Origin of the sequence: Micromonospora globbae, from assembly GCF_036184225.1 — a bacterium.
Classification (GTDB): Bacteria; Actinomycetota; Actinomycetes; order Mycobacteriales; family Micromonosporaceae; genus Micromonospora; species Micromonospora globbae.
The window spans coordinates 574,757-689,084 of sequence record NZ_CP108084.1 but is presented as its reverse complement, the minus strand read 5'-3'; the positions used below and the strand labels follow the sequence as shown (position 1 = coordinate 689,084).

At 73.4% G+C, this 114,328-nt stretch carries 103 protein-coding genes (2 of these 103 cut by a window edge); 35 read left to right on the top strand and 68 right to left on the bottom strand.

Going from position 1 to position 114,328, the window contains the following annotated elements:
- The 4 genes from OG994_RS03125 to OG994_RS03110 form a co-directional block, all read right to left on the bottom strand.
- Positions 1-417, bottom strand: the 5' portion of a protein-coding gene (locus OG994_RS03125) for a cellulose binding domain-containing protein (protein ID WP_328852124.1). Its footprint begins 285 nt before the window's first position; the window shows 417 of its 702 coding nt (coding positions 1-417); the start codon lies at positions 415-417; its stop codon lies beyond the left edge, outside the window.
- 31 nt (positions 418-448) lie between these two features.
- Positions 449-1,078 (bottom strand): hypothetical protein, encoded by a 630-nt coding sequence (locus OG994_RS03120; protein WP_328852123.1) that lies wholly within the window; start codon positions 1,076-1,078, stop codon positions 449-451.
- 169 nt (positions 1,079-1,247) lie between these two features.
- Positions 1,248-1,637, bottom strand: a complete 390-nt coding sequence (locus tag OG994_RS03115; RefSeq protein ID WP_120332195.1) for a hypothetical protein — start codon at positions 1,635-1,637, stop codon at positions 1,248-1,250.
- Positions 1,638-1,705: 68 nt separating this feature from the next.
- Positions 1,706-2,362, bottom strand: a complete 657-nt coding sequence (locus tag OG994_RS03110) for a hypothetical protein (RefSeq protein ID WP_328852122.1) — start codon at positions 2,360-2,362, stop codon at positions 1,706-1,708.
- Positions 2,363-2,381: 19 nt separating this feature from the next.
- Between OG994_RS03110 and OG994_RS03105 the strand changes: the two genes are divergently transcribed.
- Complete coding sequence (locus OG994_RS03105) at positions 2,382-2,564, top strand: hypothetical protein (RefSeq protein ID WP_328852121.1); 183 nt, start codon at positions 2,382-2,384, stop codon at positions 2,562-2,564.
- 12 nt (positions 2,565-2,576) lie between these two features.
- On the opposite strand, the gene OG994_RS03100 is transcribed toward OG994_RS03105, so the two are convergent.
- Both OG994_RS03100 and OG994_RS03095 read right to left on the bottom strand, forming a co-directional pair.
- Entirely contained in the window at positions 2,577-4,247 is a 1,671-nt protein-coding gene (locus OG994_RS03100; RefSeq protein ID WP_328852120.1) for a right-handed parallel beta-helix repeat-containing protein, read from the bottom strand.
- A gap of 152 nt (positions 4,248-4,399) precedes the next feature.
- Positions 4,400-4,777: an ArsC/Spx/MgsR family protein gene (locus OG994_RS03095; protein ID WP_120332191.1), complete on the bottom strand. Its 378-nt coding sequence runs from the start codon at positions 4,775-4,777 to the stop codon at positions 4,400-4,402.
- 1,644 nt (positions 4,778-6,421) lie between these two features.
- On the opposite strand from OG994_RS03095, the gene OG994_RS03090 reads away from it, so the two are divergent.
- On the top strand, positions 6,422-7,078 hold the full coding sequence (locus OG994_RS03090) for a C39 family peptidase (RefSeq protein ID WP_328852119.1): 657 nt from the start codon (positions 6,422-6,424) through the stop codon (positions 7,076-7,078).
- 114 nt (positions 7,079-7,192) lie between these two features.
- Here the strand turns inward: OG994_RS03090 and OG994_RS03085 are convergent, their stop codons facing one another.
- Both OG994_RS03085 and OG994_RS03080 read right to left on the bottom strand, forming a co-directional pair.
- Positions 7,193-7,840, bottom strand: coding sequence for a DedA family protein (locus tag OG994_RS03085; RefSeq protein ID WP_328852118.1), 648 nt, complete (start codon positions 7,838-7,840; stop codon positions 7,193-7,195).
- A 77-nt stretch (positions 7,841-7,917) separates the two neighbouring features.
- The gene (locus OG994_RS03080; RefSeq protein ID WP_120327400.1) at positions 7,918-8,274 is read right to left on the bottom strand and encodes a VOC family protein; all 357 of its coding nucleotides are present in this window, start codon (positions 8,272-8,274) and stop codon (positions 7,918-7,920) included.
- A gap of 153 nt (positions 8,275-8,427) precedes the next feature.
- Between OG994_RS03080 and OG994_RS03075 the strand changes: the two genes are divergently transcribed.
- Positions 8,428-11,283, top strand: a complete 2,856-nt coding sequence (locus tag OG994_RS03075; RefSeq protein ID WP_120327399.1) for an aconitate hydratase — start codon at positions 8,428-8,430, stop codon at positions 11,281-11,283.
- A gap of 102 nt (positions 11,284-11,385) precedes the next feature.
- Here the strand turns inward: OG994_RS03075 and OG994_RS03070 are convergent, their stop codons facing one another.
- From OG994_RS03070 to OG994_RS03040, 7 genes are all read right to left on the bottom strand, one after another.
- Positions 11,386-11,988, bottom strand: a complete 603-nt coding sequence (locus tag OG994_RS03070) for a GTP-binding protein (protein WP_120327398.1) — start codon at positions 11,986-11,988, stop codon at positions 11,386-11,388.
- Positions 11,969-12,355 carry a DUF742 domain-containing protein gene (locus OG994_RS03065; RefSeq protein WP_120327397.1) on the bottom strand — a complete coding sequence of 129 codons (387 nt, stop codon included), beginning with the start codon at positions 12,353-12,355 and terminating at the stop codon, positions 11,969-11,971. Before OG994_RS03065 ends, OG994_RS03070 begins: the two co-directional genes overlap by 20 nt.
- 5 nt (positions 12,356-12,360) lie before the next feature.
- Positions 12,361-12,783 carry a roadblock/LC7 domain-containing protein gene (locus OG994_RS03060; RefSeq protein WP_120327396.1) on the bottom strand — a complete coding sequence of 141 codons (423 nt, stop codon included), beginning with the start codon at positions 12,781-12,783 and terminating at the stop codon, positions 12,361-12,363.
- Between the two features lie 90 nt (positions 12,784-12,873).
- Positions 12,874-15,453, bottom strand: a complete 2,580-nt coding sequence (locus tag OG994_RS03055; RefSeq protein ID WP_328852117.1) for a sensor histidine kinase — start codon at positions 15,451-15,453, stop codon at positions 12,874-12,876.
- Positions 15,454-15,577: 124 nt separating this feature from the next.
- Complete coding sequence (locus OG994_RS03050; protein WP_328852116.1) at positions 15,578-17,227, bottom strand: prenyltransferase/squalene oxidase repeat-containing protein; 1,650 nt, start codon at positions 17,225-17,227, stop codon at positions 15,578-15,580.
- Entirely contained in the window at positions 17,224-18,126 is a 903-nt protein-coding gene (locus tag OG994_RS03045) for a terpene synthase family protein (protein ID WP_396844847.1), read from the bottom strand. The genes OG994_RS03050 and OG994_RS03045 overlap by 4 nt, the downstream gene beginning before the upstream one ends.
- Positions 18,123-19,454 (bottom strand): cytochrome P450, encoded by a 1,332-nt coding sequence (locus OG994_RS03040; protein WP_328853647.1) that lies wholly within the window; start codon positions 19,452-19,454, stop codon positions 18,123-18,125. Before OG994_RS03040 ends, OG994_RS03045 begins: the two co-directional genes overlap by 4 nt.
- 368 nt (positions 19,455-19,822) lie before the next feature.
- Here OG994_RS03040 and OG994_RS03035 point away from each other — a divergent pair, with 368 nt between their 5' ends.
- Positions 19,823-20,071, top strand: coding sequence for a DUF2630 family protein (locus OG994_RS03035; protein WP_328852115.1), 249 nt, complete (start codon positions 19,823-19,825; stop codon positions 20,069-20,071).
- 133 nt (positions 20,072-20,204) lie between these two features.
- On the opposite strand, the gene OG994_RS03030 is transcribed toward OG994_RS03035, so the two are convergent.
- The 3 genes from OG994_RS03030 to OG994_RS03020 all read right to left on the bottom strand — a co-directional run bounded on the left by OG994_RS03030 (position 20,205) and on the right by OG994_RS03020 (position 22,890).
- Positions 20,205-21,140 carry a serine protein kinase RIO gene (locus tag OG994_RS03030; protein ID WP_328852114.1) on the bottom strand — a complete coding sequence of 312 codons (936 nt, stop codon included), beginning with the start codon at positions 21,138-21,140 and terminating at the stop codon, positions 20,205-20,207.
- 186 nt (positions 21,141-21,326) lie between these two features.
- Positions 21,327-21,971: an HAD family hydrolase gene (locus tag OG994_RS03025; protein WP_120327390.1), complete on the bottom strand. Its 645-nt coding sequence runs from the start codon at positions 21,969-21,971 to the stop codon at positions 21,327-21,329.
- A 55-nt stretch (positions 21,972-22,026) separates the two neighbouring features.
- Entirely contained in the window at positions 22,027-22,890 is an 864-nt protein-coding gene (locus OG994_RS03020; protein ID WP_120327389.1) for a carbon-nitrogen hydrolase family protein, read from the bottom strand.
- 93 nt (positions 22,891-22,983) lie between these two features.
- On the opposite strand from OG994_RS03020, the gene OG994_RS03015 reads away from it, so the two are divergent.
- From OG994_RS03015 to mug, 6 genes are all read left to right on the top strand, one after another.
- Positions 22,984-23,556, top strand: coding sequence for a TetR/AcrR family transcriptional regulator (locus OG994_RS03015; RefSeq protein ID WP_120327388.1), 573 nt, complete (start codon positions 22,984-22,986; stop codon positions 23,554-23,556).
- A gap of 82 nt (positions 23,557-23,638) precedes the next feature.
- Positions 23,639-24,556 (top strand): TIGR04222 domain-containing membrane protein, encoded by a 918-nt coding sequence (locus OG994_RS03010; RefSeq protein ID WP_120327387.1) that lies wholly within the window; start codon positions 23,639-23,641, stop codon positions 24,554-24,556.
- Positions 24,553-25,371, top strand: coding sequence for a DUF692 domain-containing protein (locus OG994_RS03005; RefSeq protein WP_328852113.1), 819 nt, complete (start codon positions 24,553-24,555; stop codon positions 25,369-25,371). The genes OG994_RS03010 and OG994_RS03005 overlap by 4 nt, the downstream gene beginning before the upstream one ends.
- A gap of 194 nt (positions 25,372-25,565) precedes the next feature.
- Positions 25,566-26,015 (top strand): hypothetical protein, encoded by a 450-nt coding sequence (locus OG994_RS03000; RefSeq protein ID WP_328853646.1) that lies wholly within the window; start codon positions 25,566-25,568, stop codon positions 26,013-26,015.
- Between the two features lie 48 nt (positions 26,016-26,063).
- The gene (locus tag OG994_RS02995) at positions 26,064-26,825 is read left to right on the top strand and encodes an SDR family oxidoreductase (RefSeq protein ID WP_328852112.1); all 762 of its coding nucleotides are present in this window, start codon (positions 26,064-26,066) and stop codon (positions 26,823-26,825) included.
- Entirely contained in the window at positions 26,822-27,499 is a 678-nt protein-coding gene (mug, locus tag OG994_RS02990; RefSeq protein WP_328852111.1) for a G/U mismatch-specific DNA glycosylase, read from the top strand. Before OG994_RS02995 ends, mug begins: the two co-directional genes overlap by 4 nt.
- Positions 27,500-27,516: 17 nt before the next feature.
- On the opposite strand, the gene OG994_RS02985 is transcribed toward mug, so the two are convergent.
- The 3 genes from OG994_RS02985 to OG994_RS02975 all read right to left on the bottom strand — a co-directional run bounded on the left by OG994_RS02985 (position 27,517) and on the right by OG994_RS02975 (position 30,699).
- A complete protein-coding gene (locus OG994_RS02985) occupies positions 27,517-29,505 on the bottom strand; it encodes an ABC transporter ATP-binding protein (RefSeq protein WP_328852110.1) in 1,989 nt (662 codons plus the stop codon).
- 95 nt (positions 29,506-29,600) lie between these two features.
- Complete coding sequence (locus OG994_RS02980) at positions 29,601-30,368, bottom strand: enoyl-CoA hydratase/isomerase family protein (RefSeq protein ID WP_120327384.1); 768 nt, start codon at positions 30,366-30,368, stop codon at positions 29,601-29,603.
- A 103-nt stretch (positions 30,369-30,471) separates the two neighbouring features.
- Entirely contained in the window at positions 30,472-30,699 is a 228-nt protein-coding gene (locus OG994_RS02975; RefSeq protein ID WP_007462679.1) for a helix-turn-helix domain-containing protein, read from the bottom strand.
- Between the two features lie 254 nt (positions 30,700-30,953).
- On the opposite strand from OG994_RS02975, the gene OG994_RS02970 reads away from it, so the two are divergent.
- Positions 30,954-31,544, top strand: a complete 591-nt coding sequence (locus tag OG994_RS02970) for a cadmium resistance transporter (protein WP_328853645.1) — start codon at positions 30,954-30,956, stop codon at positions 31,542-31,544.
- A gap of 273 nt (positions 31,545-31,817) precedes the next feature.
- Positions 31,818-33,017: an IS110 family RNA-guided transposase gene (locus OG994_RS02965; protein ID WP_328850485.1), complete on the top strand. Its 1,200-nt coding sequence runs from the start codon at positions 31,818-31,820 to the stop codon at positions 33,015-33,017.
- 160 nt (positions 33,018-33,177) lie between these two features.
- Here OG994_RS02965 and OG994_RS02960 read toward each other — a convergent pair whose 3' ends face one another.
- Positions 33,178-34,782, bottom strand: a complete 1,605-nt coding sequence (locus tag OG994_RS02960; protein WP_120327383.1) for an ABC-F family ATP-binding cassette domain-containing protein — start codon at positions 34,780-34,782, stop codon at positions 33,178-33,180.
- A 244-nt stretch (positions 34,783-35,026) separates the two neighbouring features.
- On the opposite strand from OG994_RS02960, the gene ypfJ reads away from it, so the two are divergent.
- Entirely contained in the window at positions 35,027-35,938 is a 912-nt protein-coding gene (gene ypfJ, locus OG994_RS02955; protein WP_120327434.1) for a KPN_02809 family neutral zinc metallopeptidase, read from the top strand.
- Between the two features lie 112 nt (positions 35,939-36,050).
- On the opposite strand, the gene OG994_RS02950 is transcribed toward ypfJ, so the two are convergent.
- From OG994_RS02950 to OG994_RS02900, 11 genes are all read right to left on the bottom strand, one after another.
- Positions 36,051-36,713, bottom strand: coding sequence for an acVLRF1 family peptidyl-tRNA hydrolase (locus OG994_RS02950; RefSeq protein WP_328852109.1), 663 nt, complete (start codon positions 36,711-36,713; stop codon positions 36,051-36,053).
- A gap of 83 nt (positions 36,714-36,796) precedes the next feature.
- Positions 36,797-40,435, bottom strand: coding sequence for a M12 family metallo-peptidase (locus tag OG994_RS02945; RefSeq protein WP_328852108.1), 3,639 nt, complete (start codon positions 40,433-40,435; stop codon positions 36,797-36,799).
- Between the two features lie 411 nt (positions 40,436-40,846).
- Positions 40,847-41,473 (bottom strand): LysE family transporter, encoded by a 627-nt coding sequence (locus OG994_RS02940; RefSeq protein WP_328852107.1) that lies wholly within the window; start codon positions 41,471-41,473, stop codon positions 40,847-40,849.
- Between the two features lie 357 nt (positions 41,474-41,830).
- Complete coding sequence (locus tag OG994_RS02935) at positions 41,831-42,205, bottom strand: metal-sulfur cluster assembly factor (protein ID WP_120327379.1); 375 nt, start codon at positions 42,203-42,205, stop codon at positions 41,831-41,833.
- 76 nt (positions 42,206-42,281) lie between these two features.
- A complete protein-coding gene (sufU, locus tag OG994_RS02930) occupies positions 42,282-42,755 on the bottom strand; it encodes a Fe-S cluster assembly sulfur transfer protein SufU (RefSeq protein WP_120327378.1) in 474 nt (157 codons plus the stop codon).
- Entirely contained in the window at positions 42,755-44,059 is a 1,305-nt protein-coding gene (locus OG994_RS02925) for a cysteine desulfurase (protein WP_120327377.1), read from the bottom strand. Before OG994_RS02925 ends, sufU begins: the two co-directional genes overlap by 1 nt.
- Before the next feature lie 19 nt (positions 44,060-44,078).
- The gene (sufC, locus tag OG994_RS02920; RefSeq protein WP_120327376.1) at positions 44,079-44,852 is read right to left on the bottom strand and encodes a Fe-S cluster assembly ATPase SufC; all 774 of its coding nucleotides are present in this window, start codon (positions 44,850-44,852) and stop codon (positions 44,079-44,081) included.
- Positions 44,852-45,178, bottom strand: a complete 327-nt coding sequence (locus OG994_RS02915; protein ID WP_120327375.1) for a non-heme iron oxygenase ferredoxin subunit — start codon at positions 45,176-45,178, stop codon at positions 44,852-44,854. Before OG994_RS02915 ends, sufC begins: the two co-directional genes overlap by 1 nt.
- The gene (gene sufD / locus OG994_RS02910) at positions 45,178-46,320 is read right to left on the bottom strand and encodes a Fe-S cluster assembly protein SufD (RefSeq protein ID WP_120327374.1); all 1,143 of its coding nucleotides are present in this window, start codon (positions 46,318-46,320) and stop codon (positions 45,178-45,180) included. The genes OG994_RS02915 and sufD overlap by 1 nt, the downstream gene beginning before the upstream one ends.
- Before the next feature lie 135 nt (positions 46,321-46,455).
- A complete protein-coding gene (gene sufB, locus OG994_RS02905) occupies positions 46,456-47,886 on the bottom strand; it encodes a Fe-S cluster assembly protein SufB (RefSeq protein WP_120327373.1) in 1,431 nt (476 codons plus the stop codon).
- Positions 47,883-48,650 (bottom strand): helix-turn-helix transcriptional regulator, encoded by a 768-nt coding sequence (locus OG994_RS02900; protein WP_120327372.1) that lies wholly within the window; start codon positions 48,648-48,650, stop codon positions 47,883-47,885. Before OG994_RS02900 ends, sufB begins: the two co-directional genes overlap by 4 nt.
- A gap of 98 nt (positions 48,651-48,748) precedes the next feature.
- Here OG994_RS02900 and OG994_RS02895 point away from each other — a divergent pair, with 98 nt between their 5' ends.
- The gene (locus OG994_RS02895) at positions 48,749-49,720 is read left to right on the top strand and encodes a COX15/CtaA family protein (RefSeq protein ID WP_328852106.1); all 972 of its coding nucleotides are present in this window, start codon (positions 48,749-48,751) and stop codon (positions 49,718-49,720) included.
- A 123-nt stretch (positions 49,721-49,843) separates the two neighbouring features.
- Here OG994_RS02895 and OG994_RS02890 read toward each other — a convergent pair whose 3' ends face one another.
- From OG994_RS02890 to OG994_RS02880, 3 genes are all read right to left on the bottom strand, one after another.
- Complete coding sequence (locus OG994_RS02890; RefSeq protein ID WP_328852105.1) at positions 49,844-50,764, bottom strand: ATP-grasp domain-containing protein; 921 nt, start codon at positions 50,762-50,764, stop codon at positions 49,844-49,846.
- A gap of 6 nt (positions 50,765-50,770) precedes the next feature.
- Complete coding sequence (locus OG994_RS02885; RefSeq protein ID WP_120327369.1) at positions 50,771-51,100, bottom strand: hypothetical protein; 330 nt, start codon at positions 51,098-51,100, stop codon at positions 50,771-50,773.
- A 362-nt stretch (positions 51,101-51,462) separates the two neighbouring features.
- Entirely contained in the window at positions 51,463-52,422 is a 960-nt protein-coding gene (locus OG994_RS02880) for a heme o synthase (protein ID WP_328852104.1), read from the bottom strand.
- 265 nt (positions 52,423-52,687) lie between these two features.
- Here OG994_RS02880 and tkt point away from each other — a divergent pair, with 265 nt between their 5' ends.
- The 6 genes from tkt to pgl all read left to right on the top strand — a co-directional run bounded on the left by tkt (position 52,688) and on the right by pgl (position 61,126).
- A complete protein-coding gene (gene tkt / locus OG994_RS02875) occupies positions 52,688-54,823 on the top strand; it encodes a transketolase (protein ID WP_120327367.1) in 2,136 nt (711 codons plus the stop codon).
- A gap of 16 nt (positions 54,824-54,839) precedes the next feature.
- Positions 54,840-56,018: a transaldolase gene (gene tal / locus OG994_RS02870; RefSeq protein WP_120327433.1), complete on the top strand. Its 1,179-nt coding sequence runs from the start codon at positions 54,840-54,842 to the stop codon at positions 56,016-56,018.
- Positions 56,019-56,085: 67 nt separating this feature from the next.
- On the top strand, positions 56,086-57,735 hold the full coding sequence (locus OG994_RS02865; protein WP_120327366.1) for a glucose-6-phosphate isomerase: 1,650 nt from the start codon (positions 56,086-56,088) through the stop codon (positions 57,733-57,735).
- Positions 57,736-57,737: 2 nt separating this feature from the next.
- On the top strand, positions 57,738-59,288 hold the full coding sequence (gene zwf, locus OG994_RS02860) for a glucose-6-phosphate dehydrogenase (RefSeq protein WP_120327365.1): 1,551 nt from the start codon (positions 57,738-57,740) through the stop codon (positions 59,286-59,288).
- Positions 59,285-60,298, top strand: coding sequence for a glucose-6-phosphate dehydrogenase assembly protein OpcA (locus OG994_RS02855; RefSeq protein WP_328852103.1), 1,014 nt, complete (start codon positions 59,285-59,287; stop codon positions 60,296-60,298). Before zwf ends, OG994_RS02855 begins: the two co-directional genes overlap by 4 nt.
- Positions 60,299-60,355: 57 nt before the next feature.
- Positions 60,356-61,126 carry a 6-phosphogluconolactonase gene (gene pgl, locus OG994_RS02850; RefSeq protein ID WP_328852102.1) on the top strand — a complete coding sequence of 257 codons (771 nt, stop codon included), beginning with the start codon at positions 60,356-60,358 and terminating at the stop codon, positions 61,124-61,126.
- Positions 61,127-61,154: 28 nt separating this feature from the next.
- Here the strand turns inward: pgl and OG994_RS02845 are convergent, their stop codons facing one another.
- The 8 genes from OG994_RS02845 to rapZ all read right to left on the bottom strand — a co-directional run bounded on the left by OG994_RS02845 (position 61,155) and on the right by rapZ (position 68,157).
- Positions 61,155-61,511: an RNA polymerase-binding protein RbpA gene (locus tag OG994_RS02845; protein WP_120327362.1), complete on the bottom strand. Its 357-nt coding sequence runs from the start codon at positions 61,509-61,511 to the stop codon at positions 61,155-61,157.
- Positions 61,512-61,642: 131 nt separating this feature from the next.
- Positions 61,643-61,897, bottom strand: a complete 255-nt coding sequence (secG, locus tag OG994_RS02840) for a preprotein translocase subunit SecG (RefSeq protein ID WP_120327361.1) — start codon at positions 61,895-61,897, stop codon at positions 61,643-61,645.
- 95 nt (positions 61,898-61,992) lie between these two features.
- Entirely contained in the window at positions 61,993-62,784 is a 792-nt protein-coding gene (gene tpiA, locus OG994_RS02835) for a triose-phosphate isomerase (RefSeq protein ID WP_120327360.1), read from the bottom strand.
- On the bottom strand, positions 62,784-63,983 hold the full coding sequence (locus OG994_RS02830) for a phosphoglycerate kinase (RefSeq protein ID WP_328852101.1): 1,200 nt from the start codon (positions 63,981-63,983) through the stop codon (positions 62,784-62,786). Before OG994_RS02830 ends, tpiA begins: the two co-directional genes overlap by 1 nt.
- Positions 63,980-64,984 carry a type I glyceraldehyde-3-phosphate dehydrogenase gene (gap, locus tag OG994_RS02825; protein ID WP_120327358.1) on the bottom strand — a complete coding sequence of 335 codons (1,005 nt, stop codon included), beginning with the start codon at positions 64,982-64,984 and terminating at the stop codon, positions 63,980-63,982. The genes OG994_RS02830 and gap overlap by 4 nt, the downstream gene beginning before the upstream one ends.
- Positions 64,985-65,308: 324 nt before the next feature.
- Complete coding sequence (whiA, locus tag OG994_RS02820; RefSeq protein WP_120327357.1) at positions 65,309-66,289, bottom strand: DNA-binding protein WhiA; 981 nt, start codon at positions 66,287-66,289, stop codon at positions 65,309-65,311.
- A 54-nt stretch (positions 66,290-66,343) separates the two neighbouring features.
- The gene (locus tag OG994_RS02815) at positions 66,344-67,315 is read right to left on the bottom strand and encodes a gluconeogenesis factor YvcK family protein (protein WP_120327356.1); all 972 of its coding nucleotides are present in this window, start codon (positions 67,313-67,315) and stop codon (positions 66,344-66,346) included.
- Positions 67,312-68,157, bottom strand: coding sequence for an RNase adapter RapZ (rapZ, locus tag OG994_RS02810; RefSeq protein WP_120327432.1), 846 nt, complete (start codon positions 68,155-68,157; stop codon positions 67,312-67,314). Before rapZ ends, OG994_RS02815 begins: the two co-directional genes overlap by 4 nt.
- Before the next feature lie 411 nt (positions 68,158-68,568).
- On the opposite strand from rapZ, the gene recQ reads away from it, so the two are divergent.
- Positions 68,569-70,425 (top strand): DNA helicase RecQ, encoded by a 1,857-nt coding sequence (gene recQ, locus OG994_RS02805; RefSeq protein ID WP_328852100.1) that lies wholly within the window; start codon positions 68,569-68,571, stop codon positions 70,423-70,425.
- Positions 70,426-70,453: 28 nt separating this feature from the next.
- Here recQ and uvrC read toward each other — a convergent pair whose 3' ends face one another.
- The 4 genes from uvrC to rsgA all read right to left on the bottom strand — a co-directional run bounded on the left by uvrC (position 70,454) and on the right by rsgA (position 77,580).
- The gene (uvrC, locus tag OG994_RS02800; RefSeq protein WP_328852099.1) at positions 70,454-72,580 is read right to left on the bottom strand and encodes an excinuclease ABC subunit UvrC; all 2,127 of its coding nucleotides are present in this window, start codon (positions 72,578-72,580) and stop codon (positions 70,454-70,456) included.
- Between the two features lie 95 nt (positions 72,581-72,675).
- Positions 72,676-73,161 (bottom strand): Rieske (2Fe-2S) protein, encoded by a 486-nt coding sequence (locus OG994_RS02795; protein ID WP_120327353.1) that lies wholly within the window; start codon positions 73,159-73,161, stop codon positions 72,676-72,678.
- A gap of 233 nt (positions 73,162-73,394) precedes the next feature.
- Entirely contained in the window at positions 73,395-76,337 is a 2,943-nt protein-coding gene (gene uvrA / locus OG994_RS02790) for an excinuclease ABC subunit UvrA (RefSeq protein ID WP_120327352.1), read from the bottom strand.
- Between the two features lie 163 nt (positions 76,338-76,500).
- Positions 76,501-77,580: a ribosome small subunit-dependent GTPase A gene (gene rsgA, locus OG994_RS02785; RefSeq protein WP_328852098.1), complete on the bottom strand. Its 1,080-nt coding sequence runs from the start codon at positions 77,578-77,580 to the stop codon at positions 76,501-76,503.
- A 173-nt stretch (positions 77,581-77,753) separates the two neighbouring features.
- Here rsgA and OG994_RS02780 point away from each other — a divergent pair, with 173 nt between their 5' ends.
- Both OG994_RS02780 and OG994_RS02775 read left to right on the top strand, forming a co-directional pair.
- On the top strand, positions 77,754-78,470 hold the full coding sequence (locus tag OG994_RS02780) for a maleylpyruvate isomerase family mycothiol-dependent enzyme (RefSeq protein ID WP_120327350.1): 717 nt from the start codon (positions 77,754-77,756) through the stop codon (positions 78,468-78,470).
- Between the two features lie 7 nt (positions 78,471-78,477).
- Positions 78,478-79,131: an MBL fold metallo-hydrolase gene (locus OG994_RS02775; RefSeq protein ID WP_120327349.1), complete on the top strand. Its 654-nt coding sequence runs from the start codon at positions 78,478-78,480 to the stop codon at positions 79,129-79,131.
- A 70-nt stretch (positions 79,132-79,201) separates the two neighbouring features.
- Here OG994_RS02775 and OG994_RS02770 read toward each other — a convergent pair whose 3' ends face one another.
- Together OG994_RS02770 and OG994_RS02765 are read right to left on the bottom strand one after the other, a co-directional pair.
- Positions 79,202-79,825, bottom strand: coding sequence for a DedA family protein (locus OG994_RS02770; RefSeq protein ID WP_120327348.1), 624 nt, complete (start codon positions 79,823-79,825; stop codon positions 79,202-79,204).
- 88 nt (positions 79,826-79,913) lie between these two features.
- A complete protein-coding gene (locus OG994_RS02765) occupies positions 79,914-80,609 on the bottom strand; it encodes a class I SAM-dependent methyltransferase (RefSeq protein ID WP_120327431.1) in 696 nt (231 codons plus the stop codon).
- Between the two features lie 172 nt (positions 80,610-80,781).
- Here OG994_RS02765 and OG994_RS02760 point away from each other — a divergent pair, with 172 nt between their 5' ends.
- On the top strand, positions 80,782-80,985 hold the full coding sequence (locus OG994_RS02760) for a cold-shock protein (protein WP_120327347.1): 204 nt from the start codon (positions 80,782-80,784) through the stop codon (positions 80,983-80,985).
- 48 nt (positions 80,986-81,033) lie between these two features.
- Here the strand turns inward: OG994_RS02760 and OG994_RS02755 are convergent, their stop codons facing one another.
- The 6 genes from OG994_RS02755 to OG994_RS02730 all read right to left on the bottom strand — a co-directional run bounded on the left by OG994_RS02755 (position 81,034) and on the right by OG994_RS02730 (position 87,091).
- Positions 81,034-82,326 (bottom strand): MFS transporter, encoded by a 1,293-nt coding sequence (locus tag OG994_RS02755; RefSeq protein ID WP_328852097.1) that lies wholly within the window; start codon positions 82,324-82,326, stop codon positions 81,034-81,036.
- Positions 82,323-82,898 (bottom strand): ArsR/SmtB family transcription factor, encoded by a 576-nt coding sequence (locus tag OG994_RS02750; protein ID WP_328852096.1) that lies wholly within the window; start codon positions 82,896-82,898, stop codon positions 82,323-82,325. Before OG994_RS02750 ends, OG994_RS02755 begins: the two co-directional genes overlap by 4 nt.
- A 107-nt stretch (positions 82,899-83,005) precedes the next feature.
- Entirely contained in the window at positions 83,006-83,914 is a 909-nt protein-coding gene (locus OG994_RS02745) for a hypothetical protein (RefSeq protein WP_328852095.1), read from the bottom strand.
- A 354-nt stretch (positions 83,915-84,268) separates the two neighbouring features.
- Positions 84,269-84,733, bottom strand: coding sequence for a MarR family winged helix-turn-helix transcriptional regulator (locus OG994_RS02740; RefSeq protein WP_328853644.1), 465 nt, complete (start codon positions 84,731-84,733; stop codon positions 84,269-84,271).
- A gap of 36 nt (positions 84,734-84,769) precedes the next feature.
- Positions 84,770-85,648, bottom strand: coding sequence for a lytic transglycosylase domain-containing protein (locus OG994_RS02735; RefSeq protein ID WP_120327344.1), 879 nt, complete (start codon positions 85,646-85,648; stop codon positions 84,770-84,772).
- A gap of 36 nt (positions 85,649-85,684) precedes the next feature.
- Entirely contained in the window at positions 85,685-87,091 is a 1,407-nt protein-coding gene (locus OG994_RS02730; protein WP_120327343.1) for a DedA family protein, read from the bottom strand.
- Positions 87,092-87,228: 137 nt separating this feature from the next.
- Here OG994_RS02730 and typA point away from each other — a divergent pair, with 137 nt between their 5' ends.
- Complete coding sequence (gene typA / locus OG994_RS02725; protein WP_328852094.1) at positions 87,229-89,097, top strand: translational GTPase TypA; 1,869 nt, start codon at positions 87,229-87,231, stop codon at positions 89,095-89,097.
- 152 nt (positions 89,098-89,249) lie between these two features.
- Here the strand turns inward: typA and OG994_RS02720 are convergent, their stop codons facing one another.
- Positions 89,250-89,918 carry a class I SAM-dependent methyltransferase gene (locus OG994_RS02720; RefSeq protein WP_328852093.1) on the bottom strand — a complete coding sequence of 223 codons (669 nt, stop codon included), beginning with the start codon at positions 89,916-89,918 and terminating at the stop codon, positions 89,250-89,252.
- A 72-nt stretch (positions 89,919-89,990) separates the two neighbouring features.
- Between OG994_RS02720 and OG994_RS02715 the strand changes: the two genes are divergently transcribed.
- The gene (locus OG994_RS02715) at positions 89,991-90,848 is read left to right on the top strand and encodes a serine hydrolase (RefSeq protein ID WP_328852092.1); all 858 of its coding nucleotides are present in this window, start codon (positions 89,991-89,993) and stop codon (positions 90,846-90,848) included.
- A 170-nt stretch (positions 90,849-91,018) separates the two neighbouring features.
- On the opposite strand, the gene OG994_RS02710 is transcribed toward OG994_RS02715, so the two are convergent.
- Positions 91,019-91,960, bottom strand: coding sequence for an NAD-dependent epimerase/dehydratase family protein (locus OG994_RS02710; protein ID WP_328852091.1), 942 nt, complete (start codon positions 91,958-91,960; stop codon positions 91,019-91,021).
- A 107-nt stretch (positions 91,961-92,067) separates the two neighbouring features.
- On the opposite strand from OG994_RS02710, the gene OG994_RS02705 reads away from it, so the two are divergent.
- Positions 92,068-92,775, top strand: coding sequence for a TetR/AcrR family transcriptional regulator (locus OG994_RS02705; RefSeq protein ID WP_328852090.1), 708 nt, complete (start codon positions 92,068-92,070; stop codon positions 92,773-92,775).
- A gap of 102 nt (positions 92,776-92,877) precedes the next feature.
- Positions 92,878-93,582, top strand: a complete 705-nt coding sequence (locus OG994_RS02700; protein ID WP_120327337.1) for a lysoplasmalogenase — start codon at positions 92,878-92,880, stop codon at positions 93,580-93,582.
- Here the strand turns inward: OG994_RS02700 and OG994_RS02695 are convergent.
- Positions 93,548-94,381 (bottom strand): tyrosine-protein phosphatase, encoded by an 834-nt coding sequence (locus tag OG994_RS02695; RefSeq protein WP_328852089.1) that lies wholly within the window; start codon positions 94,379-94,381, stop codon positions 93,548-93,550. The two genes, OG994_RS02700 and OG994_RS02695, sit on opposite strands and share 35 nt — an antisense overlap.
- 43 nt (positions 94,382-94,424) lie before the next feature.
- Between OG994_RS02695 and OG994_RS02690 the strand changes: the two genes are divergently transcribed.
- Both OG994_RS02690 and OG994_RS02685 read left to right on the top strand, forming a co-directional pair.
- On the top strand, positions 94,425-95,522 hold the full coding sequence (locus OG994_RS02690) for a mandelate racemase/muconate lactonizing enzyme family protein (RefSeq protein ID WP_328852088.1): 1,098 nt from the start codon (positions 94,425-94,427) through the stop codon (positions 95,520-95,522).
- 57 nt (positions 95,523-95,579) lie between these two features.
- Positions 95,580-96,497, top strand: a complete 918-nt coding sequence (locus tag OG994_RS02685; protein WP_120327427.1) for a C40 family peptidase — start codon at positions 95,580-95,582, stop codon at positions 96,495-96,497.
- A 91-nt stretch (positions 96,498-96,588) separates the two neighbouring features.
- On the opposite strand, the gene OG994_RS02680 is transcribed toward OG994_RS02685, so the two are convergent.
- Positions 96,589-97,587, bottom strand: a complete 999-nt coding sequence (locus tag OG994_RS02680; protein WP_120327334.1) for a TerC family protein — start codon at positions 97,585-97,587, stop codon at positions 96,589-96,591.
- Between the two features lie 512 nt (positions 97,588-98,099).
- Between OG994_RS02680 and OG994_RS02675 the strand changes: the two genes are divergently transcribed.
- Positions 98,100-98,393, top strand: a complete 294-nt coding sequence (locus OG994_RS02675) for an antibiotic biosynthesis monooxygenase family protein (RefSeq protein ID WP_328852087.1) — start codon at positions 98,100-98,102, stop codon at positions 98,391-98,393.
- Between the two features lie 215 nt (positions 98,394-98,608).
- On the opposite strand, the gene OG994_RS02670 is transcribed toward OG994_RS02675, so the two are convergent.
- Together OG994_RS02670 and uvrB are read right to left on the bottom strand one after the other, a co-directional pair.
- Positions 98,609-99,469 carry a helix-turn-helix domain-containing protein gene (locus OG994_RS02670; RefSeq protein ID WP_328852086.1) on the bottom strand — a complete coding sequence of 287 codons (861 nt, stop codon included), beginning with the start codon at positions 99,467-99,469 and terminating at the stop codon, positions 98,609-98,611.
- A gap of 151 nt (positions 99,470-99,620) precedes the next feature.
- Positions 99,621-101,729 carry an excinuclease ABC subunit UvrB gene (gene uvrB / locus OG994_RS02665; RefSeq protein WP_120327331.1) on the bottom strand — a complete coding sequence of 703 codons (2,109 nt, stop codon included), beginning with the start codon at positions 101,727-101,729 and terminating at the stop codon, positions 99,621-99,623.
- 392 nt (positions 101,730-102,121) lie between these two features.
- On the opposite strand from uvrB, the gene OG994_RS02660 reads away from it, so the two are divergent.
- Positions 102,122-103,567: a hypothetical protein gene (locus OG994_RS02660; protein WP_328852085.1), complete on the top strand. Its 1,446-nt coding sequence runs from the start codon at positions 102,122-102,124 to the stop codon at positions 103,565-103,567.
- Between the two features lie 19 nt (positions 103,568-103,586).
- On the opposite strand, the gene coaE is transcribed toward OG994_RS02660, so the two are convergent.
- Both coaE and rpsA read right to left on the bottom strand, forming a co-directional pair.
- Entirely contained in the window at positions 103,587-104,768 is a 1,182-nt protein-coding gene (gene coaE / locus OG994_RS02655) for a dephospho-CoA kinase (RefSeq protein WP_120327330.1), read from the bottom strand.
- A 255-nt stretch (positions 104,769-105,023) separates the two neighbouring features.
- Positions 105,024-106,505: a 30S ribosomal protein S1 gene (gene rpsA / locus OG994_RS02650; protein ID WP_120327329.1), complete on the bottom strand. Its 1,482-nt coding sequence runs from the start codon at positions 106,503-106,505 to the stop codon at positions 105,024-105,026.
- A gap of 464 nt (positions 106,506-106,969) precedes the next feature.
- Between rpsA and OG994_RS02645 the strand changes: the two genes are divergently transcribed.
- From OG994_RS02645 to OG994_RS02635, 3 genes are all read left to right on the top strand, one after another.
- Positions 106,970-107,773: a class I SAM-dependent methyltransferase gene (locus tag OG994_RS02645; RefSeq protein ID WP_120327328.1), complete on the top strand. Its 804-nt coding sequence runs from the start codon at positions 106,970-106,972 to the stop codon at positions 107,771-107,773.
- Positions 107,774-108,007: 234 nt separating this feature from the next.
- Positions 108,008-108,226, top strand: a complete 219-nt coding sequence (locus OG994_RS02640) for a hypervirulence associated TUDOR domain-containing protein (protein WP_328852084.1) — start codon at positions 108,008-108,010, stop codon at positions 108,224-108,226.
- On the top strand, positions 108,216-108,695 hold the full coding sequence (locus OG994_RS02635; protein WP_328852083.1) for a DUF3140 domain-containing protein: 480 nt from the start codon (positions 108,216-108,218) through the stop codon (positions 108,693-108,695). Before OG994_RS02640 ends, OG994_RS02635 begins: the two co-directional genes overlap by 11 nt.
- A gap of 259 nt (positions 108,696-108,954) precedes the next feature.
- On the opposite strand, the gene polA is transcribed toward OG994_RS02635, so the two are convergent.
- The 4 genes from polA to OG994_RS02615 form a co-directional block, all read right to left on the bottom strand.
- Positions 108,955-111,654, bottom strand: coding sequence for a DNA polymerase I (polA, locus tag OG994_RS02630; RefSeq protein ID WP_328852082.1), 2,700 nt, complete (start codon positions 111,652-111,654; stop codon positions 108,955-108,957).
- A 190-nt stretch (positions 111,655-111,844) separates the two neighbouring features.
- Entirely contained in the window at positions 111,845-112,651 is an 807-nt protein-coding gene (locus OG994_RS02625; protein WP_328852081.1) for an amino acid ABC transporter ATP-binding protein, read from the bottom strand.
- Positions 112,648-113,631 (bottom strand): amino acid ABC transporter permease, encoded by a 984-nt coding sequence (locus tag OG994_RS02620; RefSeq protein WP_120327324.1) that lies wholly within the window; start codon positions 113,629-113,631, stop codon positions 112,648-112,650. The genes OG994_RS02625 and OG994_RS02620 overlap by 4 nt, the downstream gene beginning before the upstream one ends.
- 6 nt (positions 113,632-113,637) lie before the next feature.
- Positions 113,638-114,328 carry the 3' portion of an ABC transporter substrate-binding protein gene (locus OG994_RS02615; protein ID WP_120327323.1) on the bottom strand. It continues 215 nt past the right edge of the window, so the window shows 691 of its 906 coding nt (coding positions 216-906); its start codon lies off the right edge, out of view; its stop codon occupies positions 113,638-113,640.

The following is a 114,328-nucleotide window of genomic DNA, read 5'->3' as shown; positions in this document are numbered from 1 at the left end:
GGTCACCGCGTACCGGCCGGTCACCGCGGGCGCGGCGGACGGCGAGGTCGACGCCTGCGGACGCGGGGCGGACGACCGCGTCGCGGCCGGTGACGCCGTCGGGCTGGCCGACCTCGCGGTCGGCGTGGGCGACGACGTCGAACGCTCCGGAGTCGGCGACGGCGACCGCGGGGAGCCGCCCGTCGGTCCGGCGGTCGCGGGCTCCGTCGACGACGCCGACGGCCACGGCGGCGTGGGAACGGGAGCGCCGTTCGCCACGAGCGGCACCTCCGCGTCCGGGCTCCGGCCGCGGTACGTGCTGAGCGCGATGACCAGCAGCACCACCATGACGACAACCCCGGTGAACACCACGATCCAGGGCGAGGACGCCACCGCCCTGCCCCGGGCCGGGCGCGGGCCCCCACTCGTGCCGGTCATGTCCCTCCCCTTCGCCGCGAAGCGTAACGGGTCAGGCGCGTACGCACTCGTTGCCGTTCACCGTGCACCCGCTGAGCCGGTCGTCCCGGTCGTCGCGGTTGAACCGCAGGCCGACCGTGACGCTCTGGCCGACCCCGAGCGGGCGGTGACCGCCCAGCACGTACCGGCCGTCGCCCCGGCGGTCCAGCCAGATCCCGTCGCCGAAGACGCGTACGCCCCGGACCCGTCCGTCGAACGTGAGACCGACCGTCCACTCCTCGGCCGCGCCCGTCCCGTTGCGGATCACCAGCTCGGCCGTCACGTCGTCCCGGTCCGCGTCCCGCACCCGGTAGGTGGCGGTGAGCGCGCCCCCGTCCAGCGGTGTCACCTGCTCCGGGCCGCGCGGCGAGGACGAGGGGCGCGACGACGGCGACCGGCTGGGTGTGGGCGAGGGCCGCGCCGACGTCCGGGACGGGCGGGCCACCGTGCCCGAGCGGCTCGGCTCCGGTGAGTGCGACGCCGAGGGTGCAGTCGTGACCTCGGCCGGTCGCGGCACCGGCAGCATCGGTGGCGGCGCCGAGACGGCGACCGGTTCGGGCTCGCGGACGCGGAACGAGAGGGACGCGACGAGCAGGAGGACCGCGAGCGTGACGACGCCCAGCAGGACGACGATCCAGGGCACCGATGCCACCAGCCTGGACGCGGTCCCCGGTCCCGGTGCGCCGGCAGGCCGCACAGGCATGTGTCCCCTCTCCGTCGAGCCGACCCGCCAGCGTAGTCAGCCCGGGACACCGGCAGAACGGCGACGTCGGTGGAACGGACCGGCCGGCTGGCCGGTCACCCGCGGCCGGTCAGCCGACGCGCACGACGGTACAGATGAGTGGCCCGGTCTCGGTGGCGCGCAGCAGGTAGCGGTACCGCTCGCCGGGCACCCGCCCGCCGGAGCTGTCGAGGAACTCCCACTCCACGGCCACCATCGTGAGCAGTGCGGAGACCTGCTGCACGTCCTCGATGAGCGCGTGCGCGGCGATCAGCTCCCGCTCCTGGTAGTCGGGGGCCGCGCCCACGAAGGAGAGCGTCACGGCGGCGGGGGTGCTGAACGCGAAGCTGTAGGTGTCCGAGACCACCAGCCCGGGCAGGGCGTAACAGCCGGCGAGGGCGGGCAGGTCGCCGGCGGTCAACGCGACGCCGTACCGGTCGAAGAAGTCGGTCAGCGTGCCGAGGTCGGTGGATGCGCTCACAGCGGCACAGTTACCGGTCGCCGCGGCGGCCAAACCTCGACCCGGCACTCGGCCCCCGCCGATCCGGCTCACCGGGGCGGCACACGCACCTCGATCTCGGCGCCGAGGCGGGCCCCGCCGGCCAGGCCGAGATCGTCCCCGCTCCAGAACCGGCCCGGGTCGTACCAGTTCGGACGCCGGCCGGGCGGCAGCAGGCCCATCGCCTCGTAGGTCACCGCCACCACCTCCGCGCAGTACGCCGTCTCCAGCGCGCGGTCGCCGACCGTCTCGGGCAGCCGCCGACCCCGGCCGGGGCGGGGCAGCTTCGGCACCCGTCCGCGCAGCCACCGCCAGGCGAGTTGCGCCGTCGACGGGAACGGGGTGCCGTCCAGCCGGGCGACGGTGCGCAGCACCGCGTCCTCCATCCGGGAGTCGACGGGCGGATCGAGCTGGCGCAGCCAGGCCCGCTGCCCGTAGCGGTGCGCCCACACGCGGACCGCGTCGGCCAGGTCGTGCAGTTGCACACCGCGCTGGTGCCCGCCCGACCACATGTCCGGCAGCGACCTGCCCAGCTCCGCGTGCCACATCAGCGGCGGCATGTCGTCCAGCACCACCGCCATCCCGACGTGGTTCACCGGACTGTTGGTGGTGAGCTGGATGGCGCGGTCCGGCACGCTGCGCCCACGGAAGACCCACACGTCTCCGGTGCGGGTCAGCTCCGCCGCCTCCTCGAGGCTGATGCTCATAACCGTCTAATCTAGGCCGATGCGGCGACGGACGCGGTGGTGGAAGGTGCTGGGACTCGCCGGCCTGGCCGGGGTCGCGGCGACCGGTGTGGTGATCGCCCGCGCCGAACGGCGGCGCCGGGCGTACACCCCGGAGGAGATCCGGGCGCGGCTGCGCGACCGGCACGCGGAGGCGACGGCGCGCGGCGACGACAACCTCTGATCGGCGTACGCCTCAGCGCTCGTCGTGGTGGTTGCGGTCCCAGAGCCCGCCGATCGGTGGCGTGTCCAGCCGGACGGGCCCCTCGGCGTTGCCCGCGAAGTCGTTGTCGAGGACGCGGCAGGCCACGCAACTGCCCTGCGGGGTGATCCACAGCCCGTACGTCTGGCACTGCTCGTCGTCGTGGTCCCAGACGCGGTTGCCGCGCACGGTGGCCTGGTCGAACGCGGCGTTGACGGTGATGCCGGCGCGGATGGGCGGCGGTTCCGGCAGCTCGTACGGTGTGCCGGGGGGCGGGGTGTCCTCGTTCCAGCCGGTGTTCGCGTCCGGCCGGACCTCCGCGAGGGCGAGTTCGGTGTCCGTGTTGCCGGCCACCACCGCCGTCCGTGACCCCACCCGCACCACCTTGCCCCGGTGGCCGTCGACGGGCCAGGACGCCGTCCGGTCGGTCACCGACCGCGGGCCGTACCGCACGAACTCTCCCCTGCCCGTGGCCGCCGGCGCGCAGCGGCGGCCGTTGTTGCGGATCCGGTTGTCGATGACCGACGCGTCGGACATGGGCCGGTCGACGCGGATCCCGTCGAGCCCGTTGTCCCAGATGTCGTTGCTGTCGATGACCACACCGGACGCGGGGCCGCGGTGGGCCCGGCCGAGGTCGTGCTCGTGGTACCCGTACGCCCCGTTGCCGCTGATGCGGTTGCCCCGGACGGTGTACGGGCCGGGCGTGTTGCCCATGCTGATCCCGTCGCCGACGTTGCGGTCGATGACGCAGTCGGTGAGCAGCCCGCCGCGACCGGCGACCCCCGCCGTGCCGTTGCCGGAGACGTCGAAGCCGGCCTCCAGGTTGCCGGTCAGGGTGCAGGCCGACACGATGAGGCCGTCGGCGCCCCAGTCGGATATCCCGAAGCGGTTGGCCTGGCTGTGGCAGCCGATGATGCGGAAGCCGCGGGGCGGGGTCCAGTAGTCCTTCTGAAGTTCGAGGAAGATGCCGTTGGTGCCGTTGCCCACGGTGGTGCAGTTCGCGATGGTGAGGCGTTCCACGTCGCCCCAGCCGCCGATGCCGACGCCGATCCCCGCGCCACCCATCTCCTCGCCGTTGTCCAGCCGGCCGCAGCCGACCACGACGCACCCCTCGATGATGCTGTCCTGGAGGAAGTCGCAGCCGAGGCCGGTCGCTCCGGTGTGGTGGATGTAGAGGTTGCGGAAGACGCCACGGACGACGTACTGGAGGCCGAGGCCCTTCGCGAGGTAGCTGTACTCCGCCATCGCCACGCCCGACCCGTCGATCTCGAAGTCGGCGAACGTGCAGTCGGCGATGTGCCGGTCCCGGTCGGCGCCGTGCTGCACGGTGGTCCAGTACGCGAGCGGCGTGGGGTCGGCCCGGTTGCCCTCGTTGCTCAGCACGAACCGGGTGGCCGCGGGACCCGCGCCGATCAGCGACACCCCGCTGCGCCAGACCGTGCCGGCGTCCCGGATGGAGTAGATGCCCGGCGGGCAGTAGATGACCCGGGGGCGGCCGTCGGCGGCGTACCCGGCGCCGAGCCGGTCCACCAGCGCGGAGAGGGCGGGCTGGTCGTTGGTCACACCGTCGCCCTGCAGTCCGCACTCGCGGGCGTCACAGTAGAGCGGCGCGCCGGCGACCGGCGTGGGCCGCTGGGCGACGGTGGGCAGGCCGTGCTGCGACACCGGGCGCTCCTTCCACGGTCGGTTCGCCGCACCGTGGGCGCTCACCACTCCCCCGGCCGGCCAGCTGGACCGCCGGGCGCATTCCCGCTCCCCACGGCGGGAAACGCCCGGCGAACGGTACGAAGCGGCGCGGCCGGGCCGGGGCCGACGGATCAGCCGGGGTCGTCGACGGAGCGGTCGATCGCCGTACGCAGCGCCTCCGCGCTACGGCCGACCACGGCACCACCGTCGTCGAGGAGCAGGATCGGCCGCTGGATCAGCTCCGGATGCGCGACCATCGCCGCGATCCAGCGGGACTCGCTCGCCGCGTCGCGGGGCCAGTCGGCCAGTCCCAGCTCCTGCGCGGCCGGCTCCCGCGTCCGGCAGACGTCCCACGGCCGGGCGTCGAGACGGCGCAGCACCTCGGTCAGCTCCGCGGCGGTCGGCGGCTCCTCCAGGTAGGCCCGCAGCCGGTACGGCACCCGCGCCTCGTCGAGCGTGGCGCGCGCCGTGGCGCACTTCGAACACGCCGGGTTGTTCCAGATCTCCATGCCGGTCATCGTGGCAGGCCCGCGACGGGGCGCGGTGATCGACTCGCTGTCCCGCTGTCCCGCTGTCGCCGGCGTCCGCGGCGGACATGCGCCGCGCCACGCGGCAAACGGACCGTGCGTTCCCGGCCCGCGGGGCGCCCCGCAGTCCACCGCCCCGGGGAGGCGAGGGCGCCCAGCACGGGCCGTACGCCCACGACCCGACCGTTCCAGCAGCTGTACCCATCACCCCGTGCGGCGACGGCCCCTGCCATGCGTCGCGCTCGCCCAGACGCACGTGCAGCCGCCCAACGGCGTCGAGCGCGTCGCATCCCCGGGCCGGACCGTACTCACCCAGGCGATGCTGTCGACCTGCCCCACATCTGGGGCAACCGCCTCCCGACGGCCGACACTGGCCCGATGGCCAACACTCGCCCGACGGCCAACACTGGCCCGACGGCCAACACTCGCCCGACGGCCAACACTCGCCCGCCAACACTGGCCCGACGGCCAACACTCGCCCGCCAACACTGGCCCGACGGCCAACACTCGCCCGCCAACACTGGCCCGACGGCCAACACTCGCCCGACGGCCAACACTCGCCCGACGGCCAACACGGGCGGGACGGCACCCGGGTCGCGTCAGGGGCGCCCTGCCCCATATCTGGGGCAGCTCGACAGGAGACGGCACACGTGTGTCCGCTGTGAACAGGCGACCGCCGCGCTGTCACGTTGGTTGCCGACTAGGGGTTAAGGGGCGCGAGTGTGATGGTCGGACCCTCTGGAGCTGATGTCGTAGACGATTCGGCACCCGGTCCCCGCCGAACCACCGGGGTTGTGCCTCGTTGTGCCCTCAACGGCAGCGCCGACCCGACAACTCCAGCGCCTACACGCGCCGATCCTCCGGTAGCCGCAAGTTGCTACGCCTCCAGCGACAAGGCCTGGGTCGTGCCGCCTGGACCGTGCCCCGGCCGGACGATCCGGACGCCGTGGCCTCGGCGTGCACGCCGAGACCGAGGTTGCACCCATCCGGGCATGTCGTTGCCGGGGCCCGCGGCGCGGAGGCCACAACATCGGGGATGTTGTCGCCTCGATCGCTCCTCGATGCGACAACATCCAGGAAGTTGCGCGATCTTGACGAGTGACCCGCATGGGGAGGACGTCGCGCGGTTGGCCCGCCGGGTGGCCTCGGCCGTGGAACGTGGGGACGACGGGATGGGGCCTGCATGCGGCTGATGTCCGCTTCACCGGCCACCCGGCTGGGCGTCATGTCCGGTTGTGGGGTCGGGTGTGCCGTGGTCGGGGCCACCCCCACGGCGGAATCATGCCCACCCCCGCGTCGTTGAACATGCCGACGCCGGGCGAAGCAGCCACACCCGCGGCCCACGCACGAACCCCCGGCGAGCACCAACCCCGGCCACCGGCCAAGCCTCTACGACCCGGCCGGCCGCCGCGCCCAAGCCCGGCCGCCGCGGTTCCGAGCCCGTGCGACGCGGCCCCCAGGCTCGGTGGAATGCATCCCCGGCCCGGACCGTTACACCCCCGAGGCGCCGAGCAGGCACCACTGCGCCGAGCAGGCACCACCCCCGGCGCCCCCGAATCCTCACGGCACACCCCCGCGCGTGTGCCGCACACCCCCGAAACACCCCCGACCAGAGAGGCACCCATCATGCGTACCGATCTGATCCGCAAGACCGCCCTCACCGCCGCGACCATCGCCGCCACCGGCGGCGGCATCGCCGGCCCCGCCATCGCCGCCCACGCCGCCGCCCCCGAGGGCAAGCCCGCCGCCCAGGTCCAGAACCGCAAGGACCACGGCCAACGCGAACTCAACGTCCGCTACGAGGCCCAGCCCAACTTCTACTACTGCGGCCCCGCCGCCACCCGCAACGCCCTCTCCGTCCAGGGCAAGGACATCAACGTCGACGCCATGGCCAAGGAAATGGGCACCACCGAAGCCGGCACCAACTCCATCAACGACATCACCCCCGTCCTGAACAAGGAAACCGGCAAGAACGTCTACCGCTCCGTCGAGATCAGCACCAAGCAGGCCGACGACAAGCAGACCGACAAGCTGCGCACCGACATCGTCGACACCGTCGACGACGGCCGCGCCGTCGTGGCCAACATCGCCGGCACCGCCGTGGACACCGACGGCAACACCCACTCCTTCGAGGGCGGGCACTACATCAGCGTCATCGGCTACCGCGACGGCGGCAAGACCGTCACCATCGCCGACTCCGCCGACCCCACCATGGCCTCCTACCGGATGAGCGTCGACAACCTCGCCGACTGGATCGCCACCCGCGGCTACAGCGCCTCCTGACCCAACCGAGGCGCACCAACACAAGCGAAAGGGCCCGACCCCCAACCGGGGGCCGGGCCCTTTCGTCGTCCCGGCGCGGGACGCCCCCGCCGTGGGGCGCCCGCCGTAACCACCTCAGCGCGGCGCGCCGGGCACCGCCTCCTCGCGGTCGGCCTGCCCGTGTGCGCGGCGCGCGCGCCGCCGCAGCCACCACGTGCTGCCGAGACCGGCGAGCACCGCCAGGGCGAGCCCCGCCCAGGAGAAGCTGCTGAGCCAGTGCTCGGCCACCCGGCCGAGGTGGAAGAGCAGGTAGGTGGTGGCGAAGGCCCAGACGAGCCCGCCGGCCGCGTTGGCGGCCAGGAACCGGCCGTACGGCACGCGCAGCGCCCCGGCCAGCGGCCCCGCCAGGATGCGCAGCAGCGCCACGAACCGGCCCAGGAAGATCGCCCAGACCCCGTGCCGGGCGAACGTCTGCTCGGCCCGGGCGAGGTGTTCCGGGCCCAGGTGCCGGGGGAAGCGCCGACCCAGCCGGGCGAGCAGCGGCCGGCCGCCCCGGCGGCCGACGGTGTAGCCGAGCGAGTCGCCGACGACGGCGCCGAGCGCAGCGGCGGCCGCCACCCACGCCGGCTCGACCACCCCCGTCGCGGCGAGCAGCGCCGCGCTGAGGAGGGTGATCTCGCCGGGGAGGGGCACGCCCACGCTCTCCACCCCGATGACCCCGGCGACGGTCAGGTAGACCGCCAGCGGCGGCAGCGCCACGAGCCAGTGTTGTACGTCCAGCACGCCCACCCTCCCCGTCCGGCGCTCGAACGCTACCCGGGGGCGACGGGGCCCGGCGAGGTGCGGGGACGCGTCGCCGGTCACTCCGCCGGAGCGAGGAACTCCAGCCGGTTGCCGTGCACGTCCTCGGTGTGGAACCGGCGCATCCCGGGAAGCTCGCCGTCGCCCCACACCACCGGGGCGCCGGCGGCGGTGAGCCGCGCGGCCAGGTCGTCGAGGTCGGGGCGCAGCAGGGCGGGGTGCGCCTTGCGGGCCGGCCGGAAGTCGTCCTCGACGCCCAGGTGCAGTTCGGCGTCGTGGCCGGTGAACCAGCACCCGCCGCGGGCGGCCAGCGCCGGTGGCTTCGGCTTCTCCGTCATCCCGAGCACGCCGACGTAGAACGCCCGGGACGCGTCCTCGGAGCCGCGCGGACAGGCGAGCTGGACGTGATGGATCATGGAACACCTCCTCGTTCCGCAGACTGGCACGAGGTTGCGCTCATAGCAAGACGGACGTACGGTTTTGTTTGAGTGCGGGACGCCGGTAAGTGTCGCCTAACCTCGGCGGCACCCGGACCGGTGCGACAGACTGCTCAGGACACGGTCGCTGGTGTGAAGGAGTACGACGTGGCGAGCCTCGACACCTTCGGTGCGAAGACCCAGCTACGCGTCGGAGACGCGAGCTACGAGATTTTCAAGATCGACAAGGTGGACGGCCACGACCGGCTGCCGTACAGCTTGAAGATCCTGCTGGAGAACCTGCTGCGGACCGAGGACGGCGCGAACATCACCGCCGACCACATCCGGCAGCTCGGTGCGTGGGATCCCACCGCCGACCCGAGCGTGGAGATCCAGTTCACCCCGGCGCGGGTGCTCATGCAGGACTTCACCGGCGTGCCCTGCGTCGTCGACCTGGCGACCATGCGCGAGGCCGTCCGCGACCTGGGCGGCGACCCCGGCAAGGTCAACCCGCTCGCCCCGGCCGAGCTGGTCATCGACCACTCGGTGATCGCCGACCTGTTCGGCCGCGAGGACGCCTTCGCGCGCAACGTCGAGCTGGAGTACCAGCGCAACAAGGAGCGCTACCAGTTCCTGCGCTGGGGCCAGACCGCGTTCAACGAGTTCAAGGTGGTCCCGCCCGGCACGGGCATCGTGCACCAGGTCAACATCGAGTACCTGGCCCGTACGATCATGGAGCGCGACGGCCAGGCGTACCCGGACACGGTCGTCGGCACCGACTCGCACACCACCATGGTCAACGGCCTCGGCGTGCTCGGCTGGGGCGTCGGCGGCATCGAGGCCGAGGCCGCCATGCTGGGCCAGCCGGTCAGCATGCTGATCCCGCGGGTCGTCGGCTTCAAGCTCTCCGGCGAGATGCCGGCCGGCACCACCGCCACCGACCTGGTGCTCACCATCACCGAGATGCTGCGCAAGCACGGCGTGGTGGGCAAGTTCGTCGAGTTCTACGGGCCGGGCGTGAGCGCCGTGCCGCTGGCCAACCGGGCCACCATCGGCAACATGTCGCCGGAGTACGGCTCCACCGTGGCGATCTTCCCGATCGACGAGGAGACCGTCCGCTACCTGAAGCTCACCGGCCGCACCGAGCAGCAGGTCGCGCTCGTCGAGGCGTACGCCAAGGAGCAGGGCCTCTGGCACGACCCGAACGCCGAGCCCGAGTACTCCGAGCGCCTCGAACTCGACCTGGGCACCATCGAGCCGTCCCTCGCGGGCCCGAAGCGCCCGCAGGACCGGGTGCCGCTGGGCAGCGCCAAGACGCTGTTCCGCTCGGCCCTGAAGGACTACGTGGCCGCCGACGAGACCGGCGGTGACCGGGAGCGCAAGCCCGGCGTGCCGCAGCTGGAGAAGCCGTACGGGGTCGTGGGCCACGCCGACGAGGCCAGCGCCGAGTCGTTCCCGGCCAGCGACTCCCCGGCCAACGGGGTCGAGGACCCGGCCGACGCCCCGCGCGATCTGGAGACCGCGGCGGTCGGCGCCGGCGGGCGCGCCACGAACCCGATCCGGGTCACCGGCGCGGACGGCACCGAGTTCGAGCTGGACCACGGCGCCGTGGTGATCGCCGCGATCACCTCCTGCACCAACACCTCGAACCCGCAGGTCATGATCGGTGCGGCGCTGCTGGCCCGCAACGCGGTGGAGCGGGGCCTGTCCCGCAAGCCGTGGGTCAAGACCACCCTGGCCCCCGGGTCCAAGGTCGTCATGGACTACTACGAGCGCGCCGGCCTCACGCCGTACCTGGAGAAGCTCGGCTTCCACCTGGTCGGCTACGGCTGCACCACCTGCATCGGCAACTCCGGCCCGCTGCCGGAGGAGATCTCCGCGGCGGTGAACGAGGCCGACCTCGCGGTCGTCTCGGTGCTCTCCGGCAACCGCAACTTCGAGGGCCGGATCAACCCGGACGTCAAGATGAACTACCTGGCGTCCCCGCCGCTCGTGGTCGCGTACGCGCTGGCCGGCACCATGGACATCGACCTGGCCAACGAGCCGATCGGTGAGGACAGCTCCGGGCAGCCGGTGTTCCTCCGCGACATCTGGCCGAGCAGCGCGGAGATCCAGGACGTCATCTCCTCGGCGATCGGCGCCACCGGCTTCAGCTCCGCGTACGCCGACGTCTTCGCCGGCGACGAGCGCTGGCAGTCGCTGCCCACCCCGACCGGTGACACGTTCGCGTGGGACGGCGAGTCGACGTACGTGCGCAAGCCCCCGTACTTCGAGGGCATGGAGCGGGAGCCGAAGGCCGTCGGCGACATCACCGGCGCCCGGGTGCTGGCGAAGCTGGGCGACTCGGTGACCACCGACCACATCTCCCCGGCCGGTTCGATCAAGCCGGACTCGCCGGCGGGCCGCTACCTGGCCGAGCACGGCGTGCCGCGGCACGAGTTCAACTCGTACGGATCCCGCCGGGGCAACCACGAGGTGATGATCCGGGGCACGTTCGCCAACATCCGGCTGCGCAACCAGCTGGTCCCCGGCGTCGAGGGCGGCTTCACGGTCAACCACCTGACCGGTGAGCAGACCACGATCTACGACGCCTCGGTGGCCTACCAGGAGGCCGGCGTCCCGCTGGTCGTGCTGGCCGGCAAGGAGTACGGCTCGGGTTCGTCGCGGGACTGGGCGGCGAAGGGCACCATGCTGCTGGGCGTCAAGGCGGTCATCGCCGAGTCGTACGAGCGGATCCACCGCTCGAACCTGATCGGCATGGGCGTGCTGCCGCTGCAGTTCCCCGCCGGCGAGAACGCCGACTCGCTCGGCCTGACCGGCACGGAGACGTTCTCCATCACCGGCGTGACCGCGCTGAACGACGGCGAGACGCCGCGTACGGTCAAGGTCAGCACCGACACGGGCGTCGAGTTCGACGCGGTGGTCCGGATCGACACCCCCGGTGAGGCGGACTACTACCGGCACGGCGGCATCCTGCAGTACGTGCTGCGCCGGATGATCAACAGCTGACGTACGACGGACGAGGGCCCCTCCCCGCGCTCGCGGGGAGGGGCCCTGCTCGTCGTCACGGCCGCGGCGGTCGCGCCCGGCGGCGGGCCGGGAACGGCCGGCTCAGTCCAGCGTGCGGCGGGCGTCCCGGGTCTTCATGGCGTGCTCCAGGAGGGTGATGAGCACCTCCTTGCTGGACTCCCGCCGGCGGGCGTCGCAGAGCAGCACCGGCACCCCGGGATCGAGGTTGAGCGCCGCCTGCACCTCGTCCAGCCGGTACTGCTTGGCGCCCTCGAAGCAGTTCACCGCCACCACGAAGGGTGTCCCCCGCCCCTCGAAGTAGTCGATGGAGGGGAAGCAGTCGGCCAGCCGGCGGGTGTCGGCGAGCACCACGGCGCCGATCGCGCCGAGCGCCAGCTCGTCCCAGACGAACCAGAAGCGGTCCTGCCCGGGCGTGCCGAAGAGGTAGAGCACCAGGTCGTCGCTGATCGTGATCCGACCGAAGTCCATGGCGACCGTCGTGGTGCTCTTGCTCTCCACCCCGGACAGGTCGTCGATGCCGACGCCGGACTCGGTCAGCACCTCCTCGGTCCGCAGCGGGCGCGTCTCGCTGACCGCACCGACCATGGTGGTCTTGCCGACGCCGAAGCCACCCGCGATCAGGATCTTGATCGCGGTCGGCAGTGGGGTCGCTCCGGCGGGCCGCTCAGAGTGCCCGTAGTCCATTGATTACCGCCTCGAAAACACTGTTGTCGGGAAGGCCGGCCGAGGTGCGCGGCTCGCGGACCTGGACCAGGTTGCGGGCCACCAGATCACCCAGTAGGACCCGGATGGCGCCCACCGGCAGGTCCAGGTGGGCGGCGATCTCGGCCACGGACTGCACACGCTGGCAGAGCCCCACGATTGCCAGGTGCTCCGGGCCGAGGCCGACTTCCGCGCTCACGTCCGCGCGGGTCGCCGTGACCAGCGAGATCAGATCGAAAGTGCCGGTGACCGGGCGGGCGCGGCCGCGCGTGACCGCGTACGGGCGCACCACCGGCCCGGCGTGGTCGTCCACCCACTGGTGCTCCGCGGACTCCCCCTGCACCGTCATGGCGACTACTTCTCGCCGGGCGGCTGTTCGGCCGTCCGGGTCGGCGACGCCACGTGCTTGCCGACGCGGGTGACCAGCATCGCCATCTCGTACGCGATGAGGCCGATGTCGGCGTCCTCGCTGGCCAGCACGGCGAGACAGGCGTTGCGCCCGGCCGCTGTGACGAAGAGGAACGAGGACTGCATCTCGATGATGGTCTGCTGCACCTGGCCGCCGCCGAACCGCTTGCCGGCGCCCCGGGCCAGGCTCTGGATGCCCGCCGCCATGGCGGCGAGGTGCTCTCCGTCGTCCCGGCTGAGCCCCTGCGAGGAGGCCATCAACAGGCCGTCCGTCGAGAGCGCGACCGCATGCTCGGCCTGCTTCACCCGGCCGACCAGATCATCCAGCAACCACGTCAGGTCGGCACTCGATGCCGTCTTCTGGGCCACTCGTCGTCCTCTTCTCCCACGGCTGGTTAGCCGTCTTCGTCTGGGTCTGACCGTTCCGTCGCGGGCGGACCTCCGCACCGTCGGCACAGGTCAGGTCGCTTGTTGCTCGTCGGTGTCCGGGGCGGGCCCGGGCTCCGGTGCGTCGTCGCCCATGAGGCGGGCGGCCTCCGTCCGGCCCCGGCGGGTTCCGCTCTGGTACGAGCTCATCATCCGGCGCACCTGCTCGGGCGGCCGCACGATCTCCTCGTCGTCGTCATCAGCGGCGGTCGCCGCCGGATCGTCACGCAGTTCGGGAACGATGCTGGCCTGCCGGACCCGCACCGGCAGCCCGGAGTCGGTCCGTGCCGGCTGGATCCGCGCCGGGAGCGGACCGCCCTCGGCGCCGGGTCCGCCGGTGCCCGTCGCGGGGGCGTCGGCCACGGGCCGCGGCACCGCCATCGGCAGGCCCGTCGGCACCGTCGGCCCGTCGAGCGCGGCCTGCGGCTCGGGGGTACGGCGGGTGCGGGTGGGCAGCCCGCCGTCGGCCGGGGGCACCGTGCGGGTACGCGTGGGCAGCGTCTCCCCGTCGACGGCCGTCTCGGCGTTCGCGGACGGGTCGGCGGGCGGCTCGGCGAGCGCCACCGGCGCGGCCGGCTGGGCGGCGACCGGGCCGGCCGGCGCGGGGGCGGTGACCGGCGTGTCCGAACCGCCGACCCCCGTGTCGGCGGGGCCTCCGGCGGCCACCTTCGCGGCGGGGGCGCCCGCGGCCCGGGCGGCGGCCGGGATGCCGCCGGAGGTGTCTGGGTCGTCGTCGGCGCTCGTCACCAGTTCGCTCGGGATGAGCACGACGGCGGTCGTGCCGCCGTACGCGGACTCCTTCAACTGCACCTTCACACCGTGGCGCTCGGTGAGCCGGCTCACCACGTACAGGCCGAGGCGGGAGGCGTTGGCGAGGTTCAGCTCGGACCGGTCGGTGATCCGGTGGTTGGCCGCCGCCAGGTCCTCGGGGCTCATGCCGAGGCCCCGGTCCTCGATCTCGATGGCGAACCCGTTCGCCACCATCTGGCCGCGCACCTCGACCGTGGTGTTCGGCGGCGAGAAGGACAGGCCGTTCTCGATGAGCTCGGCGAGCAGGTGGATGACGTCGCCGACCGCCCGGCCGGCGAGCGACACCCGCCCGATCGGCAGCACGTTGACCCGGGTGTAGTCCTCGACCTCGGCCACCGCGCCCCGGATGACGTCCACCATGGGCACGTTGCGCCGCCAGGCCCGGCCCGGGGTGGAGCCGGAGAGCACGATGAGGTTCTCCGCGTTGCGCCGCATCCGGGTGGCCAGGTGGTCGACCCGGAACAGGTCCTCCAGTTCCTCGGCGTCCTGCTCGCGCCGTTCCATGGCGTCGAGCAGGGTGAGCTGCCGGTGCACGAGCGCCTGGGTGCGCCGGGCCAGGCTGAGGAAGACCTCGCGGACGCTGCGGCGCAGTTCGGCCTGCTCGACGGCGGTGCGGATCGCCGTCTCCTGCACCACGTTGAAGGCCTTGCCGACCTGGCCGATCTCGTCGTGGCCGAACTCGAGCGGCGGCGCCTCCTTGGCCACGTCGACGTCGTCGCCGCGACCGAGTCGCTCCACGACGCTGGGCAGGCGTTCGTTGGCCAGCTGGAACGCCGCCTCGCGCAGCCGTTCCAGCTGCCGCAGCAGCGACCGGGCCGTGGTGATCGACACGATGATGGAGGCGACGACGGCGATGAGGCCGAGACCGGCGGCGAGCACCAGCCGCACGATCACCCCGATCGCCACGGGCATCGCGCGGGACACGACGTCCTCGCCGCCGGCGATGATGACGTCGCGCAGGTTCTGCATGGCCGGCGACACGGCGGCGTCCCAGTCGGCCGCCGACACCGGGGGCCGGCCCGGCACGTTGCGGGAGCGGACGATCTGGTCCTCCAGCGCGCGGAACCGCTGGAACTCGTCGCTCGCCACGAGGTTCTGGAAGCGCTCGCGGTCCGTGCGGGCCAGGTCCACGGCCGTCTGCTCGGTGGTGAACCGCTGCGCGCCGACGAGGTGGGCGAACTGGGCCTGCTCGGCCGCGGTGATCCGCCCGGCGGCGAGCGCGCCGGTCAGCAGGGCGTCCTCCTGGGACAGCAGCTCGCGCGCCCGGTTGAGGTCGATGAGGGCCGCCGTCTCCTGCGCGATCTGCGGGTCGTCCAGACCGCCGAGCGCGTCGAACACGCGGAAGATCGAGTCGATGACGCCGACGTACGCCGCCATGGTGGTCGCGCGGTCGATGTTCCGGGCGTCGACGCCGGCCCGCGTCTCGTTGAGCCGGTCCAGGTCGCCCAGGAGTTCGTCGATGCGCTGTTCGAGCTGGCTGCTCGCCGGCACCTCGGTGCGCCAGTCCCGTACCGACTCACGGAAGGTCGCCGCGTAGTCGTCGGTGCGACGCCGTTCCGCGGCCAACTGCTCGAGCTGCGCCGCGTCCGGCCCGCCGAGGTACGCCAGCGACAGCCGGCGTTCCTTCTGGAGCTGCACGAGCAGCGGATCGCTGGGCTCGAAGACCCGCGAGTTGAGCGTCTGCACGCCGAGCAGGTTGAACCCGTCCCGGACGGTGACCCACGCCGCGAAGGCCCAGAGGGCGACCAGCGACACGAGCAGGGCAATGACTTTTGTACGGAGATTCGTACTGCGGGAACCCATCACACCGTCCTGGCCGGATATCTGCTCATGTGTGCACTCATCGACTCCGGCGCACGCTAGCAGTGTCGGGTTGTTCACTCAAGCGGTCCTGATCATGGCACCGTCGACTATGGTCGCGTGCCGGTCAGCCGCCGCCGGCCTCCGGGCGTACGAGCCACCGGGCCGCCCGCACCGCTGCCTGCACGATCAGCGTGGGACGGTACAGATCCTTGTCGTGCCACAGCTCCGGCGCGCCGTCGTGATCGTCCACCTCGGACAGCCAGGCCGCGCCCCGGGCGACCGCCGCCGCACCGGGGCCGTCGCGGTGCCCCGCGGCGATCAGCGTCTGCACCGCGTACGCCGTCTCCTCGGCGCTGCCCGACCAGCGTCCCCAGGATCCGTCCGGCCGCTGCCCGGCGAGCACCCAGGACGCGGCGCGGTCGACCGCCCGCCGCGCCGCGTCGGCACTCCCGTACCCGGTCAGGGCCAGCACGGCGCAGCAGGTCGCGTAGTACGGGGAGGCGTGCCAGCGGTCGGACCAGCGCCCGTCCGGTTCCTGCTGGTCGAGGAGCCACCGGGTGACGCGGTCCACCGCGGACGCGAGCCACGGGGCGGCCGGCCCGCCGTACGGCAGCAGGTGCCCGAGCGCGTCGAGCACGTGCGCGTTGGTGGTGACCGACGCCCCGTCCTCCCCCGGCCAGGTGCAGAAGTGCTCCCCGGTGTCGTACGCCCGCAGCACCGTCGGGTCGACGGGCTGGCCCAGCCGGGCGAGGGCGTACACGGTGACGGATGTCGTGTCGGCGTCCGCCGGCAGGCCGGGACCGGTCGGTGTGCCGGTGGGCCCGAGGGCGTCCCGCAGCTCGGTGGTGAGGACGTCGGGCACCCGCACCGGGACGCCGGCCCGGCAGAGCGTGCCGAGGACCCACGACCGCTCGAACACGGTGATCGGACTGGCGCAGGGCACCGGCCCGCCGTACTGCCGGACGAGGTCCTCCAGGTAGGCCCGGGCCGGGTGCGCCGGGCCGGGATCGGGGCCGAGCCAGGCGGCCGTCGCGGCCGGTGACGCGCCCACGGTGCCGGGGCCGACGGGGCCGACGCCCACGGCCCGGCGGGCGGCCGGGCCGACCACCTCCAGCGCGTGCGCGAGCTTCTCCGGCAGCGGACGGCCGGCGGCGAGCAGCATCCGGACCCGGTCCAGCCGGCCGCCGTCCAGGCCGACGGGCAGCGGTGGCCGGGGCGCGGCGTCCCAGTCGCCGAGGTCCGGCCGCTCCCGCAGCGCGTCGAGGTGCCCGGCGATCAGGTCGGTCAGCGCGGGCACGATGAGGTCGGTCGCCGGCAGGTCCGGTGGCGGCGGCGCCCCCGGCCCGGTCAGCGTGTCGTGGAGCGCACGGAGGCCGCGGTGGGCGACCTGGCCGAGCCGCTCCCGCGCGAAACCGCCGTCACCGCGGCGCAGCACGGCGAGCAGCGCCTCGGTGGCGCTGAGCGTGGGCACCAGGGCGTAGCCGTCCGGCGCGCCCCACGCCCCGTCGGGTCGCTGCGTCCGTACGAGCCACGCGATCCGCTCGCCGTGGCCGGTGAGCCAGGGCGCCAGGCTGACCAGCCGGCCCGTCTCGTACACCGACGGGGAGGACCGTCCGGCCGGCTCGGCCAGCATCGCGGCGACCAGGTCGCCGCCCGGGTCGCGCGCCGACCGTTCGGCCAGCGCGGCGCCCGCCCCGCCGGTCGACGCCGCGCCCGCCCCGCCGGCCGGCGCGGGACGCTCCGGCGCGGTCTGCTCCCACGGCCGGCCGCTCACCGCGCCCCCCAGAAGTCCGTCGAGCCGTAGAAGCCACTGGTGTAGCCGAGTTGCCGGGTCAGGTAGTCCGCCTCGCGGGGGAACCGGCCGGCCAGGTCGGCGAGCGTCTCGCGGCACCGGGCGGTCAGCGCGGCGGCCCGTCGCGCCACCTCGTCGGCGTCGCCCACCAGGGTGATCGCGTTGAGGTCGCCCCATTCCCGGTCCCGGTCGTGGGTCGCGAGGTCGTTGACGAGCCGCAGCACCCGCTGCACCTCGTCGCTGGCGGCGACGAGTTCCGGAAGCCGATCGTGCACGCCGGCGTCGCCGGTACGGATCCAGTGCGCGACGTTGACCACCGTGCAGGCGAGGTTGTCGGCGTTGTCGAGGTACTCCTCGTAGCTCGGCGGCCGGCCGCCCGCCGTGGCCTCGCGCCAGTCCCACTCCCGGGCCATCGCGGCCAGCGTGCGGGCGACCTCCTCCCGCCACACGCCCCGCGCCCGCGCGTAGCCCGGCGTCCGGGCCAGTTCGTCGCGCAGCTCGGCGAGGAACCGTCCGAGCGCGTCCTCCGCCCCGGGCGCGGCGCCGTCGACCACGGCGAGCGTGTCGGCCACGACACGGTCGACGTCCTCACGGGACTTGGCGAGGTAGTCCACCTGCCAGTCCACGGCGAAGCCCCACAGCACCGCCCGGTTGGCGAACCGCAGCTCGTCCACCGTGCACGTCGGAGCGCTGAAGGCCATCGCGAGCGCGATGCTGCTGAACAGGGCCGGGTCGAACGGCCGGGCGGAGAAGAGGTCGGGGTGGGCGGCGGCCGCCCGTTGCAGGTCGCGCTGCCCCTTCGCGGCGAGCGCGCAGATCCTGCCCTGTTCGGCGGCGAGGTCCAGCTCGTCGCCCGGTCGCTGGGTCCGCGTCATGCTCAGGCCGCGTCCGCCGTGTGCACGAGCGTCAGCTCCACCCGCGTCCGCGGCCGCAGCGCGGCGGCGAGACGCAGGCCCGGTACGCCGGAGCGGCGCAGCCGGAACCGGTAGCGGCTCAGCATCGTGGCCAGGATGAGCTGCGCCTCCAGGTAGAACAGGTACATGCCGAGGCACTGGTGCGGGCCGCCGCCGAAGGGGAAGTGGGCGTAGCGGTGCCGGGCGCGGACCCGCTCGGGGACGAACCGGTCGGGGTCGAACTCGTCCGGCCGGTCCCAGAACGCCGCCATCCGCTGGGTGATCAGCGGGCTCGCGACCATCGTGGCGCCGGCCTCCACCTCCACGCCGTCGATGACGTCGTCGGCCACCGCGCGCCGCGGGATGATCCAGCCGATCGGGTAGAGCCGTAGCAGCTCGTCGAGGACCATCCGGGTGTACGGCAGCTGGGTGAGGTGCTCGCGCCGGACCGGCCCGTCGCCCACCACCCGGGCGATCTCCTCGTACAGCCGCTCGGCGACGTCCGGGCGCTCGTCAAGGTGCGGCCACAGCCAGGTGAGCACGTTGATCGTGGTCTCGGTGGTGGCCGCGAACATCGCCACGGTGTCGTTGCGCACCTGCTGTTCGCTGAGCTGCCGCCCGTCCTCCGTACGCGCCCGCCAGAGCGTGGAGATGACGTCGTCGCCCTCGTCGGCGGTCGCCTTGGACGCGCGGACGATCGGCAGCAGCACGTCGTCGACGATCTGCTTCGCGCGACGGAACGGCCGGTCGCCGGGCATCGGCAGCGACAGCGGCGCGAACGGCACGACGATCCGGGGGATGACGGCGGTCGCGATGACGTCCTGCGCGTCGACGACCCGCATGGCGTCCGGCACCGAGATCTTGTCGCCGAAGAGCACCTTCATGATGGCCCGGCAGACGATGCGGGACTGCTCGACTCCGATGTCGACCATCCGGCCGTCGCGCGACGGCGCGTCGAGCTCGTCGACGGCCTCCCGGATGGCCTCGGCCATGCCGTCGACGAGCGCCTCGATGCGCTTGGCCGTGAACATCGGCTGGAGCGTGCGGCGGCTGGCCGACCAGATCTGCCCCTCGCCGAGGATGCCCTCGCCGAACAGCCGCTTCACCGGACGCCAGAACAGCCCGTCGCCGGCACGCTCGTAGTTGTCGGCCCGCTCGCGGAGCACGTGCTGGACGTGGCGCGGGTGGGTGACGAGGTACGGCCGGAACGAGCCCACGTTGATCCGGACGAGTTCCCCGCCGGTCCGGTTGCCGAGGGCGATGAGGGCACGCGCCGGGTCACGGAGGAGGCTCGGCACCACCTGGTGCAGCGGGATGGTGCGCGCTCGTCGGGTGGCGGACTGCCCGATGTGTGGCGAATGCACCTGCGCCGAACCCCCTTGTTGCGACTGTGCGTCGTGGAACGACTATGTGGAGTCAGGACTCGACCGAGCATGCCATTGCCGAGTCAAACTTCTCTAGTCGCGTCCGGAGAAAATTTCACGGCGCGCAGGTGCGCCGCTGGTAAGGCTCGTGCGCGGGAGTGGCCCGTTTCGCACATCCGCGCGCTTCTCCCGGCCGGCGCCCCCTCCCACCGCCCGGCCGGCGTGACGATCGGCACACCCGCGACCGCCGCGGCCCGGAGCGGCCCGGGAGGGTGAGGGAACGCGCGCAGGGCCGAACGCCCTGTGACAGGCTCTTGGTCATGGACGACAAGACGATCCTGAACCGGATCACCGAGATGGTCGACGAGGAGCACCGGCTGCGCGCGGAGGCGCAGGCCGGCCACACGGGCACCGACGAGGCGACCCGCGACCGGCTGCGGGAGCTGGAGGAGTCCCTCGACCAGTGCTGGGACCTGCTCCGCCGGCGCCGCGCCGCCCGGAGCACCCACGGCGACCCGGACGCCCAGGGCGTACGCCCCAAGCCCGAGGTCGAGCGCTACCTCCAGTGACCGGCGTGGGGCGGACCGGGTCCGGCGGCGCCGCGCCGGCACCGCCGGACCCGGTCGCGCAGGCCCGGCCCCGCGGCGCCCGGCCCGCCCCGTTTCGCGGGCGCCCGCCCGGTTCGGCGGACGCCCGCCCCGTTCAGCGGATTCCCGCCTCGCGCAACAGGTCCTCGGTGAGCGTGGTCGGGTCCACCACGTCGGCCGGCAGGCCCCGGGCCGCGAACCAGGTGGCGACCACCCGGACGTCCCGGGCCAGGAACTCGGGGCCCTGGGGATTGCCCACCACGTCGACCACCTGCGGCAGGTCGATCATGACGAGCCGGTCGTGGTGCACCAGCAGGTTGTACGGCGAGAGGTCACCGTGGGCGTACCCGGCCCGCGCGAGCACCACCAGCGCGTCCACCAGCTGCTCCCAGAGATCGCGCAGTCCCGCCGCGTCCGGCCGGAGCTGGGCCAGCCGGGGCGCGGCCGTCCCCTCGTCCGGGTCGCCGAGGAACTCCAGCATCAGTTCCGTGCCGCGCAGCTGCACCGGGTAGGGCACGGCGATCCTGCCGTGCGCCGCGCCGATCTCCCAGAGCCGTGCCAGCGCCGTGAACTCGGCCGCCGCCCACTGCCCGGCGATGAGCTGCCGGCCGAAGGCGGTCCGGCCGGCCATCGCCCGATTCTCCCGGGATCGGCGGACCCGCCGCCCCTCCAGGTAGCCGGCGTCGCGGTGGAACAGCCGGTGGTCGGCGTCCCGGTACCGTTTGGCGGCCAGCAGGCAGGAGCGGTCGGTGCCGGGCACCGCCCGGCGGACCAGGTGGACGTCCGCCTCCTTGCCCGTCTTCAGCACACCGAGGTCGGTGTCCTTCGCGGCCAGCTCGGTGACCACCCAGGCCGGGTGCGGCTCCGGGCCGTGCACGGCGTCGTCCCAGGACGACCAGCGCTCGCCGGTGTCCGGGTCCGGTGCGTCGTCCGGGTCGGCGACGACCGGCTCGGGTCGCCGGCCGTGCCTCAGAAACTGCGGTTCGTCGTCGTCGAAGCGGCGCCTGCCGCGGGTCCGGCGCCCCTGCGCCGGAAAGTCGTGTTCGCGCACTGCGGTGGTTGTCCCTTGATCGAGGCGGATGGAGGCCGGTGAAGACGACCCGAGATGACGGCCATGACCGACCCCCTCTCCTCGACGGGCGTACGCCCGTGTGCACGATGCGCGCTCCATGCTCACCGGCGCCCCGCGACCGGTCAATCGAATTTGCGTGACCCGGCCGGGCCGCGACCGCCGCGGTCAGCCGGCCAGGACGGTGGCGACCGCGGCGATCAGCCCGTCCGCGACCCGGGTCGGGCGGAACCGGCCGTCCGACCAGGTCCTCCCCCGGTGCAGCCAGACGCTGGGCAGGCCGACGGCCGCCGCGCCGCCGATGTCGGCCTCCGGGCTGTCGCCGACCACCCACGCCCCGCGCAGCCGCATCCGCACCCGCTGCGCCGCCATGGCGAAGATGCGCGGGTTGGGCTTGCTGACCCCGGCCTCCTCGGAGATGACCCAGTCCGCGACGTACCGGTCGAGCCCGGTGTTACGGATCTTGGCTTCCTCCTGCCGTACCGCCCCGTTGGTGACCACCACCGGCACCCAGCCGGCGTCGTCGGCGATCCGCAGCGCACAGGCCACCAGCGGGTCGAGGCGGGTGTGCGTCACCACCCCGTCGTGCAGTTCCTCCACGAGGTCGATCGACGGGATGCGCAGGGCGTACCGGTCCCGGATCGCGTCGGCCACGTCCCACCGGTCGGTCAGCCCGTCGGCGTCGATGGACAACAGCCAGTCGATGTCGCTTCGGGGCGCGCCGATGCCGTCGAGGAAGCGCTGCCCCCAGGCGCGGAACGCCCCGGCTCGGTCGAGCAGGGTGTTGTCCAGGTCCAGGAGGAGCAGTGGCACTCGGGCACCCTACGGGAACCAGCGCCTCCGCCGACAGATCCGTTACGTGAACTCCTCAGCCGACCAGCGAGAGCCGGTCGGAACCCTGGTCGGGCAGGCGGTCGGCGAGCATCGAGTGCGCCGCCCGGGTGGCCGCGAGCTGGGCCGGGTCGAGCGTCGCGACCAGGACGTCCTCGCCGGCGTCCGCGCCGCGGGCCAGCGGGCGCCCCTCCGGGTCGTAGACGGCCGCCCCGCCGTTAAAGCGCCAGGGGTCGGCGCCGCCCACGGCGTTGGCGAAGACCACGTACATGGTGTTGTCGAGGGCCCGGGCCGCGTAGTAGAGGTCGCGGCGGTGCTCCGAGCCGGCCAGGTAGCCGCTCGGGCAGAGGTAACCGTGCGCGCCGTCGGCGGCGGCGGCCCGGCCGTGCTCGGGGAAGCAGCCGTCGTAGCAGATGCCGAGCCCCAGCCGCCAGCCGTCGACGAGCAGGGTGGCACCCCGGGACCCGGGACTGAAGAGTTCCCGCTCGTCGCCCCACAGCTGCTGCTTGTCGTAGCCCACCCGCACGGCCCCACCGCGGTCCACGACGAGGGAGGAGATGGTGCGCCGCCCGTCGGGGTGGCGCACAGCGGCGCCGACCACCACGGTGACTCCGCCGGCGGCGGCCGCCTCGCACAGCGGCGCCAGGCGCGGATCCGTCACCGTACGCTCGCCGGTGGTCGCCACGTCGGTGCCGGCGGGGTCCGCCGAGAGCGTCGGCGGGTGGTACGCGGGCAGGAAGAGCTCCGGGAGTACGGCCACCCGGGCGCCCCGCTCGGCGGCCCGGGTGACGAGCCGGGCGGCGGTGGCGGCGTTGCCGGCGACGTCCCCGGGCACCGGCTCGGCCTGCACGGCGGCCACGGTCAGCGGGGCGGGAGGGAGGGCGGCGGGGGGTGGCGTCACGCGGCCGATGGTAGACCGGGGCCGGTACGACCTCCAGATCCCAAGCCGTACGTACGGTTTGCGTTACCCGGGGTCACCTGGGACGATCGACGCGTGCCCAGAGTAAGCCAGGACCAGCTCGACGCGCGGCGGCAGGAGATCCTCGCCGCGTCGCGGGCGTGTTTCGCCCGGCACGGTTACGAGGGCGCCACCGTGCGCCGGCTCGAGGAGGCCACCGGGCTGTCCCGCGGAGCCATCTTCCACCACTTCCGCGACAAGGACTCGCTCTTCCTCGCCGTGGCCGAGGACGACGCCGCGGCGATGGTCGAGACGGTGGCCCGCAACGGCCTCGTCCAGGTGATGCGGGACCTGCTGGCCGGGGCGATGTCCCCGGACACGACCGGGTGGTTGGGCACCCAGCTGGAGGTGTCCCGTCGACTGCGGACCGACCCGGCGTTCGCCCGGCGGTGGGCCCAGCGGTCCGCGGCGATCGCCGAGGCGACCCGCGACCGGCTGGCCCGCCAGCGCGAGGCCGGTGTCCTGCGCGAGGACGTCCCCATCGACGTGCTGGCCCAGTTCCTCGAACTCGCCTACGACGGCCTGGTGCTGCATCTCGCGATGGGACGCCCGGCCGGTGACCTCGGCCCGGTGCTCGATCTCGTCGAGGAGGCGGTCCGCCGCCGCTAGCCGGCCGCCGGACGCGGTGCGCCGGCGATGGCGATGGTGCTCCACAATGGGGCGGCCGACCCTCCGGTGACAGGAGCAGCCGATGACCGACCTCGCCGCCCCGGGCGACACCTGGGGCATCCCCGGTCCGACCTTCCTCCGGTTCTACCTCGCCGCGGCCGCGCTCGTCGTGGTCGTCTCGGTGATCCACCGCGTACGGCTGCTCGCCGGCCCCGGCGACGCCGGCACCCTGACGCTCGGCCCACAGCAGGTGGCGTTCCTCAACGGCGGTCCCGGCCTCGCCGTGCACGCCACCGTCGGTGGCCTGCGCAGCACGGGTGCCATCGGGGTCGGACCGGACCGCCGGCTCATGACGACGGGGGCACTGCCCGCGGGGACGACCCCGCTGGACCAGGCGGTGTTCCGTGCGGCCGGCAAGCGGGCCCGGGTGCGGGACCTGCCCCGGGACCAGTGGGTGAGCCGGGCGCTCACCGACCTGCGCGAGGGCCTCGAACAGCGCGGGCTGCTCCTCACGGCCGTCCAGCGGACCGCCGCGCGGCGGGGCGCGTTCTTCCTGATCTCGCTGCTGATCATCGGCGGGATGCGGGCCGTCGCCGGGCTCACCAACGGGCGACCCACCGGCTACCTCATGCTCAGCCTGGCGGCGATCTTCGTGTTCCTCCTGGTGCTGGGCCGGGTGCCGCACCTGACCCGCGCCGGCCGGCGGGCGCTGCGCGAGACGCGGCGGCAGCACGTCCACCTCGCGCCGTCGTCGTCCCCGGCGTACGCGACGTACGGCGCGGCCGGCGCCGCCATGGGCGTGGCGCTGTTCGGCACCGCCTCGCTCTGGGCCCTCGATCCCGGCTTCGCCGAGCAGGCCGAGATCCAGCGGCAGGCGATCTCCGGCGCCGGTGGCTACAGCGGCACGAGCGGAGGTGGCTCGTGCGGCGGCGGCAGTTCGTGCGGAGGCGGCAGCTCCTGCGGCGGAGGTGGCTGCGGCGGGGGCGGGTGCGGCGGATGACCGGCCCGACGGGCGTCGGCATCGGCTGGCGCCCCGAGATCGCCGGCTTCGTCGCCGAGCTACCCGGGCTGCGGTTCGTCGAGGTGGTGGCGGAGTCTGTGGCGGCCTCCGGGCCGCTGCCGCCCGGGCTCGCCGACCTGCGCGGTCGCGGGGTGACCGTCGTGCCCCACGGCGTACGGCTCTCCCTCGGCGGGGCGGAGCCCGTCGACCCGGCCCGGGTCGCGCACCTCGCCGCGGTGGCCGAGCTGGTCGCCGCGCCGCTGGTGAGCGAGCACATCGCGTTCGTCCGCGCCGGCGGGCTGGAGGCCGGTCACCTGCTGCCGTTGCCGCGCAGCCGGGCCGCCGTGGACGCCGTCTGCGTCAACGTGGCCCGCGCGCAGGCGGAGATCCCGGTGCCGATCGCGCTGGAGCCGATCGCCGCGCTCTTCGACTGGCCCGACGACGAGCTGGACGAGGCCGCGTTCCTCACCGAGATCCTCGACCGGACCGGGGCGCTGCTGCTGCTCGACATCGCCAACGTCTACGCCAACGCGCGCAACCGGGGCGCCGACCCGCTCGACCTGCTCGACCGGCTGCCGCTGGAGCGGGTCGGCTACGTGCACGTGGCCGGCGGCGCCGAGCACGGCGGCTTCTACCACGACACGCACACCGATCCGGTTCCGCCGGCCGTGCTGGAGCTGGTCAAGGAACTCTGCGCCCGTCGGCGACCGCCCGCGCTGCTGCTCGAACGCGACGGCGCCTACCCGCCCGCGTCCGTGCTCCGCGCCGAACTCGACGCGCTCGCCGCGGCGTCCGGCTTCCCGGTGGTCACGTGACGGTGGGACCGGCGGCGGACGGAGGCCGCGTGGACGACCTGGCGGCGCGGCAGCCGGCGCGGGGCGACGACCTGGCCGCGCCACAGGCGGAGCGGGCGGACGACCTGGCGGTGCGGCAGCCGGCGCGGGGCGACGACCTGGCCGCGCCACAGGCGGAGCGGGCGGACGACCTCGCCGCGCGGCAGGCGGAGCGCGTGGACGACCTCGCCGCGCGGCAGGCGGAGCTGGTGGCCGCCCTGGTCGCCGGCGGGCCGGTGCCGCCCGGGTTCGCTCCGGCGCCGCTGGCCGCGGCCCGCACCGCCCTGCTGCGCAAGCGGGCCGGCGAGGTGGCCCGGCACTGGCCCCTCCTGGCGGCCTCCTTGGGGGCCGGCTGGACGGCGACGTTCGCCGGTTGGGCGGCCGGGCGGCCGACCCAGGGGTCGCTGCGCGACGGCTGGGACCTGGCCCGCGCGCTGCGCGATCGGGGCACGCTGCCACCGCTCGGCGCCGAGGAGCTCGCGTTGCGGGAGGCGGGCGCCCGCTACGACGGCCGGCGGCCGCCCCGCCCGCGCCGGTTGCCGTCGCTCGGCCGCGCGGGAGGTGCCGTCGCGGTCCAGGTCGCCGGGCGGGTGCGCCTCCTCCGCCCCGCCCGCCGCGCCGCGTAGGTCACCGCGGCTGGCCCTGGTCGACCGGCGTACGGCAGGATCGGCGGCATGGATCTCGGACTCACCGAACGGGTGTACGTGCTGACCGGCGCCTCCAAGGGCCTCGGGTACGCGACGGCCGAGTATCTGGTCGCCGACGGCGCGCGCGTGGTGCTGTCGGCGCGGGACGCCGACGCGGTCGCCGACGCGGCGCAGCGCCTCGGCGGCCCGGAGCGCGCGGTGGGTGTCGCCGCCGACCTCGGCGACCCGACGACTCCCGAGCGCCTGGTCGCCGCGGCCCGCGAGCACTTCGGCCGGCTCGACGGTGCGCTGATCTCGGTGGGCGGGCCGCCGCCGGGCACGGTCGCGTCGGTCACCGACGAGCAGTGGCGGGCCTCGTTCGAGACGGTCTTCCTCGGGGCCGTACGCGCCCTGCGCGCGGTCGCCGCCTCCCTCACCGACGGCGGGGCGATCGGGCTGGTCCTCTCCACCTCCGCCCGGAGCCCGGTGCCCGGGCTGGGCATCTCCAACGGGCTGCGGCCCGGCCTGGTGGGAGCCGCGAAGGACGTGGCCGACGAGTACGGGCCGCGCGGCGTACGGGTCGTCGGGCTCCTCCCCGGCCGCATCCTCACCGACCGCAACCGGGAGCTGCTGGCCGCCGCCGGTGACCCGGGCCTGGCCCTCACCGAGATCGAAGCGGGCATCCCCCTGCGCCGCATCGGCGACCCCGCCGAGTTCGGCCGCGTCGCCGCGTTCGTCCTCTCCCCCGCCGCCAGCTACCTCACCGGGATCACCATTCCCGTCGACGGCGGCGCGCTGCGTACGCTGTGACCCCCGATCCGTCCGGCGGACGCCGGCCCGACCGGTCCCGCCCCGGCACACCGGCCCCGGGCGCGCGGCGGCCCGGTTCCACACCGGCCGGCGACCACCGTCCCGCGACCAGCCCCGCCGGCCGCTATCCCCGGCCCACCCGGGAGGAACTCGCGGCGGCGGCCGACCGCACCCTCCCCGACGTCATCGCGCCGGGCCTGGACGTGCTGTTCGTCGGGATCAACCCCGGACTCTGGTCGGCCGCCACGGGCTGGCACTTCGCGCGGCCCGGCAACCGGTTCTGGCCGGCGCTGCACCGGGGCGGGTTCACCCCTCGGCTGCTGCACCCGAGCGAGCAGGACACGCTGCCCGGGTACGGGATCGGCATCACCAACATGGTGGCCCGGGCCAGCGCCCGCGCCGACGAGCTGACCGCCGCCGAACTGGTCGAGGGCGCGCAGATCCTCCGGGACAAGGTGGCGCGGTACCGGCCCCGCTGGGTGGCGGTGGTCGGGGTGACCGCGTACCGCATCGGCTTCGCGCGGCCGAAGGCCACGTTCGGCGCCCAGCCGGAACGCCTCGCCGACGCCCGGCTGTGGGTGCTGCCCAACCCGAGCGGCCTGAACGCCCACTTCACGCCCGAGACCCTGGGCGCGGCCTTCGCCGAGCTGCGCCAGGCGTCGACCGTGCTCTGAGCCGCCCCGGCCGGGGGTCAGTTCGCGGCGGCCGGCGGCAGCGCCTCGTCGGGCACGTACGTGCCCAGCGGCATGACGACGGGCTCCGGGCCGGTCGCGTCCACGTACGGCGTGGGCGAGTCGGCGACTGCGAACTGCGTGCGGTAGAGCTCGGCGTAGAGGCCGCCGACGGCCACCAGTTCCTCGTGCCGCCCCCGCTCGACGATCCGTCCGCCGTCGAGGACGAGGATCTGGTCGGCGTCGCGGACCGTCGAGAGCCGGTGCGCGATGACCAGCGCCGTACGCCCGGCCAGCGCCACCGACAGCGCCCGCTGCACGGCGGCCTCGCTCTCCGAGTCGAGGTGGGCCGTCGCCTCGTCGAGGATGACGATCGAGGGCGCCTTGAGCAGCAGCCGTGCGATGGCGATGCGCTGCTTCTCGCCGCCGGAGAAGCGGTAGCCGCGCTCGCCGACCGTGGTGTCCAGCCCGTCGGGCAGGGACCGGATCAGGTCGGCGACCTGCGCGCCGGCCAGCGCCGCCCAGAGTTCGTCGTCGGTGGCGTCCGGCTTCGCGTACCGCAGGTTCTCGCGGATCGTCTCGTGGAACAGGTGCGAGTCCTGGGTGACCACGCCGATCTCGTCGCGCAGCGAGGCCAGGGTGGCGTCCCGCACGTCGACGCCGCCGACCAGCACCTGGCCGTCGGTGACGTCGTAGACGCGCGGGATCAGCATGGACAGCGTCGACTTGCCGGCACCGGACGGGCCCACGAGGGCCACCATCTGCCCCGGCTCGACGGTGAAGGAGACGCCGCGCAGCACCGGCTCGTTGACCGTACGGTCGAGCGTGGCCACCTCCTCCAGCGACGCGAGCGAGATCTCCGCGGCGCTCGGGTAGCGGAACCGCACGTCGCGGAACTCGACGCGGCCGTTGCCCCGCGGCACCGGCACGGCATCGGGCTTCTCCTCGATCGCCGGGCGCAGGTCGAGCACCTCGAAGACCCGGTCGAAGGAGACCAGCGCGCTCATCACGTCGACACGGACGTTGGAGAGGGCGGTCAGCGGGCCGTACAGCCGGGTGAGCAGCAGCGCGAGCGTCACGACGGTGCCGGCGCTGACGTGGCCGCCGACGGCGAGCCAGCCGCCCAGCCCGTACGTGAGGGCCTGCGCGAGCGAGGCGACGAGCAGCATGGCCACGAAGAACGTCCGCGAGTACATGGCGGACTGGATGCCGATGTCGCGCACCCGCTCGGCCCGCACGGCGAACCGGCGCGCCTCCGCCTCCGGCTGGCCGAACAGCTTGACCAGCAGGGCGCCGGCCACGCCGAACCGCTCGGTCATGGTGGCGTTCATCTTGGCGTCCAGGTTGTACGCCTCGCGGGTGATGTCGGCGAGGCGGCGGCCGACGCGCCGGGCCGGGATGATGAAGAGCGGCAGCAGCACGAGCGACAGGGCCGTGATCTGCCAGGAGAGGGTGAACATGACGCCGGCGGTCAGCACGAGCTGGATGACGTTGCTGACCACGCCGGAGAGCGTCGAGGTGAAGGCCCGCTGGGCGCCGAGCACGTCGTTGTTGAGGCGGCTCACCAGGGCGCCGGTCTGGGTCCGGGTGAAGAACTGCAACGGCATGCGCTGCACGTGGTCGTAGACCCGTGTGCGCAGGTCGAGGATGATGCCCTCGCCGATGCGCGCCGAGTACCACCGTTGCGCGAGGGAGAGCAGCGCGTCGGCGATCGCGAGGCCGGCGATGACCAGCGCCAGACGGACCACCAGCGAACCGGCTTCGGACCCGCCCCGGTTGATCGCGTTGATCACGTCACCGGCGAGCACCGGCGTCGCCACCCCGATGATCGCGGCCAGCACGACGGTGACGAGGAAGACGACGATGTCTCGCCGGTAGGGCCGGGCGAACGCCACGATCCGCCGCGCCACCCCGCGCCGGAGCCGGTGCGCGGAGACCTCGTCCTCGTTGCGCATCGACCGGAGCATGCTCCAGCCGGCCACGCCGCCCATCGGGTTGGACACGCTCACCTCCGGGATCGTCGGGTCGACCACACCGTCGGGTCAATTCTCCCGACGAGTGTGACAACCTCGCTCGTAACCCGAATCTTCCCGGACGGTCCTTACTATTCTCCCCGCCCGGCGAGGTCCCGCAGGCGGCGGGTCTGCGCCTCGCGTTCCGCCCGCTGCTGCTCGGCGTGGCTGCGGGCGGCGGCGCCGGCGAGCAGCGCCTTGATCTCCACGACCGCGTCCCGGTTGTTGGCCAGCAGGCCGGCGGTCAGGTCGGCCACCGCCCCGTCGAGGTCAGCCGGCGGTACGACGAGCGTGGCGAGCCCGATCCGGTCCGCCTCGGCGGCGTCCATCCGGCGGCCGGTGGCGCAGATCTCCAGCGCCCGGGAGTAGCCGACCAGCTCGACCAGGCGCTTGGTGCCGGCGAGGTCCGGCACGAGACCGAGGGTCACCTCGGCCATCGAGAGCTTCGCGTCCTGCGCGAGCACCCGCAGGTCGCAGGCGAGGGCGAGCTGGAAGCCAGCCCCGATGGCGTGGCCCTGCACGGCCGCCACGGAGATGATGTCCGGGCGGTGCAGCCAGGTGAAGGCGGCCTGGAACTCGGCGATCCGGTCGGCGCACTCCTGCTCGGGCAGGCCGGCGAGCTCGACGAAGGAACCCGGCCCGGACGCGCCGGCGACCGACAGGTCGAGGCCGGCGGAGAACGCGCGGCCCTCACCGCGCACGACCACGACGCGGACGTCGCCCGGAAGCTCCCGGGAGAAGTCGATCATCGCGCGCCACATGGCCGGAGTCTGGGCGTTGAGCACGTCGGGCCGGCACAACGTGACCGTCGCGACCGGCCCGTCGCAGTCCAGCCGTACTCCGGTCGCCTCGGCGGTCACCGGGCGGCCCGAAGGACGGCGCGGATGAACGAGCGGGACGATGATCCGGCCTGCGCGCCGCGATGCGGCACCGCGGACCGAACGAACGTCGTCGCGGGGTACGTCACGCCTTCTTGCGACGCCGGGCGCCGCCGCGCTGGCGCAGCTGCACGCCGGACTCGGTGAGCACTCGGTGGATGAAGCCGTAGGAACGGCCGGTCGAGGCCGCGAGGGCGCGGATGCTCTCCCCCGAGGTGTACCGCTTTACCAGGTCCTTGGCGAGCGTCTGACGCTCGGCTCCGACGATCCGGCGACCCTTCTCAGTGCTGGTGGCTGTGCCGGTGGCTGCCATGCTGTGTCCTCACGTCCCAGACTGTGCGGTTCGGATACGGTCCCACCTATTAGACCGCCTCGAACGATCATGCGCCAGATATCAACTATTCGCCAACCGACACGCTATGCGATGTCAGCTTCCCGATAGGGTGACGCCCTTGCGGAAGCCGGGTCCCTCCCACCGCCGCGCGTAGCGGCGGGCCGACCCGCTGCCGGCGGCTCCGGGTGCCCGATCGAGCCGGCTCGGGCCGTAGTCTGCCGAGCGTGATCGACATGCTCGGCAACGCGGGCGCCGCCGCCGTGGTCTTCGCGGCCACCGACATCGACGACATCGTCATCCTGACCCTGTTCTTCGTGGCCGCGCGCACCACCGGCCGGCCGCGACGCCGGCAGATCGTCGCCGGGCAGTACCTGGGCATCGGCGTGCTGGCGGTGGCGAGCGCCGTCGTCGCGGCCGGGCTGCTGGTCGTACCGGAGCCCTGGACGGGGCTGCTCGGCCTGCTGCCGATCGCGCTCGGCGTCCGCGCGCTGCTCCACCGCGACGACGAGGAGCCACCGGCCGTGGCGACCGGCGCGCTCGGGGTGGCCGGGGTGACCATCGCCAACGGCGCCGACAACGTGGCCGTGTACGTGCCGGTGTTCCGCGCCCTCGGCCCCGCCGACAGCGCCGTCTACCTGCTGGTGTTCGTGGTGCTCGTCGCGCTCTGGTGCGCCGCGGGCGCCTGGCTCGGCGGGCACCCCCGGGTGGTCCGCCTCGTGGAGCGGGCCGGGCACTGGCTCGTCCCGGCCCTCTTCGTGGCGATCGGCGTGGTCATCCTGGCCACCTCCGGCGTCCTGTCCCACCTGCCAACCCTGATCCCGTAAGTCCCCGCCCCGCCCCGGCGCCCGTCCCGCCCGTTACCTTTTTGATCGTCCCCAGCCGGGGACTGCTCGGTCGCCCGGCCCGGTATGACTTACTGCCCCTGTCGTACGGATGATCCGGGGGGTGTTGTCGCCGGGTCGGGTGGCGTCGACGGACCGCTGATAGGGACACGGCCACCTGCGGTATTGGGGTAGGTCTCTTCGTAACGTGGCTGCCGGCAGTCGACGCCAGATCGGCGACCGGGCTGGCCGACGACGTCGCGGGGAGGCGATGCGGTGCACGGCGACTACCAGGTGTTTCTTGGTCTGGATGTTGGCAAGGACGGGCACCACGCCGTCGCCCTGAACCGCGAGGGCAAGCGGCTGCACGACGCGGCGCTGGTCAATACCGAGGCCAAGCTGCGGCAGGTGTTCGACAAGCTCGCCCGGCACGGGCGAGTGCTGGTCGTGGTCGACCAGCCCGCCTCGATCGGGGCGCTACCGGTCGCGGTCGCCCGTGCCTGCGGCCACCAGGTCGCCTATCTGCCTGGGCTGGCGATGCGCCGCATCGCCGACCTGCATCCCGGCGCCGCGAAGACCGACGCCCGCGACGCCTACGTCATCGCTGATGCCGCCCGCAGCCTGCCGCACACGCTGCGCCGTGTTGACGTCGGCGACGACGCCCTGGCCGAGCTTGAGGTCCTGGTCGGCTTCGACGACGACCTGGCCGGCGAGGCCACCCGCCTGGCGAACCGGATCCGGGGGCTGCTCACCCAGATCCATCCCGCTCTGGAACGTGTGCTCGGTCCGAAGGTGCAACACAAGGCCGTGCTGGAGCTGCTGTCGCGCTGCGGCGGCCCGGCCGGACTGCGCAAGGCTGGCCGCCGCAAACTGGCCGCGATCGCGGGCAAGAACGCGCCTCGGATGGGCGAGCGCTTGGTCGAGCAGATCATGACGGCCCTGGACGAGCAGACCGTCACGGTTCCCGGCACCACGGCGGCCGAGACGATCCTGCCGAGGCTGGCCGACAGCCTGCGTGACGTGCTCCAGCAGCGTGACCAGGTCGCCGCCGAGGTGGAGAGGATGCTCGATGCACACCCTCTTGCCTCGGTCCTGACCTCGATGCCCGGCATCGGCGTCAGGACCGCCGCCCGGATCCTGCTCGAAGTCGGCGACGGCACCGCATTCGCCACCCCCGGGCACCTCGCCGCCTACGCCGGTCTGGCACCCGTCACCCGCCGCTCCGGCAGCAGCATCCGCGGCGAACACCCACCCCGCGGCGGCAACAAGCAACTCAAACGCGCCTTCTTCCTCGCCGCGTTCGCCGCCCTCACCGACCCCATCAACCGCGCCTACTACGACCGCAAAAGAGCCGAAGGCAAACGCCACAACGCCGCCCTCATCTGCCTCGCCCGACGCCGCTGCGACGTCCTATTCGCCATGCTCCGCCACAAGACCCCCTACCAACCACGCCCGACGGCCCCCGTCGCTGCTTGACGAAACCCATAGGGACACCCCCCCGGCGCCGTCCCGTCCCGTCCCGTCCCGTCGATCATGAGGTTATTGCCGCGACACGCCGAGGCGAAGGGCAATAACCTCATGATCGACGGGAGCAGCCGGCCGGGGCCGGGCAGCCCGGCCGGGCGCGCGGAATGGGTCAGGCCAGCTCTACCAGTTCCAGGAGGTCGTCGCTCCAGGCGTCCTCGTCGCCGTCGGGGAGCAGGATGGCACGGTCGGGCTTGAGCGCCTCGACCGCGCCCGGGTCGTGCGTGACCAGCACGATCGCGCCCGGGTAGCGCGCGATCGCGTCGAGCACCTGCTCGCGGCTGACCGGGTCCAGGTTGTTGGTGGGCTCGTCGAGCAGCAGCACGTTGGCGCCCGAGCAGACCAGGGTGGCCAGGGCCAGCCGCGTCTTCTCGCCGCCCGACAGCACCCCGGCGGGCTTGTCCACGTCCTCGCCGGAGAAGAGGAACGCGCCGAGGATCTTGCGCAGGTCCGTGTCGGTCTGCTCCGGCGCGGCGCTGCGCATGTGGTCCAGCACGCTCCGGTCCACGTCGAGCGTCTCGTGCTCCTGCGCGTAGTAGCCCAGCCGCAGGCCGTGGCCCGGGTTGACCTGACCGGTGTCCGGTTCGAGCAGGCCGCCGAGGATCCGCAGCAACGTGGTCTTGCCGGCGCCGTTGAGCCCGAGGATGGCCACCCGGGAGCCCCGGTCGACCGCCACGTTCACGTCGGTGAAGATCTCCAGCGAGCCGTACGACTTGGAGAGGCCCGTGGCGGTGAGCGGGGTCTTGCCGCACGGCGCCGGCGTGGGGAAGCGCACCTTGGCCACCTTGTCGGCGACCCGCACCTCCTCCAGCCCGGACAGCAGCCGCTCGGCCCGGCGGGCCATGTTCTGCGCGGCGACCGTCTTGGTGGCCTTGGCCCGCATCTTGTCGGCCTGGGCCATGAGCGCGCCGGCCTTCTTCTCGGCGTTGGCCCGCTCGCGGCGGCGGCGGCGCTCGTCGGTCTCGCGGGCCTCCAGGTACGCCTTCCAGCCCAGGTTGTAGACGTCGACGACCGAGCGGGTGGCGTCGAGGAACCAGACCTTGTTCACGACGGCGTCAAGCAGCGAGGCGTCGTGGCTGATCACGACCAGCCCGCCCTTGTGGTTGGCGAGGAAGCCCCGCAGCCAGGTGATCGAGTCCGCGTCGAGGTGGTTGGTGGGCTCGTCGAGCAGCAGGATGCCGCCGCCGTTCTCGCCGGCGTCGCGGAACAGGATCCGGGCCAGTTCGATGCGCCGGCGCTGACCGCCGGAGAGGGTCCCGATGGGCTGGGCGAGCGCCCGGTCGGGCAGGCCGAGGTTGGCGCAGATGCGGGCGGCCTCCGCCTCGGCGGCGTACCCGCCCAGCGACGCGAACTGGTCCTCCAGCGCACCGTAGCGGCGCACCAGGCGCTCGTCGGCGTCGTCGGCGAGCTTGGCCTCGATCTCCTTCATCTGGGACATGAGCACGTCGAGGCCCCGGGCGGAGAGCACCCGGTCCCGGCCGGTGACGTCGAGGTCGCCGGTACGCGGGTCCTGCGGCAGGTAGCCGATGTTGCTGCGGCGCTCGATCTGCCCGGCGTACGGCTGTCCCTCCCCCGCCAGCACCTTGAGGGTGGTGGTCTTGCCGGCGCCGTTGCGGCCGACCAGACCGATCCGGTCACCGGGCTGCACGCGCAGCGTGGTGTCGGACAGCAGGATGCGGGCGCCGGCGCGCAACTCCAGGCCGGTTGCAGTGATCATTTCGTGGGGCTCGCTCTCGGGGTCTGGAAGGCTGACTCAGGGCACACGAAAGCGCCGGCGGGCGACGGGCCCGTCGGCGCGGGGCGGTTCAGCCTTCGCAGCGCAGCACGGCGACAAGTGTACCGGCCGGCGTCCGACTTTCCCTCCGGATTACCAATCAAGATCATCGGGTACGAAACCAGGCGTCCGGGCCCGGTCCGGTACCGCAAGCACCTTCACGGCCCAATCGGTGATCGGGGACAACATGCAGCTGAACGAGAACGCGCAGATCGACACCAGCCAGGTGGACGACCGCCGTGGCTCGGGCGGGGGCGGTATCGGCGGGATACCGATCCCCATCGGTGGCGGCCGGGGCGGCATCGTCGGCCTCGTCGTCGCGGTCCTGGTGGCCCTGCTCGGCGGCGGCTTCGGGCTGAACGCGGCCCTGGACGGTGGCGGCGACTCGACGGGCGACAACACCTCGCTGGAGCAGAAGTGCTCGGCGGACGACGCGCTCCAGCAGTTGGACTGCCGGAACACCCTCTACGTCAACTCCATCCAGGCGTACTGGCAGGCCGAGCTGCCCCGGGCCTTCGGCGAGCAGTACCAGCCGTCGAAGACCGTCTTCTTCAGCCAGGCCGTCAACACGGCGTGCGGCGGAGCCGACTCCGGCGTCGGCCCGTTCTACTGCCCCGCCGACGACCTGGTCTACATCGACCTCAGCTTCTACCGGGTGCTCGCCGACCAGCTCGGCGCCGAGGGCGAGTTCGCGCAGCCGTACGTGCTGGCCCACGAGTACGGCCACCACGTGCAGGACCTGCTCGGCACCGAGGCGCAGATGCGCCGCCAGCAGCAGCGCGACCCGGGCAACGCCAACGCGCTCTCGGTGAAGCTGGAGCTGCAGGCCGACTGCTACGCGGGCGCGTGGGCGCGCAACGCCACCGGCACCGCCGACGCGGGCGGCCAGAAGATCTTCACGAGCATCAGCGAGCAGGACATCCAGCAGGCGATCGACACCGCCGAGAAGATCGGCGACGACGCCATCTCGGAGCGGGCCAACCGGCCGGTGAACCCGGACGAGTTCACCCACGGCTCGTCGGCCCAGCGCAAGGAGTGGTTCACCCGGGGCTACTCCAGCGGGGACCCGAAGGCCTGCGACACCTTCGGCAACGGCTGATTCCTCCCTCCCCCATCCGGGCCCCCGGCTCCGCCGCCGGGGGCCCGGCCACGTCCGCGCCACGGTCGCGCTCGATTCCGCGGTGGTGGCCGCCACGCCCGGGGGCGGTCGGTCAGGCGCGGGCGTCCCGGTCGGGGTCGCGGACCAGGATCCGGACCGCCCGGGCCGCCGCGACCGCGTCGACGAGCACGGCGTGCCGTGGCTCGGGCACGTCGAGGAGCCGGTCGGCACGCAGCGCCGCCAGCGACGCGAGCCGCCGGTCGGCGAGCACGGTGTCGACGGCCCGCCGGTCACCGCCGACGACCAGGGCGGCCAGCGAGCCCGCCTCCGGCAGCAGCAGGCGTACGGCCAGGTCGGCCGCGTCGCCCAGCGCCGCCTTCGCCTGGTTGTCGCGCCGGCGGGCGAAGCGCTGCTGGGACCAGCCGCCAGCGGCCGTACGCCCCTGCACGTAACGGGTGTCCACCTTCGACACGACGAGGTCGGCGCCCTCGGCGACCCCGACCGCCACCGCGCCCTTGCGGGCGAGCAGCAGGCCGATCCGGCGTGGCGCGGTGGCCTCGGCCACGAACGCGGGCACGTCGTCGGTCGGCGGTGCGCCGGGTGGGGTGTGCAGTTCGGCGGTCGCGCCGTCGGGGGCGGTCAGCAGCAGCCCGTACGCCTGGATGCTGACGCTCGGCGGGCCGTGCCGGTCGGTGAAGCCCGCCACCCAGCGGGCCACGCGGGCCGGGTCGACCTCGACCCACCGACCGCCACCGGCAGCGGGTCGGCTGTTCATGGCCCGACGGTACGGCACCGGGGGCCGGCCCGGCGCCGCGGGACGCGGGAGGACGCCGGGGCCCCCTCCCGCGTCGTCGGCGGTCAGTGGACGGTGAGGTTGCCCCCGACCAGCCGCGCCTCGGCGGTGCCGGCGCCGCTCCAGTCGGACGAGAAGAGCAGTTCACCGCCCCGCCAGAGCGTGACGCCGACGGTGTCGTCGCGGCCGGGGCTGCCCCGGTCGGTCACCGTCGCCGTGAGCGTCAGCCCGCCGGCCACCAGCCTGCCGTCGCTGTCGTGCAGGCTCGCCCGGTACCGCACCTGCGCCAGGTCGCCGGCGCGGCTCAGGCCGAGGCCCTCGACCGCGGTGCCGCGGATCTGGTAGCCGCGGCCCGCCGACCGGAAGTCGACGGTCGCCGCGCCGGTCGGGCTCCGGCCGGCCTTCGCCGGCTTCGCGACCAGGTCGACCGTCACCCGGGAGCCCGGCGTGACCGGGAAGAGCCCCGCGGACCGGCCCGCGTCCAGCATGCCGTCACCGGTGAGGAACGCCCCGTCGGAGGGTGCGACCCGCACCTGCGCGCTGGTCGCGCCGGTGTAGTGGCCGCCAACCGTGGCGGTGACGGTGTGCGTGCCCGTCGGCAGGGTGGCCTCGCAGGAGGCGGAGCCGCTGCCGGCGGGAGACCCGAGTAGGTCCACCACGCCCGTGCACAGCGGCACGCCGCCCTCGGTGAACGTCACGGTCGCACGCCGTACGTCGCCCGTGGTGGTGTCGGACGCGCCGGGCAGCACCGAGCCGTCCCGCACCACCGCCCGCAGCAGGGCGGTGCCGGACCTGCCGCCGGCCGCGGTGGTGACGAGGGTGTCACCGGCCCAGCTCACGGCCGCGTCCTCGGCGCCGACGCGGACCGTGAAGGACGTGCTCGCGGCCAGCCCCGTGCCGTCGGAGACCGTGACGGTGACCGGATAGTCGCCGGGGGCCGCCGTGGTGGCGCCCGCGACGGTCCAGCTCCGTGTACCCGGGCGGGTGTCCGCGCCGGAGGTCGCCGCCACGGCGAGGGACAGGCCGGCCGGCAGGCCCACGGCGGACGCGGTCAACGCCGCACCCGCGGTGTCCGCGTCGCTCGCGGTGACCGTGACCGTCGGCGCGAGCGCGTCACTGTACTGGACGGCCACGCCGCCCGCCGGGGCGTCGTGGGACACCTCGGGGACGGCCCGGATCGTGAGGTCGGCGTCGTTGAGGTCGAAGAAGACGTTGCCGACCGCCTCGATCCTGATCCGCGCCCGGTCCGTCGCCACGTTCGGCAGGGTCACCGAGGCACTGCCCGTGTTGGGTACGGCGTCGGCCAGCACGTGCGGGAAGGTCGCGCCGCCGTCGACGGATAGCGAGATCCGCACCTGGCGGGCGTTCACCGGTGCCACGTCCGTGCCCGCCACGTCCCAGGTCACGGTCTGGGTCGAGCCGCCGTCGAGCACGGCGCCGTCGCCCTGCGAGGTGACCAGGAACGGCCCGGCGTCCGGGGCCAGCACGACCGCCACGTCCGCACTGCCGACGCCACCGCCGCCGAGCCGCCCGTCCCGGGCGGTGAGCTTGAAGTGCAGGGTGCGGTCGTTGTTCAGCCCGACCCAGTCCCGGGTGGGCAGGAACTCGGAGTAGCAGTCGACCAGCTCCGCCGGCACGTTGGACGCGCCGCCGGTGGGCGGCGGCGCCGGCGCGGCCGGGCAGGCGCCCGTCTTCGCGTTCGTGTTGCCGGCCGCGATCTGCCCCAGGTCCGGGAACACCCGGGTCGGGTTCGTGGTGACCGCGTTCTGGCCCGGGGAGTGGTACTTCAGGGTGTCCTCCGGCGACACGTACGCCGCCTGGCCGAACACGCGGAACAGCGGCCCGTTCGTCTTGGTGTTGTTCACCAGCGCGGTGCCGGCCGCGGCGCCCCGGTCGTTCTGCTCCCAGAGGTACGTGACCGCGTCGCCGTCGGCGTCGGTGGCGCTGCCGGTCAGCGCGAACGGTGTGCGCACCGGGATGGTGACGGTGTCCGGCACGGTGACCACCGGCGCGTGGTTGCCGGTCTCCTCGACGAGGAAGCCGCCGTTGTCGATGGCGCCGCCCTTCGCCGTCTCGCCGACGAAACCGGAGGCGCCGGAGACGGTGGACAGCGCGAGCTGGTCCACGTTGGTGCCGGCCAGCGTGCCGCCGAAGGTGACCTGGAAGCCGGTGTCGTTCAGCGTCCCGCTGCCACCGAAGGCGGCGACCGTGACGGTCGCGCCGGCGGGCCAACCCGCGGCCGACTCGATGGCCGCCTTGATGCCGGCCGTCGTGTAGTTGACGCCCCGCACAACGGGGGCCGACTCGACGCCGCCGACGCTGACGGTGAACGAGTCACCGTCGGTGTCGAAGTCCCGCAGCGACACGGTCTGCACCTCGTTGATCGCCGGCCGGGTCGAGGTGACGTAGTTGGTGATCTCGGTGTAGCTGCGGTGCGACCAGTACGGGTCGCTGTGCGGCTGGATGTTGTCCTGCTGGCAGATCCCGGCGTACGCCATGATGGACGACCCGCTGCCCGGCTCGTACGAGTTCGCGGCGCTGCGGTTGCCGCCCGAGCAGTTGTACTGCGTGCCGTTGAAGGTGTGGTTGCCGGCGAACTGGTGGCCGATCTCGTGTGCCACGTAGTCGACCGCGTAGTAGTCCCCGACCGGTGTCGGCAGGCCCGTGCAGCCCTGCGCCTTGCCGTTGCCGCCGACGACGCCGAGGCTCGCGACGCCGCCACCGTTGACGCCGAGACCGATGTGGCCCACGTCGTAGTTGCTCGCCCCCACGAGCTGACCGAGGACGATCCGGTTCCGGCTCAGCGTGCCGCCACCGCAGGAGCTGAGCTGCGCCGGCGTGAAGCAGGCGGCCGCCCCGCACGGGCCGTTCGGCTCGGTGGCCAGCGCCGGGGTGTTCAGGTTCGTCCGGTCGGTGGCGTTGACGAGCACGAGCCGGATCGCGGTCTCGTCCTCGTAGATCTGCGTCACCCGGTTCATGAGGGTCACCTTGGCGGCGGTCACGTTCTCGGCGCCGAAGAAGGCGGCGTACGACGGGTCGGTCACCAGCGCGACCCGGTAGGTGCGCAGCAGCACCCGCGGCCCGACCGGCACCTCCGCCGGCGCCGCGCCGACCTCGTCCTCCAGGGCACGCGCCGCCGCGGCGACGTCCTCCCGCTCGATCAGGGCACCGTGCGGGTTCCGGAGGTCACGGGCGAAGTAGCTCGCGTACAGGCTCTGGTCGAGGTGGTAGTAGGGGTCGATGTACCAGGCGCCGGAGGTGGACCGGACCGAGGCGTGGAAACCCAGCGGGGTGAGGTCCGCCCGGATGGTGGCGGTCGGGTCGTCGAGGCCCTTGCCCGCGTACGTCGTGATCTCGGGGTGGGCGGCCGCGAGGCCGGCCTCCATGACCGGCGACTCCACCAGCTCGAAGCGCTGGAAGCTGCCGTCCGGCGCGGGGAGGGACACCACCTGCCGCTGCTGGCGCGCCGAGCGGGCGCGTTCCTGGGGCACCCGCTCCAGGGCGCCGCGCAGGGCGTCGCGGTCGAGGGTGTACGCGGCGAGCCGCTCGGCGTCCACCGTGGCCTTGCGGCCGGCCTTGGTCGGCGCCGGTGTGCCGTCCACCTTCTGCCACGGGCTGTCGGGGGCCGGGGCGGCGGCGGCCGGGGTGGGCGCCAGCACCGGCAGTGTCGCCGCCGCGAGCGCGGCGACGAGCAGGGTGGCCATCCGTCCACTTTTCGGCCGGCCGGCGGGTGACCCGTGTCGTGGTCGACGTATCAGGGTGAGCCTCACGTCGTCTCCTGTCGGGTGAGGAGTGGCTGGAGTCCTCCGCGCGGTCCGGGTTGACGGAGCGTACGCGAGTGATCCACTGACTGCTCGTGACCCTAGGCGGACGGCGGACCCACGACATCAGCCGGACAGCCAGTGCCGGTCCGGTTCGGACGGTCTGCGGTGGACGGTGTACGCGTCGGCGCGCGATGGCGTGCGTGCCGATCCCGAGCGCCGGTCAGCGGGCGTCCGGTCAGCGGGGCGATCGTCGGCGGGCGCCGGCCAGCGGGCGCCGGTCAGCGCGGCCCTGATCAGCGGGCGCCGGTCAGCGCGGCGCTCGTCAGCGGGCGCTGGCCGGCGTGGCGCTGGTCAGCGGGCCAGCAGGGTGGCGACCGCCAGGGCGGCGATGATGGCGCTGGACGCGAGCGCGGTCACCAGCCGCCCGCGCGCCCCGGTGAGCACCCGGCCGACCAGCGTGCCGCCGCCGGCGATCAGCAGCTGCCAGCTCGCCGAGGCGATGAACGCACCGGCCACGAAGGCTCCCGCCGCCCACGCGTCCGGATCGGCGGTGTCACCCCGGCCCAGCACCAGCGCGGCGAAGTAGACCACGGTCGCCGGGTTCAGCAGGGTCAACGCCAGCACCCCGCTGAACGCCCGCGCCGGGCTCTCCAGGCCCCTGCCGCCGCCGTTCGTGGCCGCCCCGGGACGCGGGCGCAGCGCCCGCCAGGCCGTGTGGGCGGCGATCGCCAGGAGGACCACCGCGGCCACGAGCCGCATCGGCCCGGCGACCGGCGCGATCACGGCGGCCAGCGCGGCGCCGCCGAGCGCGGCCACCGCCGCGTACAGGCCGTCGGCCGTGGCCACCCCGAGCGCCGCGGCGGCGCCCACCCGGAACGAGGTGCGGGCGCTCAGTCCCAGGATCAGCACGGCGATCGCCCCGACGGGGATCGCGACGCCGTAGCCGGCGACCAGGCCGGCGAGGAACGCCCCGGTCACGACGGTCGGCGGCGGATCGGGACGCCACCGGAACCGCGACGCTGTCGGCGCGCGGCGGTGGCCGCGGCGACAGGGACGGGCTTCATCGGGTACGTCTCGATCACGCGGTCATCCTGCGCCACCCGGCTCGCGTGCGCCACCGATATCCGTGTCGCCGGGTCGGCACGACCCGCTCGATCGTGCTCGATCGTGCTCGATCGTGGAAACAGTGGTCTCGGGCACGTCCGGAGGCCACTGTTTCCTGGTTCGTGCGCGATCACCCCGCACCGCGCACGCGCGACGCGACCCGGGCACGGACGCGTCGAGCGCGACGCCCGTCGCGGACGTCGCGCTCGACGGTGTGGCCCGAGGGCCGGGTCAGACGTTGAATCCGAGCGAGCGGAGCTGCTCGCGCCCCTCGTCAGTGATCTTGTCGGGCCCCCACGGCGGCAGCCACACCCAGTTGATCCGGACGTCGTTGACGAGGCCGCCCCCGGGACCGGTGGTCAGCGCCTGCCGCGCCTGGTCCTCGATGACGTCGGTCAGCGGGCAGGCCGCCGACGTGAGCGTCATGTCGAGGGTGACCACGTTCTCGTCGTCGACGTGCATGCCGTACACGAGGCCGAGGTCGACCACGTTGATGCCCAGCTCCGGGTCGACGACGTCCTTCATCGCCTCCTCGATGTCGGCGAGGGCGGCCTTGCCGCCGCCCGTCGCCGGCGTCGCGGCAGTGGTGGTGGATTCGTCGCTCATGCCGTCACCTCGCTCCGCTCGGCGCCGGCATGAGGCACCCGCGCCCTGTGCTGATGATTCGCTCGCTGACGCTCGCTCATGCCTTCACCTCCGGGCTCACGCCCACCCCGGCGCGTGCCGCGGCGTCCTTGAACGCCATCCACGGCAGCAGCGCGCACTTCACCCGGGCGGGGTAGCGGGCCACGCCCGCGAACGCCACCCCGTCACCGAGCACGTCCTCGTCCGGCGTGACCTGGCCACGTCCGGACATCAACTCGACGAACGCCTCGTGCACCGCGAACGCTTCCCCGGCGCCCCGGCCGTTGAGCAGCTCGTGCAGCACGCTCGCCGACGCCTGGCTGATCGAGCAGCCCATGCCGTCGTACGAGATGTCGGTGAGCACCGTGCCGTCCGTCGCCACCCGCACGGTGACCTCGTCACCGCAGGTCGGGTTCACGTGGTGCGCCTCCGCGGTGCGCGCCGCGGGGTCGGCGGCGTCGCGCAGCCCGCGCCCGTGCGGGTGCTTGTAGTGGTCCAGGATGATCTCCTGGTAGAGCTGGTCGAGCTGCATCAGCCGAACACCTTTCGCACCTGCTCCAGGCCCGCCACCAGAGCGTCGATCTCCTCGGTGGTGGTGTAGAGGTAGAACGAGGCCCGCGTGGTCGCCGGGACGCCGAACCGGGTGCAGACCGGGCGGGCGCAGTGGTGACCCACCCGCACCTGCACGCCGAGCGAGTCGAGCACCTGGCCCACGTCGTGCGGGTGCACGTCGCCGAGGGCGAACGAGATCGTCCCGCCCCGACCCACGGGCACGGTCGGGCCGAAGATCCGCAGGCCGGGCACCGTGGCGAGGGCGTCCAGCGCGTACGCCGTCAGCTCCTTCTCGTGCCACTGGATGGCCCGCATGCCGATGCCGCTGAGGTAGTCCACGGCGGCGCCGAGCGCCACCGCCTCGGCGATCGGCGGGGTGCCCGCCTCGAACCGGGCCGGCGGCGCGGCGTACGTGGAGCCGGACATCTGGACCGTCTCGATCATCGAGCCGCCGCCGAACACGGGCGGCATGGCCGCCAGCAGCTCGGCCCTCCCCCACAGCACGCCGATGCCGGTGGGACCGCACATCTTGTGCCCGGTGAAGACGATGAAGTCGGCGTCGTAGTCGACCACGTCCATGGGCAGGTGCGGCACCGACTGCGAGCAGTCCAGCAGCAGCAGCGCGCCCACCTGGCGGACCCGCTCGGTGATCCGCGCCGTGGCGTTGACCGTGCCCAGGATGTTCGACATGTGCACCAGCGAGACGATCTTCGTCCGCTCGGTGACCAGGTCGTCCAGGCCCGACTCGTCCAGCCGCCCGGAGTCGGTGACCGGGAACCAGCGCAGGGTCGCGCCGGTGCGCTCGCAGAGCAGCTGCCACGGGACGATGTTCGAGTGGTGCTCCATCTCGGAGATCACCACCTCGTCGCCGGGGCCGAGGCGGAACCGGGGGTCGGCGTCCGGACGCAGCGAGGCGTTGGAGAACGCGTACGCCACGATGTTGATCGCCTCGGTGGAGTTCTTGGTGAACACCACCTCGTCCGGGCTCGGCGCGTTGATGAACGCCGCGACCTTGGCCCGCGCCCCCTCGTACGCCTCGGTGGCCTCCGTGCCCAGCGTGTGCACCGACCGGGACACGTTCGCGTTGTGCCGCGCGTAGTGCTCGGCGAGCACGTCGAGCACCTGACGCGGCTTGTGGGAGGTGTTGGCGCTGTCGAGATAGACCAGCCGGTGCCCGTTGACCTCCCGGTCCAGGATCGGGAAGTCGGCGCGCACCGCGGCCACGTCGTATCGCGGCACGTCGCCGTACTGCGGCATCCCCGGTGGGATCTCGATGGTGGTCATCCCCGGCGCTCCTGTCGCCTCAGGCCCGCGCCGACCCGGCCCCGGCCACGTACCGCTCGTAGCCCTCTTCCTCGAGCTTCTCGGCCAGCTCCGGGCCACCCTGCTCGACGATACGGCCGGCCACGAAGACGTGCACGAAGTCCGGCTTGATGTAGCGCAGGATCCGGGTGTAGTGGGTGATCAGCAGCAGGCCGGTGTCACCGGTGTCGCGGACCCGGTTGACGCCCTCGCTGACCACGCGCAGCGCGTCCACGTCGAGGCCGGAGTCGGTCTCGTCGAGGATCGCCATCTTCGGCTTGAGCAGTTCGAGCTGCACGATCTCGTGCCGCTTCTTCTCACCGCCGGAGAAGCCCTCGTTGACGTTGCGCTGGGCGAAGGCCGGGTCCATCTGCAGCCGCTCCATGGCCCCGCGCAGCTCCGCGCCCCACGTGCGCAGCTTCGGCGCCTCGCCGTCGATGGCGGTCTTGGCCGTCCGCAGGAAGTTGGCCACCGACACGCCGGGCACCTCGACCGGGTACTGCATGGCCAGGAAGAGGCCGGCGCGGGCACGCTCGTCGACGGACATGGCGAGCACGTCCTCGCCGTCGAGGGTCACCGTGCCGCCGGTGATCTCGTACTTGGGGTGGCCGGCGATCGAGTACGCCAGGGTGGACTTGCCGGAGCCGTTGGGGCCCATGATGGCGTGCGTCTCGCCCGACTTCACGGTCAGGTCGACACCGGCCAGGATCGGCTTGAGCTCACCCTCGGGCAGCTTGACCGACACCTTCAGGTCGCGGATCTCCAGGGTGCTCATTATCGGGTCACTCCATTGCTCGGCGTGAGGCTGACGTAGATGTCGCCGTCGCGGACTTCGACGGGGTAGACGGGAACGGGTTCGGTGGCGGGCAGCCCGGTGGGCTCGCCGGTGCGCAGGTCGAAACGGGAGCCGTGCAGCCAGCACTCCAGCGTGCAGCCCTCGACCTCACCCTCGGAGAGGGCGACCGCCGCGTGGGAGCACTCGTCGTGGACGGCGTAGAAGTTGCCGTCCTCGCCGTGCACCACGGCGATCTCGGTGCCGTCGACGTCCGCGCTGATGGCGGTGCCCTTCGGCACGTCCTCGGTGGAGCAGACGCGGATCATCAGGCACCCGCCTTGGCGAGCCGGTCCTCGATGGCGGCGCCGAGCCGGTCCCGCAGCTCCTCCACCGGGATCTTGTTGATCAGCTCGGCGAAGAAGCCCCGCACCACGAGCCGGCGCGCCTCGGCCTCCGGGATGCCCCGGGCCATCAGGTAGAACAGCTGCTCGTCGTCGAAGCGGCCGGTCGCGCTGGCGTGGCCGGCGCCGGCGATCTCGCCGGTCTCGATCTCCAGGTTCGGTACGGAGTCCGCCCGCGCGCCGTCGGTCAGCAGCAGGTTCCGGTTGATCTCGTACGTGTCGGTGCCGGTGGCCTCGGCGCGGATCAGCACGTCACCCACCCAGACGGTGTGCGCGCTCTCGCCCTGCAGGGCGCCCCGGTAGCCGACGTAGCTGCGGCAGTCCGGGACCGCGTGGTCGACGAGCTGCCGGTGCTCCAGGTGCTGGCCGGAGTCGGCGAAGTAGACGCCGTACAGCTCGGCCTCGCCGCCCCGGTCGGTGTACTCGACGCTCGTGTACTGCCGGACCAGGTCGCCGCCGAGGCTCACCTGGACGTGGGTCACCTTGGCGTCGCGGCCGAGCCGCACCTTGAGGTGCTGCGCCTGCACGGCGTCCTCGGCCCAGTCGGCCACCGTGACCAGCGTCAGCTTCGCCCCCTCGGCCACCGCCACCTCGACGTTGTCGGCCAGCGTCGCGGAACCGACGTGCTCCAGCACGAGGGTCACCTCCGCGAACCGGCCCACCTCGACGAACGTGTGCCCGAAGGCCAGCCCGTCGACGCCTCCGCCGACCACCCGCACGGTCACCGGCTCGGCGACGACCGCCTCCCGCGCCACCTGGACCAGCAGCGCGTCCGCCGTGCCGCCGTACGCGAGAGCGCTGATCCGGTCGAACGGGGTGAGCACGCTGCCCACCCGCGGGTCGTCCGTCGGGATCCGGCCGACCGTGACGCCGTCGGGCAGGTCACCGTGCTCGTGCCGGACGGCGCCGGTGGCGGGTTGCGCACCGCCGACCAGCCCGCGCAGCCGCTTGAGCGGGGTGAAGCGCCACTCCTCCTCCATGCCCGTGAGGGCCGGGAAGTCGGCGACGTCGTACGAGCGGAGCGCCTGCGACTTGGTGGTCGGCGGCGCGGAAGCCTGGGTAGTCATCTCTTCCTTGGTCTCGTTCTGCGACGGCGGTGTCATTGACGGGAGGGTCGGTCGGTGTTCGCGCGGCCCGGCCGGACAGGTCAGCGTTCACGCGACCCGCAAGCGGGTCGGGGCTGGTCACGGCTCGGGTCGGGGTCAGCCGACCGCGCCCTCCATCTGGAGCTCGATCAGACGGTTGAGCTCCAGCGCGTACTCCATCGGGAGCTCCTTGGCGATCGGCTCGATGAAGCCGCGCACGATCATCGCCATCGCCTCGTCCTCGCTGAGGCCCCGGCTCATCAGGTAGAAGAGCTGGTCCTCGCTGACCTTGGAGACGGTCGCCTCGTGCCCCATCGCCACGTCGTCCTCGCGGATGTCGACGTAGGGGTAGGTGTCCGAGCGGGAGATGGTGTCGACCAGCAGCGCGTCGCACTTGACCGTGCTCTTGCTGTGGTGCGAGCCCTCCAGCACCTGCACCAGGCCCCGGTACGAGGTGCGGCCGCCGCCCCGGGCGATCGACTTCGACACGATGGTCGAGGAGGTGTGCGGCGCAGCGTGCACCATCTTCGCGCCCGCGTCCTGGTGCTGGCCCTCGCCGGCCATGGCCACCGAGAGCACCTCGCCCTTGGCGTGCTCGCCGGTCATGTAGACCGCCGGGTACTTCATGGTGACCTTGGAGCCGATGTTGCCGTCGATCCACTCCATGGTCGCGCCCTCGTGGCAGACGGCGCGCTTGGTCACCAGGTTGTACACGTTGTTCGACCAGTTCTGGATGGTCGTGTAGCGGCACCGGGCGTTCTTCTTGACGATGATCTCCACGACGGCGCTGTGCAGCGAGTCCGAGGAGTAGATGGGCGCGGTGCAGCCCTCGACGTAGTGCACGTACGCACCCTCGTCGACGATGATCAGCGTCCGCTCGAACTGCCCCATGTTCTCCGTGTTGATCCGGAAGTAGGCCTGCAGCGGGATCTCCACGTGCACGCCCTTCGGCACGTAGATGAACGAGCCACCGGACCACACGGAGGTGTTCAGCGCGGCGAACTTGTTGTCGCCCACCGGGATCACCGTGCCGAAGTACTCCTTGAACAGGTCCTCGTGCTCCTTGAGGGCCGTGTCCGTGTCGAGGAAGACGACGCCCTGCTCCTCGAGGTCCTCGCGGATCTTGTGGTAGACCACCTCGGACTCGTACTGGGCCGCGACACCGGCGATCAGCCGCTGCTTCTCCGCCTCGGGGATGCCCAGCTTGTCGTAGGTGTTCTTGATGTCCTCGGGCAGGTCCTCCCAGCTGGTGGCCTGCTTCTCGGTGGAGCGGACGAAGTACTTGATGTTGTCGAAGTCGATCCCGGTGAGGTCGGCGCCCCAGGCCGGCATCGGCTTGCGCTCGAACAGCCGCAGGCCCTTCAGGCGCAGGTCGAGCATCCAGGCCGGCTCGTTCTTCTTCGCCGAGATGTCCCGCACCACCGCCTCGTTGAGGCCACGCTGGGCGGAGGCCCCGGCGACGTCCGGGTCGGCCCAGCCGTACTCGTAGCGGCCCAGGGCGGCGAGCTGCTCCTCCTGGGTCAGGGGCTGGACGATCTGCTCGGTCATCTATCTGTCCTCACAGTGGTGACGGTCTTTCCGGACTGGGCACGCCCCGGCTGGGCGGGGATGTGCGTGGTGCACACCCCGTCGCCGTGCGCGATGGTGGCCAGGCGCTGCACGTGGGTGCCGACCAGGCGGGAGATCACCTCGGTCTCGGCCTCGCACAGCTGGGGAAACTCGGCGGCCACGTGCGCCACCGGGCAGTGGTGCTGGCAGAGCTGACCGCCGGAGGCGATCGTGGACGCGTTGGCAGCGTAGCCCTCGGCGGTGAGCGCTCCGGCGAGCGCCTCCGCGCGGGCGAGCGGGTCGTCGCCCGCGTCCTCCATGGCCGCCCGGCAGCGGGCCTCCAGGGCGGAGACCTGCTCGGCGGCGAACGCCTCCACCGCCTCCGAACCGCCGTTGCGGGCGATCCAGCGCAGGGCGGCGGTGGCCATGTTGTCGTAGTGGTGGGTGCCGCAGCGGACCCGGGCGGCGTCGGTCAGCACGAAGACCTTCGCGGGGCGGCCCCGGCCCCGGTGACCGCGGACCGTCTGCTCCCGGGCGACCACGTCACCGTCGGCGAGCATCGCGTCGAGGTGCCGGCGGATCGCGGCCGGGCTGAGACCGAGCGCCGAGCCGAGCTGCGCGGCGGTGGTCGCCCCCCGCTCCAGCAGCAGCCGGGTCACCCGGTCGCGGGTCGAGAGGTCGGCCTCGCCGCGGGCGGACGCCGGCTGACCGGCGACCGGAGCGGTCGCCGGCCGGTGCCCGGAGACCCCCGCCGCCTTTTTCACAACGCCAACGTTACGTAAATGCCCACGGGCCCGCAAACCCGGGTCCCGGTGATCCCCGACACCGGGGACAGGAGTCACCCGTTAGGGGAACCACTACGGTGCGTAGGATTCCCTCCGTGAAGCGATCCGTCCGGTTTCCGGTCTCCGCCACGCTCCTGCGCCGGCTCGCGCTCGCCTCGATCATCGCGAACGTCGGGATCGTGGTGACCGGCGGGGCCGTGCGACTCACCGCCTCCGGACTGGGCTGCCCCACCTGGCCGCGGTGCACCGACGATTCGTACGTCCCCACCGACGAGATGGGCGTGCACGGGGTCATCGAGTTCGGCAACCGGACGCTCACCTTCGCGGTGGGCATCATCGCGTTCGCGACCCTGCTGGCGGTGCTGGCCCACCGGCCCCGCCGGCGCGGCGTGCTGCCGCTCGCCGTGGCGGTGTTCTTCGGCATCCCGGCCCAGGCGGTGGTCGGCGGGCTCACCGTGCTGACCAACCTGAACCCGTGGGTGGTCGGGCTGCACTTCCTCGCCTCGATGGCGGTGATCGCCGCCGCGTACGCCCTCTGGCGGCGCACGGCGGAACCGGACGGCCCGGCGGTGACCGCGGTGCCCGCGCCGCTGCGGGCGCTGGCCCGGCTCACGACCGCGGTGAGCGTGGCGGTGCTGGTCATCGGCACCTGGGTGACCGGCAGCGGCCCGCACGCCGGTGACCAGGGCGCGGCCCGCAACGGCTTGGACCCGGAGTCGATCTCGCAGGTGCACGCCGACAGCGTGTTCCTGCTGCTCGGCCTCTCGGTGGCGATGGTCTTCGCGTTCCGCGCGGTCGGCGCGGGCCGGGCCGCCCGCGCCGCGCTGCTGCTCGTCGCCGTCGAACTGGGCCAGGGCCTGATCGGCTTCGTGCAGTACTTCACCCACCTGCCCGCGGTGCTCGTGGGCGCGCACATGCTGGGCTCCTGCCTGGTCCTGCTGGCCACCCTGCACGTCCAGTGGTCGACGCGGGAACGCCTCCCCGCCAGCGCGACGACGGCCCCCGCGCCCGAGCGCGACGCCGTGCCGAGCGTGCCGACCCCCGCCTGACCCACCCGCTCCTCCACCCCGGCCCGGCCGGGTCGGTCATGCCGTGGTGGCGCCCGACGTGTGGGCGTTCGCGCCCTTGCCCACCCACGACCGCATGATCGGCGGGAGCCGCGAAGGCGGGGCTCAGCGGTGGCGGGCCAGGTGGGTGAGGATCGCCTCGGCGAGGCGTTCCGGGGCGCCGGCGGCATGGCCGAGGAACAGCGAGGGCTCGGTCAGCTCCAGCTCGACCAGGACCGGCCGGCCGTCCGGGCCGGGGATCAGGTCCACCCGCGCGTACAGCAGCCGCTCCGCGCCGCCGGGCACCGCCGCGAGGGTCTTCTCCGCCACGGCGAGCTGCTCCTCGGTCGCGGTGCGGGCGGTGATCTCCTCGGGGCGGTAGAGCCCGTCCACGCCGAAGTCGGGGCCGCTCAGCATCGGGCCCTTGCGGATGGCGTGGCTGAACGCCAGCCCCTGCGGCCCGGCCAGGAACAGCAGCGCCGTCTCGCCCACGGTGTCGACGGCGGTGAGGTACGGCTGGACCATGGTGACGCGTCCCGCGTCCGAGAGGCGTCGCACGTGCGCCACGGCGAGCCGGCGGTGCTCGGGGTCGGCGAGGTCGTACCGGCCGGTGTCCTGGCTGCCGGCACTGACCGCGGGCTTGATCACGTACTCGCCGGTGTCCGCCGGGAGGGCCCAGGACTCCCCCGGCGCGACCCACCAGGTCGGAACGGTGGGTACGCCGGCGGCCGACAACTCGTCGAGGTAGCGCTTGTCGGTGTTCCAGCGCACCACGTCGGCCGGGTTCGCCAGGCGCGGCACCCGCTGCGCCCACGACACGAACTCGTCGCGTCGGAGCATGTAGTCCCAGGGTGAGCGGAGCACCGCCAGGTCGTACGCCGTCCAGTCGGCGGCCGGGTCGTCCCAGACCACCGGTTCGGCCGCGACCCCGCGGTCGGCCAGCGGGCCGAGGACGAGCCGGTCGTCCGGGTCGAGGTCGGCGAGTTCGGTACAGGTGACGAGAGCGACCCGGGGTTCCCCCCGGGTCGGCTGGTGGTGGTTGGTCAACTTATCTCAACGGGCCATCGTGCGTCGGGCCATCGACCGCCACAGGTCGTTGCTCGGCCGCATCTGGTCCATCAACTCCCGCTCCCACGCGTTCTCGACGGTGACTCCCGCCTTGGCGCAGGCCTGCCGCGCGACGACCGTGTCGGTCGCGAACTGGTCGCCCCACACGCCGTCCTCACCCACGAGGACGATGCGCGCGCCGCGCTTGCCGACGTACTCGATGACGGCCTTCGCACCACCGTGACCGGCGGCGAACGACCGGATCCCCGCCACCAGGCCGTTGGGGGCCTGGTCGGTGTGCTCGGCCGTCAGCGTCGTATCGGAACCATCTGCCATGACGCGAAGCCTAAGCAGACTTCCACCCGGGCGGGCGAGAACCGTGAAGCTTTTGTGATGCCTGTTACCTGGAGGTTTAAGGAAGAGCACAGGTGATTCGACCGGATTTATCCGGGCGTAATCGGGCCAACCGGGCCCGGCAAATACCATCCACTCGGCACAGCTTGAGCGGGTCGGGCTCATGGGTGGCGATGCCCTGATGACGGGCAAAGACCGACAAAGCATCCATGATGGTGATTTGTCGTCCGAGGCTGGCCGGTCGGGCCGCCTCGGCCGTTCGCCGGCCAGGCCGCCGACCGAGGCTGCCATTCCGCACCTGCCCCGCCGGGCCTCCCCCGCCGTGCGGGCGGCCGGACCGTCCCTCAGAGCAGCGCGTCCAGCGCGACCGCGACGAAGACGATCGTCAGGTACGTGGTCGACCAGTGGAACAGCCGCATCGGCTTCACCGCCTCGCCCCGCACCGCCCGCCGGGCCAGCCGGTGCGCCTCGACCACGAACATCGCGCCCACCACGAGGGTGGGGACGCCGTACACGACGCTCATGCCCAGCGGCCAGACCGCGAGCGACGACAGCACGGTGAGCCAGGTGAAGACCAGGATCTCGGCGTTCACCCGGCGGGTGGAGGCGACCACCGGCAGCATCGGGACGCCGGCCCGCGCGTAGTCGTCCTTGTACTTCATCGCCAGCGGGTAGAAGTGCGGCATCTGCCAGAAGAAGACCACCGCGAACAGGGCCCAGGCGGCCGGGGCGAGCGAGCCGGTGACCGCGGCCCAGCCGATCAGCACCGGAGCCGCCCCGCAGGCGCCACCCCAGAACGTGTTCGCCGCCGTGGTCCGCTTGAGCCAGAGCGTGTAGACGAGGTCGTAGTAGGCGATGGCGGCCAGGGTGAGCGCGGCGGCCAGCAGGTTGGTGAACGCCGCCATCAGGGCCACCGAGATCACCGCGAGCACCAGCCCGAAGATCAGGGCGCTGCGCGGCGAGACGGTGTGCGCGGGCAGCGGGCGGCGCTTCGTCCGCCGCATGACCTGGTCGATGTCCCGGTCGATGTAGCAGTTGAGGACGCTGGCCGCGCCGGCGGCGAGCGAACCGCCGACCAGCACGACGGCCACCAGCCAGAGCGACGGGAGCCCGTCCGCGGCGAGCATCATCGACGGCACGGTGGTGACGAGCAGCAGCTCCACGATCCGCGGCTTGGTCAGCGCCACGTACGCCCGGACGACCGCCCGGACGTCCCGGCGCGGCGCGACCGAACCCTCCGCCACGGTCGCCGCGGGCGGCTGCCCCGCGGGCTGGCTGACGGGGCGCTCGGTGATCATGCTCACGGATTGCCACCTTCCGGCGTCGGCACGGGAGATTTGGGTCGGCCGGACCCGCATCGGGCCACACACCGACCCACACACTACGCGTTGTCGTTTTGGCTGCCCGGGCGACCCGGCAACGGTGCGGGCCGTCACACGTCGCGGCCTACCGTCCGATCCTCCGATCGGAGTACGAAGGAGCATGCAGTGATCCCCGGGCGGACGTTTAGGACGGCTCGATAGGGTCACCAGTGAGGGTTCCGCCCATCTGCCGAGGAGCACAACCACAGTGGCTGCCAACCAACCCGAGACTCCGCTCAACTGGTCCGACCTCGACCGCCGGGCCGTCGACACCGTACGTGTGCTGGCCATGGACGCCGTGGAGAAATCCGGCAACGGCCACCCGGGCACCGCGATGAGCCTCGCGCCCGCGGCGTACCTGCTCTTCAACCGGGTGATGCGGCACAACCCGGCCAACCCGACGTGGCCCGGCCGCGACCGCTTCGTGCTCTCCGCCGGGCACTCCAGCCTGACCCTCTACATCCAGCTGTTCCTCTCGGGCTATCCGCTCAACCTCGACGACCTGAAGTCCCTGCGCCAGTGGGGCTCGCTGACCCCGGGCCACCCGGAGCACGGGCACACGCCGGGCGTCGAGACCACCACCGGCCCGCTCGGGCAGGGCCTCGGCAACGCGGTCGGCATGGCCATGGCCGCCCGCCGCGAGCGCGGCCTGTTCGACCCGGACGCCGAGCCGGGCGCCTCGGTCTTCGACCACCACATCTGGTGCATCGCCTCCGACGGCGACATCGAGGAGGGCATCAGCCACGAGGCCAGCGCCCTCGCCGGGCACCAGCAGCTGGGCAACCTCGTCGTGATCTACGACGACAACGAGATCTCGATCGAGGACGACACCCGCATCGCCAAGAGCGAGGACGTGGCCGCCCGCTACGAGGCGTACGGCTGGCACGTGCAGACGGTCGACTGGCGCCGCGGCGACGCCGACCAGGGCGACTACCACGAGGACGTCGAGGCCCTCCACCGGGCGCTGCTGGCCGCCAAGGCGGAGACAGGCCGTCCCTCCTTCATCGCGCTGCGCACCATCATCGGCTGGCCCGCGCCGAACAAGCAGAACACCGGCAAGATCCACGGCTCGGCCCTCGGCGCCGACGAGGTGGCCGCCACCAAGCGGATCCTCGGCTTCGACCCGGCGCAGACCTTCGCCGTCGACGAGGAGGTCCTCGCGCACGCCCGCCAGGTGCTGGGCCGCGGCGAGGAGGCCCAGCGGGAGTGGACGCGGGCGTACGAGAGCTGGGCGAAGGCCAACCCGGAGCGCAAGGCGCTGCACGACCGGCTGGCCGAGCGGGCGCTGCCGGCGGGCTGGACGGACGTGCTGCCGGAGTTCCCGGCCGACCCGAAGGGCATCGCCACCCGCGCCGCGTCCGGCAAGGTCCTCGACGCGCTCGCGCCCGTCCTCCCCGAACTGTGGGGCGGCTCGGCCGACCTGGCCGAGAGCAACAACACCACCATGAAGGGCGAGCCGTCGTTCATCCCGGCCGTGCACGCCACCAAGGCGTTCCCGGGCCACGAGTACGGCCGCACCCTGCACTTCGGCATCCGCGAGCACGCCATGGGCGCGATCCTCAACGGCATCGCCCTGCACGGCGGCACCCGCCCCTACGGGGCGACCTTCCTGGTGTTCAGCGACTACATGCGCCCGTCGGTGCGCCTCGCGGCCCTCATGAAGCTGCCGGTGATCTACGTCTGGACGCACGACTCGATCGGCCTCGGCGAGGACGGCCCGACCCACCAGCCGGTGGAGCACCTCACCGCCCTGCGGGCCATCCCCGGCCTGGACGTGGTCCGCCCGGCCGACGCCAACGAGACCGTGTGGGCGTGGCGGACGGCCCTGGAGCACACCGACCGGCCGACGGCGCTGGCGCTCAGCCGGCAGGCGCTGCCGACCCTGGACCGCGGCACGCTGGCCGGCGCGGAGGGCGTGGCCCGCGGCGGGTACGTGCTGGCCGAGGCGAGCGGCGGCAAGCCGCAGGTGATCCTCGTCGGCACCGGCTCCGAGGTGCAGCTCTGCCTCACCGCCCGGGAGCGGCTGGAGGCCGACGGCATCCCGACCCGGGTCGTCTCGATGCCCTGCCAGGAGTGGTTCGCCGAGCAGGACGAGGCGTACCGGGAGTCGGTGCTGCCACGCGGGGTAAAGGCACGGGTGAGCGTGGAGGCGGGCATCGCGATGTCGTGGCGCGCCATCGTCGGCGACTGCGGCGAGAGCGTCAGCCTGGAGCACTACGGCGCCAGCGCGCCCTATTCGGTGCTCTTCGAGCAGTTCGGGTTCACCCCGGACCGCATCGTGGCGGCGGCGCGCGCGTCGCTGACCCGGGTCGGCGACATCACCGGTTTCACGACCGGCAACTGAGGGGAGCGTGGACGGCATGACGGACAGGCTGGGCGAGCTCAGCGCCGCGGGAGTGGCGGTCTGGCTCGACGATCTTTCCCGGACGCGGCTGACGTCCGGCGGGCTGGACAAGCTGCGCCGGGAGAAGCACGTGGCCGGGGTGACCACGAACCCGACGATCTTCGCGAAGGCGTTGAGTGACGCCGACGAGTACAACTGGCAGCTGCGCGACCTCGCCGTACGGGGGGTGGAGGTCGAGGAGGCGGTCCGGATGCTCACCACGTACGACGTGCGGTGGGCGTGCGACGTGATGCGCCCCTCGTACGAGAAGAGCAACGGCGTCGACGGCCGCGTCTCCATCGAGGTCGACCCGCGGCTGGCGCACGAGACCGAGCGGACGGTCGCCGAGGCGAAGGCCCTCTGGTGGCTGATCGACCGGCCGAACCTCTTCATCAAGATCCCGGCCACCGAGGCCGGCATCCCGGCGATCACGGCGACCCTCGCCGAGGGCATCAGCGTCAACGTCACGCTGATCTTCGGGCTGGACCGCTACTCGCAGGTGATGGAGGCGTTCCTGGCCGGCCTGGAGCAGGCGAAGGCGAACGGGCACGACCTGTCCAAGATCGGGTCGGTGGCGTCGTTCTTCGTCTCCCGGGTCGACACCGAGGTCGACAAGCGGCTGGAGAAGATCGGCTCGGACGAGGCGAAGGCGCTGCGCGGCAAGGCGGCCGTGGCCAACGCCCAGCTCGCGTACGAGCGCTACGCCAAGGTCTTCTCCTCCGACCGCTGGCAGGCGCTCGCCGACGCGGGCGCCCACCCGCAGCGGCCGCTGTGGGCCTCCACATCGACGAAGAACCCGGACTACCGGGACGTGATCTACGTGGAGCAGCTCATCGCCCCCGGCACGGTCAACACGATGCCGGAGTCGGTCATCAAGGCGTACGCCGACCACGGCGAGACGCGCGGCGACACGGTCACCGGCGCGTACGACGCGGCCCGGAAGGTCTTCACCGACCTGGAGGCCGTCGGCGTGGACATGGCCGACGTGATCGCCGTGCTGGAGCGCGAGGGCGTGGAGAAGTTCGAGGCGAGCTGGCTGGAACTGCTCGACGGGGTCCGCAAGTCGCTGGAGTCGGCCGCGCACGGCGCGGGCACCCCGGGTCGGGCGGCGCAGGGCAACGCGCAGGCGGCGGCACAGGCGGGAGGCAACGCGTGAGCGAGCGAACCATCAGGCTCAGCGCGTGGCAGCCTCGCGCCACCGCCGAGCGGAGCGAGGTGGGGGCGTGAGCGACCTGTTGTCGACGCCCGCCGAGTCGGCGGCCGGGCTCACGGTGCACGGGGCGGAGGCGGTCGACAAGGCCGCCCCGGCCTCGACCCGTCAGGCGCTGGTCGCCGCCGGTGTCCCCGGCAAGCTGGCCGCCAAGGACCCGAGCCTGTGGGGGCCGGACGCGGAGGCCGAGGCGAAGATCCGCCTCGGCTGGGTGGACACCCACCGGCGCAGCCGGGAGTTGCTCACCCAGCTCGCCGAGCTGAAGGCGGAGCTGGGCGACCTCGACCACGTGGTGCTCGCCGGCATGGGCGGGTCGTCACTGGCCCCCGAGGTGATCACCCGCACGCTGGGCGTGCCGCTGACCGTGCTGGACACCACCGACCCCGGCCAGGTGCGCGCCGCGCTGCGCGACCGGCTGGAGCGCACGGTGGTCGTGGTCTCCAGCAAGTCCGGCACGACGGTGGAGACCGACAGCCACCGCCGGGCGTACTGGCAGGCGTTCCTGGACGCCGGGATGACCGAGGCGGAGGCCGGCCGGCACTTCGTCATCGTCACCGACCCGGGTTCGCCGCTGGAGGAGATCGCCGCCGGCATGGGCGCGTTCACGGTGCTGGCCGACCCGAACGTGGGCGGCCGCTACTCGGCCCTCACCGCGTTCGGGCTCGTCCCGTCGGCGCTGGCCGGCGTGGAGGTCGCCGACCTGCTGGACCAGGCGGACGCGCTGGCCGCCTCGCTCGCCGCCGACCGGGACAACCCGGCCCTGGCGCTGGGCGCCGCGCTCGGCGCCGCCGCCACGGGCGGCCGGGACAAGGTCGCCCTGGTCTCCGACGGCACCGGCATCGACGGGCTCGGCGACTGGGCCGAGCAGCTCATCGCCGAGTCCACCGGCAAGGCCGGCGTGGGCATCCTGCCGGTCGTGGTGGAGTCGCCGCAGAGCCCCGGCGTCGAGGGCCCCGACGTGCTCACCGTGAGCTACGGCGGCGCGCTGGCCGCGGGCCAGGTGCCCGGCGGCGGGGGCGACCCGGACGTGGCGGTCAACGGCCCGCTCGGCGCGCAGTTCCTGGCCTGGGAGTACGCCACCGCGGTGGCCGGCGTGGTGCTCGGGATCGACCCGTTCAACCAGCCGAACGTCACCGAGTCGAAGGAGAACACCAACAAGATCCTGGCGTCGGGTCTGCCGGCGGAGACGCCGTCGTTCACCGAGGGCGCCATCGAGGTGTACGCCCCGGCGGGCGCGCCCGGCGACCTGGTCGGCGTGCTGCGCTGGCTGCTCGACGGCATGGGCGACGGCGGGTACGTGGCCGTGATGGCGTACCTCGACCGGTTCGCCGACGCGGACGCGGCCCGGCTGCGGCCGCTGCTCGCGGCCGCGTCCGGCCGCCCGGTCACCTTCGGGTGGGGCCCCCGCTTCCTGCACTCCACCGGCCAGTACCACAAGGGCGGCCCGCAGGTCGGCAGCTACCTCCAGCTGACCGGCGCGGTGGCCGATGATCTGCCGGTGCCCGGCAAGCCGTACACCTTCGGGGAGCTTCAGGCGGCCCAGGCCGCCGGCGACCGGCAGGCGCTGGCCGGGCGGAACCGCCCGGTGCTGCGGCTGCACCTGACCGACCGGTCCGCGGGTGTGGCCCAGCTGCTCGATGCGGCCGGTGAGCTGCGGGCGTGAGGATGGAAGACGTGGAAGAAGCGGAGGGGAGGAGCGGGGTGAACCCGCTGCGCGACCCACAGGACCGCCGGCTGCCGCGGATTCCCGAGCCGTGCGCGCTGGTGATCTTCGGGGTCACCGGCGACCTGGCGCGGAAGAAGCTGCTGCCGGCGGTCTACGACCTGGCGAACCGGGGGCTGCTGCCCCCGGGCTTCGTCGTGCTCGGCTTCGCGCGCCGCGACTGGGGTGACGGCGACTTCGAGACCCTCGCGTGCGAGGCGGCGCGCAAGCACGCCCGGACGCCCTGGCGGGACGAGGTGTGGGCGCGGCTCGCCGGGAACATCAAGTTCGTCGGCGGGTCGTTCGACGACGACGCGGCCTTCGACCACCTCGCCGAGACGCTCGACGAGCTGCGCCAGAGCCACGGCATCCCCGGCAACGCCGCCTTCTACTTCTCCATCCCCCCGGCGGCGTTCCCCGTGGTGCTCAAGCAGCTCGCCCGCACCGGGATGGCCGACAACGCGAAGTCCGGCGGCTGGCGCCGGGTGGTGGTGGAGAAGCCGTTCGGGCACGACCTGCCGTCGGCGAAGGCGCTCAACGACCTGGTCGACGACGTCTTCACCCGCAAGGACGTCTTCCGGATCGACCACTACCTGGGCAAGGAGACCGTCCAGAACATCCTTGCCCTGCGGTTCGCCAACAACCTGTTCGAGCCGCTGTGGAACTCCAAGTACGTCGACTCGGTGCAGATCACCATGGCCGAGGACGTCGGCATCGGCACCCGCGCCGGCTTCTACGACTCGGCCGGCGCCGCCCGCGACGTGCTCCAGAACCACCTCCTCCAGCTGCTCGCGCTGGTGGCGATGGAGGAGCCCACGAGCTTCGACCCCGACGAGATCCGTACCGAGAAGCTGAAGGTCCTCAAGGCGATCACCCTGCCGAAGGACGTCAGCACGGGCACCGTCCGCGGGCAGTACCTCCCCGGCTGGGTCGGTGGCGAGCGCGCCGTCGGCTACCTGGAGGAGGAGGGCGTCCCGCCGGACTCCACGACCGAGACGTACGTGGCGGTCCGGCTGGGCATCCAGAACCGGCGCTGGGCCGAGGTGCCCTTCTACATCCGGGCCGGCAAGCGGCTGCCGCGGCGGGTCACCGAGGTGGCCATCATGTTCAAGAAGGCGCCACACCTGCCCTTCCACCCGACGGACGTGGAGTCGCTCGGCAACAACCAGCTGGTCATCCGGGTCCAGCCGGACGAGGGCGTGGTGCTGAAGTTCGGTTCCAAGGTTCCCGGCACCGCCATGGAGGTCCGCGACATCGCCATGGACTTCCAGTACGGCGAGGCGTTCACCGAGTCGAGCCCGGAGGCGTACGAGCGGCTCGTGCTGGACGTGCTGATCGGCGACCGGACGCTCTTCCCCGACGCCGCCGAGGTCGAGCAGAGCTGGCAGGTGATCGACCCGCTGGAGCAGGCCTGGGCGGGCACCCGACCGGAGCCGTACCGGGCCGGCGAGTGGGGCCCCCGGGCGGCCGACGAGATGCTGGCCCGCGAGGGCCGGGCTTGGAGACGAGCATGATCGGCCTGTGGGACACCACCGGCAACGAAGTGGTCAAGGCCCTCGCCGCCGAGCGTCGCAGCGCGGGCGGCGTGGCCAGCGGAATGGCGCTCACGCTCATCGTCGTGGTGGACGAGAAGCGCGTACGCGAGGCGGAGGCGGCGGCCACCATCGCCGCCGCCGCCCACCCGTGCCGGCTGCTGGTCGTCGTCCGCACCGACATCGAGCGGGACCGCAACCGGCTCGACGCGGAGATCGTGGTGGGCGGCCGGCTCGGCCCGTGCGAGGCCGTGGTGATGCGGATGTACGGCCGGCTGGCGCTGCACGCCGAGTCCGTGGTGCTGCCGCTGCTGGTGCCGGACGTCCCCGTGGTGACGTGGTGGCACGGCGAGCCGCCGGAGGAGATCGCCACCGACTTCCTCGGCGTGGTCGCCGACCGTCGCATCACCGACGCCGCTCAGGCCGCCGACCCGATCGCGGCGCTGCGCCAGCGCGCCCACGACTACGCACCGGGTGACACCGACCTGGCCTGGACCCGGATCACCCCGTGGCGCACCCTGGTGGCCGGAGCGTTCGACACGACGGCGGCCAAGGTCACCGAGGCCACCGTGGTGGCCCCGGCGCACGACCCGACCGCCGCCCTGATGTGCGGCTGGCTGTCGAGCCGGCTCGGGATCAGCCCGCGCTGGGAGCACACCGACCAGTTCCCCCGGATGCGGGAGGTGGAGCTGCGTTGCGCCAACGGCGACCACCTGACGCTGACCCGGGACGACAGCGTGGCCACCTTCCGGCGTAGCGGCCAGGACGACCGGCAGCTTCCGCTGGTCCGCCGGCCGCTCGGCGACGAGCTGGCCGAGGAGCTGCGCCGCCTCGACGCCGACCAGGTGTACGCCGAGGCGCTGGGCGCCATCGTCGGCGTGACCGGCCTCGAGCAGCGCCCGGGCCGGCGCGTGCACGTCTGGAAGGACCCGGCCACCGCGCACCGGGCCGAGGCGGGGGTCACCGCCCACGCCGGCACCAGCGAGCGCTGAGGTTCACCCGCGACGACGGCACCGCCACGCGGTCCGCAGAACACGAGAAGGCACGAGATGAGTGAGGCGAGTGTCGCCGTCCACGCCGACGCCGAACTGTTGGCGCAGGCGGTGGCGGCACGCTTGGTGGTGAAGCTGCTCGACGCGCAGGCCGCGCGCGGCCAGGCGTCGGTGGTGCTGACCGGCGGCCGGATCGCCGCGGCCGTGTACCGGGCCGTCGCGGCCCTGCCCGCCCGCGACGCGGTCGACTGGTCACGCGTGGACGTCTGGTGGGGCGACGAGCGGTTCCTGCCCGGCGGCGACCCGGACCGCAACGAGACCCAAGCCCGGGCGGCGCTGCTGGACGCGGTGCCACTGGACCCGGCCCGGGTGCACCCGATGCCGGCCTCCGACGGCCCGGCCGGCCCCGACCCGGAGGAGGCGGCCGCCCGGTACGCCGCCGAGCTGGCCGCCGCCGCCCGCCCGGGCACCGCGGCGCTGCCCCACTTCGACGTGCTGATGCTCGGCGTCGGCGAGGACGGGCACGTGGCGTCGGTCTTCCCGGAGCACCCGGTGCACTACGAGAGCCGGCCGGTGAGCGCGGTGCGGGGCAGCCCGAAGCCGCCGCCGGTGCGCACCACGCTGACCCTCCCGGCGATCAACACCGCCGAGGAGGTCTGGCTGGTGGCCAGCGGCGCGGACAAGGCGCGGGCGGTCGGGATGTCGCTGGCCGGGGCGGGGCCCGTGCAACTGCCCGCGGCGGGCGTGCGGGGTGTCGGCCGTACGCTGTGGCTGCTCGACCGGGCCGCCGCGGCCGACGTGCCCGCCCGTCTGCGCAGCCTGCGCTGAGTCCGCTACGGCTCCCCCGCCGCGCCGCTCACCGCTCGGCGGCGGGGCGGCCGCGGCGGCGACGCAGGTCGGCGAGGGCCTCGGCGAGGATCGCGGCGCCCTCCTCGTCGGTGCGCCGCTCCTTCACGTACGCCAGATGGCTCTTGTAGGGCTCGGTGCGCGACCGCCCGGGCGGGTTCTGGGCGTCGCGCCCCGCCGGGTGGCCGCAGCGCGGGCAGTCCCACTGCGGGGGCGCGACGGCCTCCTCGGCGATGAGGATCTCCACCCGGTGGCCGTTGCGGCACCAGTAGGTGACCGCGCGGCGGGGCGCCGGTTCGTAGCGCTCGGGCGGGCGTTCGGGGGCCGATCCGACCCGGGCGCCCCGGATCACGTTGCCATGTGGCACGGCTGCTCGCTCCTGTCGTCGGAGGGGAACCGCCGCGGGGGTGGCGGCGGGCGACGCGGTGCAGCGAAAAGACCTGCGCGCGGCCCGTCGGGTGACGGACCGCGCGCAGATTGTACGACGTGAGCCGGCGCTCAGGCGTTCAACTGGAGGCGGAGCCAGAGGCCGAGCCCGACGATGCAGGCGAACCAGATGATGCCCACCAGGACCGTGTAGCGGTCGAGGTTCTTCTCCGCCACGGAGGAGCCGGCGAGGCTGGAGCTGACACCCCCGCCGAACATGCTGGACAGGCCACCGCCCTTACCGCGGTGCAGCAGGATCAGCATGGTGAGCAGGATGCTCGTGATGATCAGCAACACGATCAACGTGTATGCGAACCAGATCGGCATGGCTGGGGTCAGTCCTCTCGTAGCGATCCTCGCCCGGACAGGTCGGGCACGGCGGCACCGACCGGCGGACGGGCGGAGTCAAGGATAGCGAGCGATCAGCGGGCGATGTGTTCCGGGAACCGGCAGATCTGCGCGAATTCCTCGGCGTCCAGGCTCGCCCCGCCCACCAGCGCCCCGTCCACGTCCGGCTGGGCCATGATCGCTGCGACGTTCGACGCCTTGACCGAACCGCCGTAGAGCACCCGGACCTGGTCGGCGGTGCCCTGGTCGTACAGCTCGGCCAGCCGCTCGCGGACCGCCGCGCAGACCTCCTGCGCGTCCTCCGGGGTCGCCGTCTTGCCGGTGCCGATCGCCCAGATCGGCTCGTACGCCACGACCACCTTCGTGACCTGCTCGGCGCTGATCCCCTTCAGGGCGCCTTCGAGCTGGTCCGCGCAGTGCGCCACGTGGCGGCCCTGCTCGCGCACCTCCAGCCCCTCCCCCACGCAGAGGATCGGGGTCAGCCCGTGGGTCAGCGCCGCCTTCACCTTGGCGTTGACCAGCGCGTCGTCCTCGTGGTGGTAGGCCCGCCGCTCGGAGTGCCCCACCACCACGTACGTGCAGCCGAGCTTGGCGAGCATCGGCCCCGACACGTCGCCGGTGTACGCGCCCGAGGCGTGCGGCGACAGGTCCTGCGCGCCGTAGCCGATCAGCAGCTTGTCGCCCTCGACGGCGGTCTGCACGGTGCGCAGGTCGGTGAAGGGCGGCAGCACCACCGTCTCGACGTCGGTGAGCTGCTTCTCGGTGAGGCTCGCCGCGAGCTTCTGCACCAGCAGGTTCGCCTCGAGGTGGTTGAGGTTCATCTTCCAGTTGCCGGCCATCAGCGGCCGGCGGGTGGCGCCCGCCATCAGTTCTCCAGAGCAGCGATGCCGGGGAGGGTCTTGCCCTCCAGGTACTCCAGGGACGCCCCACCGCCGGTGGAGATGTGCCCGAACGAGGACTCGTCGAGCCCGAGCGCCCGCACGGCGGCGGCCGAGTCGCCACCACCGACGACCGTGAACGCGCCGGAGCCGGCGATGGCCTCCGCCACCCCGCGGGTGCCGTGCGCGAACGGGGCCATCTCGAACACGCCCATCGGGCCGTTCCAGAAGATCGTCCGCGCCCCCTTGAGGGCGGCCGCGAACCCGGCCACGGTCTCCGGGCCGATGTCCAGCCCCAGCCGGTGGCTGGGGATGCCGTCGGCGCGGACGGTGTCGTGCGCCGCGTCCGGGGCGAACGCGTCGGCGGCCACCACGTCGACCGGCAGCATGATCTTGCCGGGCGCGCGCTCCATGAGGTTGCGGCAGGTCTCGACCATCTCCTCCTCGAGCAGCGACGTGCCCACCTCCAGGCCCTGCGCCTTGAGGAACGTGAAGCACATCCCGCCACCGATGAGCAGCCGGTCGACCGTCGGCAGCAGCGCCTCGATCACGGCCAGCTTGTCGGAGACCTTGGAGCCGCCGAGCACCACCACGTACGGGCGCTCCGGCTCGCCGGTCAGGGTGGAGAGCACCTCCACCTCGCGCAGCACCAGCCGGCCGGCGAAGTGCGGCAGGCGGGCCGCCACGTCGTAGACGCTCGCGTGCTTGCGGTGCACCGCGCCGAACGCGTCGTCGACGTACGCCTCGCCGAAGACCGCGAGCTGGTCGGCGAAGGCGCCCCGCTCGGCCTCGTCCTTGCTGGTCTCGCCGGCGTTGAACCGCAGGTTCTCCAGCAGGGCGACCTCACCGTCGGCGAGCCCGTCCACCGTGGAGCGCGCCGACTCGCCGACCGTGTCGGTGGCGAAGTGCACGGCCGTGCCCAGCAGCTCGCCGAGCCGGTCGGCGACCGGCCGGAGGCTGAACTGCGGATCCGGGGCGCCCTTCGGCCGGCCCAGGTGCGAGCAGACGGTCACCTTCGCGCCGGCGCCGGTGAGGGCGCTCAGCGTGGGCAGGACCGCGCGGATGCGGCCGTCGTCGGTGATGGCGCCGGACTGCTTGTCGAGTGGGACGTTCAGGTCGGCGCGCACCAGCACGCGCCGACCCGAAACCCCCTCGGCGAGCAGGTCGTCGAGGGTACGGATGCTCACAGCGAGCTACCCACCAGCTTGACGAGGTCCACGAGCCGGTTCGAGTAGCCCCACTCGTTGTCGTACCAGCCGACGACCTTGACCTGGTTGCCGATCACCTTGGTCAGCGGCGCGTCGAAGATGCACGACGCCGGGTCGGTCACGATGTCCGTGGAGACGATCGGGTCCTCGTTGTAGGTGAGGATGCCCTGGAGCGCGCCCTCCGAGGCCGCCTTCAGCGCGGCGTTGACCTCGTCCACGCTGGTCTCCCGGCCGACCGTGACGGTCAGGTCGGTCACCGAGCCGGTCGGGATCGGCACGCGCAGCGCGTAGCCGTCCAGCTTGCCCTTGAGGTCCGGCAGGACCAGGCCGATGGCCTTCGCGGCGCCGGTCGAGGTCGGGACGATGTTCAGCGCGGCGGCCCGGGCGCGGCGCAGGTCCTTGTGCGGGGCGTCCTGCAGGTTCTGGTCCTGCGTGTACGCGTGGATCGTCGTCATCAGGCCGCGCTCGATGCCGAACGTGTCGTGCAGCACCTTCGCCATGGGGGCGAGGCAGTTGGTGGTGCAGGAGGCGTTCGAGATGATCGTGTGCTTGGCCGGGTCGTACTGGTCGTGGTTGACGCCCATGACGACCGTGACGTCCTCGTTCTTGGCCGGTGCCGAGATGATGACCTTCTTGGCCCCGCCGTCGATGTGCGCCTTGGCCTTCGTGGCGTCGGTGAAGAAGCCGGTCGACTCGATGATCACGTCGGCGCCGACGTCACCCCACGGCAGCTTCGCCGGGTCCTTCTCGGCGTACGCCTTGATGGTCTTGCCGCCCACCGTGATCTCGTCGGCGGTGGCCTTGACCTCCTGCGGCAGGCGGCCCAGGATGCTGTCGTACTTGACAAGGTGGGCGAGCGTCGCGTTGTCGGTCAGGTCGTTCACCGCCACGACCTCGATGTCAGCGCCGGACGCCAGCACTGCCCGGAAGAAGTTGCGGCCGATCCGACCGAAGCCGTTGATGCCAACCCGGATGGTCACAGGTCCCATCTCCTCGCGTTCTGGTCCGCCGGTCGCAGACCGTGTCGCCGGCGGAGTGATGTGCGCCGACCGTTGGAGCCGGCCGTTGACAGTTCATCTCGGCCACCCCGCCGCGGTCCGGGAGGACCTGACCGCCCGAGGCGGTGCGCACGGCGTGGAGTGCCGGTGCCGGCCCCCTTGCCGTACGCTGCGACCTTATCCGAGCGCGTGGCTGGGCGCTGCGCGGGGTGGTGATCGGCTCGCGTTTCCGCGCCCGTCGCGCACCCCGCCGGAGGCAGGGCGCGCCTGCCGGCCCGCTCGCCTCCGCTGACCGCCACCGTCCTATCAGACCACGAGCATGTCGGGCGTGACGGCCGCTTCCGTATCCGGGATGCCCAGGTCACGGGCGCGCTTGTCGGCGAGCGCCAGCAGCCGCCGGATCCGGCCGGCGATGGCGTCCTTGGTCAGCGGCGGGTCGGCGAGGGCGCCCAGCTCCTCCAGCGAGGCCTGGCGGTGCTCCAGCCGCAGCCGGCCGGCCGACGTGAGGTGCTGCGGGGCGTCGTCGGCGAGGATCTCCAGCGCCCGCGTCACCCGGGCCGCGGCCGCCACCGCGGCGCGCGCCGAGCGGCGCAGGTTGGCGTCGTCGAAGTTGGCCAGGCGGTTCGCGGTCGCCCGCACCTCCCGGCGCACCCGGCGCTCCTCCCACGCGAGCACGCTGGAGTGGGCGCCGATCCGGGTGAGCAGCGCGGCGATCGCGTCGCCGTCCTTGACGACCACCCGGTCCACCCCGCGCACCTCGCGGTTCTTGGCGGTGATGCCGATGCGGCGGGCGGCGCCCACCAGCGCCAGCGCCGACTCCGGGCCCGGGCAGGTGATCTCCAGCGCGCTGGAGCGCCCCGGCTCGGTCAGCGAGCCGTGCGCCATGAACGCGCCCCGCCACGCGGACACCGCGCAGCACACGTTCGCGGCCACCACGTGCGGGGGCAGGCCGCGCACGGGACGGCCCCGCACGTCGAGCAGGCCGGTCTGCCGGGCCAGCGCCTCGCCGTCCTTCACCACCCGGACGATGAAGTGGCTGCCCTTGCGCAGCCCGCCGGAGGCGAGCACGTGGATCTCGCTGGGGTAGCCGTACACCTCCGCGATCTCCCGCCGGAGCCGGCGGGCCACCGCCCCGGTGTCGAGCTCGGCCTCGACCACCACCCGGCCGGAGACGATGTGCAACCCACCGGCGAAGCGCAGAAGCGCCGCCATCTCCGCCCGCCGGCAGCAGGGCTTGGGCACGTCGACCCGACTCAGCTCGTCCTTGACCGCAGCCGTCATCGCCATTGTGCGTCCCCTCACGGACCGGTTCCGGCGTGTCGCCGGAGATTACGTACGTGTCTAACGATCGGCGCCCAGGACCGGCACCAGTGCGGCGCCCAGGGCGGCTGGGTCGTGGCGAGGAGTGCCGTCGGGGACGGCGACGGGGGCGAGGACCAGCCGGGCACCCAGCGATTCTGCCGCACGTTCGACCGGTTCGGGGTCACCCACCGCCGTGGCGTCCGCCAGGACGTGATCGACTTTCAGCTCCGGCAGGTACCAGCTCAGCGCGGCGAGGTGGTCGGCGACGGAGAGGCGGAGTGTCTCCTTCTCGGCGGCGAGGTTGAGGGTGACCAGCCGGCGGGCCGGGCTCGACACGATGGCGTCGGCCAGCTGGGGCACCAGCAGGTGCGGCAGCACGCTCGTGTACCAGCTGCCCGGGCCGAAGATCAGCCAGTCCGCGGCGCCGATCGCCTCGACCGCCTCCGGGCAGGCCTCCGGCGCGGCGGGGGTCAGCCGCAGCGACTCGACGCGGCCGGTGGTGACGGCGACCTGGTGCTGCCCGGTGATCGTCCGGACCTCGTCGGGCCGGTCCGGGTCCGCCCCGCGGACCTGCGCCTCGATGCCCACCGGCTGGCAGGACATGGGCAGCACCCGGCCCACGGCGCCGAGCATCGCGCCGGCGTGTTCGAGCGCGGCCACCGGGTCGCCGAGCAGCTCCATGAGCCCGCACAGCACCAGGTTGCCGACCGCGTGCCCGGCCAGGCCGTCACCGGAGCCGTTGCCCGGCACCTCGGCGAAGCGGTGCTGGAAGAGGCCCGCGCTGCGCCGGGTGGCCGGGTGGTCGCCGGCGAGCGCCACGAGGGCCTGCCGCAGGTCGCCCGGGGGCAGCCCGCCCCGCTCGGCGCGCAGCCGGCCGCTGGAGCCGCCGTCGTCGCCCACCGTCACCACGGCCGTGATGTCCAGATCCAGCTTCGGTGCGCACCGGCGCAGTGCCCGCAGTGAGGCGGACAGACCGTGACCGCCCCCGAAGGCCACCACCCTCATCGTCATTCCCGTCCCAGGTCGCGGTGCTGGGCGTTGGCGGCGAGCCCGGACTGGCGCAGGCGGGCGGCCAGCTCCTCCGCGATGGCCACGCTGCGGTGCTTGCCGCCGGTGCAGCCGACGGCCACCGTCAGGTAGCGCTTGCCCTCCCGCTCGAACCCGGTGGTGGTGGCGTTCACCAGGTCGGCGTACGCGGCCACGAAGGCCTCCGCGCCCTCCTGGCCGAGCACGTACGCGCTCACCGCCTCCTCCCGGCCGGTGTGCTCGCGCAGCTCGGGCACCCAGTACGGGTTGGGCAGGAACCGGGCGTCCAGCACGAAGTCGGCGTCGGGCGGCAGGCCGTACTTGAAGCCGAACGACAGCACGGTGACCCGCAGCCGGCGGGCGTCCTCGCCGCCGAACAGCTCCTCGATGCGCCGCCGCAGCTGGTTCACGTTCAGGTGGCTGGTGTCGATGATCACGTCGGCCTGGTCGCGGGCCTCCTCCAGCAGGCCGCGCTCGACCGCGATGCCGTCGGCGAGCCGCCCGTCGCCCTGCAACGGGTGCGACCGGCGCACGCTCTCGAACCGGCGGATGAGCACCTCGTCGTCGGCGTCCACGAAGACCACCCGGGGCGAGAAGCCGCGCTCCCGCAGCTCCCGGATCGCCCCCGCCAGGTCCGTGGAGAAGGCGCGCGAGCGGACGTCGAGCACCATGGCGGTCCGCCGGGCCGCCCCGCCGGCCTTGAACGCCAGCTCGGCCATGTCGAGCATGAGCGCCTGCGGGAGGTTGTCGACCACGTAGAAGCCGACGTTCTCCAGGGCCCGCGCCACCGTGCTCCGGCCGCCACCGGAGAGCCCGGTGACCACCACGAGTGTGGTCTCCGACTCCGCCGGCGCCGGCTGCCCGGCGGCGGTCTCCGCCGAGGTGTCGTGCCGTCCCTCGGCCGTACGCGCCTCGCTCACCCGCTACCCCCAAGCCGTGGCGTTCGTGGCCGTCCCGGCCACGAACGGTCAATCAGCGACTCTATCCCGGCCCGGGCGCCGGCTGCCGGCAAGCCCCAGGAGCACCACCAGCCCCAGCGCCGGCGGGAGCTGGCTTCTTCAGGGACGGGGTGATCGGCGCGGGGTGATCGGCGCGGGTGATCGGCGCGGGGTGGTCGGCGCGGGGTGGTCGGCGCGGCGGTCCCGGGGCGGCGCCGGACGGTGGGCTGCCGGGCGCGCGGGCTCTGGCGGCGGCGCGGGCGGCCGGGCGGCGTCGGGCCCGACTCGTAGACTTCGCGGATGGTCTCCCCCACCGACCTGCGCACCGCCGACGCCCGGGAGGTGCTGCGCCGGGTCTTCGGCTACGACGCCTTCCGCGGCTTCCAACAGGACGTGATCGACCACGTGGTCGCCGGTGGTGACGCGCTCGTGCTCATGCCCACCGGTGGCGGCAAGTCGCTCTGCTACCAGATCCCCGCGCTCGTACGCCCCGGTGTCGGCGTCGTGGTCTCCCCGCTGATCGCGCTCATGCAGGACCAGGTCGACGCGCTCACCGCGCTCGGCGTCCGCGCCGGCTTCCTCAACTCGACGCTGGACCTCGACGCCCGCCGCCGGGTCGAGGCCGCCTTCCTCGCCGGCGAGCTGGACCTGCTCTACCTGGCACCCGAGGCGCTGGGCAGCCGGTCCACCGTCCAGCTGCTCGACCGCGGGAAGATCGCCCTCTTCGCGATCGACGAGGCGCACTGCGTGTCCCAGTGGGGGCACGACTTCCGGCCCGACTACCTGGCCCTGTCGATGCTGCACGAGCGGTGGCCGGACGTGCCCCGCATCGCGCTGACCGCCACGGCGACCAGCGCCACCCGCGCCGAGATCGCCACGCGGCTCGACCTCACCGGCGCCCGGCACTTCGTGGCGAGCTTCGACCGCCCCAACATCCAGTACCGGATCGTGCCGAAACGGGAGCCCCGCAAGCAGCTGCTGGCCCTGCTGCGCGACGAGCACCCGGGCGACGCCGGCATCGTCTACTGCCTCTCCCGCGCCTCGGTGGAGAAGACTGCCGAGTTCCTCACCGCCAACGGCGTCGCCGCCCTGCCGTACCACGCCGGGCTGGACGCTTCCACCCGCGCGGCCCACCAGCAGCGGTTCCTGCGCGAGGACGGGCTGGTCATGGTGGCCACCATCGCGTTCGGGATGGGCATCGACAAGCCGGACGTCCGCTTCGTCGCCCACCTCGACCTGCCCAAGTCGGTCGAGGGCTACTACCAGGAGACCGGCCGCGCCGGGCGCGACGGGCTGCCGGCGACCGCCTGGCTCGCGTACGGCCTCCAGGACGTCGTCCAGCAGCGCAAGCTCATCGAGACGTCGGAGGGCGACGCGGCGCACCGGCGCGGGCTCGCCCGGCACCTGGACGCGATGCTCGCGCTCTGCGAGACGGTCCGCTGCCGCCGCGCCCAGTTGCTGGAGTACTTCGGCGAGCCGGCGACCGGCGCCTGCGGCAACTGCGACACCTGCCTGGGTCCGCCGGAGTCGTGGGACGGCACGATCGCCGCACAGAAGCTGCTGTCCACCGTGTTCCGGCTGGACCGGGAGCGCAACCAGCGCTTCGGGGCCGGGCACTGCATCGACATCCTGCTCGGGCGGCGCACCGAGAAGGTGACCCAGTTCGGGCACGACTCGCTGACGGTCTTCGGCATCGGCGGCGAGCTGCGGGAGGCCGAGTGGCGCGGCGTCGTCCGGCAGCTGCTCGCCGAGGGTCTGCTGGCGGTCGAGGGCGACTACGGCACGCTGGTGCTCACCGACACGAGCGCCGAGGTGCTGGGCCGCCGGCGGTCGGTCATGATGCGCCGTGAGCCGGAGCGTCCGGCGTCGAGTCGGGCCGGCCGGTCCCGCGCGGCCGCCGCCGCGGCGTCCGCCGAGCTGCCCCCGGCCGCCGCGCCGGTCTTCGAACGGCTCCGCGCCTGGCGCGCGGCCGCCGCGAAGGAGCAGGGCGTCCCGGCGTACGTGATCTTCCACGACGCGACGCTGCGGCAGATCGCCACGGACGCGCCCGCGTCCCTCGCCGAACTGTCCCGCGTGAGCGGCGTCGGGGAGAACAAGCTCGCGAAGTACGGCGAGCAGATCCTCGCCGTGCTCGCCGAGGCCGCCGCCACCGACTGACCCGGCGGGCGTCGTCGCGCGCCGACGGTCAGTCGCCGCGCGCGGCGGCTTCCGCGTCGCCGCTCGGGACCGGCTCGATACCGCCGGTCGCGCTGGCGTCCGCGCCGCCGGTCGCGCTGGCGTCCGCGTCGCCGCTCGGGGCCCGCTCGATGCCGCCGTTCGCGGTGGCCTCCGCGCCGCCGCGTGCGGTGGCCCCCGCGCCGCCGTTGAGGGCGGCCAGCACGGCCTCGGCCGTGCGCCGCCCCACCCCCGGCACCTCGGTGATCTCGTCGACGGTGGCCGCCGAGAGCCGCTTCAGCGACCCGAAGTGCCGCAGCAGCGCCTTGCGCCGCACCTCCCCGAGGCCCGGCACCGTGTCGAGCGCCGACTGCGTCATCCGCTTCGACCGGCGCTGCCGGTGGAAGGTGATGGCGAAGCGGTGCGCCTCGTCGCGGACGCGTTGCAGCAGGTAGAGCCCCTCGGAGGTGCGCGGCAGGATCACCGGGAACTCGTCGTCGGGCAGCCAGACCTCCTCCAGCCGCTTGGCGAGCCCGCAGAGCGCGACGTCGTCGATCCCCATCTCGGCGAGCGCCTGGGCGGCGGCCGCCACCTGCGGCGGCCCGCCGTCGACGACCACCAACTGCGGCGGGTACGCGAACTTCCGGGGCCGCCCGGTGGTCGGGTCGACCAGCGCGCCGACCCTGGGCTCGTCGGCGTCCGCCTGGCCGGCCGGGGCCTCCGGGTCGTCGGCCGACTCCACACCGGCCTCGCCGGTCTCGGCCCGGGCGTCGAGATAGCGGGCGAAGCGGCGGCGCAGCACCTCGGACATCGCCGAGAGGTCGTCGGTGGCGCCCCGGATGATGAACCGCCGGTACTCGCTCTTGCGGGGCAGCCCGTCCTCGAAGACGACCATGCTGGCCACCACGTCGGTGCCCTGGATCTGCGAGACGTCGAAGCACTCGATGCGCAGCGGCGACGTCCGCATGCCCAGCGCCTCACCGATCTCGTCGAGCGCCTTGCCGCGGGTCGTGAGGTCGCCGGCGCGGCGCAGCTTGTGGCGCGCCAGCGCGTCCTTGGCGTTGCGCGCCACGGTCTCCATGAGGGCACGCTTGTCGCCGCGCTGCGGCACCCGCAGGGTGACCCGGCTGCCCCGATGGCCGGACAGCCAGTCGGCCAGGGCGTCGGCGTCGGCCGGCAGTTCGGGGACGAGCAGTTCGCGGGGCACGTCGGCCTCGCCGTGCTCGCCGCCGTAGACCTGGGTGCAGAAGTGGTGCACGAGGTCGCCGGTGGTCAGGTCCTCCGTCTTCTCCACCACCCAGCCGCGCTGGCCGCGGACCCGCCCGTCGCGGACGTGGAAGACCTGCACGGCCGCCTCGAGCGGGTCGTCGGCGAACGCGACCACGTCGGCGTCGGTGCCGTCGCCGAGCACCACTGTCTGCTTCTCCATGGCCCGGCGCAGGGCGGCGATGTCGTCGCGCAGCCGCGCGGCCCGCTCGAACTCCAACTGCTCGCTGGCCTCGGCCATCTCGCGTTCGAGCTTGCGGACCATCGTGTCGGTGCGCCCGGCCATGAAGTCACAGAAGCCGTCGACGATCTCCCGGTGCCGCTCGGCCGAGACGTTGCCGACGCAGGGCGCCGAGCACTTGCCGATGTAGCCGAGCAGGCAGGGTCGCCCGACCTGGCCGGCCCGCTTGAACACCCCGGCGGAGCAGGTGCGGGCCGGGAAGACGCGCAGCAGCAGGTCGAGCGTCTCGCGGATCGCCCAGGCATGCGAGTACGGCCCGAAGTAGCGCACCCCCTTGCGCTTCGCGCCGCGCATCACCTGCAGCCGGGGGTACTCCTCGTCGAGGGTGACGGCCAGGTAGGGGTAGGACTTGTCGTCGCGGTAGCGGACGTTGAACTTCGGGTCGTACTGCTTGATCCAGGTGAACTCCTGCTGGAGCGCCTCGACCTCGGTGCCCACGGTGATCCAGTCGACCGACTCGGCGGTGGTCACCATCTGGCGGGTGCGCTCGTGGAGGTTCCAGAGGTCGCCGAAGTAGGAGTTGAGGCGGCTGCGCAGGTTCTTCGCCTTGCCGACGTAGATGACCCGGCCGGTGCCGTCGCGGAAGCGGTAGACCCCCGGCGACTCCGGGATGGTGCCGGGTGCGGGACGGTAGGTCGAGGGGTCAGCCACGGATGCAAGCCTAGTCCGGGGCACCGACGCTTCCCCGGCCCGGCGCGGCCCGGGCGAACCCGGGCCCGCGCCGTCCGGGCCGCATGATCGACCGGTCAGGCGAACGAGATCTGGTCGCCGACGACCTTGACGGGCTTGGCGGGGAGCGGCTTCGTCGCCGGGCCGGCCTTCACCGAGCCGTCCTCGATCGAGAACTTGCTGAAGTGGCACGTGCAGTTGATCGTGCCGCCGTCGACGTTCGACACCGGGCAGCCCTGGTGGGTGCAGATGGGGTCGAAGCCCTTGAACTCGCCAGGACTGGGCTGGGTGATCACGACGCCCTCCGCGGCGAGGACCTTGCCCCCGCCCAGCGGGATGTCGGTGGTGGTCGCCAGGGACTGGGCGCCCTGCCGGTCGCCACCGCCGGCGTCCCCGGTGCTGGGAACCGCAGGCCCGCCGCTGGTGGGGCCGGTGGCGCCGCCGCCCGTGTCGTCCCCGCCACAGGCGGCCAGGACGACGGCCGCCCCGACGGCGCCGGCGCCGGCGAGCAGCACCCGCCGCGTCTGCGTGGTCGGACCGGTCGGCTCCTGATCGTCACTCATGCCTCGCCCTTCTCTCTCGGCTGCGCGGCCCGTCCTGGCCCCCGTGGCCACACTTCTGCACACGCCCCACTGTGCCGGACGGTTCACCCGGTACGCGCCGGAACCCCACGCGTGACCGCCCCGTGGGCACGCCGAGCCCCCGCCGGGCCGGCCGCCGGCGAGCAGCGGCCTGCCCCGTCGGTGATCGGTCAGCGCCCGCGGTGATCGGTCACCATGCCCCCGCCGGTGATCGGTCAGCGCGCCCCGGCGGGGACCTTCCGCCCGGCGCGGGACTTCGCGCCGTTGGCCTTGGCCGCCCGCGACGTGGCCGCGGCGGCGCCCTTGGCCTCGCCGTCGAGCCGGAGCACCTGGCGCAGGAACCGCCCGGTGTGGCTCTCGGGCACCTCGGCGACCTCCTCGGGGGTGCCGGTGGCGAGCACCGTGCCGCCGCGGTGACCGCCCTCGGGACCCATGTCGATGATCCAGTCGGCGGTCTTGATGACGTCGAGGTTGTGCTCGATGGTGATCACCGTGTTGCCCTTGTCGACCAGGCCCTCGAGGACCATCAGCAGTTTGCGGATGTCCTCGAAGTGCAGGCCCGTGGTCGGCTCGTCGAGCACGTAGACCGTCCGGCCGGTGGAGCGCTTCTGCAGCTCGGAGGCGAGCTTGACCCGCTGCGCCTCGCCGCCGGAGAGGGTCGGCGCGGGCTGGCCGAGGCGGACGTACCCGAGGCCGACGTCGACCAGCGTCTTCAGGTGCCGGTGGATGGCCGGGATGGCGGAGAAGAACTCGGCCGCCTCCTCGATCGGCATGTCCAGCACCTCGGCGACGGTCTTGCCCTTGTAGTGGACCTCCAGCGTCTCCCGGTTGTAGCGGGCCCCCTTGCAGACCTCGCACGGGACGTACACGTCGGGCAGGAAGTTCATCTCGATCTTGATGGTGCCGTCACCCGAGCAGGCCTCGCAGCGCCCACCCTTGACGTTGAAGGAGAACCGCCCGGGCCCGTAGCCGCGGACCTTCGCCTCGGTGGTCTCGGCGAAGAGCTTGCGGATGTGGTCCCAGACGCCCGTGTAGGTGGCCGGGTTCGACCGGGGCGTACGCCCGATCGGCGACTGGTCGACGCCGACCACCTTGTCGACGTGCTCCAGGCCACTCACCCGGGTGTGGCGGCCCGGCACCAGCCGGGCGCCGTTGATCTGGTTGGCGAGCACGGCGTAGAGGATGTCGTTGACCAGGGTCGACTTGCCCGAGCCGCTGACGCCGGTGACCGCGATGAGCTGGCCGAGCGGGAAGCTCACGGTGAGGTTGCGCAGGTTGTGCTCGCGGGCGCCGTGCACCACCAGCTCCCGGCCCGGCGTCTGCGGCCGGCGGTGCGCCGGGGTGGGGATCGACCGGCGGCCGGACAGGTACGCGCCGGTCACCGAGTCCGGGTTCTCCAGCAGGGCGGGGACCGAACCGCTGTGCACGATCCGGCCGCCGTGCTCCCCGGCGCCCGGGCCGATGTCGACGATCCAGTCGGCCGTGCGGATCGTGTCCTCGTCGTGCTCGACCACGATGAGGGTGTTGCCCAGGCCCCGCAGGCGGACCAGCGTCTCGATCAGCCGGTGGTTGTCGCGCTGGTGCAGCCCGATCGACGGCTCGTCCAGCACGTAGAGGACGCCGACCAGGCCCGAGCCGATCTGGGTGGCCAGGCGGATGCGCTGCGCCTCGCCGCCGGAGAGGGTGCCGGCCGGCCGGTCGAGGGAGAGGTAGTCGAGGCCGACGTCGAGCAGGAACCGCAGCCGGGCGTTGATCTCCTTGAGGACGCGCTCGGCGATCATCTTCTGCCGGTCGGTGAGCTCGATGCCGGCGAGCAGCTCGGCGCACTCCCCCACCGACAGGTTGCAGACCTCGGCGATGCTCTTGCCGGCGATCGTGACGGCGAGCACCTCCGGCTTGAGCCGGGCGCCACCGCAGGCCGCACACGGCACGTCCCGCATGTAACCCTCGTACTTCTCCCGCGACCACTCCGACTCGGTGTCGGAGTGCCGGCGCTCGATCCACTGCACCACGCCCTCGAAGCCGGTGTAGTAGGAGCGCTCACGGCCGTACTTGTTGCGGTAGCGGACGTGCACCTGGTCGTCGGAGCCGTGCAGGATCGTCTTCTGCGCCCGGGACGGCAGCGCCCGCCACGGCGTGTCCAGGTCGAAGTGCTCGGCCTCGCCGAGCGCCTCCAGCAGCCGGAGGAAGTACTCCAGGGTGTGCCCCGTCGCCCAGGGCTGGATGGCGCCCTCGCGGAGGGTGCGCTCCGGGTCGGGGACGACCAGCTCCGGGTCGACCTCCTTCTTGGTGCCCAGACCGGTGCACTCGGGGCAGGCGCCGTAGGGCGCGTTGAACGAGAAGACCCGGGGCTCCAGGTCCTCGATGGCGAGCGGGTGGTCGTTGGGGCAGGCCAGGTGCTCGGAGAAGCGCCGCTCCCGGTCGGGGTCGTCCTCGGGCAGGTCCACGAAGTCGAGCAGCACGATGCCGCCGGAGAGGCCGAGCGCCGCCTCCACCGAGTCGGTCAGCCGCTGCTTGGCGCTCGCCTTGACGGAGAGGCGGTCGATCACCACCTCGATGGTGTGCTTCTCCTGCTTCTTGAGCTTCGGCGGCTCGGTCAGCGGGTGCACCACGCCGTCGACCCGGGCCCGGGCGTAGCCCTTGGCCTGCAGCTCGGCGAACAGGTCGACGTACTCGCCCTTGCGCCCCCGCACCACGGGGGCCAGCACCATGAAGCGGGTGCCCTCGGGCATGGCCAGCACCCGGTCGACGATCTGCTGGGGGCTCTGCCGGGAGATCCGCTCGCCGCAGACCGGGCAGTGCGGCTCGCCGACCCGGGCGAAGAGCAGCCGCAGGTAGTCGTAGACCTCGGTGATGGTGCCGACCGTGGACCGCGGGTTGCGCGAGGTGGACTTCTGGTCGATCGAGACGGCCGGGCTCAGCCCCTCGATGAAGTCGACGTCGGGCTTGTCCATCTGCCCGAGGAACTGCCGCGCGTACGACGAGAGCGACTCGACGTAGCGGCGCTGCCCCTCCGCGAAGATCGTGTCGAAGGCCAGGCTCGACTTGCCCGACCCGGACAGCCCGGTGAACACGATCAGGGCGTCCCGGGGCAGGTCGAGACTGACGTCACGCAGGTTGTGCTCGCGCGCGCCACGGATGATCAGTCGGTCGGCCACGGTCCGTGTACTCCCGGGTGAAGAAGATGAGGCGGATCTGTCCGCTCGGAGGCGATGTCGAGCGGTTGTGCGGGCGCAGGAATGACGCCTCGGCAACTCTAGCCCCGAGGTACGACAATTCTCTGCGCCCGCGCATTCCCCCAGCTCAGCCCGGTCGGCCGGGTCAGAGCCCACCCGGCGAGGGCGGGCGCGCGGGACGGTTCGCGCGCCGCCGGGCGCCGCGCCATCCGCCCCGCCGCTCGGCGGCCAGCCGCGCCTCCCGCCGGCGGCTCTCGAAGGCCACCTCCCGCTGCAGGCGGCGCCAGCTCTCCCAGCGCCGGGCGGTCAGCTCGCCGTTCTCCAGCGCCTCGCGCACCGCGCAGGCCGGCTCGCCGTCGTGGGCGCAGTCGGCGTACCGGCAGCCGGTGGCCAGCTCGGCGATGTCGGCGAAGGCCCGGTCCAGCCCCGCCGAGCCGTCGAGCAGCCCCACCGCCCGTACCCCGGGGGTGTCGAGCACGGCGCCACCGCCCGGCACCGGCACCAGCGACCGCCACGTGGTCGTGTGCCGGCCCTTGCCGTCCACCCGCCGGATCGCCTGCGTGGGCATCACCACGGCGCCGGCCAGCGCGTTCACCAGGCTCGACTTGCCGGCCCCGGAGGGCCCGAGCAGGCCCAGCGTGCGCCCGTGCGCGACGTGGGCGCGCAGCGGCGCCAGGCCGACGCCGCGTTCGGCGCTCACCGGCAGCACCGGCACCCCCGGCGCGACCGCCGCGAGCTGGCGGGCGACCGCGCCCGGATCGGCGGCCAGGTCGGCCTTGGTGAGCAGGACCAGCGGCTGGGCGCCCGACTCGTGGACGAGCGACAGCAGGCGCTCGATGCGGCCGGTGTCCGGCTCCGGGTGGACCGGCTCGACCACCGCGGCGGCGTCGAGGTTGGCGGCGAGCACCTGCCCGCTGGCGTCCTTGCCCGCCGTGCGGCGCACCAGGGCGGTACGCCGGGGCAGCACGGCCTCGACGGTGCGCCGCCCGTCCGGCCAGGCGCCGACGAGCACCCAGTCACCTGCGCACGGCAGGTTGGTGAGGTCACGGGCGGCGGCCGCCAGCACCGCCCCGCCCGTGCTGGCACGGACCGGGCCCTCGGCGCAGAGCACCGTGCAGACGCCCCGGTCGACCCGGGTCACCCGGCCCGGGCGGTGGTCGGTGCGTCGACGTACGTGGGCCGCCCACCCGGCGTCCCAGCCGAGGGCGGTCAGATCGATTCTCATGGCATCCTCATCGGTGTCGGAGGTGATGGCGGAACACGCGTGCCTCGACCGGCATGAGCCCCACCTCCTCCCGACGTCCGGTGCCGCGTTGCCGCCGACGGTAGGGGTCGCGCAGCCGCGCCGAAACCCATTTCCCCGGCGACGCCGCGCGGCCGTACCGCTAGGGTCGGTACGTGACCACGGACCCGCTGCTGCTGACCGGCGAGGTGGAGGACGCGACGTCGCGTCTGCTGCGCACCGCGGCCGCCTTCGACGAGGCCGACCTCGCCGCCGCGTCGCTGCTGCCGGGCTGGACCCGCGGCCACGTGCTGGCCCACCTGGCCCGCAACGCCGACGGCTTCGTCAACCTGCTCACCGCCGCCCGCACCGGCGAGCCCCGGCCCATGTACGCGTCGCCGGCCGTCCGGGCCGCCGACATCGAGGCGGGCGCCGCCCGGGCGCCGGACGCGCACCTCGACGACCTGCGCCGCTCGGCCGACCGGTTCGCCGAGGCGGTGGCCGCCATGCCCGCGGCGGCGTGGACCGCGACGGTGGAGACGCCCGGTGGGCCGAAGGTCGCCGCCGAGCTGGTCTGGTGCCGGCTGCGGGAGCTGGAGGTGCACCACGTGGACCTGGCCGCCGGACGCCGCGCGGCGGACTGGCCGGATGCCTTCGCCCACCGGCTGCTGCACGAGGTCGCCACCGACCTGGTCGGCCGGCCCGGCGTGCCGGCGATGGTGCTGCGTTTCGACGGCTCCCGACACGAACTGGTGATCGGTGAGCGCGCGCAGGCCCCCGTCGTCGCCGGTCCCGCACCGCACCTCGCCGCCTGGCTCATCGGCCGCGGCGGCGCCGAACCGCTCACCGTGACCCCCGACGGCCCCCTGCCGAACCCACCGGAATGGATGTAGACACCCGATGACCTACAGCGGAGACGTGACCCCCGGCGGCCCGCCGGCGGTGCGCGAGCTCGACCGGCTCACCGTCAGCAAGCTCTCGGTGGGCCCCATGGACAACAACGCCTACCTGCTGACCTGCCGGGCGACCGGCGAGCAGGTGCTGGTCGACGCGGCCAACGAGGCGCCCCGCCTGCTGGAGCTGATCGGCGATCGGGGCCTCGCCGCCGTGGTCACGACCCACCAGCACATGGACCACTGGGTGGCGCTGGAGGAGGTGGTGGCCAAGACCGGCGCGCGGGCGCTCGTGCACGCCGACGACGCCGCCGGCCTGCCGATCGAGGCGGAGACCCTCACCGACGGCGACAGCGTCCCCGTCGGCGACTGCGCGCTCGAGGTCATCCACCTGCGCGGGCACACCCCCGGCTCGATCGCCCTGCTCTACCGGGACCCGGCCGGCACACCGCACCTGTTCACCGGCGACAGCCTCTTCCCCGGTGGGGTGGGCAACACGGACAAGGACCCGGAGCGGTTCGCCATGCTCCTCGGCGACGTCGAGCGCAAGCTGTTCGACCGGCTGCCGGACGAGACCTGGTTCTACCCGGGCCACGGCAAGGACAGCACGCTCGGGGCGGAGCGGCCGGCGCTGCCGCAGTGGCGGGCCCGCGGCTGGTGACCGCCGCCCGGCCGCCCTCGGCGCGTGGCCGTCCGGGCCGGCCGCCGCGACCGCCGGTGGCGCCCCGGGCTCAGGCGGCGGTGTCGCCGTCGGTCATCGCGCGCAGCCGGCGGCGGGTGCCCAGCAGCACGATCCCGGCGAGCACCAGCCCGACCGCCATGGTGGCCAGCATCGGGCTGGACTCGCCGGGCAGCAGCCCGGCCACCGACCGGGACGCGGTGCCGAGCACCAGGTAGAGCCCGGCCCAGCCGGCGGCGCCGAGGGCCGCGCAGCCGACGAACCGCCGGTACGACATCCGCAGCCCGCCGGCGGCCAGCGGCAGCAGGGCGTTGAACACGGGCAGGAACGGCGCCACCAGGATCATCCGGCCGCCACCGCGGTGCAGCACGGCCTCGGCCGCCGCCCAGCGGGACTCGCCGATCCAGCCGCCGAGGCGGCTGCGGCGCAGCCGCTCGCCGTAGTGGCGGCCGGCCAGGAAGCTCAGCGACCAGCCGGCGACGCAGCCGCCGACCACGGCGGCGAAGGTGGCCAGCCCCGTCGCGGGCCGGCCCACCCCCACGGCGGCGAGGATCGCCACGTCGCCCGGCACCAGCACCCCGAGCAGGGGTACGGCGTCGAAGAGCATGACCACTCCGAGCACCCCCACCAACAGGGTGGTGGGCATCTCCCCGACCTGGGCCAACCAGTCCGCCATGATCTGTACGCTATCGGCGGCGCGCCACCCGCACCTCCGGTTTGATCCCCCACGACCCCCTGACTCCACCTCGGGGTGGACCCTGATCTCACCTGGGTCGCAGCACCTGCACCCGGCGGACGGGGGACCCGACGGTGGGCTCGGTGGTGGGCACCGGGTAGCTGGCGACCACGGCCAGCCGGCCGGCCGGCAGGTGGCCGCGGTCCGGGTCGCCCACCAGCACGTCGGCGCCACCGGCCGCGGCGCGGGCGAGGAAGGGCAGCATCCGGTCGGCCAGCGCCCGGTCGTAGAGCACGTCCCCGGCGACGAGCAGGTCGGTGCCGGCCGGAGCGGAGTCGAGCAGGTCGTCAGCCGTGACGGCGACCCGCACCCGGTTGACCCGGGCGTTGACGGTCACGGCGGCGACGGCGTACGGGTCGATGTCGTTCGCCGTCACCTGCGCCGCTCCCGCGAGGGCGGCGGCGATCGCCACGAGCCCCGATCCCGCGGCCAGGTCGAGCACCCGCCGTCCGGCGGCCAGGTCGGGGTGGTCGAGGAGGTGGCGGGCGAGCGCCTGCCCGCCGGCCCACGCCGACGCCCAGTACGGCGGGGGGAGCCGGCGCCCGGCGTGCGCCTCCATCCGCGCCCACCACAGGATGGGGTCCTCCGCGACGTGCAGCCGCACCTCGGGGACGAACGGGGTGGGCGCCAACCGCAGGCGGTCCGGTCCGCCTCCCGGCGCGCCGATCTCGCGTTCCAGCTCCACCAGCGCGGCCGTCGCGGGATCCCTCACCGGCGCAAGCATGCCGCAGGTCCGGTGCGGCGGGGCCGGTTTCGGCGGGTCGCCGGACGAGTTCACCCGGTCACCTGCGGCACTTCGCCCGGCGGATGACGGTTTGGCCGGTTAGTGTCGGGGAGGTACAGGGCGATCATCGGCCAGACGCCGGAGATCACCCGCTGTGAACAGGGAGAGACGCATGGCAACCGGCACGGTTAAGTGGTTCAACTCGGAAAAGGGCTTCGGCTTCATCGAGCAGGACGGCGGCGGCCCGGACGTATTCGTCCACTACTCGGCCATCCAAGCCAGCGGCTACCGGGAGCTGAGCGAGGGGCAGAAGGTCGAGTTCGAGGTGACCCAGGGCCAGAAGGGACCACAGGCGGACAACGTCCGCCCCATGTAGTTCCCCACCCGCGGCGGCGGTCGGGGCTCCGGCCGCCGCCGCGGTGTCTCACGGCGCCGGCACGGGATCCGCGGGGTACGTCGCGGGCAGGTCCCGGCGGCGGCGCAGCGGCCCGCCGAGCAGGATGAGCGGCGTGACCGCCAGCCAGCCGGTCATCGCCAGCATGGCGACGCGCACGCCGAACGTGGCCGCCAGCGTGCCCGCCAGCAGCGCGGCGAGCGGGATGGTGCCGTAGTTGAGCAGCTGCATGCTCACCGTGACGCGGCCGAGCAGGTGGTGCGGCGGGTACGTCTGCCGGAAGGTGCCCTTCAACACGTTGTTGACGGCCACGCCGAGGCTGAGCAGCAGCCCGCCGGCGGCCGGGAGGAGCAGGGCCGCACCCGGGCCGGCCAGCGGGATCAGCAGGGCGGGCGGCCCGCTGAGCGCCGCGCCGAGCAGCATGGCGCGGGCGGTGCCGACGCGGCGACCGACCACGGTGGCCAGCAACGCGCCCACGACTCCCCCGGCGCTCATCGCCGCGACGAGCAGGCCGACCGCGCCCGGGGCGAGCCCGACCTCCCGGACCAGGAACACCACGAGCACGGCCTGGTAGCCGACCAGGCCGACGTTGCTCGCGGCCCCGAAGACGGTCATGACCCGCAGGTACGGGTCGCGGGCGACGAACCGTACGCCCTCGGCGATCTCCCGGCGCAGCGACCGCCCGCCGGCGGCGCGCGCCGGCCGGGGTTCCGCCGTGCGGATCCGGGCCAGGCAGGCGGCGGAGGCGAGGAACGTCAGCGCGTCCAGGACCAGGGCGGCCACCGCCCCGACGGCCTGCGCGATCAGCCCGGCGAGGCCGGGCCCGACGACGTAGCTCGCCGTCTGGGTCGCCTGCAGCTTCGCGTTGCCCTCGGGCACCTGCGCCGGGGACAGCAGGACGGGCAGGTAGACCTGGTCGGCGGTCTCGAAGAAGACCCGGGCCAGCCCGGCGGCGAACGCCACGACGAACAGCTGCGCGATGGTGAGCGCCCCGGCCAGGGCCGCGACCGGCACGCTGAGGAAGACCAGCGCCGAGACGAGGTCACAGGCGATCATGAGGGGGCGGCGCCGCATCCGGTCGACCCAGGCGCCGGCCGGCAGACCGACGAGCAGCCACGGCAGCCAGGCCGCCGCCGTGAGCATCGCGACCTGCGCGGCGCTCGCGTCGAGCACGGCCACCGCGACGAGGGGCAGCGCCACCGCCGTGACGTTGCTGCCCACGCTGCTGACCGCCTGGCCGGCCCAGAGCAGCCGGAAGTCCCGGTGCCGGAACAGGCCACCGGCCGGCACGGACCCCGGACGGGTCGCGGAGAGGGCGGTCACGGCTGGGCCGGGACGCCGTGGGCGAACACGAAGACGGGATGCCGCTCCCGCCCGTCGTCCGGGATCTCGCGGTCCCCCCAACGGGTCAGGAGGTCGTTCAGCTCGCGTCCCAGCTCGGCCAGCTCCTCGGGGGTGAGGCGCAGCCAGCGGTCGGTGGAGAAGGGCCCGTCGCCCCAGGCCGCATGGGTCGCCTCGTCGGCCGCGTGCCAGACGCGGGCCAGCGTGACCTGCCGGTCGAGGTTGAGTGAGATGGCCGCGTCGGCCACCGCGCGGGCGGCCGGGTCGTCGTCGAAGTCCGCGCTCGACCAGCGGACTCCCCGGCTGACGAGCCGCCACCAGCGCTCACGGCGGTCGCGGGCCAGCTCGGGGGCCTCCACGACCAGATCGGCGGCGGCGAGCACCTTGAGGTGGTGGCTGACGTTGGCCGGTGCCTGCCCGGTGCGTTCGGCCAGCAGGCCCACCGTGGTGGGGCCGTGCACCTTGAGCACGTCCATCAGGCGGCGGCGCAGGGGGTGGGACAGGGCGGCCAGTACCCGCGAGTCGGTGACCTGGCGTACGTCGCGGTTCTCCATGCGCCGAGCCTGACATGGACAACACCAGTTGCGCAAGAGTTATTGCGAAACGGTCGTTGCCGATCGGCGGGCGGGCCGCCCCGAGGGCCGGGGCGGCCCGCCGCGCCTCAGGCGGCCAGCCGGCGGGCGAGTTCGTCCGCGACCTGCTGCGCCATGGTCGGGGGGATCGCCTCGGCGATCTTCTCCGGCGTCAGCGAGGCCAGCACACCCTGCACGATGGCCGGCTCGTCGGTGAAGTCCTTCGTGGACAGACCGTCCATCTTGGCCACCAGCGCCGGGTACGCCTGGGCCATGGCGAGCATCAGGGTCAACGGGGAGTTGGCCAACGGCGGGTTGACCAGGCCCTTCGTGCCGATCGGCGAGATCAGCCAGTTGCGCAGGTTCGACAGGTCGGCCAGGACGTCGTCGACCGTGCGGTTGGGGTTGCCGGTGTCGCGGCGGAGCTTGTCGGTGAGTTCCATCTCGTCCTCCTTCGGGGGCGAGGCGATCAGGCCGATGCCGATGAGGTACCGGCGGAACAGCGGGGTCTGGTCCCGGCCCGCCTTGATCGCGTCGCGGAAGAAACTGAAGTGGGTGTGCCACAGGTGCGAGTCGTCGCCGCTGCTGCGCCGGCGCAGCCGGTCCCACCGCCGGACCGTCCGGCCGTCCGGGCTGTAGATGATCTCCCGGATGTCCCGGGTGTCCGGGGCGTTCGCGGCGCACTGCCCCACGCACCAGACGGAGAAGCTGCGCAGGTCGTGCGTACGCCCGGCCGAGGTGACCCGGAACTGACCGACGTCGAGCGCGGCCGCGTCCAGGGTCAGCCCCGCCCGGTCGCGAGGCGACTCGACGACCGAGTAGTCGTTGGCGACCACCCGGTCGGACCCGCAGTGGTAGCCGCCGCGGTGGTTCGGGTCGCCGACGATCCCGACCTCGGCGGGCTCCAGGTCCGCGTCACGGGTCCTGTCCTTGTCGATGTTCAGGTGGGTGAGCAGCAGGCTGCGTACGGCCATCAGGTTCGCCGGAGCCCGGGTCATCAGTTCCCCCTTCCAGTCGGCCGGGGGCCGGGCGCAGCGTTACGTCGCGTCATCGGACGAGGCGGTGCGCGTGCCCGGCCGGTTACCGCACGGCGCCGGGCGTTGCCCCCACCATAGCCCGGTCATCAGGCAAACGCCCAGGTCAGAGCGTTTCACGTTCACGTTGGACGCGCCAACCCGCCACTGCGGACACGGCGCGACACACCGCCGCACGCGGTGGCGCACTCGAGTGCCGTCACTCACCGTGAAGCGGCGCGCGGGATGTCCACTGTGGCGAGGCGACCGTCCAACCGGGACGGACGCCGGTCCGGACGGGCCGCAGTCGGGACGGACGCCGGTCGGGACGGACGCCGGTCAGGACGGCCGGCGGGAGGGATCGACGCGCGCGGCCCGCATCTCGTCGCGGTGCTCCCGCATCGACTCGACCATCGCGCGCAGGAACCGGTGCACCACCCGCAGCTCGTCGTCGCTGAAGGCCGCCGTGACGGCGCCCGTACGCCGGCCCAACGGCTGGAAGAACGCCATGGCGAGCGCGGCGCCCGGGTCGGCGTACCGCAGCAGGACCTTGCGCCGGTCGGTGGCGTCCCGGTCCCGGCGAAGGTGGCCGGCGCGTTCCAGCCGGTCGACCAGTGCCGTGACGGAGCCCGAGGAGAGGTTCAGGTGTTCCCCGAGCCGGCCGGGCGTGATCGGGTCACCGACGAGTTCGGCGTCCATCACCGCGACCAGCGCCTGCAGATCGGTGGCGTTGAGGCCGTGCAGGGCGGCGAAGGCGTGCCCGATGTAGTGCGCGTCCGTCGAGTAACGCCGCAGGTCGCCGATCGGCGTGACGCCGGCCCGCGAGGGCGCCCCCGCGGGTCAGTAGTCCAGGCAGACGCACTCGGTCATGAGGGCCCGCACGTTGCGCACGTACTGCGGGTTGGGGATGGTCAACGGCTCGCCCTCGCGGGCCACCGCGCCGTGGCCGTAGTTGTACGCCGCGATGACCGCGTTCAACAGGCACGAGTTCAGCTCGCTCGTGCACAGGTCGGCGCTCAGGTCGTAGGGATTCTCGTTGGCGTCGAAGTACATGTCGCCGATGTACTTCGTGAGCCAGGCCAGGTAGGTGCCACCCAGGTAGGCGTTGTCGCGGTAGTCGTCGATGTCGTAGCTCTGCTCGAACCGCTGGTTCATCCACTCCGCGGTCGCCGGCATAACCTGCATCAACCCGACGCCGCCGTCGCACGCGACGATGTGGGACTGCCAGCCGCTCTCCTGCCAGGCGGTCGCCTTCAGCAGGTTCAGCGGGATCTTGATCTCCGGCGCCGAGACCGGCCAGTACTGCCGCGCCGCCGCGTCGGACAGGGCCGCCTTGACCTGCGACCGGCTCGCCTCGTCACCCTGGTAGGTGGGCTTGCATCCGGTCGGCGCGGGCCTGGGCGGCGGAGGCGGGACCTGCGTCTCGGTCGGCGGCTTCGGCGTGGGGCGCGGTCCCGCCGTGCGCTTCGGCTTCGGCTTCGGCTTCGGTGAGGCGCTGGGCGAGCGGGTCGGCGCAGTGCCCATCCCCTCCTCGGCCGGGACGGATGGCGCGGCCAGCTCCGCCGGCTCGGCCGAGGCCTCCCCGGACACCACGACGGGAACGTCCGCCGCCACCGGCAGCTCCTGGGGCCGGGCACCCTCGTCGGCGCATCCCCCCGCCGTGACCAGCAGCAGCCCGGCGATCACCGCCGCGCCTGTCCGCACCGCCCGACGACGCATGCCGGCGCCCCTTCCCCCCGTTGACGTCGCCGCACCCTAACAGGGTTCGACCGGGTGCCGTTGCCCCTCGGGGCGGTCCGGCGCGGACGTCGACCGCCCCGTCCCGCCGACCGCCCGGTCGCGGGTGGCCCAGGCGACCATGAACACCGCCGTCCACAGCACCCCGAGCAGGATTCCGGCGACGGCGCCGCTCGCCGTGCTGAGGCCCAGGTAGAGACGGGCCCCGGCCAGGTACACCACCCCGGCGGCGGCACCCGTCCAGGCGGCCACCGCCACCGGCCAGCGGGCCCCCCGGGACAGCAGCCAGGCCAGCGTGCAGAGGCTCGCCGTCACCACGGCGGTCTGGGTCGGGAAGCCGACCCCCGGTCCGGCCCCGTCGCCGCCGGCCAGGCCGGCGGCGACGGCCAGCACCACGAGCGGGACGAACGCGCCCACCGTGCCGACGAGGCCGAGCAGGTCGGCCCGCCACGACCGCCGCCGCCAGGCCAGGACGGCGGCCACCACGGCGACCAGCGCGATCAGCACCGGGCCGCGCAGCACGGACACGGTCGCGTGCACCGCGTCGACCGCGTCGGGGGTACGCCGGTCGGCGAACCACCCCGCGATCGCGTCGTCGACCAGGGACAACCCGCTGTTGCGCACCACGTACTGCAGCAGCGCGGTGAAGGCGAGACCGGCGGCGAAGAGCAGCAGCAGGCCGGTCACCAGGTTGAGCAGCAGCGTCCAGCCGGGGCCGATGCGCATGGCGAGCAGGAAGAAGAGCACCCCGTACCGGCCGGCGAGCCACCGCACCGGCGGCAGGGCGGTGGCCCGGGACAGCAGCGCCCGGACCGGGTCGGGGTTGCGCCCCAGCCAGCGGCCGGCCAGCACCACGGCCGCGAGCGCGGCCAGCAGCACCAGTGCCGCGCCGGTGGCCCGCCCCAGCAGCCGGGACACCGTCTCGTACGACTCGCCGGCCAGGTATCCGGCCAGCACCGAGCCGCCCACCCAGCCCACGACACCGGCCAGGTTCCACGGGGCGAACCGCCGGTACGGCATCCCGGCGGCGCCCGCCAGCCGGGGCACGAGCGTCCGGACGAAGGCGATCCAGCGGGCCGCGAAGACCCCCCGGCCGCCGAGCCGGTTGAGCAGCCCGTCCGCCCGCTGCCAGCGTTCCGGCCCGACCCGCGTGCCCAGCCCGCTGGCCCGCAGCCGCGGCCCGTACCGGCGGCCGGCCCGGAACGCCAGTGTGTCCCCGATCACCGCCGCGACGATCATCACGAGCAGCGCCGGCGCGAGCCGCAGCGTCCCCGCGTACGCTAGGAAGCCGACCAGCAGCAGGGTCGCCTCTCCCGGCACCACCAGACCGAAGATCACGGCGGTCTCCCCCGCGACGATCAGCGCGGCGACCAGGTAGATGAGCAGGGGCGGCAGACCCTGCAGGACGGTCAGCAGGTCGTGCACTCGGCCCCCATGAACACGAGGGTCAGCATGCCAGCCGCCGCAGCGGCTGGGACAGGAGTTTCACCAGAGATCCGGGCACATCCGGGGGTTCACCCCGAGGCGTGCCCGGCGACCGCGGACAGGAGAGTATGGAGGGTATGCAGCTACGCACCGACCTCCGCAACGTCGCCATCATCGCCCACGTCGACCACGGCAAGACGACCCTGGTCGACGCCATGTTGCGGCAGGCCGGCGCGTTCAGCGCCCGGGCCGAGGTGGCCGAACGGGTCATGGACTCCATGGACCTGGAGCGGGAAAAGGGCATCACGATCCTCGCCAAGAACACCGGCGTGCGCTACCTGCCCGCCGACGGCTCGGATCCGGTCACCATCAACATCATCGACACCCCCGGCCACGCCGACTTCGGCGGCGAGGTGGAGCGCGGCCTCACCATGGTCGACGGGGTCATCCTGCTGGTGGACGCCAGCGAGGGTCCGCTGCCGCAGACCCGTTTCGTCCTGCGCAAGGCCCTGCAGGCCCGCCTCCCGATCATCCTGGTGATCAACAAGGTGGACCGGCCGGACGCCCGGATCAAGGAGGTCGTGGACGACACCTACGAGCTCTTCCTCGATCTGGACGCCGACGAGGAGCAGATCGACTTCCCCATCGTGTACGCCTGCGCCCGCGACGGGATCGCCTCGCTGACCCAGCCGGCCGACGGCGCCGTGCCGGACGACAGCCACAACCTCGAGCCGCTGTTCCGCACCCTGCTGGACACCATCCCGCCGCCCGCGTACGAGGAGGACGCGCCGCTGCAGGCGCACGTCACCAACCTCGACGCCTCGCCGTTCCTCGGCCGGCTGGCGCTCTGCCGCGTCCGTCAGGGCACCATCAGCAAGGGTCAGACCGTGGCCTGGTGCCGCACCGACGGCAGCACCCAGCGGGTACGCATCTCCGAGCTGCTGATGACCGAGGGCCTGGAGCGCAAGCCCGCCGAGTCGGCGGGGCCGGGCGACATCATCGCGGTCGCCGGCATCCCCGAGATCATGATCGGCGAGACCCTGGCCGACGCGGAGAACCCGGTCCCGCTGCCGCTGATCACCGTCGACGAGCCGGCGATCTCCATGACCATCGGCACCAACACCTCCCCCCTCGTGGGCCGGGTGAAGGGCGCCAAGGTCACCGCCCGGATGGTCAAGGACCGGCTCGACAAGGAGCTCATCGGCAACGTGTCGCTGCGGGTGCTGCCCACCGAGCGGCCGGACGCCTGGGAGGTGCAGGGCCGCGGCGAGCTGGCGCTGGCCATCCTCGTCGAGCAGATGCGCCGGGAGCAGTACGAGCTGACCGTCGGCAAGCCGCAGGTGGTCACCCGGGAGATCGACGGGCGGACCTGCGAGCCGGTGGAGCGGCTCACCATCGACGCCCCCGAGGAGTACCTGGGCGCCATCACCCAGCTCCTGGCCACCCGCAAGGGCCGCATGGAGCAGCTCGTCAACCACGGCACCGGCTGGATCCGGATGGAGTGGCTGGTCCCCGCCCGGGGCCTCATCGGCTTCCGCACCGAGTTCCTCACCGAGACCCGGGGCACCGGCATCCTGCACCACGTCTTCGAGTCGTACGAGCCGTGGTTCGGCGAGCTGCGTACCCGCGCCACCGGGTCGCTCGTGGCCGACCGGGCCGGCGTGGTCACCGCGTTCGCCATGACGAACCTGCAGGAACGCGGCCAGCTCTTCGTCGAGCCCGGCACCGAGGTGTACGAGGGCATGATCGTCGGGGAGAACTCCCGCTCCGACGACATGGACGTCAACATCACCAAGGAGAAGAAGCTCACCAACATGCGCTCCTCCACTGCGGAGGAGACCGAGAAGCTGATTCCGCCGCGCAAGCTGTCGCTGGAGCAGGCGCTGGAGTTCTGCCGCGAGGACGAGTGCGTCGAGGTCACGCCCGCCGCGGTGCGCATCCGCAAGGTCGTGCTGGACCAGACGCAGCGGGGCCGCCTGGCCGCCCGCCGCAAGCACGCCGGCTGAGCCCCCCTTCGGCCCCGGTGATCATGACGTTGGCGGGCGTTCTGGAGATCAACTCGCCCGCTAACGTCATGATCACCGGCGGGGGCTGGGGAGCCGGAGGGCCGGGCGGGGAGCCAGGGGGACGGGGGGCCAGAGGGACGGGGGGACGGGCGTCAGGGGGTTGGTTTGGTGGCCTGGAGGGCGAGGACGTCGGGGATCGGGCCGGGGCCGGACTCCTCGACACCGGTGAGCACCAGGCCGGCGTCCGCGACGGCGGTGAGCAACCCGCCGAGGGGCAGGTGCCAGGCGCCCACCCGGGCCCGCACCCCTGTGGAGTTCCAGCTCCGGAAGGTGTGCTCCCGCTCCGCGTAACCGCCGTCGACCACGATCCGCTCCGGGTCGGACCGGTCGGCGAACGCGCCGCAGAAGCAGGGGTGCACGCCGACGTGCACGAACCGGCCGCCCGGCGCCAGCACCCGGGCCGCCTCGGCGATGGTCGCCGGGTAGTCCGGCATGTCGGTGTGGGCGAGCACGCACACCACGGCCGGCACGGCGGCGTCGCGCACCGGCAGGGCCGTCGCGTCGGCCCGGGCCACCGGCAGCCGTACGCGCGCGTGCCGCAGCTGCCCCGACGACAGGTCGACGCCCACCGGGTCCCAGCCCAGCCGGCGTAGCTCGGCGGAGTGCGCGCCGGTGCCGCAGCACACGTCGAGGCAGCGCCCCGGGCCGGTGCCCAGCAGCCGGGCCAGGACGTCCCGCACCCGGTCCATGTATCCGGACGCCGTGTCGGAGGCGTACTCCTCGTACCAGTCGGCGATGGCGTCGTACGCGGCGGTCGTCATTCCCGCACGCTAGACCCGCGGCGGCCGCGCCCGCAGCCCCGCGCCCCGCCATGATCCGCTACGGTCACCGGCATGACGTGGGACGATCTCGACGACCGGCTGGCGCGGGTGCCCGGCACCGTCTCGGCGCACGTGGGGCGGCTCGACGCCCCGCCGGCCTGGACGCGCGCGGCGGACGCCACCCACTACGCGGCCAGCACCATGAAGGTGGCGGTGCTCGTCGCGCTGCACCGGGCCGCCGAGGCGGGCGCCCTCGACCTGGACGCCCCGGTGCCCGTGGTCAACGAATTCGACTCGGCGCTGCCGGGGGCGCCCCGCTTCTCCTGCGCCCGGCACTACGACAACGACGACGCCGTCTGGGAGCGGCTCGGCGGCAGCGCGCCGCTGCGCTGGCTGGCCCACCGGATGATCGTCCGGTCCAGCAACCTCGCCACCAACCTCGTCATCGGCCACGTCGGCCTGCCCGCGGTCGCCGACGTCTGGCGGCTCGTCGGCGCCCGGCACAGCGTCACCGGCCGCGGCATCGAGGACTTCGCCGCCCGCGACGACGGCATCACGAACCTGGTCACCGCCGCCGACCTGGCCGCCCTGCTCGGCGCCCTCGCCACCGGCGCGGCGCGCGCCGGTGCGCTCGCATCGCCGGCCGCGTGCGCCGAGATGCTGGACGTGCTCGTCGCGCAGGAGCACCGGGAGGACCTCGCCGCCGGCCTGCCTCCGGGCACCCGCATCGCCCACAAGAACGGCTGGGTGCGCGGGGTCCGCCACGGCGCCGGGGTGGTGTTCCCCGACGACGCGCCCCCGTACGCGATCGTCGTCTGCACCACCACCGACCTCGCCGACGGGGGTCCGAGCGGGGACGCCGACGACGACGCCTGCCAGTTGATCGCCGACGTCTCCGCCCGGGTGTGGGCCGCCCGCCACGACCTGTAGGCCGCGGCCACCCCCGCCGGGAACCGGCCGTACGCCGCGCCCCGCCCGCGATCCGGGCCAGCCGTGAGGGTACGCACGGCCCGACGCGCCTCCGGCAACACGACGCGCGGCCACACGACCGCCCGCGGCACACGTGTGCGATCCGGCGCGCACGGGTGCCGCCGGAAGGCTCAGGGGCGGGTGGCCAACGCCGCGCGGAACCAGTCGACGGTGGCGGCCACCGCCTCCGGCAGCGGCGTCGGCCGGACCCCGAAGTGCGCCTCGTACGCGGAGGAGTCCATCACCTGCGCCTCCTCGTACTGGTAGAACAGCTCCGCGTACTCCCGCATGAAGCTCTCGTCGAACGGCCCCCACGGGCGCGGCGCGTCGAGCACCTCCACGGTGAGCGGGTGACCGACCTCCTGCGCGATGAGCCGGTGCACCTCGCGGGTGCTGCGGGCCGGTGCGGTGGGCAGGTGCCACACCCGCCCGTCGGCCGCCGGGTCGGCGCCGAGGCGGGCCAGGCCGGCGGCCACGTCCGGCAGGTAGCTGTAGCTGTGCGGCAGGTCGATGTCGCCGAGGGCGAGCACCGTGCCCCCGGCCAGCGCGGCCGGGAAGACGGCCCCGCCGAGGCTGGAGTTGAACACCCGGGGGCCGAAGAAGTCGGCCGAGCGGCCCATCACCACCGGCAGCAGCCAGTCCCGGTGCGCGGCGAGGTACGCGGCGTCCAGGTCGGCCCGCATGCGTCCCTTACGGCTGACCGCCCGCCACGGCGTCTGCTCGGTCATCACCGCGCCGCCGGTCGGCCCGTACGGGTAGAGCGTGTCGAGCACGACGAGGCGTGCCCCGGCCGCGGCGGCGCCGGCCAGCACCGCGGTCTGAATCCGCGGCATCACCTCGACCTGCTGGGCGTAGGCGACGTTCGCGCAGTGGTACACGACGCATGCACCGGCCACTGCCGCCGTGGCCTGGGCGGGGTCGGTGAGGTCGGCGGCGACCGCCGTGGCGCCCGGGACCACCGGCTCGCCGGTGCGGCTGACCGTGCGGACGCGGTGGCCGATGTCGATGAGGTGCTCGGCGAGCGTGGTGCCGGCGGGGCCGGTGCCGAGGACGACGTGCAGTTCCGTGCTCATGCCCACTCCTAGTTAGTCATATTAGCTGTGGTTAGGCACTCTAACCGAAGTTAGACTGCGCGTCGAGGTGCCGCACATCACGCGGTCCCCGACCCGGGAGGGATGCCGTGACGGAAGGCAGGGCCGGTGGTCCCCGCGAGCGCTACCGCGCGCAGGTACGCGCCGAGATCAAGCAGGCCGCGCTGGACCAGGTCGCGAACGGAGGGGCGGGAGCCGTGGCCCTCACCGGCATCGCCAAGCGCCTCGGCGTCTCCGGCCCGGCCCTGTACAAGTACTTCGCCAGCCGCGACGACCTGCTCACCGAGCTGATCCTCGACGCGTACGCCGAGGTGGCCACCGCGGTGGCGGCGGCGGCCGAGGCGAGCCGCGACGCCTCCCCGCGCGACCGGCTGCACGCCCTCGCCGCCGCCTACCGGGACTGGGCCCTCGCCCACCCGCAGAAGTACCTGCTGCTCACCGGGCCGCCCAGCCCCACCTACCAGGCGCCCCCGGAGACCGTCGACCGGGCCCGCGCCGTGCTCGGCCCCTTCCTGGCCGTCCTCGCCGAGGGACGCCCCCGCACCGGTGCCGCCGACGTGCGCGACCAGTTGGCCCGGTGGGCCGAGGCCACGCCGGCCGTCGCCGCCTGGGTACGCGCCTTCGCTCCCGACGGCGACGCCGGTGATGCGCTCACCGGCGCGGTGACCGTCTGGGCCCGCCTGCACGGCGTCCTGGGGCTGGCCACGGTCGGCCTCTTCGCCGGGATGGGTTTCGACCCGGCCGCGCTGCTCCACGCCGAGATCGACGCGCTCGCCGACCAGTACGGCCTGCCCTGACCCCGGCCTCCGCCCAGCGACGTCACCACGGGGCCGGTCGACGGACGGCGCGGACGCCTACCCGCCGGTAGGCTGCCCGTACCCCGCACCCCGGAGCCGCCGATGCCCCGCAGCCGTCTCCTCCTGGCCGCCTTCGTGGCGGTGGCCGCCGCGAACCTGCTCGCGAACGCCGCCGACCACCGCGTCGCCGAACTGGTCACCAAGCCGCTGCTCATGCCGCTGCTCGCCGCCCACCTCTGGCAGGCCACCACCGCGCAGGGCCGGCGCACGCCCCGGCTGATCCTCGCCGCGCTGGCCCTGTCCACCGGCGGCGACGTCGCCCTGCTCGGCACCGGCACCGGCTGGTTCCTCACCGGGATGGCCCTCTTCCTCGGCGCGCACCTGTGCTACGTCGCCGCCTTCACCCGGCACGGCGCCGCCGCCGCGCTGCGCCGCCCGCCGCTGCTCGCCGTCCCCCTGGCGTACGGGCTGCTGACCGCCGCCGCGCTGGCCTGGATGTGGCCCGGGCTCACCGACGCCGGGCTCGCGGTCCCGGTCACGGGCTACGCGCTCGCCCTGTCCACCATGGCCACCACGGCGGCCGCCCACGGCTGGCGGGTCGGCCTCGGCGGCGCGCTGTTCCTCGCCTCCGACCTGCTGATCGCCACCGGCGTGGCCGGCGTCCTCGACCCGCCCGGCGCCCCCGTGCTGGTCATGGCCACGTACGCGGCCGGGCAGGCGCTGATCGTCACCGGTCGGGCCGCCCCACCCCCGGCCGCGCCCCGCCGGGCGGTCACTCCAGCAGCTGCGCCCGCAACGCCGCGATGACCTCGTCGGTGAGCCCGAGGCCGTCGCGCAGGTACGCCTCGACCGAGCCGTGCACCCGGCGCACCTCGTCGTAGGCGGCATCGAGGTACTCCGGACGCACCTCCAGCACCGGCAGCACCGCCTCGACGTCCAGCTCCGGCTGCCGGCGGCGCATCGCCTCCAGGAGCACCGCCCGCAGGCTCTCGGTCAGCGCGTTGTTACGCAGGTACTCGGCCCGGATCGCCTCCTCGTCGACGCCGAGCGCCGTCAACAGGATCACCGTGAGCCAGCCGGTGCGGTCCTTGCCGGCCGAGCAGTGGTACACCAGCGGCAGGTTCTCCGGCCGGGCCGCCAGCCGCACCGCCTCGGCGAAGCCGGCCCGCGCCGACTCCCCCGTCACGAACCAGCGGTAGATCGCCGCCATGGCCGCCGGCGTACCCTGCCGGGCCAGCTCGGCGTACGCCGTCAGGTCGTGCCCCAGCAGCACGGCCGAGACGTACGTGAAGACGGGGTGCTCCGGATCGTGCACCGGCAGGTGCACCGTCCGTGGCTCGCCGACGAGCCGGTCCGCCGGCGCCACCGCGATCTCGGAGGCGTCCCGCAGGTCGATCACGCAGGCCGGCGCGAGCTTGCCGAGCACCGTGAGGTCGTCGTCGGTCAACCGACCCAGCGCCGGCGTACGGATCAGCCGGCCCGTCCGCACCCGGCGGCCGTCCGCGCCGACCAGCCCGCCCAGGTCACGCGCGTTCGGCGCGCCCACCAGCGCCCATTCCCGCCCGCCCGCCGGCTCCCCCACGATCCGCTCGCCACCCTCGCTCATCCGGCCGCCCCTTCGCCCAAGCCCTGCGTATAGGGTGCCGCACATGACGATCGCCGCGGTACGCACCTACCGGCTCACCGCCCCCTTACACACCCCGTTCGTCACCGCGCTGCGCCGTACCACCACCGTGGACACCCTCGTCGTCGAGGTGGTCGACACCGACGGCCGTTCCGGGTTCGGCGAGGCGCCGCAGGTGTGGCAGGTGACCGGCGCGTCGATCGAGGGCTCCGAGGCGTGCGTCCGGCAGCTGCTCGGCCCGCTGCTCACCGGCCGCGACCCGGACGAGCTGGTGGCCCTCTGCACGCAGGTGCAGCGCGCGGTCGTCGGCAACGAGGCCGCCAAGATGGCCGTCGACGTCGCGCTGCACGACCTCGCGGCCCGGCGGCTCGGCGTACCGCTGGCCCGGCTGCTCGGCGGCACGACGCTCACCGTCCCCACCGACGTCACGCTCGCCGCCGGCGAGGCCGCCGACCTCGCCGACACCGCCCGCAGGCGCGTCGCCGAGGGCTTCGACGTGCTCAAGCTCAAGGTCGGTACGGACGCGGCCGGCGACCTGGACCGCGTCCGGGCCGTCCGCGCCGCCGTCGGTCCCGGCGTGCGGATCCGCCTCGACGCCAACCAGGGCTGGACCCCGCGGGAGGCGGTGCGGGTGATCCGCGGGATCGAGGACGCCGGGCTCGACGTGGAGCTGGTCGAGCAGCCCGTCCCCCGGTGGGACCTCGACGGGCTGGCCTGGGTCAGCGACCGGGTGGACGTGCCGATCCTCGCCGACGAGGCGGTCTTCGGGGTCCGCGACCTCGTCGAGGTGATCCGCCGCCGCGCGGCCGACCTCGTCAACGTGAAGCTCGCCAAGTGCGGCGGCCTGCACCCGGCGCGCACCCTGCTCGACCTGGCCACGGCGCACGGCCTCGGCACGGTCGTGGGATCCATGATGGAGAGCGGGATCGGCATCGGGGCGGCGGCCAGCCTGGTCGCCGCGTACGGCACCAGCGCCGTGTCCGACCTCGACGCCGCCTGGTGGCTGGCCGACTCGCCGGTCCGCGGCGGCATCCGCTACGACGGCGCCACCGTGGTGCTGCCCGACGCTCCGGGGCTCGGTGTCACGTCGGTCGCTGAAGCAAACATTCAGACGGTCGGTTGAGGCTCGTTGATTTCTTTCATAGGGTCGCGGGAGCGGAGGCACGAGGTGGGGGTGGACGTGGAGCTGCAACCGGGCCGCGAGGCCGTCGTCCGGGTCGCGGTGGCGACACTCTGGAAGTCCCCCGAGGCGGTACGACCGGTGGACCGCCCCGCCCTCGCCGCGCGCACCGACATTCCGGGATGGATCTCGGGGATGGACAGCGACCAGCAGGTCGGCGACTGCGTGCTGAGCCAGCTGCTGCTCGGTGAGCGGGTCCTCGTCACCGACGTCCGCGCGGACGGCTGGGCGCACGTGATCGCCGTCGAGCAGCCCGCCGCCAAGCTCGACCCGCGCGGCTACCCCGGCTGGCTCCCCGCCGACCAGCTCGCCCCGGCTCCGGCGGCCGACGGCGTCACCCCGATGGTGGTGGACGCCGTGGCCAGCGCGCTGCACGCCGCCCCCGACGGTCCCGTCGTGCTGCCCGGCGTCATCCTCGGCACCCGGCTCGCGGCGGCCGGCCCGGCACGCGAGGGCTGGCGGCCCGTGCACGCCCCCGGCCACGCCGACCCGCTCTGGCTGCCCGAGGCGCATCTCGCCGCGCTGCCGGCGGACCCGCCGACGGCCGCGGAGGTCCTCGCGGTGGCGCAGCGGCTGCGGCACGTGGTCTACATCTGGGGCGGGGTCTCCGCGTACGGCATCGACTGCTCGGGCCTGGTGCACCTGGCCTGGCGCCGCTTCGGGGTACGGCTGCCGCGTGACGCCGACGACCAGGCCGACGCCACCACCCCGCTGGCGCTGGGCGACGAACGCCCCGGCGACCTCTACTTCTTTGCCCGCCCCGGCCGGAAGATCCACCACATCGGGATCGTCACGGCCGAACCCCGCGACGGCGGCGACCGGCGGATGCTGCACGCCTGCTACCGGCAGCGCCGGGTGCTCGAGGAACAGCTGCCCGCCGACCGCGTCGCCACCCTCGTCGGCGCCCACCGGGTCTGACCCTCGCCGCCCGCACGTGGGGCGCCTCCCGGGAGGCGCCCCGCCGCACGTCATCCGCCCGCGTCGGCGGCCATGAGCCCGCGCCGTGCGCTCAGCCGCGCGCCTCGGCGAGTGCGCGGCGCCGGTCCCGGGCCGACTTGACGAGGCTCGCCGCCGTGGCCACCAGCAGCGTGCCGACGATGACCAGCAGGGACAGCCAGATCGGAATGTGCGGGGCCCAGGCCACGTGCTCGCCGCCGTTGATGAACGGCAGGTTGTTGTCGGCGAGCGCCTCCAGCACCAGCTTGACGCCGATGAAGCCGAGCACCACGGCCAGGCCGTAGCTGAGGTAGATCAGCCGGTCGAGCAGGCCGCCGAGCAGGAAGTAGAGCTGCCGCAGCCCCATGAGGGCGAAGACGTTGGCCGTGAAGACCAGGTACGCCTCCTGCGTGATCCCGAAGATCGCCGGGATCGAGTCCAGCGCGAAGATCAGGTCGGTGGTGCCGATCGCGATCATCACGATCAGCATCGGGGTGAACAGGCGACGGCCGTTCTCGTGGGTCGTGAACCGCGCCCCGTCGTAGCCGCGGGAGACCGGCAGCGCCTTGCGGCTCCAGCGGATCAGCACGTTCTCGGAGAACTCGTCCTCGTCCGGCTCGCCCTGCCGCGCCAGGTTGACGGCGGTGTAGATGAGGAACGCGCCGAAGATGTAGAAGACCCAGGAGAACTGGGAGATCAGCGCGGCGCCGGCGGCGATGAACCCGCCCCGCATGACCAGCGCCAGCACGATGCCGATGAGCAGCACCTTCTGCTGGTACGGCCGGGGCACGCCGAACCGGGCCATGATGATCACGAAGACGAACAGGTTGTCCACCGACAGGCTGTACTCGGTCAACCAGCCCGTGTAGAACTGGCCGGCCGCGCTCGCACCGGAGAACAACCACAGGCCCGCGCCGAAGAGCAGCGCCAGGCCCACGTAGAAGCCGACCCAGAGACTCGACTCGCGCACGCTCGGCTCGTGCGGGCGGCGGCCGATGATGAGCAGGTCGACCAGCAGGACCGCGATCAGCGCGACGAGCGTTCCCGCCCAGACCAGCCCGGACACGTCCAACGTTCATTCCTCCGGCAGACACGCGGCGACCGGCACACCGTACGCCCGATGGGCGTGCGGTGTGCCGGCGATGCTCGCTGTGGTGACTGTCGGAGGTCTCTTCCGTCACCACGAGGGGTGGTGACCGGCGGGGCCGGGTCGCGCCACCTCGGGTGGTCGACCGTGCTGACGACTCCGCCACGGGGGAATACTCCCCTCCTCGATCACCATTGTGGCGCACGTGGTCGGGTGACCGCACGCCGGGCGTCGGTGGCACCAGCCACGCACGGTCGTCCGGAGCGCGGTGCGGTTAGCGTTCTCACATCCGGCAGGGCATCCTAGGAGACTGGGCTGTGGGGTGGAGCGGCGGCTCGGGGGCGGTGCAGGCCGGGGCGGCGGGGCGAGAACCCCACCGACCACCGTGGGGGCGTCCGGCCGCGAGTGCCTGTCGAGCTGCCCCAGATCTGGGGCAGCTCGACGTGGCGGGGCCACCCGCCCCGCGGCGGGCACCGGCGGCGTGGGAGGCTTCCGGCATGGTGCTCGAAGTTGCGCTGATCGACGTCCTGCCCGGCCACGAGGACGCGTTCGCGGCCGCGTACGCCCAGGGACACCCCATCCTCGCGGGCACGCCCGGCTGCCGCTCGGTGCGGATGACCCGGGGCATCGAGTCCCCGACCCGCTTCGTGCTGCTCGTCGAGTGGGACTCGATCGAGGCGCACGACGACAACTTCCGCGCCACCGAGCGGTTCACGCAGTGGCGCGCCCTCATCGGGCCGCACTTCGCCAACCCGCCGGTCGTCGAGCACTTCCTCGACGTGCCGGCCTGAGGCCGGCACCGGGCCGCGCGACGCAGCGGGCTTGTCCTGGCGCCGACGCAGCGGGCTTGTCCTGGCGCCGACGCAGCCGGGCCTGTCCTGGCCCGACCCGCCGGGCACGACCGGCCGGACTGTCGTAGCCCTGTCCTATCCTCCCGAGCGCGTGCGGGCCACCGGTCCCCGACGGGCTCGGGGGCGCCGGGCCCGGTGGCCGCGCACGCCGCCGGTCAGTCGCCGAGGTCGCGCGTCAGCGCCGTCACCGTCTCCTCCGCCGAGAGCGCGACCGCCAGCAGCGCCTCGGTGATCCGCTCGTACCGGTCGACGTCCGCGGCGGTCGCCAACCGCACGTCGGTCGTGAGGGCCTCCAGCATCACCGTGTGGGGGTCGGCGGGGTCCGGGAAGGCGTAGCAGGAGTACGGCGTGAGAGGCTGCAACCCGTGACCCGCGGACGCGCCCCGGGGCAGCAGCCGGACGGTCACGTGCGGCAGGTCGGCCAGCGCCACCAGGTGCCGCACCTGCTCCCGCCACACCGGCGCCGGGACGTCCCCCGGGTCGCAGGCGGCCTCGCCGAGCAGGGCCGTGTAGCGGGGCGGGTCCGCGCGGCGCAGCACCTCCTGCCGCACGCCCCGGGCCCGCACCTCGGCGTCCACGTCGAGCGCCGGGTCGAGCGCCGCGCTCGCGGTGAGGCGCAGCCGGGCGTACGCCGGGGTCTGCAACAGCCCCGGCACGACGACCGGCTGGTACTCGACGATGCGGGCCGCGCCCGCCTCCAACTCGGCGTACGTGCGCTGCCGCTCCCCCATCTCGCCCAGCGCCTTCCACCAGCCGCGGCTCGTGGCGGCGTCCCGCGCGATGACGATCAGCTCGTCCCGCAGCGGCGCCGGCACCTGGTAGACGTCGAGCAGGTCGAGCACGTCGGCCAGGTCGGGCCGGCTCTGGCCCAGCTCGATGCGCGACAGCTTGGACGTGGAGGCCCAACCCAGCCGGTCACAGACCTGCTCCAGGGTCAACGCCTCACGCCGGCGCAGCTGGCGCAACTCGGCACCGAGCCGTACGCGGCGAATGACAGGACTCGTTGGCAACGGCATCCGGGCCTCCCCACCGAGGGAGAGTACGCAGGACAGTCACACACTGCAATACCTTGCTTGCGCAACGCAATCGCGGCCGGCCCCGCAGGACGACGGGCGGGAGCCCGACGCGGACGTGCCGCGCGGACTCCCGCCCGTCGCGGGACTCGCCTCACTTCACGCCGGCGGCGTCCATCCCCCGCAGTTCCTTCTTGAGGTCGGCGATCTCGTCGCGGATCCGGGCGGCCAGCTCGAACTGCAGTTCCCGGGCGGCGGCCAGCATCTGGTCGTTGAGCTCCTGGATGAGCTGGGCGAGGTCGGCCCGGGCCATCCCCTCGCGCGACGGGGTGGCGGCGGCCCGGCCGCGGCTGCGGGTCTCCTTCACCGGCGCCTTGCCCCGCGACAGCTGCCGCACCGCCCCGCCCACGCGGGTGCTCTGCGCCGTGTCCTCCGCCTCGCGGTAGATGTCGTCGAGGATGTCGTGGATCTTCTTGCGCAGCGGCTCCGGGCTGATGCCGTGGGCCTCGTTGTGCGCGATCTGCTTGGCCCGCCGCCGGTTGGTCTCCTCGATGGCGTCCGCCATCGACGGGGTGATCTTGTCGGCGTACATGTGCACCTGGCCGGAGACGTTACGCGCCGCCCGGCCGATGGTCTGGATGAGCGACCGGCCGCTGCGCAGGAAGCCCTCCTTGTCGGCGTCGAGGATCGCCACCAGCGACACCTCGGGCAGGTCGAGGCCCTCCCGGAGCAGGTTGATGCCGACCAGCACGTCGTAGTCGCCCTTGCGCAGCTCGCGCAGCAGCTCCACCCGGCGCAGCGTGTCGACCTCCGAGTGCAGGTACCGCACCCGGATGCCGTTCTCCAGCAGGTAGTCGGACAGGTCCTCGGCCATCTTCTTGGTGAGCGTGGTGACCAGCACCCGCTCGTCCCGCTCGGTACGCAGCTTGATCTCGTGCATCAGGTCGTCGATCTGCCCCTTCGTGGGCTTCACGATGACCTCCGGGTCGATCAGGCCGGTCGGGCGGATCACCTGCTCGACGAACTCGCCCTGGGACTGCTCCAGCTCCCACGGGCCGGGGGTCGCGGAGAGGAAGACCATCTGGCCCACCCGCTCCAGGAACTCGTCGAACCGCAGCGGCCGGTTGTCGGCGGCGCTGGGCAGCCGGAAGCCGTGGTCGATGAGCATCCGCTTGCGGGAGGCGTCGCCCTCGTACATGCCGCCGATCTGCGGGATGGTCACGTGCGACTCGTCGACGACGGTGAGGAAGTCGTCGGGGAAGTAGTCCAGGAGGCAGTGCGGCGGGCTGCCGGGGAGCCGGCCGTCGATGTGCATCGAGTAGTTCTCGATGCCCGAGCAGAAGCCGACCTGCCGCATCATCTCGATGTCGTACGTCGTGCGCATCCGCAGCCGCTGGGCCTCCAGCAGCTTGCCCTGCCGCTCCAGCTCCGCGAGGCGCTCGGCCAGCTCGGCCTCGATGCCGCGGATCGCCCGCTCCATCCGCTCCGGACCGGCCGCGTAGTGGGTGGCCGGGAAGATCAGCAGGTGGTCGACCTCGCGGACCACGTCACCGGTGAGCGGGTTGAGGTAGTAGAGCTTCTCCACCTCGTCGCCGAACAGCTCGATCCGGACGGCCAGCTCCTCGTACGCCGGGATGATCTCCAACGTGTCGCCGCGGACCCGGAACGTGCCCCGGTTGAAGGCCATGTCGTTGCGGGTGTACTGGATGTCGACGAGGCGGCGCAGCAGCTGGTCGCGGTCGAGTTCCTGCCCGACGGCCACCCGGACCGCCCGGTCCAGGTACTCCTCCGGAGTGCCCAGGCCGTAGATCGCCGACACGGTGGCCACCACGACCACGTCGCGGCGGGTCAGCAGCGACATGGTCGCCGAGTGCCGCAGCCGCTCGACCTCCTCGTTGATCGAGGAGTCCTTCTCGATGTAGGTGTCGGTCTGCGGGATGTACGCCTCGGGCTGGTAGTAGTCGTAGTAGGAGACGAAGTACTCGACGGCGTTGTGCGGCAGCAGCTCGCTGAACTCCTTGGCCAGCTGCGCGCAGAGCGTCTTGTTGGGCGCCAGCACCAGCGTCGGCCGCTGCAACCGCTCGATGAGCCACGCGGTGGTGGCGCTCTTGCCGGTGCCGGTCGCGCCGAGCAGCACGGTGCTGCGGTCGCCGCGCCGGACCCGCCGCTCCAGTTCGTCGATGGCGGCCGGCTGGTCGCCGGCGGGCTGGAACTCGCTGACGACCTGGAAACGGCCGTCGAGCCGGGGAATGTCGAGCGCCATGACCTCAACGGTACGCCGACGGTCCGACAGGATCGGCCCGCACGCAGGGTACGTGATCAGCTTCGATATTCCCATTGTGTGGCACATGCCACCCGGCTACCCTCAACGCGTAGGCCGCTCGCGGCGGCCGACCGGGCGCGTGGCCGGGCCGACATCAACTCCGGCTCGCCGCCCCCGGCACGGTGGTCGCAGCACCCGGTAGCCCGGCGTGCGCACCCGATGTGGTCGCGCTGAAGGCGCAGACCGGCCGCCGCGAGCGCCCCCACTCGTCACCCAGCCGCCGTCCGGGCGTTCAACAACTCGTGGACACCTCCCGAGCCCGGGCCGCCCGCCCGGATCCCGCGGGCACGTCCCCGGCCGCCCGCGCCGGCCCGACCCGCTCCGTTCCGCCCGTGACCGTGCCGCCGCCCGGACCGGCCGGCACCGGTGCGGACGACACCGGCCTGCTGCCGAAGGTCGTGGCCCGCCGCCGCCGTCACCTGCTGGCGCTGCTCGGGCTCGTCGCCGTCCTGTCCGCCGCCGGGCTGGTGCTCGGGCTGCTCAGCTGGGCCCCCGAGCCGGCCGACCCGCCCCGGGCGCTGACCGCCGCGGAGAGCCAGCGGCTGGCCGCCGTGCGGGTCACCAACTACCGCGACCTGCGGGCCGGGGTCCAGGTGACGTTCGGTGCGGGCGCGGCCCGCACCGAACTCGTCGGCTGGGTCGACTGGTCCCGGCCGCTGCTCTACGTCGACGTCGGCGGCCCGGGGGCGGGAAGCGAGCGGGGGCTGCTCCAGGCGACTCCCACGGTGGTGGTGATCCGCCACGACCCGACGGCGACGCCCACCGCCGCGCGGCCCCCACTCGTGCCCCCGGCCGACCGCTGGCGGCTGCACGAGCTGGCCGCCGGCAGCGCCCTGCGCCCCGTCCTGGACCTCCTGTTCGACCTCGCCGCCGACCGTCCCGACCCGGCCGGCGCCCCGCCCGTGGCGGACGCCCGCTGGGTGGCCCGGGAGGACGTCGAGGTCGGTCCGGTCGACGTGTTCGAGGCACCGCTGCCCGGTCGGGCGGCGGCCGGCGCGCCCCCACCCGACCCGGCCCGGTACTGGGTCGACGCCGACGCCCGCCTGCACCGGCTGACCGCCCGGCTCGCCGCCGCGGGGCCGGTGACGGTGACCGTGAACCGCCCGGACCGCCCGACCCTGCGCCCGGTCGACGCCCTGGGCGGCCGTCCCGGCCTGCCCCGGGCCCTCACCACCGCCGAGCAGGCCCGGTTGCAGCGCCTCCCCGAGCGGCTCCGCGCCCGCGGTGGCGCCACCGTGACACTCACCGCCCCGGTCGACCCGCGCACCAATCTGCGCGGCACGGGCTGGCTGAGCTGGACCGCCCGCACCGCGTACCTGGCGGTGACCGACCTCCGCACCCCGGAACGCCGGACCCTGCTGCGACGCGGCGCCGACGCGACCGTACGCGCGACGGTCACCGCCGAGGGAGACCCGGAGAAGCCGGCGCCCCCTCCGCTCCCCCCGCCCGCCGGCGCCGGCTGGACGTCGGAGCGGGCCGGGACGGACGCGCTCACCCGGCTCGTCGACGCGGCCCTCGCCGCCGGCCGGTCCACGCCACGCGGCACGGCGGTGCGGCTGCGTGAGGACAGCGTGGCCGACCGGGCCGTGGACGTCGTGGAGCTGCGCGGCGGCGGGGACCAGCTGCGCTACTGGATCGACCGCGACGGCCTGCTGCGCCGCGTCGAGCTGCGCACCCGGCCGGGGGTCTGGGCGCAGCTCGATTTGACTCCCGGTTCGGTGCCGCCGCTGCCCGCACCGACGCCCGCCCACGCACCGTCCGGGCGACCGTCGAGGTGAACCCGCCGGCTGGCGGCCCTCAGGGACGCCAGCCGGTTTGCGCGGCCCACTCCTCGGCCCGCAGGTACTCCTCGTCGAACCACGGATCGCGGGCCGTCGTGTAGGCCGCGCTGTCCGGCGCGGAGGCCGCCAACTCCCGCTTCAGCAGCAGGTACGCGGCCCGCTGGCCCGGGTCGGCGCGCAGGTGGTCGCGCATCAGCAGCGCGTGCCGCCAGCCCGGCGAGTCGGCCGAACGGACGTGCAGGCTGACCGGGCGGGCCGGGTCGGCGCTGCCGTGCAGCCGCTTCTCCCACCGGTCGCCGCCCACGGGTCGGGGATCGTCCCACCGGTCACCCGACACCCGCGGAAACCCGGCGTCGGCCAGTCGTCGGGCGAACTCCCCGTCGGCCTCCGCGAGGCTGGGCACGGTGAGCTGGATGTCGATGACGTCCTTGGCGGCCAGCCCGGGGACCGCGGTGGAACCGATGTGGTCGATCCGCAGGTCCGCCGGGGCGAGCGCGTGCCGGATCCGGGCCGCCAGGCGGGCGTACTGCTGCGGCCACGTCGGGTCGTACTCGACCAGCTCCACCCGCCCCGGATCGGCCACCCGCCGCTCGCGCACGTTGCGCTCGTACGGCACCAGCCGGCCGTCCCAGAGCGCGTCGACCGCCGCGTGCAGCGCCGCCAGGCTGCCGTCGTTGCGCAGCAGCACGTCGGCCGCCGCGCGCCGGCGGGCGTCGTCGGCCTGCGCGGCGATGCGCCGCTGGGCCTCCTCCCGGGTCATCCCCCGGTCGCGGGCCAACCGCTCCAGGCGGGTCGCCACGGCCGTCTCCACGACGACCACGAGGTGGTACGTGGGCACGAGCCCCACCTCGACGAGGAGCGGCACGTCGTTGACCACGACCGCGTCGGGTGCCGCCGCGGCGGCCAGCTCGGCCGTGCGGGCCCGGACCCGGGGATGGGTGATGGCCTCCAGCCGGCGCCGGGCGGCCTCGTCACCGAAGACGATGGCGCCGAGCGCGGCACGGTCGAGGCTGCCGTCGGCGGTCAGCACGCGCGGGGAGAACGCGTCGACGATCTCGGCGAGCCCCGCGCTTCCGGGCGCGACCACCTCGCGGGCGACCCGGTCCGCGTCGATGAGCACGGCGCCCCGTGCGACGAGCCGCGCGGCCACGGCGCTCTTGCCCGATCCGATCCCCCCGGTCAACCCCACCATCAGCACGGCACCAGTCAACCGGATGCCGCCCGCCGCGCCAAACCGGCCCCCGGGCCCCGCGGCGGTCGGGCGGGCTTCGGCCGAGGCGCCGTTCACCCCGCCGCCCCGGCTCGGGACGTGGGGGTCCCACGCCCTACCGGACGCTCCTAGGCGGGCCGGCCCGATCGGTGCGGGCGGGAGCGGGTCCGGCCCACGACGAAGGCCCCGCCCCCGGCGATCCGGAGATCGCGGGGACGGGGCCCGTCGTGGTGAATCAGCGGGTCACTTGCCGCCGGCGAGCTTCTCCCGCAGGGCGGCGAGGGCCTCGTCGGTGGCCAGCGTGCCGGAGGGCTCCTCCTGGCGGCTCGGGGCCGCGCTGGACGAGACAGCACCGGTGGTGGCCGGCGCCGGGTTCGCCGCGGCCTCGGCCTCGGCGGCACGCGAGTTCTGCACCTGCCGCTGGTGGGCCTCCCACCGCTGGCGCGCCTCCGCGTACTGCTGCTCCCAGGCCTCGCGCTGCTTCTCGTACCCCTCGAGCCACTCGCCCGTCTCCGGGTCGAAGCCCTCCGGGTAGATGTAGTTGCCCTCGGCGTCGTAGGTCGCGGCCATGCCGTAGAGGGTCGGGTCGAAGTGCTCCTCGCCCTCGACGAAGCCCTCGTTGGCCTGCTTGAGCGACAGCGAGATCCGGCGCCGCTCCAGGTCGATGTCGATGACCTTGACGAGAACCTCGGAGCCGACCTGCACGACCTGCTCCGGGATCTCCACGTGGCGCTCGGCCAGCTCGGAGATGTGGACCAGGCCCTCGATGCCGTCGTCGACCCGGACGAACGCACCGAACGGCACCAGCTTGGTGACCTTGCCCGGCACGATCTGCTGGATCGCGTGGGTGCGGGCGAACTGCCGCCACGGGTCCTCCTGCGTCGCCTTCAGCGACAGCGAGACCCGCTCGCGGTCCAGGTCGACGTCCAGGACCTCGACCTCGACCTCCTGGCCCACCTCGACGACCTCGGACGGGTGGTCGATGTGCTTCCAGGACAGCTCGGAGACGTGCACCAGACCGTCCACGCCGCCGAGGTCGACGAACGCGCCGAAGTTGACGATCGAGGACACGACGCCCTTGCGGACCTGCCCCTTCTGGAGCTTGTTGAGGAACTCGGTGCGCACCTCGGACTGGGTCTGCTCCAGCCAGGCCCGGCGGGACAGGACCACGTTGTTGCGGTTCTTGTCCAGCTCGATGATCTTGGCCTCGAGCTCGCGGCCGACGTACGGCTGCAGGTCACGCACGCGCCGCATCTCGACCAGGGAGGCGGGGAGGAAGCCGCGCAGCCCGATGTCGAGGATGAGGCCACCCTTGACCACCTCGATGACGGAACCGCGGACGACGCCGTCCTCGTCCTTGATCTTCTCGATCGTGCCCCAGGCCCGCTCGTACTGCGCCCGCTTCTTCGAGAGGATCAGACGCCCCTCCTTGTCCTCCTTCTGGAGGACAAGGGCCTCGATGTGGTCACCGACCGACACGACCTCGGCCGGGTCCACGTCGTGCTTGATCGACAGCTCCCGAGAGGGGATGACGCCCTCGGTCTTGTAGCCGATGTCGAGCAGGACCTCGTCCCGATCGACCTTGACGACGGTGCCTTCGACAATGTCGCCGTCGTTGAAGTACTTGATGGTCTCGTCGATCGCCGCGAGGAAAGCTTCCTCCGAGCCGACGTCGTCGACGGTGACCTTGGTGGCGCTCGAGGGAGCCTCGATGCTGCTCGTCATGTGGGCGGTTGCTCCGGTCGGATGGGTTGTCACAGCAGGCTTGGTGTCGCGGTGACCCGATCGCGCCAGCGGACCCGTCGCTTGGCGCACCGAACGATTGCCAGATGCGATGATGTGGCGCCGTCAGTGGCTTCGTCGGTGGCCTCGTCGACAGCGCACCTGCTCCCTGCCGAGGTGCACGATCCGCGAGCGCATCGTCTAGCCTACCCTGCGCATTACCACAGCGTGCAAGCCCTCCCGCCGGCTCATCGTGCCGTGAGCTGCGAAAGCCGCGGAATCGCCCGTATTGCGTCGCACCTGTCTCGTCCGTCACACCCGCCACGGGGCGACCGTCACTGCGCCGGCGCCCCTCGCCGGCCCGCGGCACCACCGGCTCGCGTGCCCCGCCCCGCCCGACGTGGCGGCCCCGCCCGACGTGGCGGCCCCGCTCGGCGTGGCGGCGGCCGAGGCCCTAGCGTGGGCGCGTGGACGACGACAGCCGGGTGACCCGACGCCGGGTCGCCGACGCCGAGGCCCGGGTGGCGAGCCGCCGCTGGTGGGACGCCGACGCCGACGACTACCAGGCCGAGCACGGGACGTTCCTCGGCGACGTGGACTTCGTCTGGTGCCCCGAGGGGCTGCGCGAGGCGGACGTGCACCTGCTCGGCGACCTGGACGGGCGCCGGATCCTCGAGGTCGGCTGCGGCGCCGCGGCCGCCGCACGGTGGCTCGCCACGCAGGGCGCCCACCCCGTCGCCATGGACCTCTCCGCCGGGATGTTGCGGCACGCCGCGGAGGCCGCCGACCGCACCGGCGTACGCGTGCCGCTCGTGCAGGCCGACGCGCTGGCCCTGCCCTTCGCCGACGCGGCGTTCGACACCGCCTGCACGGCGTTCGGGGCGATCCCGTTCGTGGCCGACTCGGCGGCGCTCATGCGGGAGGTGTTCCGGGTGCTGCGCCCCGGCGCCCGCTGGGTCTTCTCGGTCACCCACCCGATGCGGTGGATCTTCCTCGACGACCCGGGCGAGGGCGGCCTGCGGGCGGTGCACTCGTACTTCGACCGCCGGCCGTACGTCGAGCAGGACGAGGCGGGCGTGCCCACCTACGTCGAGCAGCACCGCACCCTCGGCGACCGGATCCGGGAGCTGGTCGGTGCCGGGTTCCGCCTCGTCGACCTCGTGGAGCCGGAGTGGCCCGAGGGACACGAGGGGATCTGGGGGCAGTGGAGCCCGTTGCGCGGTCGGCTCTTCCCGGGCACCGCCATCTTCGTCGCCGAGAAACCGGCCTGACCCGCCGCCCACGCGCACACCGGCCGCAGCCGGCGCGGGTACCGGCCTGCGGCCGGCGCGGGTCCGCCCCGCGGTGGCACGCGGTGATCATGAGGTTATCGCCCCGACACGCCGAGTGAAGAGGCAGTAACTTCATGATCACCGCGTGGGGGTCGGGGACCTCGGGCCGGCGGGGGCGCCGCCAAGCGAGGCGTGGAGCCGTTTTCGGCGGTCCGCCCCGGGTACGCCGACGGCATGGCCGAGAAGCAGGAGTTCCGCAGAGGCGACCACGTCTCCTGGGCCAGTCACAGCGGCCGGGCGTACGGCGTGGTCAAGGAGAAGCTCACCGAGCGCACCCACGTGCGCGGGCACGCCGTGAACGCCTCGGAGGAGGAGCCGCAGTACCGGATCCGCAACGACGACTCGGGCCGGGACGTGGCCCACCGCCCGGAGGTGCTGCGCCGTGAGCGGTGACGACGACGTCCGCGAGGCCCAGCGCGAGTTCACCGAGGCCGTGAACATGAAGCCGCGCGAGCTGGCGTCGTGGCTCGAGACCGACGAGTCGAAGCACGTGGGCTGGCGCCGCAAGGGCACCCGCGGCGGCGAGTCGGTGGGCCACGAGTCGGGCCGGCGGATCATCGACCTGCTGCGCCGCAAGCGCGGCGAGTTCTCCGCGGCCGACGTCAAGCACATGCGCAAGGTCGTGGCGTACGTGCGGCGGCACATGGCCCAGCGCCCCTCCGGCGACGTCCGGAACACCCGGTGGCGCTGGTCGCTCATGAACTGGGGTCACGACCCGCTCAAGGCCCCGCTCCCGCCGCCGGGCGGCCGGTCCCGCCAGGCCCTCGAACGGCACGGGACCCCGCCACCGTCCCGTCGCGGGCCGGAGCCGGGCCAGCGGCGGCCGGCCCGACCGGGTCGCGTCCGGCAGCGGCCCCGCTGAGGCACGCCGGCGGACTCCGCCGGGTGGCCAAGCACGCCAGCAGCGGCCCCGCTGAGGCACGTTGGCGGACTCCGGCCGGTGGCCACGCCAGCAGCGACCGCCGCCGAGGCGCGAGCCCGCGGACCCCGCCGGGAGACCGATCACGCCAGCAGCGACCGCCCCGGGGCGCGAGCCCGCAGACCCCGCCGGGTGACCGATCACGCCGGCAGCGACGGCGCTGGGGCGCCCGCGGGCGGCCCCGGCGGTTCGGCCGGTGCGGTCAGTGGTCGGCGCTGTTCCAGTCCCGGCCCTCGCCCACGGAGACCTCCAGCGGCACGGACAGCGGGTAGGCGGCGCCCATCTCCCGCCGGACCAGGTCCTCCAGGGCCCGCCGCTCACCGGGAGCCACCTCGAAGACCAGCTCGTCGTGCACCTGCAGCAGCATCCGGGAGCCCAGCCCGGCCTCGCGCAGCGCCGTGTCGACCCGCAGCATGGCGACCTTGATGATGTCGGCCGCGGAACCCTGGATGGGGGCGTTGAGCGCCATCCGCTCGGCCATCTCCCGCCGCTGCCGGTTGTCGCTCACCAGGTCGGGCAGGTAGCGGCGGCGGCCGAGGATCGTCGACGTGTAGCCGTCGTGCCGGGCGCGCGCCACCACCTCCTGGAGGTAGTCGCGGACGCCCCCGAAGCCGGCGAAGTAGTCCTCCATGAGCCCGCGCGCCTCCTCGGCGCTGATCCCGAGCTGCTGGGAGAGGCCGAAGGCGCTCAGCCCGTACGCGAGCCCGTAGTTCATCGCCTTGATCTTGCGGCGCTGGTCGGGCGTGACCTCGGTGAGCGGGACCTTGAACACCGACGACGCCGTGGCGGCGTGGAAGTCGGCGCCGGAGTTGAACGCGTCGATCAGGGCGTCGTCGGAGGAGAGGTGCGCCATGATCCGCATCTCGATCTGGCTGTAGTCGGCGGTGAGCAGGCACTCGTAGCCCTCCCCCACCACGAACGCCCGCCGGATCCGCCGCCCCTCCTCGGTGCGGATGGGGATGTTCTGCAGGTTGGGCTCGGTCGAGGAGAGCCGGCCGGTGGCCGCCACCGTCTGGTTGAAGGTGGTGTGGATCCGGCCGTCGTCGGAGACCGACTTGAGCAGCCCGTCGACCGTCGACTTCAGCTTGGCCACGTCCCGGTGGCGCAGCAGGTGGGCCAGCACGGGGTGCGGGTTCTGGGCGTAGAGCCACTGCAGCGCGTCGGCGTCGGTCGTGTAGCCCGTCTTGATGCGCTTCGTCTTGGGCAGGCCCAGCTCGCCGAAGAGGATCTCCTGGAGCTGCTTCGGCGAGCCCAGGTTGAACTCCCGCCCGACGGCCTCGTACGCGCCCTGCGCGGCGGCCTTCACCTCGGCCGCGAAGTGCGCCTCCAGGTCGGAGAGGTAGTGCGTGTCGGCGGCGATGCCGGTGCGTTCCATCCCGGCGAGCACCCGCATGAGCGGCAGCTCCACCCCGGCCATGAGCCGGGCCGACTGCTCGCCGTCGCGGGACAGCTCGGCGTCGATGGCGTCGGCCAGGTCGAGGGTGGCCCGCGCCTGGAGCATCAGGTTCTGCTCGGCCTCGCCGTCGTTGCCGAGCCCCTCCAGGGTGAGCTGGCCGGTGTCGGGCGCGTCGACGCGCAGCTCCCGGTGCAGGTAGCGCAGGGCCAGGTCGGTGAGGTCGTAGGAGCGCTGGTCGGGCCGGGCCAGGTAGGCCGCGATCTGCGTGTCGCGGACGATCCCCTCCAGCGACCATCCGTGCGCCGCGCAGGCGAGCACGGCCGGCTTGGCGTCGTGCAGCACCTTCGGGCGGTCGGCGTCGGCGAGCCAGGCGGCCAGGGCGGCCTCGTCGGCCGGGTCGAGGCGGGCCGGGTCGAACCAGGCCGCGGCGCCGCCGGCGGTGGCCAGGGCCATGCCGAGCACCGAGGCGGTGTGCCGCCGGTTCGGGCCGGTGTCGAGCTTCACGGCCACGCCGACCGGGGTGCCGGCCGGCGCGTGCGTGCCGAGCCAGCCCGTCAGCACGCCCGGCTCGGTGAGCACCTCGCCGGTCAGGTCGAAGCCGGACTCCGCCTCCGGCTCCACCGCTTCCAGGTACTGGTAGAGGCGGTCGCGCAGGATGCGGAACTCGAGGGTGTCGAAGACCTGGTGCACCGCCTCGCGGTCCCAGCCCGGCCACCGCGCGTCCTCCGGGCGCAGCGGCAGCTCCAGGTCGGAGACCAGGCAGTTGATCTCGTAGTTGCGGATCACGTCGGCGAGCCGCTCGCGCAGGCTGTCGCCGGCCTTGCCCTTGATCTCGTCGGCCCGGGCCACGATGCCCTCCACCCCGCCGTAGGTGGTGATCCACTTGGCGGCGGTCTTCGGGCCGACACCCGGGACGCCGGGCAGGTTGTCGCTGGTCTCGCCGACGAGGGCGGCCAGGTCGCGGTAGCGCTCCGGGGGCACCCCGTACTTCGCCTCGACGGCGGCCGGGTCCATCCGGGCCAGGTCGGAGACGCCCTTGCGCGGGTAGAGCACGGTGATGTTGTCGCCGACGAGCTGGAACGCGTCCCGGTCGCCGGTCGTGATGAGCACCGACATGCCCTGGTCGCGGGCCTGGCAGGCGAGCGTGGCGATCACGTCGTCGGCCTCGTAGCCCTCCTTCTCCACGACCGGGATGCGCAGCGCCGCGAGGACCTCCTTGACGAGGCTGACCTGCCCCTTGAAGTCGGTCGGGGTCTCGCTGCGGCCGGCCTTGTACTCCGCGTACTTCTCGGTGCGGAAGGAGCGGCGGGACACGTCGAACGCGACGACGATGTGCGTCGGCTGCTCGTCGCGCAGCACGTTGATGAGCATCGAGGTGAAGCCGTAGACCGCGTTGGTGGGCTGCCCCGTCGTGGTGGAGAAGTTTTCCACCGGCAGGGCGAAGAACGCCCGGTATGCCAGGGAGTGTCCGTCGACGAGGAGCAGGCGCGGCGTCGTAGCTGTCACGGCAGCGACTCTAGCCCGGGCGTACGACCAAATGGCAGCGGCGGGGCGGGGCGGCGCGCCCCCGCGCTCCGGGCGTCGCCGGCCGGCCCCGACCGCGCGCCGGCGGCGGGCCGCGACCGCCGCGGCGGCGGACGCCGGGCCCCACGGGAGGCGCGCCCGCCGGGGGCGGGTCTCCCGTGCGGCCCGGCCGCTACAGCACCTTGGCGAGGAAGGTCTTCGTCCGCTCGTGCCGCGGGTTGGCGATCACCTCGCGCGGGTTGCCGCGCTCGACCACGACGCCGCTGTCCATGAACACCAGCGTGTCGCCGACCTCCCGGGCGAAGCCGATCTCGTGGGTCACCACGATCATCGTCATGCCGTCGCGGGCCAGGTCCTTCATGACGTCGAGGACCTCGCCGACCAGTTCCGGGTCGAGGGCGCTGGTCGGCTCGTCGAAGAGCATGAGCTTCGGCTGCATGGCCAGAGCCCGGGCGATGGCGACCCGCTGCTGCTGGCCACCGGAGAGCTGGCCCGGGTAGTTGCCCATCTTGTCGGCGAGGCCGACACGGGCCAGCAGTGCCTCGGCCCGCTCCCGGACCGCGGCCTTCGGCTCCCGCTTGACCCGCACCGGCGCCTCGATGACGTTCTCCAGGGCGGTCATGTGCGGGAACAGGTTGAACCGCTGGAACACCATGCCGATCGCGCGGCGCTGCGCGGCGACCTCCTTCTCGCGCAGCTCGTGCAGCTTGCCGCCGCGCTCCCGGTAACCGATCAGGTCGCCGTCCACCCAGATCCGACCGGCGTTGATCTTCTCCAGGTGGTTGATGCAGCGCAGGAAGGTGGACTTGCCGGAGCCGGACGGCCCGAGCAGGCAGCACACCTCGCCGCTGCGCACCTCCAGGTCGATGCCCTTGAGCACCTCGATGTGGCCGAACGACTTGTGCACCTGCTCGGCCCGCACCATCAGCTCCGACTCGGCCGCCGGCGCGCCCGTCTGGGTGGGGATCAGCTCGCTCATCCCACCGCCCCCTGACCGCCTCCGCCGCCCTGCTCGGCCGCGATCGTACGCAGCCGCAGCCGGGCCCGCCCGGCCGGGCCGTAGCCCTTGCCGAAGTGCCGCTCCAGGAAGTACTGGCCGACCAGCAGGATGCTCGTGAGGAACAGGTACCACAGGCAAGCCGCCACGTACATCGGGAAGATCTGGAACGTCCGCTTGCCCACCGCGTCGAGCTGGAAGAACAGCTCGACGCTGACCGGCACGTACAGCAGCAGCGACGTGTCCTTGAGCATGGCGATCGTCTCGTTGCCCGTGGGCGGGATGATCACCCGCATGGCCTGCGGCAGCACCACGCGGCGCAGCAACTGGCCGCGGCTCATGCCGAGCGCCTGGGCGGCCTCGGTCTGCCCCGGGTCCACCGACTGGATGCCGGCCCGGACGATCTCGGCCATGTACGCCGCCTCGGACAGCGCGAGCCCCAGCAGGCCGGCCATGAACCCGGTGAGGATGTCCCGCGACGAGAACCCGAACAGGCGCAGCTGCAGGTTGTCGATGCCGAACAACTGGCCGAGCTGGGTGTCGAACGGCACCCCGAACTCGATCCGGCTCCACAGGATGCCGATGTTGCCGAACACCGCCAGCAGGACGAGCCGGGGCACGGCGCGGAAGAACCAGGTGTAGAGCCAGGCCACCCCGCGCAGGATCGGGTTGTCGGACAGCCGCATGATCGCGACCACGACGCCCAGCGCGACGCCGATCACCATGGCCGACACCGTCATGAGCACCGTGCCGCGCAGCAGGCCCTCGATGATCGGCGGGCGGAACATCTTGTCCACCATGAACGACCAGTTGAAGGCGTCGTTCGTGACCAGCACGTGGACGAACATCGCGGCCAGCACGGCCAGCACGGCCACCGTCACCCAGCGGCCCGGGTGCCGTACGGGCACGGCGCGGATCGGCTCCGGCCGTGCCCGTACGGTTGTCACTTCCTCGGATTCCATGTCGCGTTACGGGTTGATCGCGGGGTCCGTGATCGCGCCGTCGCCCACCTTCCACTTGTCGAGCACCGTCTTGTACGACCCGTCGGCGATCAGCGCCTTCGTGGCGTCCCGGACGGCCTCGGCGAACGCGGTCTGGTCCTTGGCCACGACGTAGCCGTACGGCGCCGCCTCGTACTGCTTGTCGAGCAGTTCGAGGGCCCCGTTGGACTGGGTCACCGCGTACACGCCCACCGGGTAGTCGGCGAGCATGGCGTCGTCCTTGCCCGAGACCACGGCGGCCGTCGCGGCGTCCTGGCCCGGGAACTGCTCGACGGTGATGGCCGGCTTGCCGGCGTCGGTGCAGGCCTTGGACCGCTTCTCGATGTCCTCGACCTGGACGGTGTCCTTCTGCACGGCGATCTTCTTGCCGCAGGCGTTGTCGATCGTGACGCCGGCCGGGTTGCCCGCCTTGGTCACCCACTGCGTGCCGACCTGGAAGTAGCTGATCATGTTGGCCTGCGTCTTGCGCTCGTCGTTGATCGTGAACGACGAGACGCCGACCTCGTACTTGCCGGAGTTGACGCCCGCGATGATGTCGCCGAACGGCGCCGAGACGAACTCGGCCTGCAGGCCGAGCTTCTGGGCGACCGCGGTGAACAGCTCCACGTCGAAGCCGACGACCGTCTTGCCGTCCTCGTCGAGGAACTCGGCCGGGGCG

Excerpts from the sequence above, each read along its gene's own strand:
- OG994_RS02735 (WP_120327344.1), bottom strand. The coding sequence starts at position 85,648 with ATGCGTCGTCGGGCGGTGCGGACAGGCGCGGCGGTGATCGCCGGGCTG.
- OG994_RS02720 (WP_328852093.1), bottom strand. The coding sequence starts at position 89,918 with ATGACGACCGCCGCGTACGACGCCATCGCCGACTGGTACGAGGAGTAC.
- OG994_RS02950 (WP_328852109.1), bottom strand. The coding sequence starts at position 36,713 with ATGAACAGCCGACCCGCTGCCGGTGGCGGTCGGTGGGTCGAGGTCGAC.
- OG994_RS02925 (WP_120327377.1), bottom strand. The coding sequence starts at position 44,059 with ATGACCACCATCGAGATCCCACCGGGGATGCCGCAGTACGGCGACGTG.
- OG994_RS02995 (WP_328852112.1), top strand. The coding sequence starts at position 26,064 with ATGGATCTCGGACTCACCGAACGGGTGTACGTGCTGACCGGCGCCTCC.
- OG994_RS02640 (WP_328852084.1), top strand. The coding sequence starts at position 108,008 with ATGGCCGAGAAGCAGGAGTTCCGCAGAGGCGACCACGTCTCCTGGGCC.
- OG994_RS02815 (WP_120327356.1), bottom strand. The coding sequence starts at position 67,315 with ATGACGATGAGGGTGGTGGCCTTCGGGGGCGGTCACGGTCTGTCCGCC.
- OG994_RS03070 (WP_120327398.1), bottom strand. The coding sequence starts at position 11,988 with ATGGACTACGGGCACTCTGAGCGGCCCGCCGGAGCGACCCCACTGCCG.
- OG994_RS02765 (WP_120327431.1), bottom strand. The coding sequence starts at position 80,609 with ATGCTTGCGCCGGTGAGGGATCCCGCGACGGCCGCGCTGGTGGAGCTG.
- rsgA (WP_328852098.1), bottom strand. The coding sequence starts at position 77,580 with ATGAGAATCGATCTGACCGCCCTCGGCTGGGACGCCGGGTGGGCGGCC.
- OG994_RS02700 (WP_120327337.1), top strand. The coding sequence starts at position 92,878 with ATGCCCCGCAGCCGTCTCCTCCTGGCCGCCTTCGTGGCGGTGGCCGCC.
- OG994_RS03090 (WP_328852119.1), top strand. The coding sequence starts at position 6,422 with ATGCGTACCGATCTGATCCGCAAGACCGCCCTCACCGCCGCGACCATC.
- OG994_RS02695 (WP_328852089.1), bottom strand. The coding sequence starts at position 94,381 with ATGAGCGAGGGTGGCGAGCGGATCGTGGGGGAGCCGGCGGGCGGGCGG.
- OG994_RS02625 (WP_328852081.1), bottom strand. The coding sequence starts at position 112,651 with ATGAGCGAGCTGATCCCCACCCAGACGGGCGCGCCGGCGGCCGAGTCG.
- OG994_RS03095 (WP_120332191.1), bottom strand. The coding sequence starts at position 4,777 with ATGGAGATCTGGAACAACCCGGCGTGTTCGAAGTGCGCCACGGCGCGC.
- sufD (WP_120327374.1), bottom strand. The coding sequence starts at position 46,320 with ATGACTACCCAGGCTTCCGCGCCGCCGACCACCAAGTCGCAGGCGCTC.
- sufC (WP_120327376.1), bottom strand. The coding sequence starts at position 44,852 with ATGAGCACCCTGGAGATCCGCGACCTGAAGGTGTCGGTCAAGCTGCCC.
- tal (WP_120327433.1), top strand. The coding sequence starts at position 54,840 with ATGACGGACAGGCTGGGCGAGCTCAGCGCCGCGGGAGTGGCGGTCTGG.
- uvrB (WP_120327331.1), bottom strand. The coding sequence starts at position 101,729 with ATGGCGCTCGACATTCCCCGGCTCGACGGCCGTTTCCAGGTCGTCAGC.
- OG994_RS02670 (WP_328852086.1), bottom strand. The coding sequence starts at position 99,469 with ATGCCGTTGCCAACGAGTCCTGTCATTCGCCGCGTACGGCTCGGTGCC.
- zwf (WP_120327365.1), top strand. The coding sequence starts at position 57,738 with ATGGAAGACGTGGAAGAAGCGGAGGGGAGGAGCGGGGTGAACCCGCTG.
- OG994_RS02855 (WP_328852103.1), top strand. The coding sequence starts at position 59,285 with ATGATCGGCCTGTGGGACACCACCGGCAACGAAGTGGTCAAGGCCCTC.
- OG994_RS03080 (WP_120327400.1), bottom strand. The coding sequence starts at position 8,274 with ATGATCCATCACGTCCAGCTCGCCTGTCCGCGCGGCTCCGAGGACGCG.
- OG994_RS02960 (WP_120327383.1), bottom strand. The coding sequence starts at position 34,782 with ATGATCACTGCAACCGGCCTGGAGTTGCGCGCCGGCGCCCGCATCCTG.
- OG994_RS02885 (WP_120327369.1), bottom strand. The coding sequence starts at position 51,100 with ATGGCAGATGGTTCCGATACGACGCTGACGGCCGAGCACACCGACCAG.
- pgl (WP_328852102.1), top strand. The coding sequence starts at position 60,356 with ATGAGTGAGGCGAGTGTCGCCGTCCACGCCGACGCCGAACTGTTGGCG.
- ypfJ (WP_120327434.1), top strand. The coding sequence starts at position 35,027 with ATGCAGCTGAACGAGAACGCGCAGATCGACACCAGCCAGGTGGACGAC.
- OG994_RS02935 (WP_120327379.1), bottom strand. The coding sequence starts at position 42,205 with ATGAGCGACGAATCCACCACCACTGCCGCGACGCCGGCGACGGGCGGC.
- typA (WP_328852094.1), top strand. The coding sequence starts at position 87,229 with ATGCAGCTACGCACCGACCTCCGCAACGTCGCCATCATCGCCCACGTC.
- OG994_RS02945 (WP_328852108.1), bottom strand. The coding sequence starts at position 40,435 with ATGGCCACCCTGCTCGTCGCCGCGCTCGCGGCGGCGACACTGCCGGTG.
- OG994_RS03005 (WP_328852113.1), top strand. The coding sequence starts at position 24,553 with ATGACCGGCCCGACGGGCGTCGGCATCGGCTGGCGCCCCGAGATCGCC.
- whiA (WP_120327357.1), bottom strand. The coding sequence starts at position 66,289 with ATGGCGATGACGGCTGCGGTCAAGGACGAGCTGAGTCGGGTCGACGTG.
- OG994_RS02690 (WP_328852088.1), top strand. The coding sequence starts at position 94,425 with ATGACGATCGCCGCGGTACGCACCTACCGGCTCACCGCCCCCTTACAC.
- OG994_RS03065 (WP_120327397.1), bottom strand. The coding sequence starts at position 12,355 with ATGACGGTGCAGGGGGAGTCCGCGGAGCACCAGTGGGTGGACGACCAC.
- OG994_RS03035 (WP_328852115.1), top strand. The coding sequence starts at position 19,823 with ATGGACGACAAGACGATCCTGAACCGGATCACCGAGATGGTCGACGAG.
- OG994_RS02750 (WP_328852096.1), bottom strand. The coding sequence starts at position 82,898 with ATGGAGAACCGCGACGTACGCCAGGTCACCGACTCGCGGGTACTGGCC.
- OG994_RS02915 (WP_120327375.1), bottom strand. The coding sequence starts at position 45,178 with ATGATCCGCGTCTGCTCCACCGAGGACGTGCCGAAGGGCACCGCCATC.
- OG994_RS03110 (WP_328852122.1), bottom strand. The coding sequence starts at position 2,362 with ATGAGCATCAGCCTCGAGGAGGCGGCGGAGCTGACCCGCACCGGAGAC.
- OG994_RS02970 (WP_328853645.1), top strand. The coding sequence starts at position 30,954 with ATGCTCGGCAACGCGGGCGCCGCCGCCGTGGTCTTCGCGGCCACCGAC.
- sufU (WP_120327378.1), bottom strand. The coding sequence starts at position 42,755 with ATGCAGCTCGACCAGCTCTACCAGGAGATCATCCTGGACCACTACAAG.
- OG994_RS02770 (WP_120327348.1), bottom strand. The coding sequence starts at position 79,825 with ATGGCGGACTGGTTGGCCCAGGTCGGGGAGATGCCCACCACCCTGTTG.
- OG994_RS02975 (WP_007462679.1), bottom strand. The coding sequence starts at position 30,699 with ATGGCAGCCACCGGCACAGCCACCAGCACTGAGAAGGGTCGCCGGATC.
- OG994_RS02715 (WP_328852092.1), top strand. The coding sequence starts at position 89,991 with ATGACGTGGGACGATCTCGACGACCGGCTGGCGCGGGTGCCCGGCACC.
- rpsA (WP_120327329.1), bottom strand. The coding sequence starts at position 106,505 with ATGACGAGCAGCATCGAGGCTCCCTCGAGCGCCACCAAGGTCACCGTC.
- OG994_RS02745 (WP_328852095.1), bottom strand. The coding sequence starts at position 83,914 with ATGACCCGGGCTCCGGCGAACCTGATGGCCGTACGCAGCCTGCTGCTC.
- OG994_RS02760 (WP_120327347.1), top strand. The coding sequence starts at position 80,782 with ATGGCAACCGGCACGGTTAAGTGGTTCAACTCGGAAAAGGGCTTCGGC.
- tpiA (WP_120327360.1), bottom strand. The coding sequence starts at position 62,784 with ATGGCGGGCGCCACCCGCCGGCCGCTGATGGCCGGCAACTGGAAGATG.
- OG994_RS03055 (WP_328852117.1), bottom strand. The coding sequence starts at position 15,453 with ATGGGTTCCCGCAGTACGAATCTCCGTACAAAAGTCATTGCCCTGCTC.
- secG (WP_120327361.1), bottom strand. The coding sequence starts at position 61,897 with ATGCCGATCTGGTTCGCATACACGTTGATCGTGTTGCTGATCATCACG.
- OG994_RS02795 (WP_120327353.1), bottom strand. The coding sequence starts at position 73,161 with ATGAGTGACGATCAGGAGCCGACCGGTCCGACCACGCAGACGCGGCGG.
- OG994_RS02675 (WP_328852087.1), top strand. The coding sequence starts at position 98,100 with ATGGTGCTCGAAGTTGCGCTGATCGACGTCCTGCCCGGCCACGAGGAC.
- OG994_RS03010 (WP_120327387.1), top strand. The coding sequence starts at position 23,639 with ATGACCGACCTCGCCGCCCCGGGCGACACCTGGGGCATCCCCGGTCCG.
- OG994_RS02620 (WP_120327324.1), bottom strand. The coding sequence starts at position 113,631 with ATGGAATCCGAGGAAGTGACAACCGTACGGGCACGGCCGGAGCCGATC.
- OG994_RS02710 (WP_328852091.1), bottom strand. The coding sequence starts at position 91,960 with ATGAGCACGGAACTGCACGTCGTCCTCGGCACCGGCCCCGCCGGCACC.
- recQ (WP_328852100.1), top strand. The coding sequence starts at position 68,569 with ATGGTCTCCCCCACCGACCTGCGCACCGCCGACGCCCGGGAGGTGCTG.
- sufB (WP_120327373.1), bottom strand. The coding sequence starts at position 47,886 with ATGACCGAGCAGATCGTCCAGCCCCTGACCCAGGAGGAGCAGCTCGCC.
- OG994_RS03105 (WP_328852121.1), top strand. The coding sequence starts at position 2,382 with ATGCGGCGACGGACGCGGTGGTGGAAGGTGCTGGGACTCGCCGGCCTG.
- OG994_RS02775 (WP_120327349.1), top strand. The coding sequence starts at position 78,478 with ATGACCTACAGCGGAGACGTGACCCCCGGCGGCCCGCCGGCGGTGCGC.